Below are 112,130 nucleotides of genomic sequence, written 5' to 3'. Positions count from 1 at the left end.
CCGAATTGTCGGACGGCGCAGCGCCACCGTGCAGGAGCGGGAGCACCGTGCGCACCATCAGGTTGTGCCTGACGTCACCGGTGGTGAATTGCGCCAGTTCATGGGCCAGGCAGGCGATGCGTTGCTGCGGCGTGAGCGTCTCCCACAGGGCGAGGCCGATATCGAGCCGTCTCCTGCGGAGGCCGAATGGCACCGCGCTGATCGCGAAGTCCTGGGTGAGCTGAACGGTATCGAAGCCCTGGGTGCCGAGGGACTCCGCGATCTCGTCCAGAAGCGCGAACAACCGGGGGGCGTCGGCTTGTCGCAGGAGCCGTTCCTCGGCCACCTTGTCGCGGTGGGGCCGCAGTTCCACAGCCAGGCAGATCAGGAGGAGCCCAAGGGCGGGCTGGACGATCGTTTCCCATCCGAAGACGATCAACAGCGTGCCACCCACCAGGAGACCACCGGTCATCAGATGTACCAGTGCGGAAACGGCCACAGCGACCGCTGCCTTCACCCGACGGCCACGGACGGGAGGGAACCCACGACGGACCGCACGTGGACCCGTCGTCCCACTCTCTCTGACTGAACGCACCTGCTCTGCCCCCGATTCCGGTTACGGAACTCACATGCCGGTCCGCCGATTCTGGCCGGACGCGTTGACTCGCACATTGCCCGAAACCAGCAATCTTGGAGCGGGCCTCATGCCTGCCTCTGATACCCGGACCCGATCCCGAAGTCGATCAAGTCCTTCTCGCCAGTCAGTCTGAGCGACCGGGGGGCCGAAGCCGTCAGCGTGCAGCAAGTTGAGGGCGGCGTTGTCGAAGTCACCCCTCCTGGTCCGACGGTTCTTTCGCGCGTCGCACACCGGTCCTGCGCCGGAAGCTGGAGAGGCTCGCGCTGGCACTGGCCGGGCACCCCGCGGCCCGACTGGCCGCGCACCTGTAACCGCCCCACCTGCACGACCACGTCGGCTCATTCGTCGCGAGCACCCGCGCCTGCTTCATCAACTGGGGCCCGCTCGAGAAGCGCGACGCCTTCAACGGCGACTGGCGCTCCCGCTACCTCGGCGACTTCGGCGGCCGGATCGACGGCGTCGGCCCCGGCGCCTGCTGATCCGGCGTCACCCCAGGTGCGTCGGCGCGAACATCCGCAGCACCGCCGGGAGAACGACCACCGAAGGTCCGGGTGACGCCAGCGCCTTCGCCAGGTCCTGCTCAAGCGTCTCGGGGGTCGTCCGCACCCCCGGGACCCCGAACGACTCCGCCAGCGCCACATAGTCCGGCCGCGTCAGCTCCGTCGCCGTCGCCTCGCCGAAGGCGTCCGTCATGTACTCGCGCAGGATGCCGTACCCGCCGTCGTCGACGATCAGCCAGGTCACCGGCAGGTCGTACTGCCTCGCCGTCGCCAGCTCGGCGATCGAGTACAGCGCGCCGCCGTCGCCCGACACCGCCAGCACCGGACGCGTCGGGTCCGCGGCGGCCGCGCCCAGCGCCGCCGGGAAGCCGTAGCCCAGGCCGCCCGCGCCCTGGGCGGAGTGCATGGTGTTGGGGGTTTTCGGATCGAAGGCCGACCAGGCCCAGTACGCCAGGATGGTCATGTCCCAGAAGGAGGGGGAGTCGGAGGGCAGGGCGCGGCGGACCGACGCCAGTACTTGCTGCTCCAGCGTCAGTTCCTGCCCCGCGATCCGGTCGGCGATCCGCCCGAGCACCTCACGTACGCGCTCCGGTGCCCCGGTGTCCTGCCGGTCCTCCACCGTCTCCAGCAGCGCCTGCAGGGCGAGGCGCGCGTCCGCGTGGATGCCGAGCGCCGGGTGGTTGGACTCCAGCTTGCCGAGGTCCGCCTCGATCTGCACGACCCGGCCGCGCGGCTTGAACGTGTAGTAGTTCGAGGAGAGTTCGCCGAGGCCCGAGCCGACTACGAGCAGGACGTCCGCGTCCTCCAGGAAGTCCGTCATGTGACGGTCCTCCAGCCAGGACTGGAGCGACAGCGGGTGTTCCCACGGGAACGCCCCCTTGCCGCCGAAGGTCGTGACGACGGGTGCCTGGAGCCGTTCCGCCAGCCGGCGCAGCTTCTTCGACGCGTCCGCGCGTACGACTCCCCCACCCGCGATGATCGCCGGGCGGGACGCCTTCGAGAGCAGATCAGCGGCCACCGCCGTCAGTTCGGGGCGCGGCACCAGCTCCTCCGGCGTCGCGTCCAGCCCGGTCACCATCGGCAGCGGCGTCTCGGCCAGCAGCACGTCCTGCGGGATCTCCACCCACACCGGCCCGTGCGGAGCCGTCAGCGCCGACTGCCACGCCTCCGCGATCGCCGACGGGATCTGCGACTGCGTACGGACCGTGTGGACGGACTTCACCACGCCCCTGAACGAGGCCGCCTGGTCCGGGAGTTCGTGGAGGTAGCCGTGGCGGCCGCCGCCCAGCCCCGCCGTCGGGATCTGGCTGCTGATCGCCAGGACGGGCGCGGAGGCCGCCCGTGCCTCCTGGAGCGCCGCCAGCGAGGTCAGCGCCCCCGGCCCCGTCGACAGCAGCAGTGGCGCCGCCTCGCCCGTGATCCGGCCGTACGCGTCCGCCGCGAAACCGGCGTTGTTCTCCACCCGCAGGCCCACATACCGCAGGTCCGAGCGGCGCAGCGCGTCGAACATGCCGAGCGCGTGCTGACCGGGCAGGCCGAAAACCGTCGTCGCGCCGAGCCCGGCCAGCGTCTCCACGACCAGGTCCCCGCCGTTGCGGCCGGGGGGAGGATTCAGTGCGGCCTCCGTCTGCGCGGCCGTCGGGCGGAGTACCAGGTCGTGGTCGTGAGTCACTTCGCGCGCGCCTCGGCAATCTGTCGGGACATGATCGTGGTCAGTTCGTACGCCGTGTGGGAGGCCGCCACCGACGTGATCTCCGCGTGGTCGTACGCGGGGGCCACCTCGACGACGTCCGCCGACACCAGGTTGCAGGATGCCAGGCCGCGCAGGATCTCCAGTAGCTCGCGGGAGGTCATGCCGCCGGCCTCGGGAGTGCCGGTGCCGGGCGCGTGCGCCGGGTCGAGGCAGTCGATGTCGATGGAGATGTACAGCGGGCGGTCGCCGATGCGCTGGCGCAGCTGGTCGGCCACCTCGTCCACGCCCCGCCGCATCACGTCCGCCGACGTCACGATGCCGAAGCCCATCTTGGCGTCGTCGTCCAGGTCCTGCTTGCCGTACAGCGGGCCGCGCGTACCGACGTGGGAGAGCGCCGAGGTGTCGAGGATGCCCTCCTCCACCGCCCGCCGGAAGGGGGTGCCGTGCGTGTACTCGGCGCCGAAGTACGTGTCCCAGGTGTCGAGGTGGGCGTCGAAGTGCAGCAGGGCGACCGGGCCGTGCTTCTTGGCGACCGAGCGCAGCAGCGGCAGCGCGATGGTGTGGTCGCCGCCCAGCGTCATCAGGCGCGCGCCGGTGCCGAGCAGGTCGTCGGCCGCCGCCTCGATGGTCTCCACGGCCTCGTTGATGTTGAAGGGGTTCACGGCGATGTCGCCGCCGTCGGCCACCTGCGCGAGGGCGAAGGGGGACGCGTCCTGCGCCGGGTTGTACGGGCGCAGCAGCCGGGACGCCTCGCGGATCGCGTTGCCGCCGAAGCGGGCGCCCGGCCGGTACGAGACGCCGGAGTCGAACGGCACGCCCACGACGGCGACATCGGCGGTGCCGACCTCGTCCAGGCGGGGCAGCCGGGCGAAGGTCGCGGGACCGGCGTAGCGCGGGACGCGGGAGGAGTCGACGGGGCCGCGGGGGGTCGGCGGCGTCTCGTTGCTGCTCATGGTGAAATGCCTTCTTTCTTACGCTTCATCGCGTATGTACTGCTTGTGCTACGACTCTACTGGGGCGTCGGGACCTGCTCGGACACATGTTCGGGTGCCCGCCCGGCGAGGCGCTCGCGCCAGGCGGCGAGGACGGCGGCGTCGGTGGCGGGCGTGGCCAGGGAAACGATCACGTACGCCGCCAGCGAGGACAGCAGGCCGTAGTAGACGGGCTCGTTGGCGAGGATGCCGTACGTCGCCATGAGCGCGATCACGGCCACACCACCGACGGCGACGGCGGCCAGCGCGCCCTGCGCGGTGCCGCGCTTCCACAGCAGCCCGCCGAGGATCGGTACGAGCAGCCCGCCGACCAGCAGGTTGTACGCCACCGTCAGCGCCTCGACGACGTCGTTGAGCGCGATCGCCGTACCGATCACGGCGAGGCCCATGATCAGGATGAACGTCCGGTTGCCCTTGACCTCGTCGTGCTCGCCGCCGCCGGGCCGTACGGCACCCCGCAGCCGCGCCCAGATGTCGTTGTTGGCGACGGTCGCGCAGGCGATCAGCGCGCCGGACGAGGTCGACATCACCGCGGCGAGCGCGGCGGCCAGCACCAGCCCCCGTACGCCGACCGGCAGTTCGTCCTTGACGATGGTCGCGAAGGCGTCGTCCGCGCTTGCCAGGTTGGGGTAGAGCACCTTGGCCGCCGTACCGATGACGGCACCGGCGAGCGCGTACGCCAGGCAGTAGGTGCCGGCGACCGTGCCGCCCCACTTCGCCGTGCGGTCGCTGCGGGCGGTGAAGACGCGCTGCCAGATGTCCTGACCGATCAGCATGCCGAACGTGTAGATCAGGACGTAGGTGAAGATCGTCTCGCCGCCGATGCCCAGCGGGTCGAAGTACTCGGTGGGCAACTGGGCCTTCATCTCGCCGAAGCCGCCCGCCTTGACGACCGCGATGGGCAGGAGCAGGAGCAGCACGCCGATGGTCTTCACCACGAACTGCACCATGTCGGTCAGCGTGATCGACCACATGCCGCCCAGCGTCGAATAGGCGACGACGATCGAGCCGCCGAGGACGATCGCGAGAGTGCGGTTGATGTCGAAGAGGACGTCGAAGATCGTGGCGTACGCGATGGTCGACGTCACCGCGAGCATGAGGGTGTACGCCCACATGACCACGCCCGAGATCACGCCCGCCCGGCCGCCGTACCTGAGGTCCAGCATCTCGGAGACGGTGTAGACCTTCAGGCGGGCGATGCGGGCGGAGAAGAAGATCGACAGGGCGAGCAGGCCGAGGCCGATGGTGAAGACCATCCAGGCGCCGGACAGGCCGTACTGGTAGCCGAGGCCCACGCCGCCGATGGTGGACGCGCCGCCGAGGACGATCGCCGCCATGGTGCCGGAGTACATGGCGGGGCCGAGGCGGCGGCCCGCGACCAGGAACTCGCTCTTCGACCTGGCGCGGCGCATGCCCCACCAGCCCATGGCCAGCATGCCGGCCAGATAGACGACGATCACGAGGTAGTCGACGGCCATGTGTGGGCCTCCTTCGCGCACTCTCGGTGGCGGGGACGAGCGGGGGACGAGGCCTGAGACTAGGTGGCCGGAAAGCGACTGCGAAGTGTACGTTTCATCCATTCGAGCCGTACGGGATGGAGGGAACGCACACCATGCCCGATCCCGCCGTTCCGCCCACGCCACCCGTGCCTCTCGCGTCCCTGCTGGCCCGCGAGGATCTGGCCCTGCGGCAAGTCGCCGGGCCCACCGATCCGGAGACCGTGATCCACTGGGCGCACACCTCGGAGATGTCGGACCCGTATCCCTATCTGCTGGGCGGCGAACTCCTGCTGACGGCCGGGGTGCACATCCCGGAGGCGGCGGGCTCGGGGACCTACTTCGACGACTACGTCTCCCGGATCGTGGCCGCGGGCGGTGCGGCGCTCGGATTCGGCCTGGCTCCGGTGCACGACACGGTGCCACGGGCGCTGGTCGCGGCCTGCGACACGTACGAGCTGCCGCTGCTGGAGGTGCCGCCGCAGACCACGTTCTCGGGCGTGGCCCGCGCGGTCTGGCAGCTGATGGCGCAGGCCCGGCACGCCGAACTCCGCCGCGTGACGGAGGCGCAGCAGAGCCTCGCCGCCGCCGCATCCCGTCCCGACCCGGTGCCGTCCGTGCTGCGGCAACTGGCCCAGCGGGTGGGGGGATGGGCGGTGCTGTACGGCCCCGACGGCGGCCCGATCACCACGGCAGGCAGGCCGCCGGGGGACGAGGTGCGCAGGGGGTTGGAGGAGCTGGCGGGGGTGGTACGGCCGCGGGGTGAGCGCGGGCGGGGCAGCGAACGCGGGACGAGCGGCGAACGCGGGACCGGCAGCGAACGCGGGCCGGGCAGTGAGCGCGGGACCAGCGGCGAGCGCGGGACCGGAGGCGGGCCTACGCCGGGCGGCGAGCGCTACGGCACCACCCCACCGACCACCACCCCCACGCGCACCACCCCACCGACCGCAAGCCCGGCGCGCCCGACCCCCGCCCCTTCGCCATCCCCATCCCCATCCCCCTCCCCCACCTCCGCCACCGACACCATCACCGGCACCCACCTCTCCGCCTACGCCCTCGGCGCCGGACAGGGCTTCGTGCTCGGCGTGGCCGCCCCGCACCGCGACCCCGCCGATCACGCCATCGCCTCCGTCGCCGCCGTGCTCCTCTCCCTCCTCACCGGCGAACACCAGAGCGGCACCGGCGCGGCCCGCTCCTCCGCGCTGGTGCGGCTGCTGCTGGGTGCCGAGCCGGAGGCCGTGGCCCCGCTGCTCGGTGCCGGGCGGTGGCTGGTCGTGCACGCGCGGCCCGACACGACCGCCCCCGACCCGGTCGCCGCCTCGGCGCTCGGCGCGGCGCTGGGTTCGCCGTTGGTGGACCTCGCCGAGGACGTCGTACGCGTCCTGCTGCCCGCCGAACGTGAACCGGCCCCGCACCCCGGCTGGACCCTGGGCGTCAGCGCCCCCGCCGACCCCGGGGAGTGGCCCGCCGCCGACACCCAGGCGGCCCGCGCGCTGGCCCGCGCCCGCGCCACCCGCACTCCCCTGGCCCACCACGGCACCGGCCGCCCCGGCCTCACCGACCTGGTTCCGGCGGCCGAGGCGGAGGCCCACGCCACCGCCCTTCTCGCTCCCCTCACCACGAACCCCGCCCTCACCGACACCCTGCGCACCTGGCTCTCCCTGCACGGCAGTTGGGACCGCACCGCCGTCGCCCTGTCCGTCCACCGCAACACCGTGCGGCAACGGATCGCCCGGTGCGCGGCGCTGCTCGGCAGCGATCTGGACGATCCGGACGTGCGGATGGAGCTGTGGTTCGCGCTGCGGCGGCTGTGACCGGGGTGACCGCAGGTGAGTGACCCACGTCCCAGCGTGCGGGACGTCGGGAACGGGTCCGGGCGCGTACCGCACAATAAGAGCCATGCCGATACCCGGGACACCCAGCCGCGCCGAGCTCGTCGAGCACCTCGTGAAGACTCGTATCGCGGGCGACGTCGCCACCCCGCGTGAGAACAACCTCTCCCACTACCGCCAGCTGTCCAACGGCGTCCGCAACTTCTGGCTCGGCCTGGAGCTCGGCGACCGCTGGACCGACGAGCAGGACGTGCTCGCGGTGATGGCGGAGCGGGTCGGCGTGAACGACGACCCGGAGTACCGGCACGGCCAGGACACCATCGACCCCGAGCTGACGGTCGCCGCCCTGGAGCGCCTCGCGTCCCGGCTGCGCAAGGCGGCGGACAGCAAGCAGCGGGTGCTGTTCGCGACCGGCCACCCGGGCGGGCTCCTCGACGTGCACCGGGCGACGGCGGCGGCGCTGCGCACCGCCGGCTGCGAGATCGTGGTGATCCCGGACGGGCTGCAGACGGACGAGGGGTACGTCATGCAGTTCGCGGACGTGGCGATGCTGGAGCACGGCGCCACCCTGTGGCACACCCACTCGGGCGAGCCGATGAAGGCCATCCTCACCGCCCTGGAGCGGGACGGCCGCCCGCTGCCCGACCTGGTCGTCGCCGACCACGGCTGGGCGGGCTACGCGGGCCAGCACGGCGTCGACTCCGTCGGCTACGCCGACTGCAACGACCCGGCCCTGTTCATCGCGGAGGCCGAAGGGACCGTCCAGGTGACGGTCCCGCTCGACGACCATGTGGTCAGCCCCCGGTACTACGACCCGATGACGGTGTATCTGCTGTCGGAGGCGGGGCTCATCTAGCCCGCGGTACTCGTACGACGCCCTCCTGGATCACCGTGATGGCGAGGCGGCCGTCCTGCGTGTAGATGCGGGCCTGGCCGAGGCCCCGGCCGCCGTACGCCGACGGAGACTCCTGGTCGTACAGGAGCCACTCGTCGGCGCGGAACGGGCGGTGGAACCACATCGCGTGGTCCAGCGAGGCCCCGACGACGTCCCCGACGGCCCAGCCGCCCCGGCCGTGCGCGAGCAGGACCGAGTCGAGCAGGGTCATGTCGGAGACGTACGTGGCGAGGACGATGTGCTGCAGGGGGTCGTCCGCGAGCTTGCCGTTGGTGCGGAACCACACCTGCGAGTGCGGTGCGCGGGGCTCGCCGAACCTGCCGTACGGCGGCTCGTCGACGTAGCGCAGATCGACGGCGGCGCGCGCCTCCAGGAACTTCTCGACGACCCGCGCGTCGAGGTGGCCGTAGCCGCTCAGCCGTTCCTCGGAGGTGGGCAGGGTGACCGGGTCGGGCGCGGGCGGCATCGGCGTCTGGTGGTCCATCCCTTCCTCGTACGTCTGGAAGGAGACGGACATGCCGAAGATCGGCTGGCCGTGCTGGACCGCGACGACGCGGCGGGTGGTGAACGAGCGTCCGTCACGCAGCCGGTCGACCGTGTAGACGATGGGCGCGCCGGGGTCGCCGATGCGCAGGAAGTACGCGTGCAGCGAGTGCGGGGGCCGGTCCTCGGGGACCGTGCGCCCGGCGGCGACGAGCGCCTGGGCCGCGACCTGCCCGCCGAAGACGCGTGGAACGACGGCGGACCGGGACTGGCCGCGGAAGATGTTCTCCTCGATCTGCTCCAGGTCGAGCAGATCGAGGAGATCCTGTAGTGCCTGGCTCATGGCCACTTTTCTACTGGCCAGTAATTTCGTAGGCCTTACAGACCCATGTCCTTTGCGATGATCGACTTCATGATCTCGCTGGTACCGCCGTAGATGCGGTTGACGCGGTTGTCCGCGTACAGGCGGGCGATCGGATACTCGTTCATGAAGCCGTAGCCACCGTGGAGCTGGAGGCAGCGGTCGATGACGCGGTGCGCGACCTCGGTGCAGAACAGCTTGGCGCTGGCGGCCTCGGCCGGGGTCAGTTCACCGGCGTCGAGGGCCTCCGTGGCGCGGTCGGCGACGGCCTCGGCGGCGTCCACCTCGGCCTGGCAGGCGGCCAGTTCGAACTTGGTGTTCTGGAAGTGGGCGACCGGCTTACCGAAGACGGTCCGCTCCTGCACGTACTGCTTGGCGAACCGGACGGCGGCCTTGGCCTGCGCGTACGCGCCGTAGGCGATGCCCCAGCGCTCGGAGGCGAGGTTGTGGCCGAGGTAGTAGAAGCCCTTGTTCTCCTCGCCGAGCAGGTCCTCGACGGGCACCTTGACGTCGACGAACGCCAGCTCGGCGGTGTCGGAGGTCCTGAGCCCGAGCTTGTCGAGCTTGCGGCCGACGGAGTAGCCCTCGGCCTTGGTGTCCACGACGAAGAGGGAGATGCCGTGGCGGCGGTCCTCGGCGGTGGGCGCGGCGGTGCGGGCGCAGACGATCATGCGGTCGGCGTGGACGCCACCGGTGATGAAGGTCTTGGCGCCGTTGAGGACGTAGTGCGTGCCGTCCTCGCTCAGCTTGGCGGTGGTCTTCATGCCCGCGAGATCGGAGCCGGTGCCCGGCTCGGTCATCGCGATCGCCCACATCTCCTCACCGGAGACGAACTTCGGCAGGAACCGCTTCTTCTGCTCGTCGGTGGCGAGCATCTTGATGTACGGCAGACCGAGCAGCACGTGCACGCCGGAGCCGCCGAAGGTCACGCCCGCGCGGGCGGTCTCCTCGTAGAGCACGGCCTCGAACTTGTACGAGTCGATGCCGGCGCCGCCGTACTCCTCGTCCACACGGATGCCGAAGACACCCAGCTCGGCGAGCTTGTAGTAGAACGCGCGCGGCGCCTGCCCCGCGGCGAACCACTCGTCGTACACCGGTACGACCTCGGCCTCGATGAAGGCGCGCAGGGTCTCCCGGAACGCCTCGTGATCCTCGTTGAACACCGTACGGCGCACGCCGCCACCTCCACGGGTACATGTCTAAGCGCTTGCTCACTTACCGTACCGGCGGGTAGGAACCGGCGTCCAGACCGATCCACGAGTAACCCTCGTCACGCCGGTGGCTCAGGCGGGCGGCCACCACCGAGGTGTCGCCCAGGCCAGCGCGTAGCCGAAGCCGTTGATCGCCCAGTGCAGGGCCGCGGGCGCGAGCAGGCTGCCGGAGCGGCGACGCAGCTCGCACAGGACCACCCCGGCGGCGACCATGGCGACGACGGCCACCGCCACGGTCGCCGTCACGCCCGCCGGGCCGCTCCCGAAGGCCGTTCCCACGGCGGCGTTGGCGCTGCCCAGGCCGCGGGAGGGCAGCAGGTGCCACAGGCCGAAGAGCAGCGACGAGGCGGCGGTCGCCCACGCCGTGCCGCGCCGGCGCCGGATCATGGCCCACAGCACCCCGCGGAAGGCGGTCTCCTCCAGCAGCACGGTGCCCAGCGGCACCCGCACCAGCACCGCCCACAGCAACTGACCGGCGGACAGGTCGGCGGCCCTGGCGTCACGGAGTGCCTCGCGGCCCACTGGGAAGGCGAGGAGGAGCAGGAAGACGACGAGCACGACACCGGCCAGGACGGGCGCCCACCGCAAACCCCGGCGCACCCCCGTCGCGTCGAGCCCCAGATCGGCCCGGGTGAGACCGTCCCAGCGGGCGATCAGCAGCAGGACGGCCGTCGCGGCGACACAGGTGAGGACGTACGCGACGGGGCCGCGCACGAGCCAGTTGTTGATCAGGTTCGCGGTGATCAGGACGGCGACGACACAGACGATCCGCATCCTGCCTCCAGCATCCCGGCCCGTCTACGAGCCCGCCGCCGCGAACGCCCCCTTCGCCATCCGGTGCAGCAGCTCCGCCGTCGCCCCCCGCCCCGGCAGGGACCCCGGGCGGCCCAGGTGCGGGGTCGAGTTCAGCAGGCCGAAGACCGAGTGGACGGCCGAGCGGGCCGTCGGCTCGGGGAGGTCCGGGTAGACCTGGCGGACCACCTCCACCCACAGCTCGACGTACTGGCGCTGGAGCTGGCGCACCAGCTTGCGGTCGCTGTCCCGGAGGCGGTCCAGCTCGCGGTCGTGCAGGGTGATGAGCGGGCGGTCGTCGAGCGCGAAGTCGATATGGCCCTCGATGAGCGAGTCGAGGACCGCCTCGGCGTCCCCGTCCGCCTCCGCCACCCGGCGCTTCCCGCCGGTCAGGAGCTGTCCGCTGATGCCCACCAGCAGCTCGGCGAGCATCGCGTCCTTGCCCGGGAAGTGGCGGTAGAGGCCGGGGCCGCTGATGCCCACCGCCGCCCCTATCTCGTCCACCCCGACACCGTGGAAGCCGCGCTCGGCGAAGAGTCGCGCGGCCTCCTTGAGGATCTGTTCGCGGCGGGTGGGGGCGTCGGTTCGCATGGCCATGAAAGCAATTCTAGACAGCGAGGTTAGCGGTCGTTAACCTGAAGGAAATGCGTTAACGCTCATTAACAAGGTGAGGGGACCGCAGGATGGACCAGGCACCGGAGCTGCACGGCGCGGCGGACCCCGCGTCGGAGGCCTGGCGGGCCAACGAGGCAGCGCACCTCGCGCTCGTGGAGGAGCTGCGCGCCAAGCTCGCCGCCGCCCGGCTCGGCGGGGGTGAGAAGGCGCGCGCCCGGCACACCGCGCGCGGCAAGCTGTTGCCGCGCGACCGCGTCGACACCCTTCTCGACCCCGGCTCGCCGTTCCTGGAGCTGGCGCCGCTCGCGGCCGACGGGATGTACGACGGCCAGGCCCCGGCCGCCGGTGTCATTGCCGGGATCGGGCGGGTGAGCGGGCGGGAGTGCGTCGTCGTCGCCAATGACGCGACCGTCAAGGGCGGGACGTACTACCCGATGACGGTGAAGAAGCATCTGCGCGCCCAGGAAGTCGCCCTGGAGAACCGGCTGCCCTGTCTCTACCTCGTCGACTCCGGCGGCGCCTTCCTGCCCATGCAGGACGAGGTCTTCCCGGACCGTGAGCACTTCGGCCGGATCTTCTACAACCAGGCCCGGATGTCCGCCGCCCGCATCCCACAGATCGCCGCCGTCCTCGGCTCCTGCACGGCCGGTGGGGCGTACGTCCCGGCGATGAGCGACGAGGCCGTCATCGTGCGGAACCAGGGGACGATCTTCCTCGGCGGCCCCCCACTGGTGAAGGCCGCCACCGGCGAGGTCGTCACCGCCGAGGAGCTCGGCGGCGGCGAGGTGCACGCGCGCGTGTCCGGCGTCACCGACCACCTCGCGGAGGACGACGCCCACGCCCTGCGCATCGTGCGGAACATCGTCGACACCCTCCCCGCGCGCGGGGCGCTGCCCTGGGAGGTGCGGCCCGCGGTGGAGCCGAAGGCCGACCCGTACGGGCTGTACGGGGCCGTGCCGGTCGACCCCCGCACCCCCTACGACGTACGCGAGATCATCGCGCGCGTGGTCGACGGCTCCCGGTTCGCGGAGTTCAAGGCCGAGTTCGGGCAGACCCTCGTCACCGGCTTCGCCCGGATCCACGGCCACCCGGTCGGCGTCGTCGCCAACAACGGCATCCTCTTCTCCGAGTCCGCCCAGAAGGGCGCCCACTTCATCGAGCTGTGCGACCAGCGCGGCATCCCGCTGCTGTTCCTGCAGAACATCTCCGGGTTCATGGTCGGCCGGGACTACGAGGCCGGCGGCATCGCCAAGCACGGGGCGAAGATGGTCACCGCCGTCGCCACCACGCGCGTACCGAAACTGACGGTCGTGGTCGGCGGCTCGTACGGCGCCGGGAACTACTCCATGTGCGGCCGGGCGTACTCGCCGCGCTTCCTGTGGATGTGGCCGAACGCCAAGATCTCCGTCATGGGCGGCGAGCAGGCCGCCTCCGTCCTCGCCACCGTCAAGCGGGACCAGATGGAGGCGCGCGGCGAGGACTGGCCCACGGACGAGGAAGAGGCGTTCAAGGCACCGATCCGTGCGCAGTACGAGCGTCAGGGGAATGCCTACTACGCGACCGCCCGCCTCTGGGACGACGGGGTGATCGACCCCCTTCAGACCCGTCAGGTGGTCGGCCTGGCCCTGACCGCGTGCGCCAACGCGCCCCTGGGTGACCCCCAGTTCGGCGTCTTCCGGATGTGAGGGGACCGATGTTCGACACCGTTCTTGTGGCCAACCGCGGAGAGATCGCCGTCCGCGTCATCCGTACGCTGCGCTCGCTGGGCGTCCGCTCGGTCGCCGTCTTCTCCGACGCCGACGCCGACGCCCGGCACGTGCGAGAGGCCGACACGGCGGTACGGATCGGACCGGCGCCGGCCGTCGAGAGCTATCTGTCCGTGGAGCGGATCCTTCGGGCGGCGGCCGCGACGGGCGCCCAGGCGGTCCACCCCGGCTACGGCTTCCTCGCCGAGAACGCCGGCTTCGCGCGCGCCTGCGCCGACGCCGGACTCGTCTTCATCGGACCGCCCGCCGGCGCCATCGCCCTCATGGGCGACAAGATCCGCGCCAAGGAGACCGTGGCGGCGGCCGGAGTCCCCGTCGTCCCCGGCGGCCGCGATCCCGAACTCGCGCTGGCCGCCCGGGAACTGGGCGCCCCCGTGCTCCTCAAGCCCTCTGCGGGCGGCGGTGGCAAGGGCATGCGCCTGGTCCGGGACCTGAGCGGGCTGGACGAGGAGATCGCGGCGGCCCGGCGCGAGGCCGCCGCCTCCTTCGGCGACGACACCCTCCTCGTGGAGCGGTGGATCGACCGGCCCCGCCACATCGAGATCCAGGTCCTGGCCGACGGGCACGGGGGCGTGGTCCACCTGGGTGAGCGCGAGTGCTCCCTCCAGCGCCGCCACCAGAAGATCATCGAGGAGGCGCCGAGTGTGCTCCTCAGCGAGGAGACGCGGTCGGCGATGGGCCGGGCCGCCGTGGAAGCGGCCCGCTCGTGCGGGTACGTCGGGGCGGGCACGGTCGAGTTCATCGTCCCGGGCGGGGATCCGAGCGCGTACTACTTCATGGAGATGAACACCCGCCTCCAGGTGGAGCACCCGGTCACCGAACTCATCACCGGCCTCGACCTGGTCGAGTGGCAGCTGCGGGTCGCGGCGGGCGAGCGCCTCGCCTTCGAGCAGGACGACATCGCCCTCACCGGGCACGCGGTCGAGGCCCGCATCTGCGCCGAGGACCCCACCCGGGGCTTCCTGCCCTCCGGGGGCACGGTGCTCGGGCTGCGCGAGCCGCAGGGCGACGGCGTGCGCACCGACTCCGGGCTCAGCGAGGGCACCGAGGTCGGCAGCCTGTACGACCCGATGCTGTCGAAGGTCATCGCGTACGGCCCCGACCGCGCCACCGCCCTGCGCAAGCTGCGCGCCGCCCTCGCCGAGACGGTGATCCTCGGCGTGCCGACGAACACCGGGTTCCTGCGGAGGCTGCTCGCCCACCCGGCGGTCGTCGAGGGGGACCTGGACACGGGCCTGGTCGAGCGGGAGGTGGCGGGCCTCGTGGCGGACGAGGTCCCGACGGAGGTCTACGCGGCCGCAGCACTCCTACGCCAGGCCGCACTGGCCCCCGCGCCCGCCCCGGGCTCCGGCTGGGTCGACCCGTTCTCCGTCCCCGAGGGCTGGCGCCTGGGCGGCGAGCGGGCCTGGACGGCACACCACCTCCGGGTGCCGGGACACGACCCGGTCACGGTACGCCTGCGCGCCACGACGGACGGCGGCTTCGAGCTGCTGCTCGACACGCCAGAGGTCCCGGCACCGAGGGCCACCGGGTCGGCCCCGGCGGGAGCCAAACCCCTGGCCCGGGCGGGCGTCACCGGCCCCACCCCGGCGGAAGCCAAGGCCGGGGCAGGAGCCGAAGCCCCGGCCGGAGCCAAAGCCACGGCAGGAGCCGGAACCACGGCAGGAACCCAAACCCCGGCCCCGGCGGGCGCCAACGGCCCCACCCCGGCGGAAGCCAAGGCCGGGGCAGGAGCCGAAGCCACGGCGGGAGCCGGAGCCCAGGCCCCGTCGGGCGTCACCCGCCCCACCCCGGCAGAAGCCGGGGCCCCGGTCCGAGTGGTCCCAGGTCCGGCCCCGGTCGGAGTGGAGTCACGGTTCACCTTCCGGCTCGACGGCACCGCCCACACCTTCGCCGCCCTGCCGGACGGCACGTGGCTCGGCCGCGACGGTGACGCCTGGCACGTGCGCGACCACGACCCGGTCGAGGCGTCCCTCTCCCGCGCCGCGCACGCCGGTGCCGACTCGCTCACCGCGCCCATGCCGGGCACGGTCACGGTCGTGAAGGTGGCGGTCGGCGACGAGGTGAGCGCCGGTCAGAGCCTGCTGGTGGTGGAGGCGATGAAAATGGAGCACGTCATCTCCGCCCCGCACGCCGGAACGGTCACCGAACTGGACGTCAGCCCCGGCACCACGGTCGCCATGGACCAGGTCCTGGCGGTCATCGCCCCGGCAGAGGAGGAGACGGCATGAGCACCCCCGCACCCGGCCTCCCGATGGTCGTACCGGCCCCGGACCTGCCCGCCCGGATCCGGATCCACGAGGTCGGCCCCCGCGACGGCCTGCAGAACGAGAAGGCGCAGGTCCAGACCGAGGTCAAGGCGGAGTTCGTCCACCGACTGGCCGACGCGGGCCTGACCACGATCGAGGCCACCAGCTTCGTACACCCCAAGTGGGTCCCCCAACTGGCGGACGCGGAGCAGCTGTTCCCGCTAGTCAGCCATCTCCCCGTCGCCCTCCCGGTCCTCGTCCCCAACACCCGTGGCCTCGACCGGGCGCTGGCCCTGGGCGCCACCCGCGTCGCCGTCTTCGCCAGCGCCACCGAGTCCTTCGCGAAGGCCAACCTCAACCGCACGGTCGACGAGGCGCTGGCCATGTTCGATCCGGTGGTGGCGCGGGCGAAGGCCGAGCGGGTCCATGTCCGCGGCTATCTGTCCATGTGTTTCGGCGACCCGTGGGAGGGCCCCGTCCCGGTCCACCAGGTCGTCCGGGTCTGCAAGGCCCTGATGGACATGGGCTGCGACGAGCTGAGCCTGGGCGACACGATCGGCGTGGCGACCCCCGGTCACGTCGCCGAACTCCTCACCGCCCTCAACGCCGGCCACATCCCCACCACCGCCCTCGGCGTGCACTTCCACGACACCTACGGCCAGGCCCTGGCCAACACCCTGGCCGCGCTTCAGCACGGCGTCACGACGGTCGACGCCTCGGCGGGCGGCCTCGGCGGCTGCCCGTACGCGAAGAGCGCCACCGGCAATCTCGCCACCGAGGACCTCGTGTGGATGCTGCACGGCCTCGGCATCGACACCGGCGTCGATCTCGGCCGTCTCACCGCCACCAGCGTGTGGATGGCCGGTCAGCTGGGCCGACCCAGCCCGTCCCGCACCGTAAGAGCCCTCTCCCACCAGGAGCAGTGACGCATCATGGACCACCGCCTCACCCCCGAGCTGGAAGAACTCCGCCGCACGGTCGAGGAGTTCGCACACGAGGTCGTCGCCCCCAAGATCGGCGACTACTACGAGCGGCACGAGTTCCCGTACGAGATCGTCCGCGAGATGGGCAGGATGGGCCTGTTCGGGCTGCCGTTCCCCGAGGAGTACGGCGGTATGGGCGGCGACTATCTCGCCCTGGGCGTCGCCCTGGAGGAACTGGCCCGCGTGGACTCCTCGGTGGCCATCACCCTGGAGGCGGGCGTCTCGCTGGGCGCGATGCCGATCCATCTGTTCGGCACCGAGGAGCAGAAGCGCGCGTGGCTGCCCCGGCTGTGCTCCGGCGAGATCCTGGGCGCCTTCGGCCTGACCGAACCCGACGGCGGATCGGACGCGGGCGCGACCCGCACCACGGCCCGGCTGGACCCGGAGACCGACGAGTGGGTGATCAACGGCACCAAGTGCTTCATCACCAACTCGGGCACGGACATCACCGGCCTGGTCACGGTCACCGCGGTGACGGGCCGTAAACCGGACGGCGGGCCACGGATCTCCGCGATCATCGTCCCGTCCGGCACGCCGGGCTTCTCGGTCGCGCCCCCGTACTCCAAGGTCGGCTGGAACGCCTCCGACACCCGGGAGCTGTCCTTCGACGACGTCCGGGTCCCGGCGGCGAACCTGCTGGGCGAGGAGGGCAGGGGGTACGCCCAGTTCCTGCGCATCCTCGACGAGGGCCGCATCGCCATCGCCGCGCTCGCCACCGGCCTGGCGCAGGGCTGTGTCGACGAGTCGCTGAAGTACGCGAAGGAACGTCACGCCTTCGGCCGGCCGATCGGCGCCAACCAGGCCATCCAGTTCAAGATCGCCGATATGGAGATGAAGGCCCACACGGCCCGTCTGGCGTGGCGCGACGCGGCCTCCCGCCTGGTGACCGGCGAACCCTTCAAGAAGGAGGCGGCGCTGGCGAAGCTGTACTCCTCCACCATCGCGGTGGACAACGCCCGCGACGCCACCCAGATTCACGGCGGTTACGGCTTCATGAACGAGTATCCGGTGGCTCGTATGTGGCGGGACTCGAAGATCCTGGAGATCGGGGAGGGCACGAGCGAGGTGCAACGGATGCTGATCGCACGGGAGTTGGGGCTCGCGGGCTGAGCGACCGGCCGCACAGGCCGTGCACGGGTGCGAACGCCCGGGGGCCCGCCCCCTGGACAAGATCTGAGGTTAGGCTAACCTACCTTCGAATTGTCCGGCGGGCCCTCCGCCCTGTTCGAAAGCAGCCACACTCATGTCCAACGCCCGTGCCACCCACCTCACCCGCCGCGGCGTCTTCGCCGCCGGTGGCGCCCTCGGCCTCGGTGCCGTGCTCGCAGCCTGCGGCGACGAAGACACGAGCAGCGGCGGCTCGGACGCGAAGGCATCCGCATCCGCCAAGGCCTCCGGCCCCTGGTCGTTCAAGGACGACCGCGGTGAGACGGTGACGCTGGACCAGGTCCCGACGAACATCGTCGCCTTCGTCGGCGTCGCCGCCGCCCTCTACGACTACGGCATCGAGGTCAAGGGCGTCTTCGGCCCGACCAAGACGCAGGACGGCAAGGCCGACGTCCAGGCCGGCGACATGGACGTCAGCAAGCTGACCGTCTTCGGCAACGTCTGGGACCAGTTCAACGTCGAGCAGTACGCCGCCTTCCGGCCGGACGTCCTGATCTCCACCACCTTCGACAGCGCGGGCACCCTCTGGTACGTCCCCGAGGCATCCAAGGACAAGATCGCCAAGCTCGCCCCGAGCGTCGCCATCTCCGTCTACGACCGCCAGATGACCGAGCCGCTGCAGCGCATGTGGGCGCTGGCCGAGTCGCTGGGCGCGGACATGAAGGCCGACAAGGTCGTCAAGGCCAAGCAGGAGTTCGAGGCCGCGGCCGAGCGGCTGCGCAAGGCGGCCAAGGCCCGGCCCGAGATCAAGGTGATGGCCGGTTCCGCGAGCCAGGAGATCTTCTACGTCTCCGGCACCAACCTGTCCATCGACCTGGAGTACTTCAAGGCGCTCGGCGTGAACTTCGTCGAGCCGCCGGAGCAGGCCAAGGCGCAGGGTGGGGGCTGGTTCGAGTCGCTGAGCTGGGAGAACGTCGACAAGTACCCGGCGGACATCATCATGATGGACGACCGGTCCTCGACGATTCAGCCGGCGGACATCACCGAGGGCACGTGGAAGAAGCTGCCCGCGGTCGAGGCGGGGCAGGTCATTGCGCGTTCGCCGGAGCCGATTCTGTCGTACGACAAGTGCACGCCGTTGCTGACCAATCTTGCCGAGGCGATCGAGAAGGCGAAGAAGGTCGCCTGAGAGAGAGCCACTTGAGGTTGTGGGGCGGCTGCGGGTCCGTTGTGGCTGGTCGCGCCCGCGCGGCGGAGCCGCAAATCAATACAGCCCCGCGCCCCCAAGCCGGCTACCCATCCCCTGATAAGCACTCAGGAGCCTCCATGACTACGGCCGTAGCCGCCCCGTTCCGTTTCTTCTCTCTGCAAGTCGTACGGACGGAGCGGCTCGGGCCGTCTCTTGTTCGGGTCACCTTTGCCGGGGACGACCTGCGGTACTTCTCCTCCGAGGGACGTGACCAGTCGCTGTCGTTGTTCCTGCCGCACCCCGGCCAGCGCGAGCCGCGGGTTCCGGTCGAGCTCGGGGACGGATGGTGGCAGGGCTGGCGTGAACTCCCGGACGACGTACGGGCCGTGATGCGGTCCTACACACTGCGGGCGCTCCGTCGCGATCCCGACGAGATCGACATCGACTTCGTCCTGCACACCCCCGCCGGGCCCGCCTCCGCCTGGGCCTCCCGGGCCGTCGCCGGTGATCGGGTGCTGCTGCTCGGCCCGGCGATCGCGGACAACCGGGCGATCCGGTTCCGGCCGCCGGAGGACACCGACCTGGTGGTCCTCTGGGGTGACGAGACCGCCCTGCCCGCCGTCGCGGCCATCCTGGAGTCACTGCCCGCCGGTCAGCGCGTCCGCGTCTGGCTGGAGGTGCACGACGCCGGGGACATCCAGGACCTGGCGACCGAGGCCGACGCCGAGGTCACCTGGCTGGTGCAGGACGCAGGCCGCGCCGAGAGCTCCCCCATGGCCCTCGGCGCCCTGCGCGCCGCCCAACTGCCGCCCGCCGAGCACCCGTACGTCTGGATCGCGGGCGAGTCGTCCTGCGTGAAGGAACTGCGTCGGCACTTCGTCGGCGAGCGCGGTGTCGACCGCCGCCGGGTCACCTTCGTCGGCTACTGGCGACAGGGCCTCACCGAAGAGCAGTTGCGCGAGCGGGGCGAGTAACTGCTGTCCGAAAGGCAGCCGTTCAAAGTGACGGCTGTCACGACTGAGGCCGCGTTTCCTCAGCGTTACTTAGGTTAGGCTAACCTAAGTTAAATGCGGCCTTCCCCCGTCCCGCAACGGACCGTCCCCACCGGAGGACCCCCACATGCGCTCGCACCTGCTCAATGACACGACCGCGGAGCAGTACCGCCGCTCCGTGACCGATGGAGTAGAGCGGGTGGCGGCGAAACTCGCCACCACCGACCGTCCGTTCACGGGCGTCACCGTCGATGCCCTGGCCCCCCGCATCGAGCAGATCGACCTCGACCAGCCGCTGGGCGACACCGCCGCGGTGCTGGACGAACTGGAGGACGTCTACCTCCGCGACGCGATCTACTTCCACCACCCCCGCTACCTGGCCCACCTCAACTGCCCGGTCGTCATCCCGGCCGTGCTCGGCGAGGCGATCCTCTCCGCCGTCAACTCCTCCCTCGACACCTGGGACCAGTCGGCCGGCGGCACCCTGATCGAGCGCAAGCTCATCGACTGGACCGCCGAGCGCATCGGCCTCGGCGAGAACGCCGACGGCGTCTTCACCTCGGGCGGCACGCAGTCCAACCTCCAGGCGCTGCTGCTGGCCCGGGAGGAGGCGAAGGGCGACGACCTCGCGAAACTGCGTATCTTCGCCTCCGAGGTCAGCCACTTCAGCGTCAAGAAGTCCGCCAAACTCCTCGGTCTGAGCGCCGAGTCGGTCGTCGCGATCCCCGTCGATCACGACAAGCGCATGCAGACCGTCGCGCTCGCCCGTGAGCTGGAGCGGTGCCGCGAGGACGGCCTCGTCCCCATGGCCGTGGTCGCCACCGCCGGCACCACCGACTTCGGCTCCATCGACCCGCTGCCCGAGATCGCCGAGCTGAGCGCCCAGTACGGCACCTGGATGCACGTCGACGCCGCCTACGGCTGCGGACTGCTCGCCTCGCCGAAGCGCCGCGCCCTGCTCAGCGGCATCGAGCGCGCCGACTCGGTCACCGTCGACTACCACAAGTCCTTCTTCCAGCCGGTGAGTTCCTCGGCCGTACTGGTGCGGGACGCCTCGACCCTGCGCCACGCCACCTACCACGCGGAGTACCTCAACCCCCGCCGGATGGTGCAGGAACGTATCCCCAACCAGGTGGACAAGTCCCTCCAGACCACCCGCCGCTTCGACGCCCTCAAGCTCTGGATGACCCTGCGCGTGATGGGCGCCGACGGCATCGGACAGCTCTTCGACGAGGTGTGCGACCTCGCCCAGGAGGGCTGGCAGCTGCTCACCGCCGACCCGCGCTACGACGTCGTGGTCGAGCCCTCCCTGTCCACCCTGGTCTTCCGCTACATCCCGGCGGCCGTCACCGACCCGGCCCAGATCGACCGGGCCAACCTCTACGCCCGCAAGGCCCTGTTCGCCTCCGGTGAGGCCATCGTCGCGGGCACCAAGGTGGGCGGCCGCCACTACCTGAAGTTCACCCTGCTCAACCCCGAGACCAAGGCGTCCGACATCGCCGCCGTCCTCGACCTGATCGCCGGCCATGCCGAGCAGTACCTGGGAGAATCCCTTGACCGCGCTTCCTGAAGCCACTGGTGCCACGAAAAAGACGTACGACTTCGTGGGGATCGGGCTCGGCCCCTTCAACCTCGGCCTGGCCTGCCTGACCGAGCCCATCGCCGAACTCGACGGCGTCTTCCTGGAGTCCAAGCCGGACTTCGAGTGGCACGCGGGCATGTTCCTGGACGGCGCCCACCTGCAGACCCCGTTCATGTCGGACCTGGTCACACTCGCCGACCCGACCTCCCCGTACTCCTTCCTCAACTACCTGAAGGAGAAGGGCCGGCTGTACTCGTTCTACATCCGCGAGAACTTCTACCCGCTGCGGGTCGAGTACGACGACTACTGCCGCTGGGCCGCGAACAAGCTGAGCAGCATCCGCTTCAGCACGACGGTCACCGAGGTGACGTACGAGGACGAGCTGTACGTCGTCCGCACCGAGGCCGGAGACCTCTTCCGCGCCCGTCACCTGGTCCTCGGCACCGGCACCCCGCCCCACATCCCGGACGCCTGCCGGGATCTCGACGGTGACTTCCTGCACAACTCCCGCTACCTCCACCACAAGGCAGAGCTCCAGCGCAAGCAGTCGATCACGCTGGTCGGCAGCGGACAGTCCGCCGCCGAGATCTACTACGACCTGCTCAGCGAGATCGACGTACACGGCTACCAGCTGAACTGGGTGACGCGTTCCCCGCGTTTCTTCCCGCTGGAGTACACCAAGCTCACGCTGGAGATGACCTCGCCGGAGTACATCGACTACTTCCGCGAGCTCCCGGAGGCCACCCGCTACCGGCTCACCGCCCAGCAGAAGGGCCTGTTCAAGGGCATCGACGGCGATCTGATCAACGAGATCTTCGACCTGCTCTACCAGAAGAACCTCGGCGGGCCGGTCCCCACCCGGCTGCTCACCAACTCCGCGCTCACCAGCGCCCGGTACGAGAACGGCACGTACACGCTGGGCTTCCGCCAGGAGGAGCAGGAGAGGGACTTCGAGATCAGCTCCCAGGGCCTGGTGCTCGCCACCGGTTACCGGTACGTCGAGCCGGAGTTCCTGAAGCCGGTCCGCGACCGGCTGGTGTACGACTCCCAGGGCAACTTCGACGTCGCCCGCAACTACGCCGTCGACGTCACCGGCAGAGGGGTCTTCCTCCAGAACGCCGGTGTCCACACCCACAGCATCACGTCCCCCGACCTGGGCATGGGCGCGTACCGGAACGCGTACATCATCCGTGAGCTGCTCGGCAGCGAGTACTACCCGGTCGAGAAGACCATCGCGTTCCAGGAGTTCGCCGTATGAGCACGACACGTACGGGCATCGGTACGTTCACCATCCGCCCCCTCGACCCCCTGAAGGACGCCGAGCTGCTGCACGCCTGGGTCACCCACCCCAAGGCGGCCTTCTGGATGATGCAGGACGCCAAGCTCCAGGACGTCGAGCGCGAGTACATGCGGATCGCGGCCCACGAGCACCACCACGCCTACCTCGGCCTGCACGACGGCGCACCGGCCTTCCTGATGGAGAAGTACGACCCCCGGTACGTCGAGCTGGTCGGCCTGTACGACCCCGAGCCCGGCGACGTCGGCATGCACTTCCTGGTCGCCCCCACCGACCGGCCGGTCCACGGCTTCACCCGGGCCGTCATCACCGCCGTGATGGACGAGCTGTTCGCCGACCCGGGCACCCGGCGGGTCGTGGTCGAGCCGGACGTGAGCAACAAGGCGGTGCACGCGCTCAACGAGGCCGTCGGCTTCCTGCCCGAACGTGAGATCGACAAGCCGGAGAAGCGCGCGCTGCTGAGCTTCTGCACGCGTGAGCAGTTCATGGCCGCCCGAGGAGTAGCCGTATGACCCTGTCCGACGCCGTAGCGCATCTCTCCCCCCACCGCTGGGCGCGGGCCAACCGCCTCCTGATCCGCAAGGCGCTCGCCGAGTTCGCCCACGAGCGGCTCATCACCCCGGAGCCCACCGGTGACGGCCGGTACGTCGTGCGCAGCGACGACGGCCTGACGCGGTACACCTTCACGGCCGTGATCCGCGCCCTGGCCCACTGGCAGATCGACACCGACTCCATCACCCGGCACCGCGACGGCAATGAACTCCCGCTCGCCGCACTGGACTTCTTCATCGAGCTGAAGCAGGCGCTCGGCCTGAGCGACGAGATCCTCCCGGTCTACCTGGAGGAGATCTCCTCCACCCTCTCCGGCACCTGCTACAAGCTCACCAAGCCGCAGATCCCGGTCGCCGAGCTGGTGAAAAGCGGTTTCCAGGCCATCGAGGCCGGCATGACCGAGGGCCACCCCTGCTTCGTCGCCAACAACGGGCGGCTCGGCTTCGGCATCCACGAGTACCTCTCGTACGCCCCCGAGACCGCGAGCCCCGTCCGGCTGGTGTGGCTGGCCGCGCACCGCTCGCGTGCCGCCTTCACGGCGGGGGTCGGCATCGAGTACGAGTCGTTCCTGCGGGACGAGCTGGGCGGGGAGACCGTCGAGCGGTTCCACCGGCAGCTCACGGACCGGGGCCTCGACCCCGCCGACTACCTGCTCATCCCCGTCCACCCCTGGCAGTGGTGGAACAAGCTCACCGTCACCTTCGCCGCCGAGGTCGCCCGCAACCACCTCGTCTGCCTGGGCGAGGGCGACGAGGAGTACCTGGCCCAGCAGTCCATCCGCACCTTCTTCAACAGCACCCACCCCGAGAAGCACTACGTGAAGACGGCCCTGTCCGTCCTCAACATGGGCTTCATGCGCGGGCTCTCGGCCGCCTACATGGAGGCCACTCCGGCGATCAACGACTGGCTCGCCCAGCTGATCGAGAACGACCCGGTGCTGAAGTCGACGGGCCTGTCGATCATCCGCGAGCGGGCCGCGGTCGGCTACCGGCACCTGGAGTACGAGAAGGCGACGGACCGCTACTCGCCGTACCGCAAGATGCTGGCCGCACTGTGGCGGGAGAGCCCGGTCGCCTCGCTCCAGGACGGCGAGTCGCTCGCCACCATGGCCTCCCTGCTGCACGTCGACCACGAGGGCCGGGGTTTCGCGGGCGCGCTGATCGAGCAGTCGGGCCTGGCGCCGAAGGAGTGGCTGCGCCGCTATCTGCGGGCCTACTTCACCCCGCTGCTGCACAGCTTCTACGCCTACGACCTCGTCTTCATGCCGCACGGCGAGAACGTCATCCTGGTCCTGAAGGACGGCGTCGTCGAACGCGCGATCTACAAGGACATCGCCGAGGAGATCGCCGTCATGGACCCGGACGCGGTGCTGCCGCCGACGGTGGAGCGGCTGCGCGTCGACGTCCCCGAGGACACGAAACTCCTGTCCATCTTCACGGACGTCTTCGACTGCTTCTTCCGCTTCCTCGCCGCACACCTCGCCACCGAGGGAATCCTGGAGGAGGACGACTTCTGGCGGACGGTCGCGGACGTCACCCGTGAATACCAGGAGTCGATGCCCGAACTCGCCGTCAAGTTCCGGCAGTACGACATGTTCGCCCCCGAGTTCGCGCTGTCCTGCCTGAACCGGCTCCAGCTGCGCAACAACAAGCAGATGGTGGACCTGGCAGACCCGGCGGGCGCACTCCAGCTGGTCGGCACCTTGAAGAACCCCATCGCGGGGTTCTGACACAGACAGGCGGGCACCCCGGAGTACGGTCCTCCGGGGTGCCCGTCGTCTTTTTACGCAGAGGGCATTTTTACTCAGAGGGCACCTTTACTCAGAGGACCAGGGGACCTGCGGCGACCGGTAATACCCGATCCCCAGCGCATCCCACCGAGGCCCCTGCGCCGCAAGCCGCTTCCGGTAGTCCGCCCAGTCATGCGTGGACGCCGGCGACCACCCCAGCTCGGCCACACCCGGCAGCCTCGGGAACGCCATGTACTCGATGTGCCCGGAGTTCTCGATGGTCTCGCTCCACAGCGGCGCCTCGACCCCCCGGATCGCCGACGCCGGCGCACCCGGCAGATAGGCGCCCGGGTCCCAGTCGTACGACCGCCGCACCTCGACGTATCCGGCCCAGGACAGTCCGAGCGGAGTCTGGGCGTTGTACTTCATGTCGAGGTAAATCCGGTCGGCCGGGGAGAGGATCAACCCGGTCCCGTTCCGCGCGGCGGCAGCCACCTGCTCCTTCTCCGCCGGGCTCGTGCCGTCCAGCCCCCAGTACTGCGCGAGGGCCCCCTTCGCCGGGCTCGCGCCGGTGAGCTGGTGCCAGCCGATGACCGTCTTGCCGTACCGGGCGACGATCGGCTGCACCCGGTCCATGAACTTCACGTAGTCCTCGTGGCTGGTGGAATGCGCCTCGTCGCCGCCGATGTGCAGGTGACGCCCCGGGGTCAGCGCGGCGAGTTCCCCGATGACGTCGTCCACGAAGTCGTACGTGACCTCCTTCGGCACGCACAGCGAGCTGAAGCCGACGGCGGTGCCGGTGTAGAGCGGGGGCGCGACGCCGTCGCAGTTCAGTTCGGCGTACGAGGCGAGGGCCGCGTTGGTGTGGCCGGGCATGTCGATCTCGGGGACGACCTCCAGGTGCCGGGCGGCCGCGTAGCGGACGATCTCCTTGTAGTCGGCCTTGGTGTAGTAGCCACCGGGGCCGCCGCCGACCTCGGTCGAGCCGCCGTAGGTCGCCAGGCGCGGCCAGGAGTCGATGGCGATGCGCCAGCCCTGGTCGTCGCTGAGGTGCAGGTGCAGCTTGTTGAACTTGTACAGCGCCAACTGGTCGATGTAGCGCTTGACTTCCCCGACGCTGAAGAAGTGCCGGGAGACGTCGAGCATGGCGCCGCGCCAGCCGTAGCGCGGGGTGTCCTTGATGGTGCCGCCCTCGACCAGCCAGGGGCCGGGCTGTACGGAGTCCCGCTCGACGGCGGCCGGGAGGAGCTGGCGCAGGGTCTGCACGCCGTGGAACAGGCCGGCGGGGCGGGCGGCGGTGATGGTGACGCCGGTGCGGCGGCTGTCGAGGCGGTACCCCTCCTCGCCGTACGGGCCCTTGGCGAGCCGCAGCCGGATGCCGCCGTCGCCGTGGGTGGTGACGGGGAGGCGGTAGCCGGTCGAGGGGCGCAGCACGTCCGCGAGATAGCCGCCGATACGGCGGGCCTCCCGGGAGCCGTCGACGCGGATGCGGGTCCGCTCGGTGATGCGGTACGGCGATCCGCCCGGGTCGACGGAGGCGGGCGCCGGTATCACGTCGTCGAGCGCGGTCTGGGTGCCGGTCTCGGTCGTGGGTGCCGGTGCCGCCGCGGTGAGAGATGCGCCCACCGCCGTGACGAGCAGCAGGGAAGTCAAAAGGCGAAGCGTTCTGTGGTGCAGGGAGCGGTGCTGTCTCACAAACGGTCCCTTCCTGGAGCTCCAACAGGTATGGACCACTGTCTCGCGAGACCGGTGAAACAATCCCTCTCATGGCGGAAATCATCCAGAAGGACGGCACGTGGATCTTCGACGGCGACGCCCTGCGCCTGACTCCCGGACGGGACAAGAACGTCAGTCTGCTGCGCAAGACGCTGGGTGAACTGGTCGTGCCACTGGGGGCGTTGGCGGGCATATCCTTCGAGCAGGGCCGCAGGTCCGGGCGGCTGAGGCTGCGTCTGCGGGACGGCGCCGACCCGCTGCTGCACGCGACCGGCGGCCGGCTCGGCGAACCCCACGATCCCTACCAACTGGTCGTCGAGTCCGACCGCTACGGCGTCGCCGAGTACGTCGTGGACGAGGTGCGCAACGCCCTGATGCTGGAGCAGGTGCCCGCCGAGCCGGTCTCCGAGTACCTGCTGCCCGGCCCCGCCGTCCCGCTGTCGGCCGCCGCCGGGGACGGCACCGCGAGCTTCGACGGCGAGCAGGTGCGCCTGGAGTGGAACTGGAAGACGGAGGACGCCAAGGCCGCCGCCGGCGCCCGCACGCTGGCCGTCACCGACATCGCGGCCGTGGAGTGGCATCCGGCGGCGGGCCTGGAGAACGGTTACCTGCGTTTCACCGTGAAGAACGCCCCGACCAAGGCCCCGCCCAAGTACGACCCGAACTCGGTCGAGCTGTGGGGCTTCAAGAAGGACCCGCTGATGGCCCTGGTCGCGGCCGCCGTCCAGGCCCGCCTCCCGCACCCGGCGGCCCCGGCCCCCGCCGCCCCGGAGGCCCCCGCCCCGCAGCCGGAGGCCGCCGTGTCCGCCCGCGAGGACGACCACGACGCACTGCTCCGGCGCCTGCGCGAACTCGGCGAACTGCACCGCGGCGGCGTACTGACCGACGAGGAGTTCAGCCTGGCCAAGCAGGCGATCCTGAAACGGATGTAACCGGATACAACGGGCATCGCAGCCCATCCACCCCACATCTCTGCCCGAAATCGGGCAGGGATGTTGCGAAAGCGTCGCCCGTACCCCAGGATCTACCGGGTGCACGACGAACTCGTTGATCATCTGACGCGCTCCACGCCCCTCAACCGGGGCGAGGCGCTGCGTGTGATCCAGGACGTGCTCGCCTACTTCGACGAGACGACCGAGGAGTTCGTCCGTCGCCGCCACCGCGAACTTCAGGCCCAGGGCCTGGTCAACGCGACGATCTTCGAGCAGATCGCGGCGGACCTGAAATACCGGGCGGTGGCACCACCCGAGCTCACGCTCAGGCAGCTGCGCCGCATCGTCTACGGCTGAGGAATACGTATATATGTGCGGAATCGTCGGATACATCGGGAAGCGTGACGTCGCCCCCCTGCTCCTGGAGGGCCTCCAGCGTCTGGAGTACCGCGGCTACGACTCGGCCGGCATCGTCGTCACCTCCCCCAAGGCCGCCGGCCTGAAGATGGTCAAGGCCAAGGGCCGGGTCCGTGACCTGGAGACCAAGGTCCCGGCACGCTTCAAGGGCACCACCGGTATCGCCCACACCCGCTGGGCCACCCACGGCGCCCCCTCCGACGTCAACGCCCACCCGCACCTGGACGCCGAGGGCAAGGTCGCCGTCGTCCACAACGGCATCATCGACAACGCCTCCGACCTGCGCCGCAAGCTGGAGGCGGACGGCGTCGAGTTCCTCTCCGAGACCGACACCGAGGTCCTCGTCCACCTGATCGCCCGTTCGCAGGCCGAGAAGCTGGAGGACAAGGTCCGCGAGACCCTCCGCCTGATCGAGGGCACGTACGGCATCGCCGTGCTGCACGCCGACTTCCCCGACCGGATCGTCGTCGCCCGCAACGGCTCCCCGGTCGTCCTCGGCATCGGCGAGAAGGAGATGTTCGTCGCCTCGGACATCGCGGCCCTGGTCACCCACACGCGCCAGATAGTGACGCTGGACGACGGCGAGATGGCCACTCTCAAGGCCGACGACTTCCGCACCTACACGACGGAGGGCACCCGCACCACGGCGGAGCCCACCACCGTGGAGTGGGAGGCGGCGTCGTACGACATGGGCGGCCACGACACCTACATGCACAAGGAGATCCACGAGCAGGCCGAGGCCGTGGACCGCGTCCTGCGCGGCCGGATCGACGACCGCTTCTCCACCGTGCACCTCGGCGGCCTGAACCTCGACGCCCGCGAGGCGCGCCGGATCCGCCGCGTGAAGATCCTCGGCTGCGGCACCTCGTACCACGCGGGCATGATCGGCGCCCAGATGATCGAGGAGCTGGCCCGCATCCCCGCCGACGCCGAGCCCGCCTCCGAGTTCCGCTACCGCAACGCGGTCGTGGACCCCGACACGCTCTACATCGCCGTATCGCAGTCCGGTGAGACGTACGACGTCCTGGCGGCCGTGCAGGAGCTGAAGCGCAAGGGCGCCCGGGTGCTGGGCATCGTGAACGTCGTCGGCTCGGCGATCGCCCGCGAGGCCGACGGCGGCATCTACGTGCACGCGGGCCCCGAGGTCTGCGTGGTCTCCACGAAGTGCTTCACCAACACCTGCGTGGCCTTCGCCCTGCTCGCCCTGCACCTCGGCCGCACCCGCGACCTCTCCGTCCGTGACGGCAAGCGGATCATCGAGGGCCTGCGCAAGCTGCCCACGCAGATCGCCGAGATCATGAAGCAGGAGGAGGAGATCGAGCAGCTGGCCAAGGGGTACGCCGACGCCCGCTCGATGCTCTTCATCGGCCGCGTCCGTGGCTACCCGGTCGCCCGCGAGGCCTCCCTCAAGCTCAAGGAGGTCTCGTACATCCACGCCGAGGCCTACCCCGCCTCCGAGCTGAAGCACGGCCCGCTCGCCCTGATCGAGCCCGCCCTCCCGACGGTCGCCATCGTCCCCGACGACGACCTGCTGGAGAAGAACCGCGCCGCGATGGAGGAGATCAAGGCCCGCAGCGGCAAGATCCTGGCGGTGGCACACCAGGAGCAGGAGAAGGCCGACCAGACGATCGTGGTCCCGAAGAACGAGGACGAGCTGGACCCGATCCTGATGGGCATCCCGCTCCAACTCCTCGCGTACCACACGGCTTTGGCCCTGGGCCGGGACATCGACAAGCCGAGGAACCTCGCCAAGTCAGTGACTGTGGAATAGGTTTCCCCACGACTACCGAAGCGATAATTGAGCAACCCCCACGGCGAGCAACCAGGTCCGCGAGAGCGGCGCCGGTTTAGGCGCAAAAGGGGGGACGGACCCCCACGTGTCGCCACCAGACACAGGGGGTCCGTCTCATTCGCCGGGAAGCCGCCCAACTCCCCGGCCGGCGCAGCTAACCCGCAGCCGTCACACCACGGCCCGCGGCGCCGCGGCGCGGAAGTGCCGTCGGCCAGTGCGCGAGCGCCGCGGTCGCCGCGTACCAGGCCACCGCGCCCGAGGCGACGGCGAACCAGCCACCCGCCTTGTCCAGCGCCCCGCTGTCCGCGAACTGCCCGATGGCGAGCAGCAGCAGCGCGACGAAGAACAGCCCGTACGTGGCCTGCCCGAGCGTCTCGCCCCCGGCGAGCGTGAGGGAGAGGGCGACGAGGGCGAACAGCAGCAGGAACAGCCCTGCGGCGTTGTCGGAGACCTGGGGCGAGACCGCCCAGGTGAACCAGAGCGCGCCGAGCGCGGCGAACGCGGTCCCCGTCCCGGCGTCGCCCTCCCGGAACGCGAACAGTCCGGCGACGAACAGCACGACGCCGCCTACGTAGTGAGCCAGTGTCACGGCGTCCGCCGCCGTCACTCCGTCGATCAGCCCGGTGTACCCGAGGCCGACGGCCAACAGGGTGATACCGAGCGCGAGTCGGCCGACGATCGTGGTCGTGCTTCCCGCAGAGACTCCGTTGTCCACGGCGGGCTCCCTTCATGCATGTGCAGTTGTGCGGTGACCGGTATATGCCCTTCACAAGGGCACAAACACATCTACGCGCGAGTAGATTTGGCGTGCACACAAAGAGAGTCGGCCGTGCCCATCGGGCATCTCACCTGGGCCAACGGCGAGTTACGGAATGACAACGACAGGGCGCTTGGCCCGCTTGGCGAGCCGCCCCGCGACCGAGCCGAAAATTCGACCCACGATGCCGTGCGTGGAGCCGACGACGATGGCGTCCGCCTCGTACTCCCGCCCGACTTCCTCGAGTTCGTGGCAGATGTCACCGCCGCGCTCGACCAGGATCCAGGGCACTTCGGCGAGGTAGTCCGCGCACGCGAGTTCCAGACCGAGCACCTCGGTGCGGTGGTCCGGCACGTCGACGAAGACGGGTGGCTCGCAGCCGGCCCACACGGTGGTGGGCAGCCGGTTGGCCACATGGACGATGATCAGGCCCGAACCGGAGCGCTGGGCCATGCCGATCGCGTAAGCGAGGGCACGCTCGGAGGACGTCGAGCCGTCGAAGCCGACGACGACGCCGTGCTTGAAGGCGGGATCGCACGACTGGCGTGGCTCTTCCGCCGCCAGGGGATCGGCCGCCGTCGAGTCGGCGACCGGCCGCTTGCGGTCCGCGGGTTCGAAGAATTCGTGACCGGCCATGGCTGTCTCGGCGTTGTGATCCTTGATCGGGTGGGACGACAGTGTGCGGCGGAGCTGTGTCCGGGAATCATCTTCCCAACCCCATACCCCAAGGGTACGGCGGCACGCCTCCTTAGCCCGGATACCGCTCACGTCCGCGGCGGGTTCCAGGGAGCATGCACGAGGGGGCGCCCGTAACGCAATGGTTGCTGCCCCGTACAGGCGGTTTGCACAGGATTCACTTACGCCGCCGGCGCACCCCCGGTCCGGCAGTGACCGACCGGTCGCACCGGCGTTGATCCCCGTGAGCCACCGCCGCAGGGAGCGTGAGCCGCCGCTACAGGGAGTACGTGATGTCCGCACCCCGCCCGACCCCCGAGACGCGCCCCGGGACCGCGTCCGGCCCGGACGCGGTGACCGACGTGGTCCGGTGGGCCGCCTTCAGCTGTCTGCTCGTCCCGGTGGTCCTCGTGTGGTGCGGCAGCTCCCTCGCGGGCGCCACGGGCACCGCCGTGGGTCTCGCCGCCGTCACAGCGGTCTGCCGGGCGCTGCTGCGCGCGTCCGAGCGCGGCGCGGCCCGGCTGCGGGCCACGGAGGGCGCGCCGCACCGGGGCCGGCATCAGCGCAGCGGTTCGGGGGCACACAGGGGCGGACGGCGCCCGGGCGGACATACACCGGTCGGCTGACCGGTTTCCGCGCACGCGCCCGTATCTTTTCAGCCAACTTCTGAACTGTGTGCATCAGCACCCCCGAGCACCCCCCAACCCTCGTTCGACCTGCACGGAAAGGGTCCCAGGGGGCTCGCGCACCCTACGTGGATTGGCCACTGCGACAAGGCGCACTTCCCTGCGCGGCCCGCTAGTGCAACGCTTCGTGATCGAATGCTTCACGCCAAGTTGCCAAGTCGACAATGTGCCGGGTGATGAACTGGCCACACCGGCACGGCGGGACACAGTAGATTCGATCTTGACTGTCTACGGCGGGGGACTCGTGCAGGACCGAGGGGAAACGTGCAGGAGCGACACAACCGAGGAGCCGCGACCACCGAGGGGGGCTTAGCAGTATGAGCCACGACTCCACTGCCGCGCCGGATGCCGGGGCCCGGAAGCTGTCCGGGCGCCGCCGCAAGGAGATCGTCGCGGTGCTGCTGTTCAGCGGCGGCCCCATCTTCGAGAGTTCCATACCGTTGTCGGTGTTCGGGATCGACCGCCAGGACGCCGGCGTACCGCGCTACCGATTGCTGGTGTGCGCGGGTGAGGAAGGCCCGCTGCGGACCACAGGGGGCCTGGAACTGACCGCGCCGCATGGCCTGGAAGCGATCTCCCGCGCGGGCACGGTGGTCGTGCCCGCCTGGCGATCGATCACCTCGCCACCGCCGGAGGAGGCGCTCGACGCGCTGCGCCGGGCGCACGAGGAGGGCGCCCGGATCGTGGGCCTGTGCACGGGGGCGTTCGTCCTCGCGGCGGCGGGCCTGCTGGACGGCCGCCCGGCCACCACGCACTGGATGTACGCGCCGACGCTGGCGAAGCGCTACCCGTCGGTCCATGTGGACCCCCGGGAGCTGTTCGTCGACGACGGGGACGTGCTGACGTCGGCGGGCACCGCGGCGGGAATCGATCTCTGTCTGCACATCGTGCGGACGGACCACGGCAACGAGGCGGCCGGCGCGCTGGCCCGCCGCCTGGTGGTGCCCCCACGCCGGAGCGGAGGCCAGGAACGCTACCTGGACCGATCTTTACCGGAGGAGATCGGCGCCGACCCGCTGGCGGAGGTCGTCGCCTGGGCGCTGGAGCATCTGCACGAGCAGTTCGACGTCGAGACGCTGGCGGCGAGGGCGTACATGTCGCGCCGCACGTTCGACCGCCGCTTCCGCTCGCTGACCGGCAGCGCGCCCCTGCAGTGGCTGATCACCCAGCGGGTGCTGCAGGCGCAGCGCCTGCTGGAGACGTCGGACTACTCGGTGGACGAGGTGGCGGGCCGCTGCGGCTTCCGCTCGCCGGTCGCCCTGCGCGGCCACTTCCGCCGCCAGCTGGGCTCGTCCCCGGCCGCGTACCGGGCGGCGTACCGAGCACGCCGCCCGCAGTCCGACCGCCCGTCGGACGGTGACGGCACGGCGAGCACGCCCGCGCCGATGACCGGCCCGCCGCCGCAGGCAGGCCCACCGTCCGCCCCGATGCACCCGGAGGGCCCGGTCCCGCTCCAGGCCCGCCGTACGGCGGCGGCGAGCGCGGTCGGCTCCTCGGCGCTGCCCGGGGACCACGCCCGGGAGGCGTACGCGCGTGCGAGCCTGCCGGGGCAGCGCAGCGGGTCGTAAGCCCACTGTAACGGTGTGTGACGGGGTCCACAGGGAGCAGACAGCCCCTGTGGACCCTGCTCCCGTTCCCGCACCTACGCGGCACCCCTCATATGCGCATGTCGGCCGTAGGGTGGACGCATGAACGATCGCATGGTGTGGATCGACTGCGAGATGACCGGCCTCTCGCTGTCCGACGACGCGCTCATCGAGGTGGCCGCCCTCGTCACCGACTCCGAGCTGAACGTACTCGGCGAGGGGGTGGACATCGTCATCCGCCCGCCGGACCGGGCGCTGGAGACGATGCCGGAGGTGGTCCGTCAGATGCACACCGCGTCCGGCCTGCTCGCCGAGCTCCCGAATGGCACGACCCTCGCGGACGCCGAGGACCAGGTCCTCAGCTACGTACGTGAACACATCAAGGAGCCCGGCAAGGCCCCGCTGTGCGGCAACTCGGTCGGCACCGACCGTGGCTTCCTGCTGCGCGACATGCCCACGCTGGAGGACTACCTCCACTACCGCATCGTCGACGTGTCCAGCATCAAGGAGCTGGCCCGCCGCTGGTACCCGCGCGCGTACTTCAACAGCCCCGAGAAGAACGGCAACCACCGCGCCCTGGCCGACATCCGCGAGTCCATCGCGGAACTGCGCTACTACCGCGAGGCCATCTTCGTACCGCAGCCCGGCCCGGACTCGGACACCGCCCGAGCGATCGCCGCGAAGCACGTCCTGCCCGCACAGTGACCGCCCCGGCGAAAGCCGGGCGCGAGCACCCCTTCGGACCCTGTACACTTTTTCTCGGCCGGTCGGGGAAACGACAGTAGAACCGCCGGTCATGGTGGGTGTAGCTCAGCTGGTAGAGCACCTGGTTGTGGTCCAGGATGCCGCGGGTTCGAGTCCCGTCACTCACCCTCCTCGAAGAGGCCGATGACTGCGCAAGTGAGGTCATCGGCCTCTTTCATTGCCCTTATGGCCACACCGGTGGCCATGGGGATCTTGGGAAGGGCTCGACGAAGAGCCGGCCCCGGTGACACCGCTCACACTGACGTCGTCCCGGTTGGACCACCGGCACGCCCCGGGCCCGACGGCGGCCACCGCGCCCCGGGCGACGGCAGCGACGGGAAGGCTGGCCGGGGAGAACCAGCCACCGAGGAACTGCCCGAGCCACGCCTCCTGGCGCTGAGCAAGTTGCTCCGGGCTCTTTTCCATGTGCTTGTCTTGAACGCATTGAGCGCCCGCATACCGAAGGCCACCGCACGTGCCTCCTGCGCCTCGCATGTCGGAGCGCTCCGGTGCGCCTCGTCCAACGGGGCCGTGAGCGCATCGTCCAACTGAGCCGTGAGCGCGTCGAGTTGCGGAACGAGCGCGTCGACCCGTCGGTTGTACGAGCATGCTGCGGGCCGGGCCGGGTGTGTTCGGGCCGGTGACCTCCGGAGCGGCACGCGCCGAAGTCCGCGAGGGCGTAAGGAAGTTGGCCGACGCGTCGGCTCCGGATGCGGACGGGCAGCTGATGGTGGACCTCGGCAGAGTGGTCATCGCACACTCCGAGAAGCAGGACGCGGCCGCGACTGGAAGAAGACCTTCGGACACCACCCGCTGCCGGGCTTCGTCGACCACGGCCGCGGCGGGTCCGGTGAACGGGGCGCGGACCTGCTGCGGCCTGGCAACGCCATCTCCTACACCGCGAGCGACCACATCGACGCCGCGATGCTGGCCCTGGCGCAGCCGCCGAAGAACCGGGTGCGGCCGGCGAGTGACCGACGTGATCACCGACGCCCTGGCCCAAGCTCACCGCTCTGCCAAAACCAGGCTGACGAGCACCGTGCCCCCCGTCCCTCCGAACCCGCACCAGCCCACCGGAGCCGTGGAACCCGGCGCCCACCAGCCGTAACAGCCAGGCCCTCACCCCTCCCGACCCACCGGCCCAACAAGCCGAAAAGGACCGCAAGTTGGCCTGGCGAGCCGTCATGAAATGCCGAGGCCGGCGTAGCCCTGGAAGCGAATCTGATCCGGCCCGGTGAGGGGTGGCTCACCCGCTCGGATGCGCTCGGCGAACAACTGATCGCGAGGGTGTGCATGGTGAGTGCATGAACACTACACCTCACCCCAAGAAGGCTGTTTCCCGGATTCCGCGAGCATTCGCGGTGAGCGCCGCCGTGGGCATCGCTTGTGCGGCGGGGATGGCAACTGCCACATCCGCCGTCGCCGCGACGCCCGCCACGCACACCGCCGCAAAGGCCACCCCAGCCTACGGCGGCGGGGGGCGGGGACGGGGAGCACTTCCAGTGCGGCAACGGCCTCCTCCCCATCCTCAACTTCTGCAACTGACGGACAAACGAGGGAAGTTCTTGCCCTCAAACCGCACAACCGCACATGGAAGAAGTCCACCCACCCGTCCACCCCCGGCGCGGTCAGGAACAGGGGCAGGTTCCCTCTCCCTGACCGCCCTGCCGACCACAACCGAAGTCCTGCGCCCACTGGCCAGCCGTTCGTAGACGTAGCCGTCGACCACGTTGAATCTCCGCCCGGAGTTTGCGTTGCGGAAGCACGCCGATCAGCCCCGCAGCACAGGGTCCGGCGTTGCAGGTAGAAGCTGCCTCATAATGCAGGAGTTGTGGCCGTCGTGGGCACAGCTATCGATAGCGGCCCGGACAGCGCCCAGGCGGACCGTGGCTGTCACCCTTTGGCGGCCTCCCGGATCAGCGGCTCGAACTCCCGCCGTACGCAAGCGTCGAACGGCTCCGTCAGCGCGCCGTCGGTCACCCGCCGCACCGCGTCTTTCCACTACCCCAGCGGCAGTTCGGCCAGCATCACGGCGTACAGCGGGGAGTCCGGGAACGGCTGGCGCTCGCCGACCTTCCGGAAGCCCCAGGACTCGTACAGCTCCTGCACCTTGGGGTGCGTGACATCCACCAGGAGGACGGCGAGGTCCTCGTCCCGGTCGTTCAGCAGGGCTCGGGAGAGCAGGTCGGCCACGCCCTTCTTCCGCCAGTTCTGGCGTACGGCCAGCTCGGAGTAGGAGAAGGTCCGGGACTTCGCCGGGGCCTCGTCCAGGCACTCCCGCCACCACTCGCGGCCCTCCACGGCAGGGGCACCGTACGCGAAGCCGACGGCCTCGTCGCCGTCGTACGCGATCACGCAGGAGTAGCCCTCACGAGAGCCCCAGTGGTCGACGAACCAGGGGAAGCGCTTCTTGAAGTCGTCCTGCATGGCTTCGCCCTGTGCGTCCGCGTGGATGTCGATGAGCGTTTGCCGGATCTCCGGCAGGTCGTCATGCGTGTAGTGGCGGACGTCCAAGTCGGCGGCGCTCAAGCTCGGCTCCATTCGGATCGGTAGCGGTCTCCCCACTCTTGTGCGACGGCCGCGTCCGGCACAAGGGTGATCAAGTCGCGGTAGAAGTCTCCGAGCAGGGACCGCAACCGGCCGGGGATCGGGTTGCCGGACATCAGCTCGAACACCGACGCGGCCGTGGCGCACGCCTGCTCGACCTCACGCTGGTGGACCTGTGCCAGAGCCAGCTGTGTGGTGGCCAGAGCGCGGTTGCGGCGGAAGTGCTTGGGGATCGCGGCCAGCGCCTGGTGGGACGCGGCCTCGGACTCCGGGGCGTCCCCGATCCGGTCCCGGACGATGGCCGTGATCGCGGTCAGCTCGGCCACTCCGTAGAAGCTCACCCAGCTCGGCCGGGGCTCGTCCTGTGGCGCCTTCTCCATGGCTTCCTGGGCGTACCCCAGGGACCTGATGGCGGCCTGGCGATCGCCGACGTTGGCGTGGGCCAGGGCCGTACGAGCGTGAGCGAGCGACCCGTAGAAGTGATCCCGCCGGGCAATGGTCGTCGCCTGGGCCGCATACCCGGCGTCCACGGCCTCGGTGTACTGGTCCCGCTGGCGGGCGAGCATCGCGTAGGAGTTCCAGACCCGCATCTCCACGACGGGGTCCTTGGCCATCCCGGCGAGGTACAGGGCGCGGTCCAGGCGGGCCTGGGCCCGGTCGAGCCCACGGCTGTCGATGGCTGCCCAGGCGGCCGTGGCGGTGTAATTGGCGGCCACGGAAAACAGTCGCTGTCGGATGCGTTGGGAGGCTGCGAGCTTGACCTTGTCGAGGGCCTCGTCCGCCCCGGCGAGTGCGGCCCGCTCAAGGCCCTCATGGCCACCTCGCGACGCGTCCAGGGCCATCAGGGAATCCAGGCCACTGCGCAGGCGGATCACGTCCGAGGTGCCGACCGAGGTCGGCCGCGAGTTCTGGACAGGCGCCACGACGGCAACGGCACTGCCGGTGGTAGCGGTGACGAAGTTCCTGCGCCTCACGGGTTGCTCCGGTTCGGTGGTGGAACGTATGGACGTCGGCGGGCTGAAGCCCAGCTCCTCGGCCGTACATCCGAATACTGCCTCTAACGCCGCCCGCTGACGCGGGTGAGGCCAACGGGTTTTTCCGGTGAGCCAGTTCCGGACGGTCCGGTCGCTCACCGTGCCCTCGTGGCCGGACGCCCGCAGTCGGTCGTTGACGGCTTCGGCCAACTCGCCTTGCGTGAAGCCCGCTTCCTGCATGGCACCGCTGAGGCTCCCGTTCCCCTCCACGCACCCACGGTAGCCACTCGGGTCCCGTCAGTGAGGTGAGCGTCGTGAAATTTCCGGTTGGTCGCGATGCACACCCGAGCGACTTTTCCTCCTCGCCGCAGGCAAGCGGCCGTTGACTGAATCAAGGCCGTCGTACACCGACACCCCTGAGGACCAGATGATCGTGTCAGCGAAGCCGCACCCGACGGGGCACCCCGGATACTCCGAGACCCTCCCCGGTCAGGAGGAGAGCGCCCAAGTCGCCCGCAAGCTCGTACGGACGGCTCTGGCCGCCTGGCACCTGGAGGACCTCACGGACACCGCGATACTGCTCGTCTCGGAGCTGGTGGCCAACGCGGTCAAGCACACCAACGGCCGTGCGATCCGGGTCGTCGTCTCCCGACCGAGCGAGCGGTTCGTACGGATCGGTGTGGTCGACAAGGCACGCATGATGCCGGAGATGACCAAGCCCGGCGACGAGCTCCTCACCAGCGGCCGGGGGCTCCTCCTGATCGACTCCCTGGCCGAGCGCTGGGGGACCGACATGTACCGCTGGGGCAAGCAGGTATGGGCCGAGCTGGTGAGCGAGCCGGCCGAGTGACCGGCCCAACGTCGACATATCCAGGTCGCCGAATAATCGACACGGGCATGTCACCGCTGACGGGAATGCCGAGATCGAGAGGTCACCCCTCCGTCATCCCCCACCGCTCCTCCGGGTCAGGCAGGACCTTCCGCAGCTCCGCCTCGACCTCCCCCCGCGTCGTCCCCTCCGCCTTCGCGTACTCGGTCACCGTCTGCCCCAGATCGCGGTCGAGGTCGCGCCAGGCCCGCCACGCCGTCTCGTACGTCTCGCGCTGGGGCTCGTTCCAGCCGCCCTTCTGGGTCGGCGGACCGTAGGCGTCCCGTAGTTCCAGGACTCTCGTGTGCGCCTCGTCCGCGGCCCGCTGTTTCGCCAGAAGTTCCTCGAAGGTGTGTGCCACGCGGCGGATCTTATGCACGGCCCGCGGAGCCCGCCCTCCGACCGGGCCGTCCGGGCGGCGGCCCTGACTCACCCGGCGCAACCCGGCCCCGCAGCCCGGCCCCGCAACCTGGCGCACCCCGGCCTCACCACCCCACGTAACCCGGCCCCGCAGCCCAGTCCCGCAACCTGGCGCACCCCGACCTCACCACCCCGCGCACCCCGGCCTCACCACCCCGCGCGACCCGAGCCAGCAACCCGGCGCACCCCAGCCCACAACCCGACCCACAACCCCGCGCACCCCAGCCCCACAACCCGCCCCACAACCCGGGCGTACCCCGGCCCCAACCCGGCGCACCCCAACCCCAACCCCGCCCTAAGACGACGCCCGCTCCACCAACTCCGTAGCCAGCACCACCTGCCGCCGCTCCAGCCCCCGCGACACCGCCGGGCGCCGGTCGGCGATCTCCGTGAGGAGCAGGTCGATCATCCTCCGGCCCATCTCCACGATCGGCTGGCGGACGCTGGTGAGCGGCGGATCCATGTGGCGGGCGATCGCCGAGTCGTCGTAGCCGACCAGGGCCACGTCCTCGGGGATACGACGACCCGCCTCCCGCAGGACCTGGCGGGCGCCCGCCGCGGTCACGTCGGAGGCCGCGAAGACCGCGTCCAGGTCGGGGCAGCGGGCCAGCAGTCGAGTCATCGCCCGTCGCCCGCCCTCCTCGGTGAAGTCACCCGCCTCGATCAACCGTTCGTCCACCACATGCCCGGCGTCGCGCAGCGCCTCGCGGTAGCCGTCGATGCGCCGCTGGGCGCCGTAGACGTCGAGGCGGCCGGTGATGTGCGCTATGTGGCGGCAGCCCCGGGCGATCAGGTGTTCGACGGCGGAGCGGGCGCCGCCGTAGTTGTCCGAGTCCACCGACGTCAGGGTCTCCTCCGCCGATCGCGGGCCGCTGATCACCGCCGGGATCTCCAGCTGGCCGAGCAGGTCCGGGAGCGGGTCGTCGGCGTGGACCGAGACCAGCAGGACGCCGTCCACCCGGTGCGCCGCCAGGTACTGGGCGAGCCGCTGCCGCTCCCGGTCGCTGCCCGCGAAGATCAGCAGCAGCTGCATCTGGGTGTCGGACAGCGCGGCACCGACACCACGCAGCATGTCCGAGAAGTACGGTTCCGCGAAGAACCGGGTCTCCGGCTCGGGGACGACGAGGGCGATCGCGTCCGTGCGGTTGGCGGCCAGGGCGCGGGCCGCCGTGTTCGGGACGTAGCCGAGCTCGGCGACCGCCGCCTCCACCGCCGCGCGGGTCGCGTCGCTGACCCGGGGCGAGCCGTTGATCACCCGGGAGACCGTGCCCCGGCCCACGCCGGCGCGCGCGGCGACCTCCTCCAGGGTGGGCCGGCCACCGCTCCGGCCCCGCGCTCCGTGGCCTGCCATGGGCTCCGCCTTCCGCCGCCGTTCATCACGCTGGCCTGGAATCTAACAGTCCCGTGTGGTGGGCTGGCCATCGCCGGCCGCACCCCCGGAAGGGCCGAAACCGCTTCCGCGCGGCGCACGACCCGGACTCTCGGGTTCCAGTTAACAGCCCGATAACTGAACGCATCTCCCGCCGTCCGCTCCCTTGACACCCCCGCGGGAACCGACGACCCTTCAACACATCACCTGTGGGAGCGCTCCCACAGTACCTGACACATACACAACCCGCACGTTCCCCGCCCGAGCCGCAGCGAGTACAACTTACGGGCCCAACCATGCAGTTGGCCGGGGGGTCGGCACGTCAGGGCAACAGGAGGACGCAATGCGAGCACGTAAGTCGGTGGTCCTCGCGGCCATCGCGACGCTGGGCGCCGGGCTGCTGGCCGGCTGTGCCGACGACGGCGGCGACGAGGGCGGCTCCGGCTCGTCGGGCGGCGAGGGCAAGACCACGATCACCCTGGGCCTCTTCGGGACGATGGGCTTCAAGGAAGCCGGGCTCTACGACGAGTACATGAAGCTCAACCCGGACATCACGATCAAGGAGAACGTCACCGAGCGCAACGAGAACTACTACCCCGCGCTCGTCAACCACCTCACCACCAACAGCGGCCTGATGGACATCCAGGCCGTCGAAGTCGGCAACATCGCCGAGGTGGCGCAGACCCAGGGCTCCAAGCTGGTCGACCTGTCGAAGTACGGCAAGGAGAGCGACTACCTGGAGTGGAAGTGGAAGCAGGCCGCCACCCCCGACGGCCAGACGATCGGCCTCGGCACCGACGTCGGCCCGATGGCCATCTGCTACCGCAAGGACCTGTTCCAGCAGGCCGGACTGCCCACCGACCGTGAGGAAGTCGGCAAGCTGTGGGCGGGCGACTGGGAGAAGTTCGTCGACGCCGGCCGCGACTACCAGAAGAACGCCCCCGACGGCACCACCTTCATGGACTCCCCCGGCGGTCTGATCCAGGCCATCCTCAGCAGTGAGACCGAGCGGTTCTACGACTCCTCCGGCGAGGTCATCTACGAGACCAACCCGGCCGTGAAGGCCGCCTTCGACCTGACCGCGGCGGCCGCGGAGGACGGACTGGTCGGCAACCAGACGCAGTTCCAGCCCGCCTGGGACACCACCATCGCCAACAGCAAGTTCGCCGCGATGTCCTGCCCGCCGTGGATGCTCGGCTACATCAAGGGCAAGTCGAAGCCTGAGGCGGCCGGCAAGTGGGACGTGGCCGCGGCGCCCAAGTCCGGCAACTGGGGCGGCTCCTTCCTGGCCGTGCCCAAGTCCGGCAAGAACGTCGAGGAGGCGGCGAAGCTGGCCGCCTGGCTGACCGCGCCCGAGCAGCAGGCCAAGCTGTTCAAGGTGCAGGGCAACTTCCCGAGCACGCCGGCCGCGTACGAGACGCCCGAGGTCAAGAGCGCCACGAACGAGATGACCGGTGACGCCCCCATCGGCGAGATCTTCGCCGAGGCCGCCAAGAGCGCACCGGTGCAGGTGATCGGCCCGAAGGACCAGGTCATCCAGCAGGGTCTGACCGACAACGGCGTGATCCTCGTCGCCCAGGGCAAGTCCGCCAAGGAGGCCTGGGACACGGCCGTGAAGACCATCAACAACAACCTGGACCAGTGACCCGTATGACCACTGGGCACGACACCGCCGCGTCCCCCGCGAAGGAGGGGGGCGCGGCCCCGGGCCGCCCGTCGGGCGGCGCGCCGGTCTCCGAGAAGGAGCGGCGGCACCGGGCCCGGCTCTCCCGCCGCTGGCAGCGGGACATGCGCTGGAGCCCGTACGCCTTCGTCTCGCCGTTCTTCCTGCTGTTCCTGGCCTTCGGCCTGTTCCCGCTGGTCTACACGGGCTGGGCCTCGCTGCACCAGGTGGAGCTGACCGCGCCCACCGACATGAACTGGGTGGGCCTGCACAACTACACCCGGATCTTCGACGACGACTTCTTCTGGAACGCGGCCCGCAACACCCTGACCATCGGCATCATCTCCACCGTCCCGCAGCTGCTGATGGCGCTGGGCCTGGCCCACATCCTCAACTACAAGCTGCGCGCCTCGACCTTCTACCGGGTCGCGATGCTCGCCCCGTACGCCACCTCGATCGCCGCCGCCTCGCTGGTCTTCGTGCTGCTCTTCGGCCGCGACTACGGCATGATCAACTGGGCGCTGGGGGCCGTCGGCATCGACAACATCGACTGGCAGAACGACAAGTGGCCCTCGCAGATCGCGGTGTCCACGATCGTCATCTGGCGCTGGACCGGCTACAACGCGCTGATCTACCTGGCCGCCATGCAGGCGATCCCGCAGGACCTGTACGAGTCGGCGGCGCTGGACGGGGCCAACCGCTGGCAGCAGTTCTTCCATGTGACGCTGCCGTCGCTGCGCCCGACGATCCTGTTCACCGTCATCGTGTCGACCATCGGCGCCTCGCAGCTGTTCGGCGAGCCGCTGCTGTTCGACGCGAACAAGGGCGCCTCGGGCGGGTCCCAGCACCAGTTCCAGACGCTCGGCCTGTACCTGTACGAGCAGGGCTGGGTCAACCAGCACCTGGGCCGCGCCTCCGCCATCGCCTGGACGATGTTCCTGATCCTCATCCTGATCGGGATCATCAACTACGTCATCTCGCGCCGGCTGCGCGCCAGTAGTTAAGGAGACCGGCCGTGACGACGACACTGACCAAACCGCCGGCCGAGGAGGCCAAGCGCGTCCGGCGGCCCAAGGCCGCGCGCGCCGGCGGGACCCTGCACGCCGGGCCCGTCGCGTACGCGATCCTCGCCCTGTTCACCATCGGCTCGCTGTTCCCGCTGGTGTGGACGGCGATCGCCGCGTCCCGGGACAACCAGCGGCTGGCCGAGACGCCGCCGCCGTTCTGGTTCGGGTCGAACCTGATGGACAACCTGGAGATCGCCTGGACGGACGCCAACCTGGGCGAGGCCTTCCTCAACACCACCATCGTGGCGGGGATCTCGGCGATCACCATCGTGGTCCTGTCGACGATCGCCGGGTTCGCCTTCGCCAAGCTGCGGTTCAAGGGCCGTAACGCGCTGATGCTGATCGTCATCGGCACGATGATGGTGCCGCCGCAGCTCAGCGTCATCCCGCTGTACATGATGGTGGCCAAGCTGGACTGGACCGACCAGCTCCAGGCGGTGATCCTGCCGTCGATCGTGAGCGCGTTCGGCGTGTTCTTCATGCGTCAGTACCTGTTGCAGGCGCTGCCCGACGAGCTGATCGAGGCCGCGCGGGTGGACGGCGCGAGCAGCTGGCGCGTGGTGTGGCACATCGTGTTCCCGGCGGCCCGGCCCGCGATGGCGGTGCTCGGCATGCTGATGTTCGTGCAGACATGGAACGACTTCCTGTGGCCGTTCCTGGTGCTGACCCAGACCGGCAACCCGACCGTCCAGGTGGCGGTCGCGGGTCTGGGCCGCGGCTACACCCCCGACCAGTCCCTGATCATGGCCGGTGCGCTGCTCGGTACGCTGCCGCTGCTGCTGGTCTTCGCGATCTTCGGCAAGCAGATCGTCGGCGGCATCATGCAGGGTGCGGTCAAGGGCTGACGCCCGCTCACCCAGGGGGCCGGGTCACCGCCGCCTCGGCCCCCTTCCTCTCCCCCACTCCTCTACTTCTTCGTGGGTCTCCACGACCTCCGATGGGAGCGCTTCCATGCCTGAACCCGAATCGCCGGTGTCCTTCCCTCCCGCCTTCCTCTGGGGCGCGGCCACCTCCGCCTACCAGATCGAGGGTGCGGTGCGGGAAGGCGGCCGTACGCCGTCCATCTGGGACACCTTCAGCCATACGCCGGGCAAAACGGCCGGCGGCGAGACCGGTGACATCGCTGTCGACCACTACCACCGCTTCCGCGAGGACGTGGCGCTGATGGCCGAGCTGGGCCTGAAGGCGTACCGCTTCTCGGTCTCCTGGCCCCGGGTGCAGCCCACCGGCCGCGGCCCCGCCGTCCAGGTCGGCCTCGACTTCTACCGGCGCCTGGTCGACGAGCTGCTGTCCGCCGGGATCAAGCCGGCGATCACGCTGTACCACTGGGACCTGCCGCAGGAGCTGGAGGACGCGGGTGGCTGGCCGGAGCGGGACACGGCGCTGCGGTTCGCCGAGTACGCGCAGATCGTCGGCGAGGCGCTGGGCGACCGGGTGGAGCACTGGATCACGCTCAACGAGCCGTGGTGCAGCGCCTTCCTCGGGTACGGCTCCGGGGTGCACGCTCCCGGCCGTACGGAACCGGCGGCCTCGCTGCGGGCTGCCCATCACCTGAACCTGGCGCACGGGCTGGGCACGTCGGCGCTGCGGTCGGTGATGCCGGCCCGCAACTCCATCGCGGTGTCCCTCAACTCGTCCGTGGTCCGCCCCGTCTCGCAGGACCCGGCCGACCTGGTGGCGGCCCGCACGATCGACGACCTGGCCAACGGGGTCTTCCACGGCCCGATGCTGCACGGCGCCTACCCCGAGACGCTGCTGGCCGCGACGGAATCGGTGACCGACTGGTCGTACGTCCAGGACGGCGACCTGCGCGCGATCAACCAGCCGCTGAACGCGCTGGGCCTCAACTACTACACGCCGACGCTGGTTTCGGCGGCGGACCCCGAGGCGAAGGGCCCGCGCGCCGACGGCCACGGCTCCAGCGACCACTCCCCCTGGCCGGGCGCGGACGACGTGGCGTTCCACCAGACGCCGGGCGAGCGCACGGAGATGGGCTGGACGATCGACCCCTCCGGCCTGCACGAGCTGATCATGCGGTACACGCGGGAGGCGCCGGGCCTGCCGCTGTACATCACCGAGAACGGCGCAGCCTACGACGACAAGCCCGACCCCGACGGCCGCGTCCACGACCCCGAGCGCATCGCCTACCTCCACGGCCACCTGTCGGCGGTCCGCCAGGCCATCACGGACGGCGCCGATGTCCGTGGCTACTACCTGTGGTCGCTGATGGACAACTTCGAGTGGGCGTACGGCTACGGCAAGCGCTTCGGCGCGGTGTACGTGGACTACGCGACGCTGGAGCGGACGCCGAAGTCGAGCGCCCTGTGGTACGGCGAGGCGGCGCGGTCGGGGACGTTGCCGCCGGTCGAGGGGGTGTAGCCGGGGGCGGGGGGAGAGGGCGGGGCGCGGCACCGGTGGGTGTCGCGCCCCGCCGTTCACTGGGAGGACGTCCCGTCGAGCCCCAGGTGGGCGAAGACGACGTCGCGGGCGCGGAGTACGGCGTCCGGGTCGATCTCGGCGAGGACCTGGGCGGCTTCGTCCCAGCCCTCGGGCGTCAGGGCCTCCGCCAGGAGGGCTCGGGCACGGGGGAGGTCGGGACCGGACCGCGGCGGGTGGAGCCGGGCGGCGAGGCGGCGGGCGATCGGGGGAATGACCAGCGGGCCGCTGACGAGGGGGACGACCGTCATCTCGTCATGCACACCTGCGGTGTACGCGGCGAGGTGCACGCAGGCCTCCGCCCGTTCCGTACCGCTCGTCGGGCGCAAGGCGGTGTTCCGGGCCGCCTCGTGATCGCCGAGTGCCGCGTAGGTCAGTGCCAGGACGACGGCCGTCCGGGTGTGCCGGGGCCACTCGTCGTGTCTGCCCGCCATCGCGTCCAGGTCGGGGGCGGCTGCCGGACAGCCGTCCGGCACCGACAGCGCGAGGAGGGCCTGTTCGAAGTCCTGGAGCTGCTCCCGGAGGCCGGGGTCCGTGGCCCGGTCCCGCAGGATGCGCCGGATGCGGGCGCCGCATTCGGGGTCGTGGCGGCCCACGGCGACGAGCAGCCGGGTGACCTCCGGTACCGACGCGTCGCGCAGACCCGGCAGGACGCCGTCCACCCATCGCCCGGCCTGTTCCCGAGCATGCGGCCACAGTCCTTCGACCACCCATGTCCACAGGTCGTCACGGTCGCGCTCGGCGAGCAGGGCTCCCGATTCCGGGAGCTTCTCCAGGATGTCGAGGACCCGCTCAGCCGCCCCGGCGGCGGCAAGGGCCTGAACGGCGGCGATCTGCACGGACCGCACCATCATGGGGCGGTCGGGAGCGAAGGCCAGTTCGACAGCCCGCTCCGCGAAGCGCAGCGCCCGGCCCCTGTCCGTACGCGCCAGGCCCAGGGCCGCCGCAGCGCATCCCCACGAGTGCATCAGGGGCGAGCCGACCGCGGTGAGGAGCCGCCCCGCGTCATCGGGCCGGCCGATCGCGGCGAGCGCGCCGGCGAACGCGCCGAGGCTCCTCTCGTTCAGGAGGTGGATTCGGGGTCTCCCGGCGCGGTGCGCGTCCTCGGCCTGGCGGAGCAGCCGCAGCGCCCGCTCGGGATGGCCGGGAGCGACGTGAGTGGCGAGCGCGGCCAGTGCCTCGGCCCGCACCTCCCACAGGTGCGAGTCGGCGCTGTGCAGGAGCACTTTTTCGAGCTCGTCGGCGTGACCGGCCGCCGCCAGGAGCCGCACCGTGCGCCCGGCGAGGCCGCGTACGGCGCTGACGTACCCCCACTGTGTGCCGAGTCCGAGTACCCGCCACGCCTGCGCCGCCCGTCCGGCGGACGCCCACCCCAGGGCGATCGCCGACCAGAGGTCCTGCTGTGCGTCCATATGCATGGGACGCTCGATCAGCGCCGAATCCGCGAGTCGCTCGGCCTCCGCGAACCGGTTGTTGACGACGAGTCCACGCACCGCGTCCAGCAGCTCCCGGACAGCACGGAACTGCTCGGGCTCGTCCCGGGCCGGGACGGCCAGCGAGGCGAGGGCCTCGGCGTCGTGCGGGCGCGCCGTGCGCAGTGCCTCCGCGGCCACGGCGGGCAGGTTCCCCGGCGCGCCCGCGCGACGCCGGGAGAACCCGACCACGGAGTCGTACAGACGATCCGCTTTGTCGGGGAAGCCCGTGGCCGCCCAGGCCTCGGCGACCGTCACCAGCCCCGGTATGCGTTCCTGCCGGGGCCAGACCGCCTCGGCCGCACGCTCCGCCAGGCGCAGCACTCCGGCCGCACGCACCGGGTCGTCGAGCGCACGGGCGGTCGTGGTCAGCGCCTCGACGAAGGATTCGCTGCTCCGGCCGTTGGTCGGGAGCGGCAGTGCGCGCAGCAGCCGCACCGCCTCGTCGCCTCGTCCGGCGTGTGCCAGCACCGTGGCCAGAACTCCCTGCGCCGCCACGGAGTGCGGGGTGTGGGCGCCGTCGGTTTTCGCCTCCGTCCTGCTCAGTCGCACCGCCTCCTCGGCCACTCCCCTCGCCCGCCGGTCCCCCGTCTCCGCCAGCACGCGCGCCACCGCGACCAGGGCGCGCACCCGGTCGGCCGCCTGGAAGACACTGCGGGCCAGCCCGATCGCATGCCGGGTCCGTCCCAACCTGGCGTACACCGCCGGGATGTCCGGATGCAGGCCCTCGTTGCGCTGGGCCACCAGATCCCCCGCCACCGCGAGCGCCGCCAGCGCCCCCAGGTCGTCGGGAGCGACCCGCCGCACCGTCTCCCGCGCCGTGGCGATCTCCGCCAGGCAGGCCGCGTCGCTGCCCGTGGCCTCCAGCAGCCGGTCGCGGCGCCGGACGTCCACCGCCAGGTCAGTGAGACGGCCCGCCTCCTGGAGGAACGCGAGGAGGCGGCCGTAGGGCTGGAGGAGGTACAGCGGGGTGCCCTCCGGCCAGCCGCGTTGCTCGTATGACGCCGCCCACGCGTGCAGACGCTCCAGGTACGTGCCCAGGTCCGGGCCGAGTTCGTCCTGGGCGGCGGTGAGCAGCGTCTCGTGGGCGAAGAGATAGCCGCGGGTGGACGTGTAGAGGACCAGGTCGTCGCCGTAGCCCTCGGGGCCACCGCTTCCTCCCTCGCCACCGGCGTCACCGCGCAGCTGCAGAATCCGCCCGAACGCGCTGCCCAGCCGCCCGCGCAGCTCATAGGCCGGTTCGCCGGTGAGTTCGCGCAGGTCGTCGACCGTGAGGGTGCCGCGTGCGGCGGTGAGGAGGCCGACGAGGTCGCGTTGCAGGCGGTCGCCCGAGAGGGCCTTGTGGAGGTCGTACTTGGCCTCGTACTCGGTGTGCCGGGAGGCGGCCGTGGCCGACAGCTTCGCCACTCGGCAGGTGCGCAGCGGGTGTCCGCCGGGAACGTCGGCCGGAAGCCCCGGGCTGGTACGGCTGGTGACGAGGACGCGGACGTTGGGTGGCGGACGTTCGGGCAGGAGGGAGGCGATGCTCGTGCCGGTGCCGCCGGGCGTGAGGGACTGGTCCTCGTCCAGGCCGTCGACCACCAGCAGCAGCGTGCCGCCGTCCCGCGCCACCTGCTCGGCCGCCTGGCGCAGCAGCAGCCGGCGCTCGCCGTCCCGGGCGGTCGGGGAGCCGGTGGTGGCCGGCGCGCGGCCCGCGATGGTGGCGAGCTGGTCGATGACGGCCGCGGTGTACGCGTCGCTGTCGGACTGGCTCGCGTAACGCGCGGTGATGAAGAACCAGACCGGGACGACTCCGCGCGGCGGGTGCAGGGCGAACCACGCCGCCAGCGCCGTCTTGCCCGCCCACGGCGGTCCCTGGAGCCAGAGGTAGGGTTCCCGGTCCGCGCAGAAGGAGACCAGGTCCGCGAGATCCGTGGCCCGCCCCGTCAGGTACTCGGGCGCGATGTCGGCGAGTTGAGCACGGTAGGCCTCCTGGACGAGGTCGGCGCCCGTGCCGGGTGCGACGGAGGGCAGTGCGGAGAGGCCGAGCCGATGCCCCAGCAGCCCTTCGAGTACGGCCTGTTGGGATGCGTCCAGTGCCTCCGCCCAGCGGTCCACCCGGCTCGCCGCGATCCGGCCCGGGCCGTCCGTACGGTGGTGGACCGTGACGAGCCCGACCAGTCGGCCGCCGCTGAAGACGGCGGCGCCGGACATGCCCTCCCAGGCGTCCCGCCCCGGGTCCGGGTCCTCGGCGGGCGCCGGGGTGACGCCCAGGTCCAGCGTGCCCTCCCGCCGGTTGGACAGCACCGCGCAGGTCGCGTGGACGTGCTCGGCGTCCCGGAAGCGGGAACCGTCCGCGCCGGTGCGGAGTTTGAAACGGGGAAAGCCGAGCGCGGTGCACCGCAGCACCGCGTCCTGCTCGCCCGGACGGCCGTACGACACCGCTGGTACGTCGCCGTCCTGCGGCACCGTCAGCACAGCCACGTCGATCCCCGCGTGCGCCCACGCCACGGACGCCTCGACGGTCCGCTCGCCGGGCCGGTCCGCTTCGAACCGCACCCGCACGCCGACCGCACCCGCCACGACGTGCGCGGCCGTGAGCACGCGTCCCGGTGCGACGAGGTATCCCGAGCCACGACGTCCCGTACCGGGGAGCCCTACGATGATCTCCGCGGCCCGCTCCGACCGCAGGCCCCGATCAGCGCTCGCCGCCAACGTCGGCCAGTTCCATCATGCGTCCCCCTTGTCGCGCGGTGCTCAGATGCTACAAGTCGCCGCGGCGGCGGCGCGGGGTTCCGCAAAGGGGGCCGTCGGTGTTCGGGGCCGTCCTCAGTTGTAGGCCGCGAACGCCTTGGCGAATGCGAACTTGTCCTGGTCGATGGAGCTGCAGGTCGCGTCGGCCGCGGGCTTCGGGCCGCCCGGGCAGGCCTTGTCGCGGGTGCCGGACCACATCGACAGCCAGCCGAGGCCCTTGGACTTGGCGAAGTTCACCAGCTGGGTGGCGTCCTCCACCTTGAAGACCTCGGTGACGACGTCGTTGACGCCGATCATCGGGGTGACGGCGACCGTCCTCCAGGCCGCGCTGTCGGACAGGCCGAGCACGCTCTTGATCTGGGCCTGGGTGGCGGTGGCGGCCTGCTCGGCGTAGGTGCCCATGTCGCCGCTGTACGCCGGGCCGTAGTCCATCGCCATGATGTTGACGGTGTTGATCTCCACGCCGTTCTTCTTGGCGTCGGCCAGCAGATTCACGCCGTCCTGGGTCAGGCCTTCGGGCATGACCGGGAGGGTGAAGGAGACGTCCAGGCCGGGGTGCTGCTGCTGGAGTTCGGCGATGGCCTGGGCGCGGCGGGTGTTGGCCGCCGTGTTGGGCAGCGCGCCGCCCTCGACGTCGAAGTCGACCTTGGTGAGGTCGTAGGCGTCGACGACCTTCCCGTACGCCGCCGCCAGCGCGTCCGCCGACGGGCACGCCGTGGCCAGCTCACTGCCGGCCGCGCCGCCGAACGACACCCGGACGTCGCCGCCCTTGGCCCGCAGCGCGCCTATCTGCTGGGCCACGGCGTCGCTCGCCAGGTCGGTCACCCCGCCCCACTTCGGCGTACAGCCGCCGCCGTCGGTGATGAAGGCGAGGTTGTAGTCCTTCACGCCGGTCGCCTCGGCGGCGGCCAGGAGGTCGAAGGCCGGGTAGAGGGAGGTGTCGACGTACGGGGCGAAGCCGGCGGTGGTGGGGGTGCCGGTGCCGGGGCTCTGGGAGGGGGTGGCGGTGGAGGTCGGTGTGGGGGCCTGGGTCGGGGTGGCCGAAGGGGTCTGAGTCGGGGTCGGGGTGGGGGCCTGGGTGGGGGTCGGGGCGTCGGTCGGGCGGCCCGTCGGCTCGGGGGTCGCGGAGTCGTCCGTCGAGCACTTCGCGTCGTCGATCCGGCAACCGGCCGGGTCCGCCGAGCCGTTGACGACGAAGCCGACGGTCACCGACTCGCCGGGCGCCAGGCCGTCCTTGTCCCAGGACGGCGGCCGCACGGTGACGTGCTGTCCGCTCACGCTCGACTCGCCGTTCCACAACGAGCTGAGCCTCGCACCCGACGGGAGGTCGAACTCCAGCGTCCAGTCGGCCTTCGCCCGACCGCTGTTGTTCGTGACGACGTACTGCCCGGTGTATCCCGTCGACCAGTCGCTGGTCCTGGTGTACGCCGCGCCGATCCCGGCCGCCTGCGCGGTGCCGGTGAACAGGAACGCGCCGCCCCCGGCCACGGCCGCGGCGACCGCGCCGCCGATCGCCTTGTTCCTGCCACTGATCCTGCGCCGGTGCGTGCTCATCACGTGCCTGCCTTCGCTGTTCACGGGGATTCACAGAGGTCCCTGGGGCGGGACGCGGCAGCACGCTAGCGAGCCGGAATCGGGCAAAGCGCCTGATCCAGACCGGCGTTGGGGATCTTATGGTGCGCTTAAGGAACGGATCTGGGGCGGTTAAAGGTCGCGCTCGGTCTGCCCGGTCTGCGGCGCCTCATGGACCCGCGGTGACTGCGCCGCCCGGGCGGCCGCTCCCGCCCGTCCAGCTGGATCCAGATCCGCACCTCCGTGCCGCCCAGCACCGACGACCCGATCCGCACGTCGCCGCCCGTGGACTCCGCGAGCCGCCGCACGATGTCCAGCCCGAGGCCGGTCGAGCCGTCGGTGCCGGAACCCCGGCCGCGCGCCATCGCCGCCTCGGGGTCGGGTATGCCGGGCCCCGCGTCGGAGACAAGCACGATCACCGCGTCCTCGCCGTTGTGCACATCCACCGCGAAGGCGGTGCCCTCGGGGGTGTGCCGGAAGACGTTCCCGAGCAGCGCGTCGAGCGCGGCGGCCAGGTCGGTGCGCGCCACGGGTATCCGCACCGGCCGGTCCACGCCCGCCATGCGCACCTTGCGGCCCTCGTCCTCGGCCAGCGCCGACCAGAACTCCATTCGCTCCCGCACCACCTCCGCCGCGTCGCACCCGGCGCCGGGACCGGCCGCGGCGGTCTGCGGCTTGGCCTCGCGGGCGGTCCGGATGATCGTGTCGACCTCACGCTCCAGCTGGGCCACCGCGGCCCGGGTCTGCTCGGCGGCCGGGCCGTCCCCGAGCGAGGCGGCGTTCAGCCGCAGCACGGTCAGCGGCGTGCGCAGCCGGTGGGACAGGTCCGCCGCCAACTCGCGCTCGTTCGCGAGGAGCTGGACGACCTGGTCGGCCATCGAGTTGAACGCCACCGCGGCCAGCCGCAGTTCCCGCGGCCCCTCCTCGGGCACCCGGGCGCCCAGCTTGCCCTCGCCCAGCTCCCGCGCGCCCTCGACCAGCCGCTGCGCCGGCCGCACCATCCGCACGCCCAGCCGGTCGGCGACGGCGACCGACCCGACGATCAGCGCCAGCCCGACCCCGGCCAGCACCGCCCACGCCGTACCCACACCCTTGGCGACCGCCGTGTCGGGGATGAACACCTCGACGACGGCGAGCCGGCCGGAGCTCAGCGCCACCGGCTGGAGCAGGGCCGAACCGCCCGGCGCCTCGGCCGTGGAGGCGCGGCCCATCTCCCGGGTGGCCTGGATGTCCGCGTCGGCGGCGCGCTGCCGCCCGATGCCGACGGCCTGCGTTCCCTCGCCGCCCGGTATGTGCAGGGCCATCCCGTCGCCGGAACCCGCGGCGGCGATCGCGCGTTCGAGCTGGGACCGGTCGGTGGTGATGGACAGCGCGGGGGCGATCTCCGCCGCGTCCCGCTCGGCGTCGGAGAACGCGCGGTCGCGGGCCATCTCCTTGATGACCAGCCCGAGCGGCACCGCGAAGGCGACCACGACCATGGCGGTGACCGCCAGCGAGACCTTGACCAGCGCCCACCTCATGGCCGTGCCTCCGCTCCCGGCGGCTCCAGCTTCACACCGACGCCGCGCAAGGTGTGCAGATAGCGCGGTCGCGCGGCCGTTTCGCCCAGTTTCCGTCGTAGCCAGGACAGATGGACGTCGATGGTCTGGTCGTCGCCGTACGACTGCTGCCACACCTCGGCGAGCAGCTCTCTGCGTGACACGACGACACCGGGCCGCCCGGCCAGGAAGGCCAGCAGGTCGAACTCGCGCCGGGTGAGGTCCAGTCGTACCCCGTCCAGCTCCGCCTGGCGCCGCAACGGGTCCACCGTCAGTCCGCCGACCCGGAGCACCGGGGACGGCGGGGCGTCACCCCCGGCCGCGCGCGAGCGGCGCAGGACCGCGGCGATCCGGGCGGAGAGGTGCTCGACGGAGAACGGCTTGGTCAGATAGTCGTCCGCGCCGGCGTTCAACAGCCGCACTATCTCCGTCTCGTCGTCCCGGGCGGTGGCAATGATGACCGGTACGTCCGTGATGCCGCGCAGCATCTTCAGGGCCTCGGACCCGTCCAGGTCGGGCAGGCCGAGGTCCAGGATGACCACGTCGAAGCGGAAATGGGCGACCTCGCGCAGCGCCTCCAGTGCCGTACCGACGCTGCGCACTGTGTGCGAGGCGTCGGTCAGATGCCGGATGAGCGCCGAGCGTACGAACTGGTCGTCCTCGACCACGAGCACACTTGCCATGCGCCGCACCGTACGCCATGCGAGCGAGCCCGGTCCGGCGCCCGTGGACAACTCGGCGCCTGTGGATAACTTCTCATCTCCCGTGACAGATGGGACGGCAGTGGCGTGGGTGAGGCAGTATGGCCCGCGATGCTCAGAGGAGTCGTACACGTACTGGCCTGGTCGCTCGCCACGGGCGCGGCGACCACGCTGTCGTGGTGGGGTGTCCACACGGTCATGGCGGGCACGGTGTACGACCCGCCGCGCGCCCTTCCCGTCACCGCGGCCGACACGGCGACGCGCGAGCCGGAGCCTCGGTCCACCGCCGCGAGCACGCGGCGGCCCGAACCGTCGAGGAGCCCGAGCCCGTCGCCGCCCCGGAAGCCGACGCCCTCGGCCGACGCGAGCAATGGGGCGAACACGGGCGCGAGCCCGGCCCCGACCGCCTCCGCTTCCGCGTCGGGGCAGGTCAAGAGCTATGCGACCGACGGCGGCCGGGTCGTCTTCGACCTCGGTGAGAGCTCCGCGACGCTGGTGTCGGCGACCCCGGACGCGGGCTGGTCGATGCAGGTGTGGAAGACGGAGACGTGGATCCGGGTGGAGTTCGCCGCGGGCGCCGAGCGGGTGTCGGTGTTCTGTACCTGGCACGACGGGCCGCCGCGGGTGGAGATCGGTACGTACTAGGTCGCCCCCGTTCCACGTTGAACGTTGAGTGTCAGCGTTCAATGGAAGACCGACGACGGCGGTGCCGGTGAGGCGACCGCCGCCGCGTCCGTGACCGGGGTGGCGCCTCCGGTGAAGTCGGTGAGCCGTCTGCCGTGTTCGACGCGGCCGGGGTGGGGATCGGAGGCGGCGCGGCGGGTCAGTTCGGCGATCGGGAGGGGGTGGTCGGAGGCGACGAGGACCGCGTTGCCGAAGCGCTTTCCGCGCAGCACCGCAGGGTCGGCGACCAGGGCGAGTTCCGTGAACCGGGCGGCGGCGGTGGCGATCTGGCCGCGCAGGTGGGCGAGCGGCGGCCCGTCGGCGAGGTTGGCGGTGTACAGCCCACCGGGGCGCAGCGCCCTGCGGACCTCGTCGAGGAACTCCGTGGAGGTGAGGTGGGCGGGTGTCCGGGCGCCGCTGAAGACGTCGGCCACCACCAGGTCGGCCCACCCGTCCGGCACCTTGCCGAGCCCTTCGCGGGCGTCCGTCGACCGCACCCGGATGCGCGCGCCCGGCGCCAACGGCAGCTCGCGGCGGACCAGTTGGACGAGAGATGCGTCGCGCTCGACGACCTGCTGGGTGGAGCGCGGGCGGGTGGCGGCGACGTAACGGGCGAGGGTGAGGGCGCCGCCACCGAGGTGCACGGCCTGCAGGGGTTTGCCGGGCGGGGCGGCGAGGTCGATGACATGACCGAAGCGCCGCTGGTACTCGAACGACAGAAACGCGGGGTCGTCCAGATCGACGTGCGACTGCGGGGCGCCGTCGATCAGCAGGGTCCAGGCCCGCGCCCGGTCCCGGTCCGGGATCAGCTGGGCGAGGCCACCGTCGACGGTCTCGACGACGGCTTCGAGGGCGGCCTGCGCCCGCCGCGGCTTCCTGGACTTTCCCACTCAGCCATTATCGGCGGGTACGAGGAGATCAGCTCAGCCGGCGTCTGCGCGCGGGCGCGCGGGGGGCCGGTCGGCGGCGCGGCAGCAGCGCGGGATGCTCGCGTCCGCGGCCCGCCCGAGGCCGCCGTGCCCGTCAGCGGCAGTTGTCCGCCGCCTCGATCGTCCGTGCCGCCTCGCCCAGCGCCCGGCGCAGCACCGCCGGGTCGGTCGCCAGCTCGGCCTCGCTGGGCGGCAGCAGCCACGCCGAGCCGGGGAGCGCCTCGGGTCCGCCGGCCGGCGGCTCGGGGGCCAGGGGCAGTCCGCGCCCGTTGGTCTCCGTGCACGTGCTGCCCGGCACGTCCCACGCCGCCGCCGTACCGGGCGGCACCACGAAGCAGAGGGTGTCGCAGTCGTCGTCGTGCAGGACCGGACCCACGGCCTCGACCTCGCCGCGCCGGAGGATGTCCACCGCCTCCAGCCCCTGCCGGGCGGGAACCGTCACGAGGTCGCATGCGGGCAGCGGCGTACGAGAAACGATGCTCTGGCTGGTCTCCATCCCGGCCTCCACCACGGAACCCCTCCTTGGGCGAGCAGGTCGGGAGCCGGGCGGCTCCCGGTCCACCCGGTTCAACGCTGGACCACGTCAACGGCTACGGCGGAAGTGCGCCGCAAGGATGGCAGTTCATGGCAGATCCCGGATGAGATATCCGGTTTGTAGCTAAACACTGCGTGGCGGACCCGGCACAGCAGGTACGTTCTTGCCCGCCGGAATCAGGGCATCACTGTGACAAATCGCGCAACTCGCCCCGATCCGGCATGGTTCGACGGTTCGCACGAGAGGACCCGGCCATGACGTCGTCAAGCGCGACCTCGTCCCAGCCCAACCAGCCACCGCAGCCCAACCTCGCCTTCCGGCAGCTGCGCGGCAGGCGCTCGCCCGCCGAGTTCGCCGCCGCGGTGCGGCGGGCCGCGCGCGAGATCGGCGAGCGGGTCAGCTGTGACGCGCGCTACATCGGCCGGGTGGAGGCGGGTGAGATCCGCTGCCCCAACTACGCCTACGAGCGGGTGTTCCTGCATATGTTCCCCGGACGCACGCTCACCGACCTGGGGTTCGCGCCCCGCTCGTCCGTACGCGGACGGGGGCGCGGGGCGCGCGTGGACGAGGACACGCCCCCCGTGCACTCCGTGAGCCCGGCGCAGAGCGCGAGTGAGACTCGCGGGGCGGGCGAGCCGTATGACACGCAGAACCCGTACGACACGCACATCAACTACGAGGAGAGCGACGTGCTACGTCGCGCATTCATGACCGGCGGGGGCGCCACCGTGGCCGCCGCCTCGCTGGGCCCCTTCGGGCTCGCACTCGACGCGTCGGCGGCGGAACGCTCCGTGCGGCGCCCCGGGGCGAGCGAGGCGGGCGCACTCGAAGAGGCAGTTCGCAGGATCCGGTTGCTCGACGACCGGCATGGCGCGGACGGGTTGTACCGGCGCGCGGCGGCTCCGCTGCGCGCCGCGTACGCGCTGCTCGACGCCGGCGCGACGCGGCAGGCGACCGCCGACCGGTTGCACTCGGGCGCCGGTGAACTGGCCATCTCCGTGGGGTGGCTGGCGCACGACTCGGGACGGTTCGACGACGCGCGTTCGCACTACGCGGAGGCGCTGGCGACCGCGCGGATGACCGGGGATCCGGCGCTGGAGGCGCATGCCTTCTGCAACACGGCGTTCCTCGCGCGGGATGCCGGGCGGCCGCGGGAGGCGGTGCGGGCGGCGCAGGCCGCGCAGCGGATCGCGCAGCCCCTGGGGTCGGCTCGGCTGATGTCGTTGCTGGCGCTGCGTGAGGCGGGGGGATGGGCGGGGCTCGCCGATCGCACCGGGTGCGCGCAGGCGCTGACGCGCGCGCATGCCCTCTATGAGCGGGGTGCCTCGGACGCGGATCCCGAGTGGATGAGCTTCTACGGGGAGGCCGAGCTGGAGGCGCTGGAGGCGCAGTGCTGGTCGACGCTGGGTGACTGGACGCGGGCGGCGCGGCATGCGCGACGGGCGGCGCATCTGCAGGATCCGCACTTCACCCGGAACATCGCGCTGTACACGGCGGAGCTCGCGGACGATCTCGCGCGCGGGGGGCGGCCCGATGAGGCGGCGGCCGCGGGGATGCGGGTGCTGGATCTGCTGGACGAGGTGCAGTCGTCGCGGATTCAGACGATGTTGGCGGGGACGGCACGGGTGCTGTTGCCGCATCGGCGGGCGTCGGGAGTGTCGGAGTTTCTGGAGCGGCATGCTTCGTTGCCGCGGTCGGTGTGACGCCGGCGAGGTTGCGTCGTCCCCGGCGTGGTGGCTGAGGCAGGGTGGGACGCTCACCCGCGCCGGCGGGGTGCCTCCCCCAGTGCCCGAACGGCCTGGGAGGTACCCCCACACCGCCCACCCGTGCCGCCCCAGCGGCACGACTGCCCGCAGCTACCGCGGGTGCAGTCGCGGCGGCTACCCCGCCAAGTGCCCCACGTCGTTCCAGGTCTCGATCGCGGGCTCGCCGTACGCCCAGCCCAGGATCGACAGCGAGGTCGGGTTCAGGCGGATCCGGGCCGCGAAGTCGAGGGGCAGGCCCAGCCAGCGGGCGCCGATCGAGCGGAGGATGTGGCCGTGGGCGAAGAGCAGGACGTCGCGGTCCTGGGAGCGGGCCCAGGTGACGACCTCGTCGGCGCGGGCGGTCATGTCGGCCAGGGTTTCGCCCCCGGGCACGCCGTCGCGCCAGATCAGCCAGCCGGGGCGGAGTGACTGGATGTCGGCGGGGGTCAGGCCCTCGTACGCGCCGTAGTCCCATTCCAGGAGCGCGTCCCAGGTACGCGCGCGCGTGCCGAAGCCGGCCAGTTCGCACGTCTCACGCGCGCGGGAGAGCGGGCTCGTGCGCACCTCGACGTCGGGGAGCCCGGCATACGGCGCCTGGTGCAGGCGTTCGCCGAGGAGTTTCGCGCCGCGCCGCCCCTCGTCGAGGAGGGGTATGTCGGTCCTGCCGGTGTGCTTTCCGGCCAGCGACCACTCCGTCTGCCCGTGCCGGGCCAGCAGGATGCGCGGTGCCATAGGGGGACGGGACCTTTCCTGGAGAGGAACTGAGGCGGAACCTGTCCATCATCGCGCACCCCGCCCGTGGGCAACCCGGGGGGCGATCTCAGCGTCTATCAGGGCCGGAAGGCACCCGACAGGAGCCGACACATACACCGTAAAGTGGACGACCGGGCCGAGGGGCGCCGCGCGATGAGAAGGGGGAGGGCGATCGGATGCCGCACGCCGAGACACCGGGCATCGAGGCGGCCCCGCATCACCCCCGACTGCGCTGGTGGACCGAGCTGCCGCTGATATTGCTGGTGTACGTCTGCTACTCGGCGGGTCGGCTGCTCGCCCGGGGCGATGTCACCACCGCCGTCGACCACGGCCTGGCGATCCTGCGCATCGAGAAGGCCCTGCACCTCAACGCCGAACACCCGCTCAACCGCCTGTTCACACGCGAGCCGTGGATCGGCATACCGGCCGACTTCTGGTACGCGTCGCTGCACTACCTGGTCACGCCCGCCCTCCTCGTCTGGCTCTTCCGGTCCCGGACCGTGCAGTACCGCGCGGCCCGCACCTGGCTGATGACCTCGACCTTCATCGGCCTCATCGGCTTCACGCTGATACCGACCTGCCCGCCCCGCCTGCTGTCGGCCGGGTACGGGTTCGTGGACACGATGGCCCAGTACAGCGCGTACGGCTGGTGGGCCGGCGACGCGAGCGCGCCGCGCGGGCTGGGCGGCATGACCAACCAGTACGCCGCGATGCCGAGCCTGCACGTCGGCTGGGCGCTGTGGTGCGGGGTGATCCTGTGGCGGTACGGCGGGACGCGCCTCGCCAAGGTCGCCGGTGTCGTCTATCCGCTGGTGACCACGATCGTCGTGATGGGCACCGCCAACCACTACCTGCTCGACGCGGTCGCGGGCATGGCCGTGATGGGCGCCGGGCTGCTGCTGGCGCCGTACGTCATGCGGTGCGTGAACAGCGCGCGGACGTGGCTGACGGCGCGCACCGCGTCCGCCGCAACGGCTTCTCCTGTCGCTCGTGCCTCGATTGTCAGTGGCGGATGTCAGACTTCGGCGGGTGAGCGAATTCCACGGCAGCGCGAGTCACGGTTCGGATCGGGAGCCGAGCCGGGTGCCTCCCCCACGGACGCGGGGGACGGCGCTCCGGCACCGGCTCGCTGAGCTGCGCGGTCCCGACGTCCCGGCCAAGGCGCTGGACGCGCGCGCCCTCGCGGCCCTGGCCGCCAACCCGGGCTGCAGGCGACGCGCGATCCTCGACGGCGCGGGGGTGAACAAGGCGGCGCTGGCCAGTGCGCTGGGCTCGCCGTCGGCGTTCGGGCAGTCGCAGTTCGCCTTCATACGGGGCAACGCGTTCGAGGCGCGGGTCAAGGCGGACGGCGGCGCGGACCTGCTGCGGCTGGCGCACGAGAAGCTCGACCCGCACGCCGAGCCACCCGCACGCGCGCGGGTGCCGGAGCTGTCCGCCATCGGCCCCGAGGGCCGTGCCGCGCGCACGGCGCTGGCGCTGCGCGAGGCCGTCGAGGCCGGCGGCTGGACGCTGCTCGACCATCCGATGCTCGCGCTGGACGTCGCCGGCTCCCCGGCGTTCCTGGAGCCGGACGCCGTGGTCGTGCACCCGGACGGCGGCTGGACGGTCGTGGAGATCAAGTCGTTCCCGATGCTGGACGGTTCGGCGGACCCGGCGAAGGTGGGCGCGGCCGCCCGGCAGGCGGCGGTGTACGTGCTGGCACTGGAGGAGGTCGCCGCCCGCATGGACCCCGCCCCGGCGGTACGGCACCAGGTGCTGCTGGTCTGCCCGAAGGACTTCTCCAACCTCCCCACCGCCTCCGCCGTCGACGTCCGCAAGCAGCGCGCGGTCACCCGCCGCCAGCTGGCCCGCCTCACCCGTGTCCAGGACATCGCCGACGCGCTCCCCGAGGGCACGTGCTTCTCCCCCGAGTTGCCCGCGGAGCAGCTCACGGCCGCCGTCGAGTCGGTCCCGGCGACGTACGCGCCCGAGTGCCTGTCCGCGTGCGAGCTGGCCTTCCACTGCCGCGAACGCTCCCGGGCGCGGGGTGCGGTGACCTCCCTCGGCCGCTCGGTCCGCGCCGAGTTGGGCGACCTGACGACCGTCGAGGACGTCCTCGCGGCGGCCCGCGGCGCGGCGGGCGACCCGGACGACCCGGCGGTGGCCGCCCTGCGCCGGGCGGCCCGCCTGCGCGCCGAGGCACTGGGCCGCCGGCACCCGGAGAGCCCCGGCGAGGAACGCACTCCCACCCAGCAACACCCCGAGACCCCCCACCAGCACGCCGAGCCCCCGGAGGCCGCCCGGTGTCGCTGATCTCCGCGCTCGCCCGCCTCGAAGCCGTCGACACCGGCCGCGCCCAGCCCACCGCCACCGTCCGGCACCGCCACCTGTCCGAGCACCCCCTCGTCCTCGTGCCGCTGACCACCGCCGGTGAGGCCGGCGCCCCGCTCGGCGCGCTGGTCGGCACCGACCGGGACGCGCCGCGCCTGCTGGTCGTACCGCAGCCGCGCGACCGCGACCTCAGGTTCATGTTCCTGGCCGAGCTGGCGGACGTGGTCCTGCCGTACATCGACGCCCACGCCGAGAGCGTCGAGGCGGCCGAGCGCACCGAGACCGACCCGGAGACCGGCAAACGGGTCAAGGTCGAGGTCGAACTGTGCGCGGACGCCCCGCAGCTGGTCGTGCCGAGCCGCGCGGGCATCGACTTCGTACGGCTGCTGGGCCGCTCGATGCGCTTCCGCCGTACGGCGGAACAGGACCCGGAGACGCCGCATCCCGCACCGCCGAGGGTGCCGTTGCTGGGACGGTGGCTGACGCACTACGGGGAGCGCGCCCGAGTTCCCGGCTCCGCCCTGCTGCTGGCCCTGACGGACGTGCTCTCCCGGCACTGGGCGACCGGCCAGTCCAGCCTGGAGGACCAGCACCTGGGTGCCCTGCTCGCGTGGATCGACCCGCCGGAGGGCGCCACCGGCGCCGAGGCGGCGCTGCGGGCCGAGCTGCACCGGGACGCGCAGGGCCAGCTCCTGTGCCCACCCGCCGGACCGGCCACCGACCCGGCGTTCGACAACAAGCTGCTCGCCCCGGCCATCGAGCGCTACGACCGCGCGCGTACCGCCCTCGCCGCCGCCGAGGACGGCCTGGAGGCGGACGACCGGCTAGGGGACGTCACCGCCGCCGAGCGGGAGATCCGCGCCCTGATCGAGCGGGTCACGCGCCCCACCTGGGACGCGGTCTGGCGCGGCCTGGACCTGCTGCGGGAGCTGCCCGAGGGGGCGCGGGTCGAGGAGCGGTGGACGCGCGACCGCTGGTCGTTCACCGGCCATCGGGACCGGGTGCTCGCAGGCGAGCCTCCGCAGCCGCGCCGCGACGACGCGGTGACGGCAGCGAATAAGCTGGCCGCGCGCGAGCGCGAACAGGCCCGCCTGGAGGCGCAGGAGGCCCTCGACGACCCGCTGGTGATGGCCGGGCGGCGGCTGTCCGGGGAGGCGTTCGCGGGGGAGGTCACGGATGTGGTCATGGCGTACAGCGAGGGCAAGCGCCCCAGCCCGCGCCCGCTGGTCACCGTCCGCACGGACGACCGGCCGCACCTGGGCGAGCGGGCGAAGGTGTACCGCTCGCTGGGCGGCAAACCGCAGTCCGCCGAGTTCGTCGGCTACGAGGCCGAGGGGGCCGGGGACGACGAGGGGTCCCTGGTCGTCCTGCGGATCCTTGACAAGATGGGGCGCGGCAAGGAACCCGAGGCCGGGTCCGTGCCGGAGAAGGGCGACGCGGTGTGCTTCACGCTGTTCGAGCACGAGCAGCGGGGCGGTGCGAAGCTGCCCGACCCGGAGGAGACGCCGTGGACGCACGGCGGGCCGCCCGGTGAGCGGACCGACGCGGAGCCCGCCGATCCCGTCACCGAGGAGGACGTCCTGTGACCACGGAGACCGCCTTCGACCCCGGCGCCGCGGCGGCCCGTGCCACCGACGCGATCCTCCGCGACACCCTGCACGGCCCGCACCGCGGTGTCGTCGTCGACTCCCCGCCCGGCGCGGGCAAGTCCACGCTGGTGGTGCGCGCGGCGCTGGAACTGGCCGAGGCGGGCCGCCCGCTGATGGTCGTCGCGCAGACCAACGCCCAGGTCGACGACCTCGTCGTCCGGCTCGCCGAGAAGAACCCCGAGCTGCCGGTGGGCCGGCTGCACAGCAGTGACGCCGACCCGTACGACAAGGCGCTGGACGAACTGGCGAACGTACGGAAGTCGGCGAAGGCGGCCGAGCTGTCCGGGCTGCCGGTGGTCATCTCCACCGCCGCCAAATGGGGTCACGTCAAGACCGACGAGCCGTGGCGGCACGCGATCGTCGACGAGGCGTACCAGATGCGGTCGGACTCACTGCTGGCCGTGGCCGGGCTGTTCGAGCGGGCGCTGTTCGTGGGCGACCCCGGGCAGCTGGACCCGTTCGCGATCGTGGGCAGCGAGCAGTGGGCGGGCCTGTCGTACGACCCCTCGGCGTCCGCGGTCACCACCCTGCTGGCCCACAACCCCGAGCTGCCGCAGCACCGCCTGCCGGTCTCCTGGCGGCTGCCCGCCTCGGCGGCGCCGCTGGTCTCGGACGCGTTCTACCCGTACACGCCGTTCCGCAGCGGCACCGGCCACGGCGACCGGCGGCTCAGCTTCGGCGTCCGGTCGGACGGCTCCGGGCCCGACCGGGTGATCGACGAGGCGGCGGAGTCGGGCTGGGGCCTGCTGGAGCTGCCCGCCCGGCACACGCCGCGCACCGATCCGGAGGCGGTGCGGGCGGTGGCGACAGTGGTACGACGGCTGCTGGACCGGGGCGGGGCGGCCACGTCGGAGCTCCCCCAGTCTCAACTTCGTTCGACCGGGGGGACCCCCATGCCCGAGCCGACGCCGGTGACCGCCGACCGGATCGCCGTGGGCACGGCCCACCGGGACCAGGCGGCGGCCGTCCGGGCGGCCCTCGCCGAGCTGGGCGTGCGCGAGGTCACCGTCGACACGGCGAACCGCCTCCAGGGCCGGGAGTACGACGTCACGGTCGTCCTGCACCCCCTGTCCGGCCGCCCCGACGCCACCGCGTTCCACCTGGAGACGGGCCGCCTCTGCGTCCTGGCCTCCCGCCACCGGCACGCGTGCATCGTGGTGTGCCGGGCGGGCGTGAGCGAGCTGCTGGACGACTACCCGTCGACGGAACCGGTCCAGCTGGGGACGCTGGTGAAGTTTCCCGACGGCTGGGAGGCGAACCACGCGGTCCTGGCCCACCTCGCCGAGCACCGGGTGAAGTGGCGGCCATGAACAACACCGCCCCGCACCACCCAACCGGCCCCACCTGCCACACCGCAAACCGCCGGACGGAGTCCGGCACGCCGCCGGAGGCGGCCAATGAAGACAGCCCCGACGGCTGGGAGGCGAACCACGCGGTCCTGGCCCACCTCGCCGAGCACCGGGTGAAGTGGCGGCCATGAACGACCCAGGGCCCCCTTGCGCGGGCGCGAGAGAATTGAGGGTGGCCCACCTTGAACGGGCGGCGCCATCGGAACCGTACGAGGAGGAGATGAGGACATGGCGGAGCCCACGCCGCGTCGGAACGAACCGCGGCTACGCCCCGCGCCCCTGCTCTTCGAGCCCGCGGAAGCGGCCTCCGACCCGGAGCACTTCTTCGACCTGGAGTCGATCGACGACCCCCGGACCCTGCTGGCCCGGGCCACGGAGCTGACCCAGGCGTTCCGGGCGGCGGCGGACCGGGCGATGGAGTTCCAGGCCATGGCGGCGGCGCAGCTCGCCGATCCCCGCCGCTTCGACCGGCTGACGGCCGCGGACATCGCCGAGCAGGCCGAGTGGACCGAGGACTATGCCAAGAAGATGGTGGAGTTCGGCCGGGATCTGATGCAGGGGGCCGACACTTGGGGACCGGATCCCGTCTGAGCGGCCCATCATCAGCGGCCCATCGCCCCCCCCCCCGTCGGCATATGCCAGCCGCGAAGGTACCCCCTCCCACCCCTACCTGTCCCGATTTCCGGCAACTCACCGAAACGAAGCGTTCACACCCGGTACCTGTTGGTGCCATGAGCAGCAGCACACTGACCTCGGACGGCGCCGCCTGGCTCGCCTCGGCCGGAACCTATCCGCGCAGCACCCTCGCCTTCTGGGAGGAGCGCCCGGACGCCCCCGTGGTGCTGCCCTGCGGTTCCGCCTTCGACATCGTGAGCGCGCCCGCGATCTTCGGGCGGCAGATGCTGGACCGGTTGTGGGACGAGGGCCCGGGATCGGGCCCCGTCGCGGTGTTCCGGGGCCGGATGCTGCTGTTCGCCACGCCGGGCACGGCTCAGCGGCTGCCCTCGCTGCTGGAGTGGGAGGAGTGGGGCGCCACCGGCCCGGAATCCCACGGCCGTACGGCCGCCATCCCGCCCCTCCTGTGCCACGGCACCGGCGACGCGGTCACCGTCCCCGCCCCCACCGGGAAGGCGGAGGTCTCCGGCTCCCGCTGGGTCGTCGCCCCCGACACCCGTCACCCCTGGCTCCCGGGCCCCGAAATCCTGCTCTGGGCGGCCGTCCGGGCCGCCCGCTCAGCGGTGCGGATATCGATTTTTCCTCCCCCCGACCAGGGTGCTAAGGTCTACGACGTCAGCAGGCGCCGCTAGCTCAGTTGGTTAGAGCAGCTGACTCTTAATCAGCGGGTCCGGGGTTCGAGTCCCTGGCGGCGCACGACACCGGAAAGCCCCTCGCAGAAGCGAGGGGCTTTTTCCTGCGGGGGCGCAGCTGCTACCCGTTCGCGATCTTCACCGTCCACGCCCCCGACGCCGTACGTCCCTCCACCTCCACCCGCACCCGGGCCCCGGGCACGGTGAAGCTCTCCCCCAGCGCGACCGGCGCGTCCGCGAGCGGTGGGTACACCGAGCCCTCCCAGCACGCCTCCGTGTGCGGGTGGGCGTCGATCACCTGGACCGGGCCGCCGCCGGACTCGGCACCGGCGTGGACGCGGTAGACGAGGATGCCCTGCCGGCAGCTGTTCCGATCGTTGCCGACCGGGCCGCGGGCCTCGAAGGCGAGGGCGCTGTCCGCCCCGGTGCGCACCACCGCCAGCTTGGTCCCCCGGCCCAGCCCGAAGGCCGGGGCGCCGGCCGCGGCGGTCTCCGGCAGTCCGGGCCCTGCGCCGAGCGGCTCCAGCGTCAGCCGTACGGGCCTGTCGCCCTGCACGCACACCACCTGCCGTGGCTCCAGCCAGCCCAGCTTCCACTTGTGCCAGCCGAACAGGTCCGGGGCCAGTCCGAACTGGCTGCCCATCAGGTCCCAGTCACCCACATGGGTGTCCCAGTCGCCCTTGCCGTCGACCGGACGGTGGTACAGGTCCGGCAGATCGAAGACATGGCCGGTCTCATGGGCGAGGACGAGCCGGTCCGGCGGGTGGTTTTCGAACACCGTGACGATCCGGCGGATGTCGGCGCCGTCGGCACGCAGCGGTGCGTCCAGGTTGACGACCTTCGTGGCGTCCGAGTCGACGCCGGGGGCGTGCGGGTCGGCGACGAAGTAGACGATGTCGAAGCGCGAGAAGTCGACCTGGTCGTCGGCGGCGGTGAGCGCGTCGCGCAGATAGGCGGCCCGGTGCGGGGCCGCCCAGTCGCGCTGTATGGCGTACGCGGTGGACGGCCGCGGCATGCGGATCCAGTGCCGCAGCGGGTGCGGGCGGAGGCGGAACTTGCCGTACGAGGCGCGTTCGAAGTAGCTGCTGGTGGCCGGGAAGTGGTCGGCGGTCAGTTCGGCGGGGGTGGTCAGCGGGCGGGCGTCCGGGAAGGACAGGAAGACCATCACCGCGTCCAGCGTGCCGGCCGGCCGTGGATAGGCGGTGTTCCAGGTGTCCAGGCCCTCCGAGTGGTGGGCCTGCGTTCGGGTGAGGGCGCAGGGCGCGGCCCCGAAGGGCTCGGCGACCGAGGGGCAGGTGATGAGGGAGGTCGCCGCGACCGCCGACAAGGTGGTGAACACGGCCGCGGTGCTGCGCAGTCGGGGGCGGGCGGTGGCACGGCCGAGCCCCTTGAAGGCCTCGCGGGTGCGTTCCCCCAGGGGCAGCTGGCGCGGCACATGGACCTCCGGATGCGGTTCGCGGAACACCGCATCCAGCCTGTGTGAATTTATTGTTGTATGCCCTGTTTGCCTGCACCGGACGAGTGAGGTGCAGGGAGTCCACGCGGGGTCACTGAACCGGCCGACACCCCCGGACCGCTCACGGACCGTCACGATCGGCCGCGGCGTGGGGGAACCGGCCCCCGAGCAGGCAGAAACGATCTGCCGGGAGGGCGGGTCCTTCCGCGCGCGGTCGGCGACACTGGACAGTGGGCTGCGAGCGCCCTGGGCGGCCCTCTATGATCGGCACACTTTCCTGACCCTTTCCTGCCCGGACAGAGATCGAGCAGATCGAGCAGATCGAGTGCACTGCGGGAGCGAGCGGTGAGCGGAACGTCCGAAGGGCCGACGCCCGCGGCAGACTTCATCGGGCCGGCCGTCACAGACAGTAACAACGAGGCGTCGCGACGTACCGGGACCGACGCCCGCGACCCCTGCCGAACCGAGGCCGAGGCCTCCGACTCCTATCGCTCCGCCTTCGCCGCGGCCCCGCTCGCCATGGCGGTCGTCGACCGCGAGGGCCTGGTGGTCAGCGCCAACGCGGCCCTCGCCGACCTGCTCGGCGCCGGCCCCGGCGAACTCACCGGCCGGGTCGCCGCCGACCTGGTCGACCTGGCCTCCGACGCCCGCACCTGGCACGCGTACCGCGAGCTGCTGCGCGGCCGCGACGCCAGACTGCGCTGCGCACGGCGGCTGAAGCACCCCGACGGGCACAGCGTCTGGGTCCAGGTCACCGTCGCCCCGCTGCCCGACGGCGCGGACGGCGTGCTGCTGGCCGCCGCCGACATCAGCGCCCGGCGGGAACTCCAGGGCAGACTGCGGCACTTGCAGATGCACGACCCGGTGACCCGGCTGCCCAACCGCACGTTGTTCTTCGAGCGCGTCTCGGCCGCCCTGGACGTGGAGTCGTACGAAAGCGGCGGCACCGGCCGCATCGGCCTGTGCTATCTGGACCTGGACGGGTTCAAGGCGGTCAACGACACCCTCGGCCACCGGGTCGGCGACCGGCTGCTCGCGGCCGTGGCCGAGCGGCTCAACCGCTGTGCGGACGAGGCCGGTTACGGCAGGGCGAGCTCGCCGCTGGTGGCCCGGCTCGGCGGTGACGAGTTCGCCCTGCTGGTGGAGGACTCCACGGGCACCGAACAACTCGCCGACCTGGCCGAGTCGGTGCTGACGGCGCTTCAGGAGCCCTTCGACCTGGCCGGTCAGCGGCTGTCGTTGTCGGCGTCGATCGGCGTCGTCGAACGGCAGGCCGCCGGCACCACCGCCACCGGTCTGATGCAGGCCGCCGACACGACGTTGTACTGGGCGAAGGCGGACGGCAAGTCCCGCTGGACGCTGTTCGACCCGGAGCGCAACGCCCACCGCATGACCCGCCAGGCACTCGCCTCCACGCTTCGCCCGGCCATCGACCGGGGCCAGTTCGTGCTGGAGTACCAGCCGCTGGTCGGGATGGCGGACGGACGGCTCAGCGGGGTCGAGGCGTTGGTCCGCTGGAACCATCCGCAGTTCGGCATGCTGACGCCGAATCGGTTCATCGGATTGGCGGAGGAGGACGGCGCGATCGTCCCGCTGGGCCGCTGGGTGCTCGCCACCGCCTGCCGCCAGGCCCGGCGCTGGCAGCTCGAACGCCCCGACGAGCCACCCCTGTTCGTCTCGGTCAACGTGGCCGTACGCCAGGTCTGGGACTCCGACCTGGTCGCGGACGTCGCCGAGATCCTCGCCGAGACGGGCCTCGCCCCGCAGCTGCTGCAGCTGGAACTCACCGAGTCCGCGGTGATGGGCTCCGCAGGCCGCCCGTTGCAGGCCCTGCAGGCGCTCAGCGAGATGGGCGTCCGCATCGCCATCGACGACTTCGGCACCGGCTACTCCAACCTCGCCTACCTCAGCCGGCTGCCGGTGTCGGTGCTGAAACTGGACGGGTCCTTCGTCCGGGGCTTCCAGTACGAGGATTCCGGCGCCCACCCCAGCCCGGCCGACGAGGTCATCGTCGAGGCGATGATCCAGCTGGCGCACCGGCTGGGGCTGACGGTCACCGCGGAGTGCGTCGAGACGTCCGCGCAGGCCGGCCGGTTGCGCCGGATCGGGTGCGACACCGGTCAGGGGTGGCTGTACTCCCGGCCGGTGCCGCCGGATCGTATCTCCGAGCTGCTGGACTGCCCGTTCGGTCAGGCGGTCGGCAACGCGTAGGCGTCCGCGATGAGTTCGTAGGAACGCAGCCGTACCTCGCCCGTGTGCGCGTTGGCCGTGAGCATCAACTCGTCGGCGCCGGTGCGCTTGTGGAGGTCGTCCAGGCCCGCGCGGACCTCGTCCGCGGTGCCGTGGATGACGTTGGCGTTCCAGGAGGTGACGAACTCCCGTTCCATCGGGCTGAATTCGTACGCCTCCGCCTCCTGGGGCGTCGGCACGAGTCCGGGCCGTCCGGTGCGCAGCCGGATCATGCTGAGCGCGGCGGCGCGGACCTGGCGCCGGGCCTCCCGCTCGTCGTCGGTGGCGAGCGCGGAGACGCCGATGAGGGCGTACGGCTCGTCGAGGACGGCGGACGGCTTGAAGGACTCCCTGTAGAGGTCGAGCGCGGGGATCGTGTTCTGCGCGGAGAAGTGGTGCGCGAACGCGAAGGGCAGCCCGAGCAGGCCGGCCAGCCGGGCGCTGAAGCCGGAGGAGCCGAGGAGCCAGATCGGCGGGCGGTGCGGGGACTGCACGCCGCCCGGCGAGGTGGCCTGGATCGGGCCGGGCACCGCGTGGATACGGCGGTAGGGGTGGCCGTCGGGGAAGTCGTCGTCCAGGAACCGGGTCAGCTCGGCGAGCTGCTCGGGGAAGTCGTCGGCGCCGTCGTTCAGCCGGTCGGTGCGGCGCAGGGCGGCCGCGGTGGCGCCGTCGGTGCCGGGGGCGCGGCCGAGGCCCAGGTCGATCCGGCCGGGGGCCATCGCCTCCAGCGTGCCGAACTGCTCGGCGATCACCAGCGGGGCGTGGTTGGGCAGCATCACACCGCCCGAGCCGAGCCGGATGCGGTCGGTGTGGGCGGCGAGGTGGGCGAGGATCACGGCCGGGGACGAGGAGGCGACGCCCGGCATGGAATGGTGCTCGGCGACCCAGTACCGGTGGAAGCCGCGGGCCTCCGCGAGGCGGGCCAGAAAGACGCTGGTGCGCAGGGCGTCGGTGGCGGTGCGGCCCGCGCCGACGGTGACCAGGTCCAGTACGGAGAGGGGGACGGGGGCGGTGCCGTGGGCGGTCCCGCGGATCTCGTCGCGCTCGTCACGCGCGTCGCGCTGGTCGTCGGGCAAGGGATGCCTCCTGGTCTGGGCCGTGCGGTGTCCGTGTCCTCACGGCGCTAACAGGAGACAGTCTCCGTTTGTTCCCGGCAGTGTCACCCGGTCATTCCCTGCGGCGTCACACCTGCACGATCGGCTCCCTGCTGAACAGCGCGCCCAGCTCCGGCGCGTTCACCCGCCGGTCCGCCAGCCGCAGCGCCTCCCAGACGGTGACCTGGTTCGCGGTGAGGACCGGCTTGCCGAGTTCCTTCTCCAGGGCCGGGATGTGGGCCGCCGTGTGCAGGGCCGTGTCGGGCAGGAGGACCGCCTCCGCGCCCGGCACGTCGGCCGCGCGGGCCAGCGCGAAGACCTCCGCCTCGCCCCAGGTGCCGACCTCGGCCGCCGTGATGATCCCGGAGCTGCGCACGCCGGTCACCTCGATGCCGGCCGCCCCCAGGAAGTCCGCGAACAACGACGCCACGTCCTCCGGATACGTGGCCCCCACCGCGACCCGCCGCACGCCCAGCTCCCGTACCGCGTGCACGAAGGCGAAGGACGTCGAGGAGGCCGGCATGCCGGCCGCCCGGGCCAGGGTGCGCACCTGCTCGTGGGCGCCCTCCCAGCCGTGCACGAAGCTGCCGCTGGTGCACGCCCACACCACGGCCTCGCAACCGGCGTGCCGCAGTTCCTGGACGCCGGCCGAGAGGCGCTCCGGGGAGCCCATCTCGCGCAGCGCGTCCACCCGGTGGGCGTCCTCGCCGATGTCGGTGTGCACCAGGTCCACCCGGATGTCGCTGGCCAGGAGCTGCTCGATGCGCGGATAGTCGTCCTCGGCGGAGTGGCCCGGGTAGAGGAATCCCAGTGCTGTCATGTCCAGCCTTCCTGCTGCTGCTCTTCTTCCGGTACTACGGCACCGGGGGCCGGCCCCGGCAGTACGGGGCCGGTGCGCGCCGCCGGATCGATCAGCGCCTGATACGGCCCCACGGCACGGGTACCCAGTCGGCGCAGCGCCGCCCACATCGTCACTTGGTTGGCCGAGATCACCGGTATGCGCAGCTCGGCCTCCAGTTGCGGGATCACGTCGTAGGTCGGCAGGTTGGTGCAGCTGATGAACAGGGCGTCGGCGGCGCCGCGTACGGCCTGGCGGGCCATGTCCACGACCTCGCGGTACGGGACCTTCCAGATGTGCCGGGTCAGCCCCATGAAGGCGCAGCCCGTGACGGCGACGCCCGCCTGCGCCACGTACCCCTCCAGCGCCCGCGTCACCGACACCGTGTACGGCGTGACCAGCGCCACGCGCCGGACGTCCAGCTCGACCAGGGCCTCCAGCAGCGCGCCCGAGGTGGTGATCGCCGGCACGTTGCCCGCCCGGCTCATCGCCTCGCACATCGCGCGCTCGCCGACGATGCCTCCGACGAAGCTGCCCGAGGTGCAGGCGTAGGCGACCACCTCGGGCTCGATCGCGTTCAGCGTGCGCACCGCCTCGCCGAGTGTCTGGTGCTCGCTGACCAGGCGGGCGAGGTCGAGGCTGACCTCGACCGGGACGTACGGGGTGCGGGTGACGTGCAGGGACACCTCGTCCGGTACCCAGCGCCACAGTTCGCGGTCCAGCGCGAAGTCGAAGGGGGCGACGACACCGACACCGCGCTGCGGACCCGGTCCGCCGAGAAATGCGACGTCCATGGCAGGCACCGGCCTCACGCTCGACGGACGAGTGGCAACGGATCGTGGGGAACGCCCGTGTTGACGACGGTAGGTTCGGGTGCGAGCGTGGTCAATCCGCCCGGATCACTCCCAGGTCAACACATGGTTAAACCCCGTTGACACGTCGTCACCGGCCGACCCGCCCCCCTCGGCCGCCCCCGCGAACGGCTGGAGAAACGGCTGCCATGACCACCCCCACCCTGCTCGTCCTGGACGCCGACCCGCTGCCCCGGCTGGGCCGTCTCACCGGCCGTGCCCGGATCGAGCACGCGGACGCATCGACGCTCGCCGAGCGGCTGCCGTACGCCGATGTGCTGCTCGTGTGGGACTTCACCTCGCACGCGGTGCGCAAGGCCTGGCCGGGGGGCGGGCCCCGGCCGCGCTGGGTGCACACGGCGAGCGCGGGCGTGGATCATCTGATGTGTCCGGAACTCGCCGCGTCCGACACCGTGGTGACCAACGCGCGCGGCGTCTTCGACCAGCCGATCGCCGAGTACGTCGCCGCCCTCGTCCTGGCGATGGCCAAGGACCTGCCCCGCACGCTTCGGCTCCAGCGGGAGCGGACCTGGCGGCACCGGGAGTCGCAGAAGGTCACCGGGACCCGGGCGGTCGTGGTCGGCTCCGGCCCGATCGGTCGCGCGATCGCCCGTACCCTCAAGGCGCTCGGCGTCACCACCGCCCTGGTCGGCCGCACCCCGCGCACCGGCGTTCACGGCCCCGACGACCTGGACCGGCTGATGTCCCGCGCGGACTGGGTGATCGCGGCGGCACCGCTCACGGAGCAGACGCGGGGCATGTTCGACGCGCGCCGCTTCGGCGTGATGCAGCCCTCCGCCCGGTTCGTCAACGTCGGCCGCGGCCCGCTGGTCGTCGAGGACGCGCTCGCCGAGGCGCTGGCCAAGCGCTGGATCGCGGGCGCCGCCCTGGACGTCTTCGAGGCCGAACCCCTGCCGCCGGACAGCCCGTTGTGGCAGGTCCCGAACCTGATCGTGTCCCCGCACATGAGCGGCGACACCGCCGGCTGGCGGGACGAACTGGGGGCCCAGTTCGTGGAGTTGTACGAAGCCTGGGAGGCGGGGCGGCCGCTGCCGAACGTGGTCGACAAACAGCGCGGGTACGTACCCGGACACTGACGTCCCTGGGAGGGTGGATGACCGAGCTCACCGAGCTGACCGCCGTACGACTTCTCGACGGATACCGCAAGGGCAAGTTCAGCCCCGTGGAGGCGACCCGCGCGGCGCTGCGGCGGGCCGAGGCGATCCAGCCGGAGGTGAACGCATTCGTCCGGCTGACCGCCGAGGACGCGCTGCGGCGGGCCCGGGAGTCGGAGGAGCGATGGCGGCGCGGTGCGCCGGACGGTCTGCTCGACGGGGTGCCGGTCACCGTGAAGGACATCCTGCTGCTGCGCGGCGCCCCCACCCTGCGCGGCTCGAAGACCGTCGACCCCGGCGGCCGCTGGGACGAGGACGCGCCCTCGGTCGCCCGGCTGCGCGAGCACGGCGCGGTGTTCCTCGGCAAGACCACGACCCCCGAGTTCGGCTGGAAGGGCGTCACGGACTCGCCGCTCAGCGGGGTGACCCGCCATCCGTACGACCGGACGCGCACCGCGGGCGGCTCCAGCGGGGGCGCCGCGGCGGCCGTGGCGCTCGGCGCGGGACCGCTGGCGCTCGGCACGGACGGCGGCGGCAGTGTCCGTATCCCGGCCGCGTTCTGCGGGATCTTCGCGCTGAAGCCGACGTACGGACGCGTGCCCCTGTACCCGGCGAGCGCGTTCGGGACGCTGGCGCATGTGGGGCCGATGACGCGGGACGCGGCGGACGCGGCGCTGCTGATGGACGTGATCGGCCACCCGGACTCCCGCGACTGGTCGGCGCTCGGACCGGCGGCCGCGGCCTTCACCGACGGTCTGACGGGCGGGGTGCGTGGGCTGCGGGTGGCGTACTCGCCGACGCTGGGCGGGCAGGTGGCGGTGCGCCCGGCGGTCGCGGCGGCGGTACGGCGGGCGGTGCAGCGGCTGGCGGAGCTCGGCGCGTACGTCGAGGAGACCGACCCCGACCTCACCGACCCGGTGGACGCCTTCCACACCCTGTGGTTCAGCGGGGCCGCCCGCGTGACCCAGCGTCTCGGGCCGGAGCAGCGCGAGCTGCTGGACCCGGGGCTGCGGGAGATCTGCGCGCAGGGCGCCCGCTACTCGGCGCTGGACTATCTGGCCGCGGTGGACGTCCGGATGGACCTGGGCCGCCGGATGGGCCGCTTCCACGACACCTACGACCTGCTGGTCACCCCGACCCTGCCGATCACCGCGTTCGAGGCGGGCGCCGAGGTGCCGAAGGGGTCCGGGCACCGGCGGTGGACGGGCTGGACCCCGTTCACGTACCCGTTCAACATGACCCAGCAGCCCGCGGCGACCGTGCCCGTCGGGACGGACGGGGACGGCCTGCCGATCGGATTGCAGCTGGTGGCCGCCCGGCACCGGGACGACCTGGTGCTGCGGGCGGCGCACACGCTGTACGAGGCCGGGGTCACATCCGGCGGAAACTGAGCGTCTCCCCCGCCGCTCCGGAGCGCCACAGGTCGTTGCAGGCCTCGGCCATGTCCTCCAGTCCCTCGACGATCTGGCCCCAGACGATGCCGGGCACCCAGCCGACGTCGCCGTTGATCAGCAGGTTGTTGCGTTCGTAGAACAGGGCGAGGTCCACGACGGTCGTACCGGCGCGGACCTCGCGGTCGTAGCCGTACGCCGTCGTGCCCAACTCCGCACCCGCGAAGGTGAAATAGCACAGGTCGCCCGGAATAGGGGTAACTGTCGGATTTTCCAGGGGTGGCTCCGTCTCCGCGAACGGCGGGAACAGGGCGTAGATCTCGTTGCGTGCGTACTTGGCGTGGTAGACGTCACCGGACAGCGGCAGGGTGTCCCACACGGCCGCGCAGGTCAACGGGGCACGGTCGTCCAGCAGTTTCGCCGTGCAGCGCACCCCGCGCCGGGCCAGTGAGACCTCGATGAACCGAACACTCATGGGTTCCCACGTGCCCAGGGGGCATACATCGCATGCTCTCGGGTAGCCGCGCGCCCATGGCTTCACCACTCAGAAACAGCCACCACATGTCCAGACCCACCCGCCGGTCGCTGCTCGCGGGGGTCGCGGCGTTCGGCGCGCTGGGTGCCGCCGGGTGCAGCCGCGTGGCCACCGCCTCGGACACGGAGGGGGGCGAACTCCTGGAACGCCTCCGGGCACAGGGCGTCGCGCGGCTCGGCATCGCCGGAGAGATCCCCTTCGGGTACATCGACAAGAACGGCGAGCTGACCGGCGAGGCGCCGGAGCTGGCGAAGGTCATCTTCAAGCGGCTCGGAGTGGACCGGGTGCAGCCCGTGCCGACCGAGTTCGGCTCGCTCATCCCCGGCCTGAACTCCCAGCAGTTCGATGTCGTGGCCGCCGGGATGTACATCAACCCCGAACGCTGCCAGCAGGTCATATTCTCCGACCCCGACTACCAGATGCTCGACTCCTTCATCGTCCGCAAGGGCAACCCGCTGGGGCTCCACGGCTACCAGGACGTCGTCGAGAAGAAGGCGAAGTTCGCGACCGGCACGGGCTACGCCGAGATCGCGTACGCCGTGGAGGCGGGCTACAAGGAGAGCGACATCCTCATCGTGCCCGACCAGGTGGCCGGGTTGAACGCCGTCGAGGCCGGGCGGGCCGACGTCTTCGCCGGCACGGCGCTGACCACCCGTGAGGTGGTGAAGAAGTCCACCAAGGCCGAGGTGACCGAGCCGTTCAAGCCGATCGTCGACGGCGAGCCGCACGTCGACGGCGGCGGTTTCGCCTTCCGGCCCACCGAGACCAATCTGCGCGACGCCTTCAACCGTGAACTGCACAAACTCAAGGACAGCGGCGAGCTGCTCCGTATCCTCAAGCCCTTCGGGTTCACCGAGAACGAGATGACGGATCTGACCGCGAAGGAGCTGTGCGGCGGATGACCTCGGGACTGTGGGAACTCGTACTCAAGAGCGTCTGGGTCACGATCCAGCTGCTCGTGCTCAGCGCGCTGCTGGCGACGGCGGTGTCCTTCGTCGTCGGGATCGCACGCACCCACCGGCTGTGGATCGTCCGCTTCCTGGCGGGCTTCTACACCGAGGTGTTCCGCGGCACCTCGGCACTGGTGATGATCTTCTGGGTGTTCTTCGTGCTGCCGCTCGCCTTCGGCTGGCAGCTCGTGCCGCTGTGGGCGGGCACTCTGGCCCTGGGGCTGACCTACGGGGCGTACGGCTCGGAGATCGTGCGCGGCGCGCTGAACTCCGTCGACCCGGCGCAGCGTGAGGGCGGGATCGCGCTCAGCTTCACGCCGTGGCAGCGGATGCGGCTGATCCTGCTGCCGCAGGCGGTGCCGGAGATGATCCCGCCGTTCTCCAACCTGCTGGTCGAACTGCTCAAGGGCACCGCGCTGGTGTCGATCATGGGCATGGGGGATCTGGCGTTCAGCGGCAACCTCGTGCGCCTCGCGCTGCAGGAGAGCGCGGAGATCTACACGTATGTGCTACTCATCTACTTCGTGATCGCGTTCCTGCTCACCCGCCTGATGCGCGGTCTTGAGCAACGACTCAAGGCGGGGGTGGCCCGATGAACTGGGACTGGGGAGCCGTCCGCGATTTCATGCCGCAGTTCTGGGACGGCCTGCTCGTCACGCTGCAGGCGCTGGCGCTGGGGTCGCTGATCTCGTTCGCGCTCGGTCTGGTGTGGACGCTGCTGATGCGCACGCCGAGCCGCTGGGTGCGCTGGCCGGTCGGGGTGTTCACGGAGTTCGTGCGGAACACGCCGCTGCTGGTGCAGCTGTTCTTCCTGTTCTACGTGCTGCCCGAGTGGGGCCTGACGTTCTCCGCCCTGACCACCGGCGTCTTCGCGATCGGCCTGCACTACTCGACGTACACCATGCAGGTCTACCGGGCCGGTATCGAGGCCGTGCCCGTCGGCCAGTGGGAGGCCGCGACGGCGCTCAACCTGCCGACGGTCCGGACGTGGCAGGTGGTGATCCTGCCGCAGGCGATCCGCCGCGTGGTGCCGGCGCTCGGGAACTACGTGATCTCGATGCTGAAGGACACGCCGCTGCTCATGGCGATCACCGTGCTGGACATGCTCGGCCAGGCGCGGCTCTTCTCCCAGGAGCACTTCCGGTTCGTCGAGCCCATCACCGTGATCGGCGTGGCCTTCATCCTCGTCTCGTATCTGGCCTCCGTACTTCTGCGCACCCTGGAGCGACGTCTTGTCCGTTGAGAGCAGCAAGCAGCCGACCGACAGCACCCTCACCGGCGCCGCCCCGCTGGTCCGACTGGAGCAGGTGACCAAGCGGTTCGGGGACCAGACGGTCCTCGACCACCTCGACTTCTCCGTCGACGCGGGACGGCACGTCACCCTGATCGGGCCGTCCGGGTCGGGCAAGACCACGATCCTGCGGCTGCTGATGACCCTGACCAAGCCCGACCAGGGCACGATCACCGTCGACGGGGAGCAGCTCTTCCCGGCGCCGGAGAAGCAGATCCGTGAGGTCCGCAAGAAGATCGGGATGGTCTTCCAGCAGTTCAACCTGTTCCCGAACATGAGCGTGCTGAGGAACGTCACCGAGGCTCCGGTCACCGTGCTCGGCCTGTCGAAGGACGAGGCGGAGGCGCGCGCCCGGGAGCTGCTGGACCTGGTGGGCCTCGCCGACAAGTGCGACGCCAAGCCGTCCCAGCTGTCCGGCGGGCAGCAGCAGCGGGTGGCGATCGCGCGGGCGCTGGCGATGCGGCCGCAGGTGCTGCTCCTCGACGAGGTGACCTCGGCACTGGACCCGGAGCTCGTCGCGGGCGTGCTGGACGTGCTGCGGGACATCGCGCGCAGCACCGACATCACGATGCTCTGCGTGACCCACGAGATGAACTTCGCCCGGGACATCTCGGACCAGGTCCTGATGTTCGACTCGGGGCGGGTCATCGAGTCGGGCCCGCCGGAGAAGATCTTCGGCGACGCCGATCACGAACGGACGCGGGAGTTCCTCAGCGCTGTGCTGTGACGTCTCGGAATGGCTCGTGCCGCTGGCATATGCCGCGCGGTTACGCCCCTGCTGAGAGGGTCGCAATCTCGTCAACTGCCGCTCGCTACCGGCCTCTTGCCGGTTATCGTGGAAGGCAGACCCAGGACGGGAAGCGAGCGCACAGGGGGGCACCGTGGCGCTGAAGCACGAGCCGACCGCGCCGTACCACTCGGCCCAGGACGCGCTGCGCGTCCTGGAGACGGTGGCGCGGCACCCCGTCGGTGTTACCGTCGCCGAGATCACCCGCCACACCGGCCTCGGCGCGGAGCGGCTGACCGGGCTGCTGCGGATGCTGCGCCGCGAGGGCTACGTCGAACAGGTCACGGACGGCGCATACGTCACCGGCGTCACGCTGGCCCGTCTGGGCTCCGCGCACCACCGCGACCAGGCCCTGCGCGATCAGCTCCAGCGCACCCTCGACCGGCTCCGGGACTCCGTCGGCGCGGCCGTGTACATCAGCCGGTACGTCGACGGCGAGGTCCGGGTCACCCAGTACGCGGCCGGCCCGGCCACCCCGGCGGTCAACGAGTGGGTCGACTTCCGCTACTCCGCGCACGCCACGGCGGTCGGCAAGAGCCTGCTCGGCCAGCTCGACCACGCCGGCCGCCGTGACCATCTCGCCCGGCACAAGATGGCCCGCCTCACCTCGCGCACCATCACCAGCGACAAGGTGCTGCTCTCCCGCCTGGAGGCCCAGCCGCCGACGGTGCCGGTGCTCGACCTGCAGGAGTACGCGATCGGCACGGTCTGCGCGGCCGTCCCGATCACCGCCGGTTCCTCGGTGGGCTGCCTGGCCCTGTCCCTCCCGGTCGAGCAGGCCCACCGGCTGCGCCGGGCGGCGGACACCCTGAACCGCAGCGCGACGCCGGTGCTGCTCTCCCTGACGATCTAGGACCGATCCGGCCGCGTGGATATTGGTCAGGAGCACACCCGCGGACCGGGTAGTATTTTCTACGTCGCCGACCGCGGAACGCGGACGGCGGGAGTCATGCGCCGCTAGCTCAGTTGGTTAGAGCAGCTGACTCTTAATCAGCGGGTCCGGGGTTCGAGTCCCTGGCGGCGCACAGAAGAGGAGCCCCTCGCAGTGAGCGGGGGGCTCCTTCGCGTGTCCGGCGCGCTCAGAACGTGACGTCCGAGCAGGCGTAGAACGCGTTGGCCGTGTCGGCGATCGTCCACACCGCGACGATCACATGCCGGCCGCTGAGCCCGGACGGCAGCGTGCCGCTGTGCGAGAGGGTCTGCGGCGGGCGCTGGCCGCCGTAGGGGACCGTGAGGAACGGGGTCAGGTTGAGGTCGGAGCGGGCCAGGTTGTGGTTCTGGTTCCAGCCCGGCTTGGTGACGAAGTACTTGAAGTCCGTCGTGGCGTGCATGGCGGTGAACTGCCAGCGGAAGGTGTAGCTCTGACCGCCGTTCACCCTGGTGGCGGGCCAGGCGGCGCCGGACGGTGTCCTCGGTGCGCTGAGCTGGGCGAACTGGCCCAGTCCCGCGTTGCAGATCTGCCCGTCGGCCGGGCCGCCGGCCGGGAAGCCCTTCGGGCCCTCGACGCTCTGCGGCTCCCACTGGATGGGGCCGCAGTTGGTCACCGTGCCGTTCTGGCAGAGCTTCTGCCGGCTGATGGGCAGATCGGTGTAGCCGTGGCCGCTGGCTCCGCCGGAGGAGAGCACCAGGGCGCCGGTGGTCGCGAGACCCACCATCGCGGCGGACAACTTGGTCTTTTTGCGCATACTGCCGCTCCTGGAGAACGTGGGGAGGTTCAGTGAGCTTGCAGGTCTAGACCAAGTCTGAGCTTATGGCCGTCAATTGAACATGTCCATACCAATCACGGGCCTGTTTCTCCCCGCCCCGCGCAGAACGCGACCGTCAAGTCCTTCACCAGCACCTTGCGTTCGTAGTCGTCCAGCTCCACCAGCCCCCGCATGGTCAGCCGGGTCACCGTGTCCTCCACGGAGTCCACCACCGAGGTCAGCACGCTCGCCCGGTGCTGGGCGTCCAGCGCGGCGATCCGGCGGCGGTTCATCGCCGCGGCCACCTCGGGGGCGTACTCGACCCGCACCGGCTGCACCGAGAACACCTCCAGCCCCACCGGTGTCGCATCCGCCGCCACCAGCCGGGTCAGCGCGTCGGCCGCCGCGTCCACCGCGGGCCGCGCCGCGCCCGGCATCTCCACCGGCACCCGGGCCAGCGCCGCCTCCACGCACACCCGTAGATACGCCTCGTGGTCCGCCACCGCCAGCGCCGCCCGCGCGGTGTCCCGAACCCGCCACACCACGAGCACCACCACCCGCAGCGCGACCCCGCTCCCGTCGGCCGCGGGCATCGGCCCACTGCGCCAGTGCCGCAGCCGTACGTCGACCCCGCGGCGCAGCAGCAGCGGGTTGACCCACATCAGACCGGTCCGCCGGACGGTCCCCCGGTAGCGGCCGAACAGCCCGAGCACCCAGGCCCGCCCGGTCCGCCCCCGCGTCAGCCCGCCGAACCCGAACAGCCCCAGCGCCCCGGCCCCGGCGTACGCCGCCCACTGCGCCGGACCCGGCCCGGCCCCCGCGGACACCGGCAGCCCCAGCGCCGCCGCCACGACCGGCGGCAGCGTGCCCGCCCACCACGAGGTGACCGCGCACCCGGCCGCCCCGGCGGCACCGGCGAGCAGCCCCACCGTTCCGGGCAGCACCCGCGCGGGCCGCTCCATCAGGGCGGGGTCGACCTGCGGCACCGGGCGGGCCCGCGACGGAACCGGGCGGCGCAGCCGGGGCTGCTCGCCGGTGCCCTGCCGACGGTTCACCACGGCGGGCCGCAGCTGCACGGACACCGGGTCCGGGTCGTCGCGGAACAGCAGATGGACGGGGATCTCGGTGGTCGCCTCGTTCTGGATCAGCCGGGCCGGCCGGGCCGGGGGTGACGGGGTCTGCTCGGCTCCCCCGGGGTCGGGGGTCTGGGGAGTGGTCGTGGTCATACGTGTCTCCAGCCTCCGCGCCAGATGCGTTCGTACGGGGGGACAGGTCGTCGGTCAGGAAAAGAGCCGCCGCCAGGTCTCCGGCCCCGGGTAGCCGTCCGCCGCGCCGCCCCGCCAGCCCTGGGTGCGCTGGAAGGCCTCGACGCCGCGCCGGTCCGCCTCTCCCCAGCGCGGGCCCGGCCCGTTCGGGTAGTGCCTGCCGAACCCTTTCTTCACCAGCTGTCTGCCGAGCTGCGTGACATACGGGTTGTTCGCGCCGGGCCGGAACATCGCCCGCCCCGGATACGGCGTCGGGGCCCGCTTGTCGTCCTGCCGGGGATCGCCCGAGGGTGCCGTCGGGGTCTCGGGCGGGGTGGCGGGTGGCGCCACGGGTGGCGTCGCAGGTGACTCCTCCACCACACCCTTGTAGCGATACGGGATGTATCGGTCGGAGTTCTTCCAGTAGGCGTACGGGGTGATCTGCCGACGAGCATGCGGGCGGGTCGACTCGTACGCCACATAGCCCGTCCGGGTGTAGTCGGTCCAGCCGGCGAAAAGGACGACGTGCGAGCCGTTCTGCGGGTTGTCCGGGTTGTGGAACAGCAGCATGTCGCCGGGCTGGAGTTCCGCCTTGGTGATGCGGGTGCCGAAGGCGTGGAGCGAGCCGGTCCATTCGTTCTGCGGCAGGCTCCAGGCCATCGAGACATAGCCCGAGCAGTCCTGCCGGTAACCGTCCTCCCAGTAGGAGGTCATGCTGTACGGCACCTTGGCGTCGACCCATTTCTGGGCGCGCTCGATGATCTTCGCGCGGGTGATCTCGGGGATCTTCCCCGCGTCCAACGGCTTGACCGGCGCCCCGGCCGGGCCGTACAGCGGGGTCCTGCCGTCCTGCGGGTTCTGAGGCTCGTCATCTGCGGGAACGCCGGGTCGCAGGGGAGCGTGGGCGGCGGCGAGGGCCGGTGCGGTGTGGCCGACGCCGAGGGCCGTGGAGGTCACGGCGGCCAGGGCGAGGGCGCGTCGGGTGGCGGGGTGGGCGGCGAGGCGGTGGGGGGCGGAATGCGGGAGTACGCGGCGCCAGTGGGCGCACCCGGGGCAGTCGCAGTCGCTCGCGGGGTCGATTTCCTCGAATACTGGAGTTTCCATGCGATTCCCCTCACACTCCAGGTGGGAATTTCCGGGCCAGTGCACGTTGATCAGTTTCACAACTGTCTTCCGGGCGCGCATGTTGACGGTCCGAACGATGTACGGCACCCCGCCCGGGCCCGCCCGGCCCCTTCCCGGCGGTCCGGAGCACCCCGAGAGGTCATGTAGAGTTAACGACGTCAGCACGCGCCGCTAGCTCAGTTGGTTAGAGCAGCTGACTCTTAATCAGCGGGTCCGGGGTTCGAGTCCCTGGCGGCGCACTCGACAGCGAGGCCCCTCACCGTGGTGAGGGGCCTTCTGCATGGGCGGAAGAGGGTCGGAAGAGGGTCCTCCCCGATTATCGCCGGTTACCCTCTGGCCATGGCAGCGCGTGACCTCCAGGAGAGGATCAAGAAGCTCATCGTCGACCGCCGGCTGGCCTCCGGGGCGCCGCTGCCGACCGAGCCCGAGCTGATGGCGTTCCTCGGGGCGAGCCGGAACTCGGTCCGGGAGGCACTGAAGGCCCTCCAGGCGATGGGGATCGTCGAGATACGGCACGGCTTCGGCACCTACGTCGGCCGTATGTCCCTCGCCCCGATGATCGAGGGCCTCGCCTTCCGCACGGTCGCCGGGCACCACCGGGGCGAGGACAGCCTGCTGCAGTTGCTGGAGCTGCGTGAGGCGGTGGAGACGGGACTGGTGTCCCGGCTCGCGGGGCGGCTCCCGGAGCCGGACCTCGTGGAACTGGAGGCGCTGGTGGACCGGATGGATCAGCGGGCCGCGCAGGGGGGCGGCCTCGCCGAGACCGACCGGGCCTTTCACACCACCCTCTACCGGGGGCTGGACAACGTGCTGCTGAGCGAGGTGCTGGAAGCGTTCTGGGACGCCTTCCACCGGGTGAGCAGGGACCTTGTGGAGGTGCCGCAGGATCCGCGGATCACCTGCCGGCAGCACCGAGAGATCCTGGACGCGGTCCGGTCCGGCGACTCGCTCCGCGCCGAGGAAGCCATAAGGGACCACTTCCGCCACATTCGTACCCGACTGTTCTCAAGCGCACCAGCCGACGCCAACTTGCGTCCGATTGAGCCCGTATAACGGGTAAATACCCTGTATCCCATCTTGCGATCATGCGGAACGCCGTAGAACCCTGGTTTTCAAGAGGCCGCGGATACGCGCCAATTGGGGGGACAGAAACCGGTTGCAGGTGGTGCGGGGAGGGGGCCCCGTTCATGGAGTGATGCCGGGGGGCGTCACGCGACCGGTACGTCGCAGTTCCATGTCAACGGAGGGACACGCGGACTTCAGCACCGCGTGTGGGGGGATGACTCATGACGCTCAGGGTGCCTGCGCACCGGACCGGCAGCACGGGAACGTTCCGCCGGATCAGAAAGACCCTGCCGCGGTACGACTACGAGCACTACAGCCGGCTGGCCGGCCCCCTCACCGAGCCCGATCCCGACAAGCCGTACAAGGTGCGGTACCGCTCGCTGATCTCCCAGGAGCCGCACCGCGTCCGTGTGGCCCTGATGCTGGCGGCGGCGCCCCTGCTCTCGCTGGTCCTGCTGGTCTGGCTGCTCCAGCCCGGGCACTGGACCCAACGCGACTACCCGGCGCACGACTTCCTGCCCGCGCTGGACCTCGTGATGCTGGTGTCGATCGGTCTGATCGAGTTCTTCCGCTGTATGAACGTGCTGTCCAACGCGCACGCCACGCTGGTCGCCCGCGACCCCATACCGGTGGTGCCGGAGACCGGCACGAGAGTCGCCTTCCTCACCTCCTTCGTGCCCGGCAAGGAGCCGCTGGAGATGGTGACGAAGACCCTGGAGGCGGCGGTGAGGATCCGCCACCGGGGCCTGATGCACGTCTGGCTGCTCGACGAGGGCGACGACCCGGCGGTCAAGGAGGTCTGCGCCCGGCTCGGCGTGCACCACTTCTCCCGCAAGGGCGTCGCGAAGTGGAACCAGGCCAAGGGCCCGCACCGCGCCAGGACCAAGCACGGCAACTACAACGCCTGGCTCGACGCCCACGGCGACGACTACGACTTCTTCGCGTCCGTCGACACCGACCACGTACCGCTGCCGAACTACCTGGAGCGGATGCTCGGCTTCTTCCGCGACCCGGACGTCGGCTTCGTGATCGGCCCGCAGGTGTACGGCAACTACGACACGTTCGTCACCAAGGCCGCCGAGTCGCAGCAGTTTCTCTTCCACGCGCTGATCCAGCGCGCCGGCAACCGCTACGGCGCCCCGATGTTCGTCGGCACCTCCAACGCCGTACGGATCAAGGCGCTGAAGCAGATCGGCGGGCTGTACGACTCGATCACCGAGGACATGGCGACCGGTTTCGAGATCCACCGGCACCGCAACCCGGCCACCGGCAGGAAGTGGAAGTCGGTCTACACCCCGGACGTGCTCGCGGTCGGTGAGGGCCCGAGCGCCTGGACGGACTTCTTCACCCAGCAGATGCGCTGGTCGCGCGGGACCTACGAGACGATCCTCAAGCAGTACTGGAAGGGCTGGTACTCGCTGCCGCCGACCAAGCTCTTCAACTACACGATGATGATCATCTTCTATCCGATGTCGGCCCTGAACTGGATCCTCGCGGCGCTGAGCTGCGCGCTGTTCCTGGGCCTCGGCGCCTCGGGGGTGAACATCGACCCGGCGGTCTGGCTGATGCTCTACGGCAACGCCTCCGCCCTGCAGATCGGCCTGTACGTCTGGAACCGCCGCCACAACGTCTCCCCGCACGAGCCGGAGGGCTCCGGCGGGGTGGCCGGCATGGTGATGTCCGCGCTGTCGGCGCCGCTGTACGCGAAGGCGCTGATCGACTCGGTGCTGCGCCGCAAGAGCAAGTTCGTGGTCACGCCCAAGGGCGACTCCGCGAGCCCGGACCGCTGGTTCGGGACCTTCCGGTACCACTGGTACTTCGTCCTGATCTTCGGTGGCTCGATCGCCGCCGGTTTTCACTTCGGCAACTCCCACCCCGCGATGATCATCTGGGCGTCGTTCGCGTTGCTGATCACCGCCACGCCGGTGTTCGCCTGGCGCTGGGAGCTGCGGCGGGCGAAGCGGCGGCCCGCCGCGGCTCCTGGCGCGCCGGAGCCGCAGGACGCGGTGCCCACTCCGACTCCGGCGCACCCGGTGGCGTCGCCGTACGCACCGCACGCCCCCCGGCAGCGGCCCACGTGGGTGGCCGCGCCCGGGGGCGACGACCAGACCATGCAGATCGCTCTGGGTGGACTTGGGGGGCGTAAGGAATGAACGACCGTGCCGGGCGCCGCCGCGCCCGTCGACTCGCGATAGCCGCGGCGGTGGTACTCGCGCTGGCCGGAGCGAACGGGCCATGGCTCTATCAGGTCGGAACCGAGAAATACCACCAGTACCAGATCAACAGACCCGAGTACAAAGCGGAGAACGGCCGCTGGGAGATCGTCGAGTTCCCCAAGGAGTACCGCCAGAACACCATTCACGCGGCGCTGCTGCACACCGGCAAGATCCTGCTGGTGGCCGGGTCCGGCAACAACCAGGACAACTTCGACGCGAAGAAGTTCGACACGCGGCTGTGGGATCCGGTCAAGGGCACCATCAAGAAGATCCCGACGCCCAACGACCTGTTCTGCACCGGCCATACGCAGTTGGCGAACGGCAATCTGCTCATCGCGGGCGGTACCAAGCGGTACGAGAAACTCAAGGGTGACGTGAAGAAGGCCGGTGGCCTGATGATCGTCTACAACGAGAACCCGGACAAGCCGATGACGCTGCCCGCGGGCACGAAGTTCACCGGCAAGGAGAACGGCAAGACGTTCGTCTCCAAGGACCCGGTGCTGGTGCCGCGCGCGAAGAAGGTCTTCGACAAGGCGACCGGGCGGTTTCTGCGCAACGACCCCGGGTTCGGGCGGATCTATGTCGAGGCCGCGAAGGAAGGCGCGAAGTACGAGACCGGCACGCAGGACAACTACACCGTCCAGGGACTGACCGGGGCGGACGCGCGCAACACGTACGGCATCGCGCAGAAGCTGGCGCTGGACAAGAAGGACTTCCAGGGGATCCGGGACGCCTACGAGTTCGACCCGGTCGCCGAGAAGTACATCAAGGTCGATCCGATGAAGGAGGCCCGCTGGTATCCGACGCTCACCACATTGAGCGACGGCAAGATCCTCAGTGTGTCCGGGCTGGACGACATCGGGCAGTTGGTGCCGGGGAAGAACGAGATCTACGACCCGGAGACCAGGAAGTGGAGCTACACCGAGAAGGAGCGGCAGTTCCCGACGTATCCGGCGCTGTTCCTGATGCAGAACGGGAAGGTCTTCTACTCCGGGGCGAACGCCGGGTACGGGCCGGATGATGTGGGCCGGGATCCGGGGATCTGGGATGTGGAGACCAACAAGTTCACCAAGGTGCCCGGTATGAGCGATGCGAACATGCTGGAGACCGCGAACTCCGTGTTGCTTCCGCCCGCGCAGGACGAGAAGTACATGGTGATCGGTGGGGGTGGGGTCGGTGAGTCCAGGCTGTCCAGTGAGAAGACGCGGATCGTGGATCTGAAGGCTGACGAGCCGCGGTTCGTGGACGGGCCGTCGCTGGACAAGGGCACCCGGTATCCGCAGGCTTCCGTGCTGCCGGACGACAGTGTGCTGATCTCCGGGGGCTCGGAGGACTATCGGGGGCGCAGCGACTCCAACATTCTGGAGGCGCGGCTGTACGACCCGGAGCGCAATGAGTTGGAGCGGGTCGCGGATCCCCTGGTGGGGCGGAACTATCACGCGGGGTCGATTCTGTTGCCCGACGGGCGGGTGATGTTCTTCGGGTCGGACTCGTTGTTCGGCGATGCGGCGAATACGAAGCCGGGGAAGTTCGAGCAGCGGATCGAGATCTATACGCCGCCGTATCTGTATCGGGGGGCTCGGCCGTCGTTGTCCGGTGGGCCGCAGACGATTGAGCGTGGGGAGTCGGGGGCGTTCACCTCGAAGCACGCGGCGTCGATTGAGAAGGTGCGGTTGATTCGGCCGAGTGCGTCCACGCATGTGACGGATGTGGATCAGCGGTCCATTGCGTTGGACTTCGCTGTCTCCGGGGACAAGGTGACGGTGACTGTGCCGGAGAATCGGAATCTGGTGCAGGGTGGGTGGTACATGCTGTTTGTGGTGGATGATCAGGGGACGCCTAGTGAGGCGCGGTGGGTGAGGGTGCCGTAGCGCTCCCGCAGGTGTAGTTCGAGTGCGGGAGCGCTGTGGCTGGTCGCGCCCACGCGGCGGAGCCGCACATTGATACAGCCCCGCGCCCCTAAGGCGTTGAGGCTTGCGCCAGTTGCAAGGCGTAGGTCGGCCACCAAGCCCCTGCCTTCGGGCCGCCCTTGCACTCGCCGTCCGATTCTCCGGGGCGTTTTATCCAGAGGTAGGCGTCCACCAGCGGGTCGGCCGTGTTGGTCGTCGGGGTTTCTCCCAGGGCCCTGCCCGGAGGGTTGCACCAGCGTTCGTCGGGGTCGCCCTCTGTGTAGGGGCCGTTGCCGTTGCGGCTGGTGTCGATGACGAAGTGTTTGTTGCCGACCTTGGCGGAGAGCTGCTTGCCGTAGGTGATGGAGTCCTCGGTGGAGTAGAAGTTGGAGACGTTGACCGAGAAGCCGTCGGCCCGGGCGATGCCGGCGCGGTTGAGGGGCTCGTGGATCTGGTCGGGGTGGCCCCAGCCGGCGTTGCCCGCGTCCAGGTAGACCTTGGTGTTCTGCTGGGACTTGAGCTTGTCGACGGCGTACGTGAGGAGGTCGTAGCGCTCCTCGTGGAACTCGCCCGGCGTGCAGCCGTCCACCAGGTGCAGCACGGCGTCCGGTTCCAGGATCACCGTCGCGGAGCGGTCGCCGATGCCCTGGGCGACGCCGTCGATCCAGGCGCGGTAGGCGTTGCCGTCGGCGGCGCCGCCTCCCGAGTACTGGCCGCAGTCGCGGTGCGGGATGTTGTAGAGGACGAGCAGGGCCGTACGGTCGGCCTTCGCGGCGGCCTCGGTGAAGCCGCGCGCCTCCTGCTCGGGGTTCTCCGGGCCGATCCACTCACCGGTCGGCTGCTGAGCGATCTTGCGGATCTGGTCGGCCTCGGTCTGCCGGCCGTTCTTCACGTAGTCGGCGACCTGCTGGGCCGCGTTCCCGTCCGGGTTGACCCAGAACGGGGCAGCGTCCTTGGGTTGTTGGGTGATCCCGGCGCCGGTGGTCCGGTCACCGCCGTCCCGGTCACTGTCGTCGCCGCCGTCGCCGGACGAGCACCCCGCGATCAGCAGTGCCGCCCCCAGCACCACCGCGGTCGCCCGCACTCCGGCCGCCCCCCTGCTGCCGTACATCCAACTCCCCCTTGGGTGCACTGGTATCGGCCCCAATCCTGACATAGGTGGCACTGCCCCCACGAGGCCGCCGTCGGGCTTGGCGGGGAGCTGTTACAGGCCGGTTCCGGTGAGGTACGCCGAGACGACCACGTTCGCCGTGTAGCTGCGGGTGGTGCGGTCGAAGGTGCCGCCGCAGGTGATCAGCCGCAACTCCGCCCGCCCGGACTTCCGTACGCCGTACGCCTGTTGGGCGTCGAAGTGGTCGCGGCTGAGGACCTTGACGTCGTCGACGGTGAACTCGGCTACCTTGCCGTCGGCGCGGACCACCCGGACGATGGCGCCGGGCTGCAGGGCGCTGAGCCGGTAGAAGACGGCGGGGCGGGTCTCGGTGTCGACGTGGCCCACCATCAGCGCCGCGCCGACCTCGCCCGGCTTGGCGCCGGCCGCGTACCAGCCGACGACGGCCGGCTGGTCGTACGGCGGTGGATCGACCGCCCCCTGCGTGTCGAGCCCGCGGGCCACGACCGGCGCCTGGACGCCGAGGCCGGGGATGTCGAGGCGCTGGGGCAGCGCGCCGGTCAGGGGCTCGGCGGGGGGCGGCAGGTCGGCGACGGGCGGGCGGCCCGCCGCCGCCATGTCGCCGGTGGTGGGCGCGGAGATGCCGTGCCGTACGTCGGTCACCTCACGGCCCCACAGCCACAGCCCGAGCAGCAGCAGCGCCCAGACCACGCCTGTGACCAGCCGCCCGGTGCCGATGGAGCGTTCCCGGTCAAACATGATCGGTCAAACCCGTCCGGCGGTTGCGGCGGCTGCCGATCACCACGACGGCGACACCGGCGGCTCCGGCGAGGACCAGTCCGGTGATGGCGTGTGCCGTGTTGGGGCCGGTGCCGCGGGCGTCCACCGCGGCGAGGTGCGCCGTACCGCCGCCGCCCGCCCTGACGGGGGCGACCGGGGAGGCGTACACGGACGACGGGGAGTCGGGGGCCGACAGGGATGTGGGGGCGCCGGCGAGGGTGAGGGGTGCCGTGATCGACTTGGGGCCGTCCGCGCCGTCGCAGGTGACCTTGACCTCGTAGTGCTGCCCCAGCGGGAGCGTGGAGCGGACGCGGGTCTCGCCGGTCAGCAGGCCGTCCGAGCCGCTGAGCCGGGCGTCGGTGACGAAAGCGGCCGAGGAGGCGATGCCGGTACGGCCCGTGCAGCCGGTCGCCCGGAGCGCGAGATCGCTGCCGGGGGCCGGGACGGACGGGCTGACCGAGACACCGCCGTCCGCCGCGTGGGCCGCCGGGGTGAGGGTGGCGGTGGCGGCCAGGACACCCGTACAGAGAGTGAGTCGCAGTGAACCCATCGTGAAACCTCCAGATACCTGGAGACTCCCCCGCGCGACCCGCCCCCGCATCCTCGGTGGGGGCGGGACTGCTCCGTACGGGTGGGTTTTGCCCGGGTGTGCCCGGAGGGTGGTTTACGACGGCGGAGGTGCGGACCCGCAGGTGGCTACACGCGGTCCACGAGGTCCGCGATCGAGTCGACGACCTTCGACGGCCGGTACGGGAAGTCCTCGACCTGCTCGGGCCTGGTCAGGCCGGTGAGCACCAGGAAGGTCTGCATGCCGGCCTCCATGCCCGCCAGCACGTCGGTGTCCATCCGGTCGCCGATCATCGCGCTGCTCTCGGAGTGGGCGCCGATGGCGTTGAGGCCGGTGCGCATCATCAGGGGGTTCGGCTTGCCCGCGAAGTAGGGCTTGCGGCCGGTGGCCTGGGTGATCAGCGCGGCGACGGCGCCGGTGGCGGGAAGCGGGCCCTCGGTGGAAGGGCCGGTCTCGTCCGGGTTGGTGCAGATGAACCGGGCGCCGCCGAGAATGAGCCGTACGGCCTTGGTCATGGCCTCGAAGGAGTACGTCCGGGTCTCGCCGAGGACGACGTAGTCCGGCTCGTGGTCGGTGAGGATGTACCCGATGTCGTGCAGCGCCGTGGTCAGGCCGGCCTCGCCTATCACGTACGCCGAGCCGCCCGGCCGCTGGTCGTCCAGGAACTTCGCCGTGGCCAGCGCGGACGTCCAGATGTTCTCGATCGGCACGTCCAGGCCCATCCGGCTGAGCCGGGCGTGCAGGTCGCGCGGGGTGTACATGGAGTTGTTGGTGAGCACCAGGAAGGGCTTGCCGGACTCACACAGCTTCTTGATGAAGGCGTCGGCGCCGGGGATCGGTACGCCCTCGTGGATCAGCACTCCGTCCATGTCGGTGAGCCATGACTCGATGGGCTTGCGGTCTGCCATGTGCGTCGATCACTCCTGGCGTACGTGCGGGATGAACGGGGCGCCGGAACCACGGCGTACCGACGCTCCCCAGGGTAGTCAGGCCTGGCTGATCCTGACCCCACCCGGCTCAGCTGCTGGTCGCCGGCTTCCAGGCCTCGACGTGCCTCGTCGGGTTCTCGTCGATGTTCACGCGCCGTCGGCGCTTCAGCCGTCGGCGGCGAGGCGCTCCAGCCACTCCCTCAGTAGACACTGCTCCGCACTGCTGAGGGTCGTCTGTTCGGGCAGGGCGGCGTGCAAGGCGCGGGCGGCGCCTGCCGGGCTCGCGTCTTGCACGGCCGGCTGTTGGTTGGTGACGGCGGCGACCATGGCCTCCCGTAGAGCGGTCAACAGGGCGGGGTCACGCCGGTCCTCGGGCAGGGACAGCCAGGTGAGCACCGCGCCGCGTGCCGTGGCATGGATGATCTGAGCCGCGAGTTCCTCGTTGACCCGGAGCCAGCCGCCGGCGGCAAGGCGCCGGATACGGCCCATCAGGATCTCCATGCCGGCCTTGAAGGCGGCCGAGGTGGTCCTCGTGGGTTCGCTGTACATCAGTGTGTACAGCGCGGGATTGGCCAGACCGAACTCGACCGCGACGTCCCAGCCGGCCCTCAGGTCCTCGATGGGCTCCCGCGGGTCGGGGTCGACGTGCTTGGTGGCGAGGAACGCGGCGAAGCCGTGCTCGGCCACCGCGTCGAGCAGCCCGTCCTTGTCGCCGAACAGCCGGTAGATCGCCGGCGGCTGCACGCCCGCCGCCTCAGCGACCGCGCGGGTGGTGACCGGATCCAGGCTCGCCGACGACCCCGAGTACGACGAGCTGTACGCCGCTGCGGAGCGGTTGCAGGTCCCCCTCCACTTCCACCCGCAGATGCCTGTGCAGGCGGTGCTGGACGCCTACTACTCGGGCATCGGCCCCATCGGGACCGCGCTGGCCGGGCCTGCGATCGGCTGGTACTACGACCTGGGCGTGCAGTACCTGCGGATGATCTTCTCCGGCGTCTTCGACCGGTACCCCGATCTCCAGGTGATCGCCGGCCACTGGGGAGAGGTTGTGCTCTTCTATCTCGACCACACCGGGTTCTTCGCCGAGGCCGGTGGCCTGGCTCGCCCTCTCGCCGACTACTTCAAGCAGAACTTCTGGGTCGCCGGTAGCGGCACCGTCAGCCCCCGCTACTTTCGCTGGACAGCCGACGTCGTGGGGACCGAACGGATGCTGTACTCCACTGACTATCCGTTCACCTACGGGTTTCGTCCCGGTGGCTTCCCCTTCGTGGACACCAGCGCCGGCGTCGCCCGGTCCTTCCTTGAGGACGCCCCCTTCACCGCCGAGCAGAAGGCCGACATCGCGCACCGCAACTGGGAAAACCTCACGTCCGCACCACATCACACCCGCTGACCCGGTGTCCCGTGATGCGGTTCGCGGTGGGTGCAGCCGGTCAGTCCGGCCGCGGTCAGAGTGAGGTGCTGGGCCAGCGCCTCGGCCGCGGCGTGGGCGTCACGGGCCAGCGCCGCCTCCTCCAGTCGACGGTGCTCCTCAACGTGGTTCCGGTCGGGGACGCGGTGCGCCGACCAGCGGCGGGCCAGCTCGCTCGCGGTCCACATCCGGTCGAAGGTCTCCAGCAGGACGGGGTTGCCGCAACCCTCCAGCAGGGTGCGGTGGAAGACCCGGTGGGCCTCGGACCACGCGCCGCTGTAGTACTCGCCCTCCTCCGGCACGTTCGCCGGGGTCCGGGCCAGCCGGTGGTGGGCGGCTCGTACCCGAGCCTCCCAGTCGACATCGCCGCGCTCGATGGACATGCGCAGCACGACCGGTTCGATCGTCCGGCGGGCCTCCGCGATCTCCTGCCAGCGGCGGTCGGAGAAGGCCGGGACGGCGAATCCGCGGTTGGGCAGCCGGTCGGCGAGGCCCTCGCCGACCACCCGCACGAGCGCCTCGCGCACGACGGCCAGGCTCACGCCCTGTTCCTTGGCCAGGTCCTGGGGCTTGAGGGCGTCACCGGGGGCGTAGTCCCCGCGCATGATCGCGTCCCGCAGATCTGTATAGACCTGCTCGGAGAGCATCTGCTTCCCCGAGGTCGAGGTGTGAACCGTCTGAGTCATGACGCCATCATAGACGATCCAGCGAATAATCGATTATTGGTGTTATCATCGATCCAGCATCACCGCCACCCCTACAGCACGGCATGAAAGGAACGACGCGATGAGCGCCAACGACCCCTTCGCCCGCCTCCCGGAGGCGGCCTCCTTCACCGTTACCAGCGCCACCGTCACAGACGGCGATGCCTGGCCCGCCGAGCAGTTCTCCGGAATTTTCGGTGTCCCCGGCGGGAAGGACGTCTCCCCGCAGCTGTCGTGGAGCGGCGCCCCGGAGGGCACCAAGAGCTACGCCGTCACTGTCTACGATCCCGACGCCCCCACGGGGTCCGGTTTCTGGCACTGGGCGGTCGCCGACATCCCCGCCACCGTCACCGAACTGCCCGAGGGCGCCGGCGACGACACCGGCTCGGGCCTGCCCGAGGGTGCCTTCCAGCTGCCCAACGACGCCCGCATGGCTCGTTTCGTCGGCGCCGCCCCGCCGGCCGGGCACGGCCCGCACCGCTACTTCATCGTGGTGCACGCCCTCGACGTCGAGTCCATCGGCGTTGCGGCCGACGCCACCCCGGCCGTCCTCGGCTTCACCATGGCCGGCCACATCCTCGGCCGCGCGGTCCTGACCGCCACCGCCGAAACCCCCGCCTGACCCACAGCATGTCCCAACTCATCGACACCACGGAGATGTATCTCCGCACCATCCTGGAGCTGGAGGAGGAAGGTGCGGTCCCCCTGCGCGCCCGGATCGCCGAGCGCCTGAACCAGAGCGGCCCGACGGTCAGCCAGACGGTGGCGCGGATGGAGCGCGACGGTCTGGTGTCCGTCGCCGGCGACCGGCACCTGGAGCTGACCGACGAGGGCCGCCGCCTGGCGACCCGCGTGATGCGCAAGCACCGCCTCGCGGAGTGCCTGCTCGTCGACGTGATCGGCCTGGAGTGGGAGCACGTTCACGCCGAAGCCTGCCGCTGGGAGCACGTGATGAGCGAGGCCGTCGAACGCCGCGTCCTTGAGCTGCTGCGCCACCCGACGCAGTCGCCCTACGGCAACCCGATCCCGGGCCTGGAGGAGCTCGGCGGGAAGAGCACGGTGGAGCCGTTCCTCGGCGAGAGCATGGTCAGCCTCAGCGACTTCAGGCCCGGGCCGAACGGCGCCAGCGCGGTCGTACGGCGCATCGGGGAGCCGATCCAGACCGACCCCGAGCTGATGCACACCCTGCGGCACGCCGGAGTGCAGCCCGGCGCGGTCGTGAACGTGACGTCGTTGCCCGGCGGCGTGATGGTCGGCAGCGGCGGGGAGGTCGCTGAACTCCCCACGCAGGCTGCCGCGCACGTTTTCGTGGCCGAACACTGAGCGCAGCCGGGCGCCGGCTCGTTGCCGTGGCCCGTGCGGGCACGAGGATGGCCCTGGACCATGACCGTGGTCCGGGGCCATCCTCGTTGCGGCAACCCCACGATGTCACCGCGACCACGAGGTCACCGCGACCACGGGGTCACCGCGACCACGGGCGCGATGCCCAGCCGGCTGCCCCGGACGAAGAGGGCCTGTTCAGTCGATGACTGCGGTGGCTTCGATCTCGACCAGGTGCTCGGGTACGTCCAGCGCCGCGACGCCCAGCAAGGTGGCCGGGGGTGCCGGGGTGACGCCCAGTTTCGTGGCCGCCCGGGTGATCCCTTCCAGGAGCAGCGGCATCTTGTCAGGGGTCCAGTCGACGACGTAGACGGTCAGTTTCGCCACATCGTCGAGGGAGGCACCGACCTCGGCCAGGGCGGTGCCGATGTTGAGATAGCACTGCTCGACCTGAGCGGCGAGGTCACCCTCACCGACCGTGACACCGTCGGCATCCCAGGCGACCTGGCCCGCGATGAAGAGCAGCTTCGAGCCGGTCGCGATCGACACCTGCTGGTAGGCATCGATCTTCGGCAGTCCGCTGGGGTTCACCAGGGTGATGGGCATGCTGCTGCCTCCCTTGTCATGAGGGCGCGCGGCGACGCGCTTAGTCTCTTGTGGTTACTTCGAAACCGTAAGAGAGTGGTCGCTGACATGGAAGAACGCACTTTTCAGTGACTGGGGAACCTTATGGTGACCAAGCAGTTCAAGGCCTCGGGCGACGAAGCGGACGTGAGGCGCGCCGACTCTCTGGCTCGGGAGATCTTCTCGGACGTCGCCAACAAGTGGGCCCTCCTGATCATCGAGGCTCTGGGGGAGCGCACCCTGCGCTTCGGTGAACTGCGCGACGAGATCGAGGGCATCAGCCACAAGATGCTCACCCAGAACCTGCGCATGCTGGAGCGCAACGGCCTGCTCAAGCGGACGGTGCACCCGGTCGTGCCGCCGCGGGTCGAGTACACCCTCACCGAGCCGGGCCAGGCCCTGCGAGTGACGATCGACGGACTGTGTGACTGGACCCACCAGTACCTCGGTCACATCGAGGCCTCCCGCCGCCGCTTCGACGACTGACGGGTTGACCGACGGCCCCTTGCGTGGGTTCACGAAGCCTGGCGCCGAGCATGTGGAGTGATCTGTCTCACAGGCTGTCACAGCGCTCGCTCGTGCGGTGTCTTGAGGCCGAACCCCTTGAGACAGAGGCGGATACGCAGGAGTCGGTTCCTGTCAGGAATCAGGGCGCTGTTCCGCTCAAGTCTCCGGGAGCAAGCGAACTGACGAACTGACGGGAGTGACTCATGAAGCACCGCATCGTCGTCCTCGGCGCCGGCTACGCCGGGGCCTACGTGGCCGGGACCCTGGCCCGCCGACTGTCCCCGGCAGACACCGAGATCACCGTGGTCAACGCCGAGCCGGACTTCGTCCAGCGGCTGCGCCTGCACCAGCTCGCGGCCGGCCAGGAGATCGCGGCTCCCCGGCTCGCCGACGTCTTCGCGGACACGGGGATACGGCTGCGCCTTGCCCGGGTCACCGCCGTCGACCCCGAGCGCCGGATCGTCGCCGTGGCCGACGCCGACGCCGACGGCGACGGCGACGGTGACGGTGACGGTGACGGTGACAGTGATGGCGAACTCGGCTACGACACGCTTCTCTACGCGCTCGGCAGCCACGCCGCCGACCACGGCGTCCCCGGTGTGGCCGAGCACGCCTTCGACGTCACCGGCCGACCCTCCGCGCTAAACCTGCGCGAGCGGCTGGACAACCTGGAAGGGCAGGCCGGGCGGGGCGAAGGCGGGCGCGTGCTGGTCGTCGGCGACGGGCTGACCGGCATCGAGACCGCCACCGAGATCGCCGAATCCCGGCCCGGCCTGTCGGTGACGCTGGTCGCCCGTGGTGAGCTGGGCGCCCCGCTCTCCGCCGGAGCCCGCAGCCACCTGCGCCGGGCCTGCGACCGGCTGGGCATCACCGTCGTGGAGCACACCACCGTCGAGGCCGTCGAAGCGACGCGGGTGCTGTGCGCCGACGGCACCGCCATCGCGTCCGACGCGACCGTGTGGACGGCCGGGTTCGCGGCAGGCCCCATCGCCGCCGCCGGCGGGCTGGAGGTCACCGGGGACGGGCGGATCGTCGTCGATCGCACCATGCGGTCGGTCTCGCACCCGGACGTCTACGCCGTCGGCGACAGCGCCTACGCCATCGGCGACAACGGCCGGCCGCTGCCCATGTCCTGCGCTTCGGCCGGCTACACCGGCCGGCAGGCCACGGCCGCGATCGTGGGACGCCTGACCGGCCGCGAGATCCCGAACACCAGGCTGGACTACCACGGCAACCACATCAGCCTCGGGCGGCGGGACGGAATCCTGCAGATGGTCGATGGCGAAGCGCAGGCGAAGCCGAAGTACGTGGGCGGCCGGAAGGCCGCGCGGGTCAAGGCGGGCATCGTCGCGATGTCGCTGTGGGGCATCTCGTACCCGACCTTCGGCCTGCCCAAGCGCAAGCACCGCCTGGCCGCCGCGCCGGATCTGTCCGCAGAGAAGGCGGTCCGCTCCCGGGAGAACGAAGCGGCCGCCCACGGCTGAGAACACCTGTGTCGTCGTGCACGGCGGGGCGTCGGCCATCGCGGGGCGGGCAGTCCGACCAGGCATTCGAGGGAGAGAGACCGGGAGATGACCGGGAGATGACCGAACGCACCACCGACCTGGCGACCGAAGCGTTCGTCGCCCACCGCAACCTGCTCTTCACGGTCGCCTACGAGATGCTCGGATCGGCGGCCGACGCCGAGGACGTCCTCCAGGAGACCTGGCTGCGCTGGGTCAAGGTCGACCTGGGACAGGTGAGCGACCAGCGGGCGTACCTGGTGCGGATCACGACCCGGCAGGCGCTCAACCGGCTGCGCACCATGAAGCGCCGCCGCGAGGCGTACGTCGGCCAGTGGCTGCCCGAACCGCTGGTCACCACGCCGGACGTGGCCGAGGACGTCGAACTCGCCGAGAGCATGTCGATGGCGATGATGCTCGTCCTGGAAACCCTTTCCCCGACCGAGCGGGCGGTGTTCGTGCTGCGCGAGGTCTTCGAGGTCGACTACGACGAGATCGCCGAGTCCGTCGGCAAGAGCCCCGGTGCCGTCCGCCAGATCGCGCACCGCGCCCGCCGGCACGTCGGCGCCCGCCGCCCCCGCAGGACGGCCTCCCCGAGCGAGACCCGGGCCGCCCTGGAGTCCTTCCAACGCGCCGTTGAGACCGGGAACCCGCAGGACCTCCTCGACGTACTCGCCCCCGACGTCGTTCTGCTCAGCGACGGCGGCGGCGTGAAGAGGGCCGCGCTGCATCCGGTCGTCGGCGCCGAGAAGATCGTCCGCTTCTACCTCGGCGGCTCCGCCAAGCTCGAGGCCACCATCAGGTGGGAGCCCACCGTGGTCAACGGCAGCCCCGCACTCGCCGTATACGTGGACGGCGAGTTCGACGGCGTCATGGCCGTCCGTGTCGAGGACGCCCGCATCACCGGCCTCTACTTCGTCCGCAACCCCGAGAAGCTGACCCACGTGACCTCCGGGACTCCCCTCACCCTGCGCTGACGCCGCCGGCTCGGACAGGTCATGTACGCCGCCACCATGCTGTACCTGCTCACCGCCGCCTCCGTACCAGCACCAGCGCTCCGCCGGTGACCACCAGCACAAAGGAGGCGGCGGCAAGGGCACCGTGGGGAGTGGTGAGCCCGGTTCCGGCGAGTTCGTCGGCGAAGGGGAGACGGTCGTCGGGGGCGGCGGAGGGGTCGTCGTCGGGCGTGGCGGCACCGTCCGACTCCGCCTCCCCCTCCGACTCCGCCTCTGCCTCCCCCTCCGCCCGCACCCGGAACCGATAGTCGTTCGACTGCCCAACCCAGTCACCGTCGTCCTCACGCCGCTGCACGACGGCCGCGTTGGCGGTGACCTCGTTCGGTACGGCATCGGAGGTCATCGCCAGCCGCACCCGCACGGTCAGCGTCTGCCCGGGCGGCACCGCGAACCCCGCGAACCCGTCACCGAGGGCACCGAAGGCCCCGACCAGCTCGTCCCGGTCGGTCCGCTCGAACCGCACCGGACGCGGCCGCGCCCCCTCGTAGAACTCCAGCCGCGGCTGCGTCGGCTTCAGCGCCCGCTCGCCGTCGACGAGCACGACGACCGGATGGATGCCGGTGCAGGGGCTCTGGGTGGTGTTGGTGAGGTCGATGGACCACATCCCGTACCCGCCGCCGGCGTCGTAGGAGTCGGGGCCGCCGTGGATACGCGTGGTGATCGGGAACTGCCGGTCGTCGGAGGCGGCACAGTCGGGCCCGGCGGCGGCCGCGTGCACCGGCGACGCGGCTCCGCCGAGGAGGGCTACTGCGGCCAGACAGAGGGAGGCGGAGAGGGGGACGGGCGTGCACAGTCGCATGCCCCCATTCCGCGCCGGGCGCCGCCCGCTCCGCGAGAACACCGCGCCGTACGGCCCAACAGCTCCGCCCGATCGGGCAGACCGCACAGCCGGACGCCACTCACCCGCCGCCCCGCCCGCACAGCCGAGCCACCCTCACCCCACCACCCGCCCGCACAGCCCAGCAACACTCATCCCGGCGCGCCCCCGCACAGCAGGACGACACTCACCCACCGCCCCGCCCGCACAGCCGGGCAACACTCACCCCACCACCCGCCCAAACAGCGGCGCCAGCAGCAGCTGTGCCGCGCCCTCGGCGACCACGCACCTCCCGTCGAACGCGATCCGTACCGGCACGACCTGGTCCCCCGTACGCCGAGCGCGTTCGGCGAGAACCTCGGCGACTCCCCGTACGAACCGCTCCGGCTCGCCCGCGACGATCCGCCCGCCCAGCAGCACGAGATCGACGTCGAGCAGCGCGACCAGGTTGCTCGCCCCGACCCCCAGCACGCGCGCCGCCTCCTCCACGTCCCCGCGCGCCACCGCGGCCAGACACAGTGCCTCGACGCACCCCCGGTTCCCGCACTCGCACACCGGCCCGTCCAGCTGCACCACCTGATGCCCGAACTCGCCCGCCCCGGTCCGCGCCCCGCGATGGACCGCACCGCCGATCACCAGCCCGCAGCCGAGCCCCACCGCGAAGTGCAGGTACGCGAAGGACCGGCCCTCCCCCGCCACCGCCAGCCCCAGCGCGGCGGCGTTCGTGTCCTTGTCGACCACCACCGGCATCTCCAGCCGCCGCGCCAGCACATCGCGCAGCGGAAACCCGTCCCACTCCGGAAACCCGGTGACCCGGTGCAGCACCCCACGGACATGATCGAGCGGCCCGGGCAGCGCGACCCCGACCCCGAGCAGCGACCGGACGTCGGCGGCCGCGTCGCCGCCGAGGACCTCCGCGACGAGGGCCACCACCTGCCCCACCACGGCCTCGGCCCCCGCCCCGAGGTCCATCGCCGTACGGCGCTCGTCCACCACCGCGCCCGCGAGATCGACCAGCACCACCCGCAGCTCGTCCCGGTCCAGATGCACCCCCACGGCGTGCCCGGCCTCCGGCACCAGCCGCAGCACCGTGCGCGGCTTGCCGCCCGTGGACACCAGCCGCCCGGCCTCGCTCACCATGCCCTCGTCCCGCAACCGCCCGGTGATCTTGCTGACGGCCTGCGGGGTCAGCCCGGTCCGCTCGGCGAGTTCCAGCCGGCTGACGCCCTCCGCCCCGGCCCTGCGCAGGAGATCGAGGACCAGCGCGGCGTTGTGGCTGCGCACCGCCAGCAGATTCGCCCCCTGGCCCACGCCGTGCTGCCTGCCGTGCTGCGCGGCCTGGCGCGTGCCCGCCCCGGTGGTGGTGTTCGGCCTGTTCACACTCCCATTGTCCTCTCCGCTTGCACTTTGGCAACAGCGTTGCGAAAGTGGATGTATGACTGGCACACCCCCTGGCTCGCCCCTCCGCGTCGGCCTCGTCGGCTACGGTCTCGCGGGCTCCGTCTTCCACGCCCCGCTGATCGCCACCACCGAGGGCCTCGCCCTGGACACGGTGGTCACCTCGAACGCCGAGCGGCAGGAGCAGGCCCGCACCGAGTACCCGGGTGTACGGGTCGCCGCCACCCCGGACGAGCTGTTCGAGCGGGCCGGGGACCTGGACCTGATCGTCATCGCGTCCCCGAACAGGACGCACGTCCCCCTCGCCACCGCCGCCCTGAAGTCCGGCCTGCCGGTGGTCGTCGACAAGCCCGTCGCCGGCACCGCGGCCGAGGCCCGTGAGCTGGCCGCCCTCGCCGAGGAGCGCGGCCTGCTCCTGTCCGTCTTCCAGAACCGCCGCTGGGACAACGACTTCCTGACCCTGCGCCGGCTCCTCACCGAGGGCGAGCTGGGTGACGTATGGCGCTTCGAGTCCCGCTTCGAGCGGTGGCGGCCGCAGCCGAAGGGCGGCTGGCGGGAGTCCGGCGACCCCGCGGAGATCGGAGGTCTGCTGTACGACCTCGGCAGCCACGTCGTCGACCAGGCCCTGGTCCTCTTCGGCCCCGCCGCCTCGGTGTACGCCGAGGCCGACATCCGCCGCCCGGGCGCGGCGACGGACGACGACACCTTCATCGCCCTCACGCACGCGAACGGCGTCCGCTCCCACCTCTACGTCTCCGCGACGACCGCCCAACTCGGCCCGCGTTTCCGGGTGCTCGGCTCGCAGGCGGGCTACGTCAAGTACGGCCTCGACCCGCAGGAGGCGGCCCTCCGGGACGGGCAGCGCCCCTCGAAGTCCGCCGACTGGGGCACGGAACCCGAGTCGCTGTGGGGCCGCGTCGGCTCCGGCGAGTCCCCGCTGACCGGCGGCGGCCGCCCGCTGCGCACCCTGCCCGGCGACTACCCCGCGTACTACGCCGCGATCGCCGCCGCCCTGCGCGACGGCGCCCCCAACCCGGTGACCGCCCTGGAGGCGGCCGCCGCCCTCGACGTACTGGAAGCGGCCCGCCGTTCGGCCCGAGACGGAGTGACGGTGACCCTGTGACCAACAGCCACAAGAGCGCGATGACCCCGAAAATCACCCCCGAACTGACGCCCACCGTCGAGGAGTTGGAGGCGCAGGAACGCCGTCTGGTGTTCCGGCGGTTCAGCCACGACGACGCCTGGGCGCTCGGCTCGCTGCTGGTGGAGCTGGCCCGGGAGCGCCAGGCCCCGGTCGCCATCGACATCCACCGCGCCGGCCAGCAGCTCTTCCACGCCGCGCTGCCCGGCTCCACGCCCGACAACGACGCCTGGATCGCCCGCAAGCGCCGGGTGGTGGAGCGCTACGGCTCCGCCTCCTACCTGGTCGGGGCCCGCTTCCGGGCCAAGGGCACGACGTTCGAGGAGTCCTCCCGCCTGGACCCGGACGCCTACGCCGCGCACGGCGGCTCCTTCCCGATCACCGTGGAGGGCGTGGGAGTCATCGGCGCGGTGACGGTGTCCGGGCTGCCCCAGCTCCAGGACCACCGCTTCGTGGTGGAGGCGCTGGAGCACTTCCTGGGCGATCAGGTCTGACCCGGGGATTATCCCGAGCGACCCTCCGGTTGGCACACGCGTACCAGCTGTCACGGCAACCGGAGGGATCGCGCCATGAACAACCCCGTAGCCTCGCTGAAGGAGCGGCTGGGACGGTACGGCATCTGGAGCGTGGGCCTGCGCTCGGAGGACCCCGACCGCCGCTCCGAGGTCGACGAGTCGGCGGCCGAGCTGGAGGAGCTGGGCTTCGGCGCGCTCTGGCTGGGCGGCAACAGCTCCGCCGCGAACGCCGCCCCGCTCATCCGAGCCACCAAGAGCATCACCGTCGGCACCAGCATCCAGAGCATCTGGCAGCACGAGCCCGCCGACGCCGCCGCGGCCTTCGCCGAGCTGGAGGCGTCCCACCCCGGCCGCTTCCTGCTGGGCCTCGGGGTGAGCCACGCCAAGCTCGCCGACCAGTACCGCCGCCCGTACGCGGCCCTGGTCGGCCACCTCGACGCCCTCGACGCCGCCGGAGTGCCGGCCGAACGCCGGGTGCTGGCGGCGCTGGGCCCGAAGAACCTGGAGCTGGCCCGGGACCGCGCGGCCGGCGCGATCCCCTATCTGGTCACACCGGAACACACGGCATACGCCCGCGAGATCCTGGGCGAAGCCCCGCTGCTCGCTCCCGAGTTGAAGGTCGTCCTGGAGCGGGACCCGGCCCGGGCCCGCAGTGTGGCCCGGGATTACCTGGCCATGTATCTGTCGCTCCCGAACTACACGAACAACTTCCTCCGCCACGGTTTCACCGAGTCGGACCTGGCGGACGGCGGCAGCGACCGCTTGATCGACGCGGTGTTCGCATGGGGCGACGAGGACCGCGTCCGGGAGCGCATCGCCGCGTTCTACGCGGCGGGCGCGGACCACGTCGCGCTGCAGCTCGTGGAGGACACGGGCCCGCGCGACACTCTGCCGCGCGAGGCGTGGCGTCGCCTGGCCGGTCTCCTGGCGTGAGGGAAACTCGCGCGAAACGCACTGAATAGCATCTTGTGAGACATTTCACGAGCTAATGGCTGGACTGCTAACCGTCGCAGACTTAGTTTCCCTAAAAGAGCAATGCGAGCCTTCCAGGCGAGTGACCTCGCCGATGGCCGCCCGTGCCCGGAAGGTGGACAAGTGAGCGAAGACGCCGTGTGGGTCAGGGGCGTGACCGGCATCCAGCTGCACCACGTCACTGATCTCCAAGACGCGCGACGGTTCCTGGGCAACGCCGTCATGGCGCTGAGCGCCGCCCATGTCAGGACCGGCGACGCCAGGTTCTCCGGTCTCGCCGACCAGCTCAAGGCAGTGGTCGGGGAAGCACGCGACCTGGAGGGCGAGGCCCGGGAGAGGATGCAGCAGCTGCACTCCACGGACCCGGAGCGGTTCGTGCGCTGCCGGGAGGGCGAGGAGCCCTGGCCGGACGAACTCCAGGCGGGCTTCGTCCCGCGCCACACCTGCCGGGACGAGTGCCTGTACCACGACCGCGAGGTGCTGGACGCCATCATGCAGTGCACCTGCGGCCGGCCCCCGTGCCGCGCGTGCGCCATCGCGGGCACGCCCTGACACACCAGGGCCTGTCCGGCGGTTCATGCCGGACAGGCCTGGTCGGGCGTACGCGCGTCGAACCGTTGATGCGCCCGGGCATCCCCAACTCGCCTTGACAGGCCGTCGTCACAGGCGTTGCCTGGAATAAGAGGCAGCTTTTCACGGTGTGTCCAGATCGACGAGATCCGTGCCCATCGTCAAGGGCCGGAAGCGGGCGGCACTCATGGCGACGTACGAGTATTTCTGCAATCGCTGCGGTTCGTTCGACGTGAAGCGGCCCATCGGCACCGCGTCGGCCGAGGAGGTCTGCCCGCGGTGCTCGAATACCGCCAGGCGCGTGTACACCTCCCCCGGAACCGCCTTCACGCTGCCCGCGGTCGCGGGCCTGCGCGAGCGGGAGGAAGAGTCTCGGGAAAACCCCGCGGTGGTCACGCGGGTGCCTCCCAAGGAGGCAGCGCCGAGGCCGACCCATCCGGCTCTCGCCCGGCTTCCCCGGCCCTGACAGGGCGGTCGGACCGGCCGGTAAGCCCTTCCGGGAAGGGTGAGTTATCGGGAGGTGTGTCCCTTGGCCAATGTCGGGCTTCTCTTCGTGGGCGCGGTGCTGTTCCTGAACGGGCTGATGCTGCTGGGGAAGGTGGACAGCCGGGCAGCCGCCATATTCAATCTGTTCGTGGGCGGACTTCAGGTCCTCACACCCACATATCTCATCATCGCCGCGAACCAGGATCCCGAGCGAATTCTGCTGGCATCGGGCATCTTCCTCTTCGGTTTCACCTACCTGTATGTAGGGATCGGCCTGCTGATGGGGCTCGACACGACCGGCGTGGGCTATTACTCGCTGTTCGTGTCCATCGTTGCTGTGGGTTATTCCTTCGTCAGTTTCCGGCAGTTCGGCGATCAGCCATTCGGCGTCATATGGCTCTACTGGGCGTTCCTCTGGCTCCTCTTCTTCCTGCTCCTGGGCCTGAAACTGGAGAGGCTGACGACTTATGTCGGCTGGGTGACCGCGATCGAAGGCTGGGTGACCGGCGTCATCCCGGCATTCATGCTGCTGTCCGGTTACTGGGTCGCGGAGAACTTCTACGAGATCGCGATCGCACTGGGCGCGTTCGGTGTGCTGACCTTCGGCGGGCTGTGGTTCGCACTGCGCCACAGGCGGCCCGGCAGGCCCGCGGAGGAGTACGGCGCCCCGGGCTACCCGGCCGGCAGCCACGGCTAGACCTGTGGCGCCACCTCGTAACCGCTCACCACATACAAAGGAACATGAGGGATTCACATGCCTGAAGTAATCTTCAGCGTCGACCAGTCCCGGTCGATGCGCGACCAGGAGGTACCTGGACACAACAGGTGGCATCCTGATGTTCCGATCGCCGCGATGGTCCGCCCGGGGGACGAGTTCCGCGTCGAATGCAGGGAATGGACCGACGCACAGATCGGCAACAACGACTCCGCCAACGACGTTCGCGATGTCGACCTGAAGCGTTGCCACATGCTCAGTGGGCCGATAGGCGTCGAAGGCGCGGAGCCGGGCGACCTGCTCATCGTCGACATCCTCGACCTCGGACCGGTACCTCAGCAGGTCGGCGACGCACCGGGTGAAGGCTGGGGATACACGGGCGTTTTCGCCAAGGCCAACGGCGGAGGCTTCCTGACGGACTACTTCCCGGATGCCTACAAGGCGATCTGGGACTTCCACGGGCAGAGCGCGACCACCAGGCACCTTCCCGGTGTCCGCTTCACCGGCATCACCCACCCCGGTCTCTTCGGCACAGCGCCATCCGCGGAGCTGCTTCAGCGGTGGAACAGGCGTGAGCAGGCCCTGGTCGACACCGACCCCGACCGGATCCCGCCTCTGGGACTCACGCCCGACCCCGACCAGGCCCTGGCCGGCAAGGCGACGGGGTCGGACGCGGAACGCATCGCTCAGGAAGGAGCACGCACCGTTCCCGCACGGGAGAACGGCGGCAACCACGACATCAAGAACTTCACTCGTGGATCGCGCGTCTTCTACCCCGTCTACGTCAAGGACGCCAAGCTGTCGGGCGGTGACCTGCACTTCAGCCAGGGCGACGGCGAGATCACCTTCTGCGGCGCCATCGAGATGGGTGGCTACATCGACTTCCACGTCGACCTGATCAAGGGCGGCATGGAGAAGTACGGTGTCACGACCAACCCCGTCTTCATGCCGGGCAACGTCGAGCCGCGGTACTCGGAGTTCATGTCCTTCATCGGGATCTCCGTGGACCACGACACCGACACCAACTACTACATGGACGCGACGGTCGCCTATCGCCGCGCCTGTCTCAACGCCGTCGAGTACCTGAAGAGGTTCGGCTACTCCGGAGAGCAGGCCTACCTGCTCCTCGGTGCGGCCCCCATCGAGGGACGCATCAGCGGGATCGTCGACATCCCCAACGCCTGCTGCTCCCTCTACCTCCCGACCAGCATCTTCGACTTCGACGTCCGTCCCACCGCGGAGGGCCCGAAGGTCGCAGACCGCGGTCAGTGCGCGGTGGCGAGCTGAGGCCGACCCGTCACCCAGGGCAAGGGGGACCTCCGCGTGGTCGGGGTCCCCCAATCTCTCCGGCACTGGTCAGGCGTCCTTGAACTCCTGCCGCTGCCGCCCCAGCCCCTCGATCTCCAGCTCCACCACGTCGCCCGCCCGCAGATACGGCTTCGGCTCCGGCTGCCCCAGCGCAACGCCCGCAGGCGTACCGGTGTTGATCACGTCCCCCGGATACAGGGTCATGAACTGACTCACGTACCGCACGACCTCCCCCACGGAGAAGATCTGCTCGGCGGTCGTCCCGTCCTGCTTCAGCTCCCCGTTGACCCACAGCCGCAGCGACAGCTGCTGCGGATCGGGCACCTCGTCCGCCGTCACCAGCCACGGCCCCAGCGGGTTGAACGTCTCGCAGTTCTTGCCCTTGTCCCAGGTCCCGCCGCGCTCGATCTGGAACTCCCGCTCGGACACGTCGTGCGCCACCGCGTACCCGGCGACATGCGCGAGCCCGTCCCGCGCCGACTCCAGATAGCGGGCGGTGCGTCCGACGACGACCGCCAGCTCCACCTCCCAGTCGGTCTTCCGGGACCCCCGCGGCACGAGCACGGTGTCGTGCGGCCCGACCACCGTGTCCGCGGCCTTGAAGAAGATCACCGGCTCGGCGGGCGGCTCGGCGCCGGTCTCCCGGGCGTGGTCGTGGTAGTTCAGCCCGATGCACACGATCTTGCCGATCCGCCCCAGCGGCGGCCCGATCCGCAGACCGATGGCGTCCAGCACGGGCAGCTCCCCGGCGCCGGCGGCGTCCCGGATCCGGCTGAGTGCGGCCTCGTCCGCGAGCAGCGCCCCGTCGATGTCGGACACGAGCCCGGACAGATCCCGCAGCACACCCTCGGTGTCGAGCAGCGCGGGCCGCTCCGCCCCGGCCGTACCGACTCGCAGCAGCTTCATGATCACAATCTCCCTCGATCGCGGGGGCGCCCGCCGACGTGTGCAGCCATCGGAGGACTGGTCGATCCTCCAAGGTGACGGTCCAGTCCGCAATACCCCGTTCACGTACTGGACCGTAGCCACCGTTGCTCAGCGGTAGAGCACAGCCCGCTCGACGGCACTCCACGTCGTACTGGTCACCACGTACAGGGCAGCCGCCAACGGCACCACCGCCACGGTGATGAGCGTGAGGAAGGACATGAACGGCATGACCTTGGTGACGGCGCCGAGGCCGGGCAGCTGCTCACCGTCCACCGGTACGGCACTGCCGGCGGCCATCGTCCGCTTCGTACGGCGGTAGTTGAACACGGCGACCACCACGACCACGGCGAACAGCGCGACGTACACCAGCCCCGCCGCCCCGAACGCCCCACCGTCACCCAGCGCGTCCACCCACCGGTCCCCCAGGGGCGCGGCCAGCAGCTGATGACCGAGCAGGGCGTTCGCCTCGCCGCCGATCATCGGATTCGAGAACAGGTGATACAGCAGGAAGAACGCGGGCAACTGCATCAGACCGGGCAGACAGCCCGCGAGCGGGGACACCTTCTCCTTGGCGTGCAGCTCCAGGACGGCCTGCTGAAGCCGCTCGGGGTTCTTCCGGTGCTTCTTCCGCAGCTCGGCGATCTTCGGCTGCAACGCGGTACGCGCCTTCTGCCCGCGCGCGGCCGCCCGGGACAGCGGCAGCACCAGCAGTCGTACGAACGCGGTGAACAGGACGATCGCGGCGGCGGCCGCGGAGGCGTGGAACAGCGGCTGCAGCAGCTCGGCCAACTGCTCGACCAGGGTGGCGAAAACGGACATGGGTGAGCCCTCCGTCGTGGGTCTCGTCGTGCCGGGACAAGGGATGGCGGCATGACGACCCGCGCGGGGTCACGATGGTGTGGTGTTGCGCTGAGGTGGCGTGCCCTACGCGACGGTCGTCAGGAGGGCGTGTCCGGGCGCTCGGGGGCGGGTGCGTCCCTTGGCGTCCGGGTCGCGTTGGGGCAGGAAGGCCGTACGGCGGTCCCGGTCGCGGATGGCCGTACGCACCCGCGTGGGCGGCACGGCGGGCGCGCAGCGCGCGGCGACCAGCAGGCAGACGGCGAGCGCCGACCCGGCCGCGGCGGTCGCGGCGAGCGCGACGGTGGCGGAGAGGGTGCCGGCGTCCAGCAGGGCGAGGTCCAGGAAGAGGATCAGGAGCAGGACGGCGGGGCGCGGCTTCGCGCACTTCCGGATCATCCCTGGCTCCCTTCGTCAATCCCTGTCGTTTATACCTCAACGCGGGCGCATGGACAGCAGCGTCCCCCACACCACCAGGCGGTACTTGGACGTGTACTCGGGGGTGCAGGTGGTGAGGGTGATGTAGTAGCCGGGCTCGCGGTAGCCCCGGCCGGGGTGGACGAGGCTGCGCGGCACGGGTCGTATCACTCCGGTGTCGCGGGCGGAGGTCTGCGGGACGGTCTGGTCGACGGCGTACGTGTACACGGCCGACCGCGTCTCTACGACGATCCGGTCGCCGTCGCCGAGCCGGTCGAGGTACCGGAAGGGCTCGCCGTGGGTGTTGCGGTGCCCGGCGAGCGCGAAGTTCCCGGCGTGGCCGGGCTGTGCGGTGCCGGGGTAGTGACCGGCGTACCCCTTGTTGAGGACGTGCGGCTTGCTGATGCCTTCGGCGACGGGGACGCGGAGGTTCAGGCGGGGGACGGCGAGGATGGCGTAGGCGTCGGAGGGGCGGGGGCGGGGTGCCGAGACGGGGGTGTCTCGCCGCGTGGGGACTCGCCGCTCGGGCGATGGCTCGCTGCCGGCGGTCTCCTTCGGGTCGCTCTCCGGAACGCCGGTCGTGGAGCCGCCCCACTCCTGCTCCAGCGCCGCCACCTCCCGCTCGGCGCCTTCCCTCGCCTGCCGGTTGGTCCACCACAGCTGGTGCACGACGAGGAGGAGCAGGACGATCCCGACGGTGACGAGGGCCTCGCCACCGGCCCACAGGACGCGTCGGCGCCGGGCACGCCGACGGCGGGTGGCGTGCTGCACGACGGGCACGCGCATGTCGGTCGCCTCCTACACCGTCGTACGGGACGGGGGGCCGCCCGCACGATAAGGGGCGGGGCGCGAGGTCTCCATACCCACGTGCCCCGAACCGTGCCTTTCCCGTGCCTGGCGCGTGCTCGTCCGACCCCTCGAACCCTTCCTCAACTGGTTTGAGAAAGGTCTGTCGTAACCCTCGACAACCCCTTGCGCCACACCCGATGCTTCCTGTCGACCCCCACGGGACTGGCCCCGACGCCGGTTCGACGACCGGCCGTTGATGGAGGCGGAGAAGCCATGATCCGACGCAGAACACTGCTGGCGGCCACGGGCGGCGCGCTGTTCACCAGCGCCCTGGCGACGGGTACGGCACACGCGGACGCGACGATCGCCGTGAACCCCTCGACGTCGTACGGCACCTGGGAGGGCTGGGGGACGTCCCTGGCCTGGTGGGCGAACGTGTTCGGCGCGCGGGACGACTTCGCCGACCTGTTCTTCACGACCAGGACGGTGACCTACAACGGCACGGCGCTGCCCGGCCTCGGCCTGAACATCGCCCGCTACAACCTCGGCGCGTGCAGCTGGAACAGCGTGAACGGCGAGACGATGGTCGAGTCTCCCAACATCCCCGCGTTCAAGCAGATCGAGGGCTTCTGGCAGGACTGGCACAACGAGGACCCCACATCCTCGGCCTGGGACTGGACGGCGGACGCGAACCAGCGCGCGGCGCTGGTGAAGGCGACGCAGCGCGGCGCGGTGAGCGAGCTGTTCGCCAACTCGCCGATGTGGTGGATGTGCAACAACCACAACCCGTCCGGCGCGGCGAACGGCGGCAACAACCTCCAGACCTGGAACTACCGCCAGCACGCCTCCCACCTGGCGGCGGTCGCGCTGTACGCCCGCAACAACTGGGGCGTGAACTTCGCGACGGTCGACCCCTTCAACGAGCCGGCGTCGAGCTGGTGGACGGCGACGGGCACACAGGAGGGCTGCCACATGGACCCGGCGGTCCAGGCCGCCGTACTCCCGTACATGCGCAGCGAGTTGGACAAGCGGGGCCTGACGGGCATCCGCATCGCGGCGTCGGACGAGACGAACTACGACACGGCACGTTCGACGTGGGCGTCCTTCGGCTCGTCGACGAAGGCGTTGGTGTCGCAGGTCAACGTGCACGGCTACCAGGGCGCGGGCGGCCGCCGAGACCTGCTCTACACGGACGTCGTCACGACGTCCCGCAAGAAGCTCTGGAACTCGGAAACGGGCGACAGCGACGGCACGGGCCTGACGATGGCCCGGAACCTCTGCTACGACTTCCGCTGGCTGCACCCCACGGCCTGGTGCTACTGGCAGGTCATGGACCCGACGACGGGTTGGGCGATGATCGCGTACAACGCGAGCACGCTGCAGCCGACGACGGTCCAGCCGAAGTACTACGTCATGGCGCAGTTCAGCCGCCACATCCGCCCCGGGATGACGATCATCGACACCGGCGTGAGCTACGCGGTGGCGGCGTACTCGGCGTCGGAGCGACGCCTGGTGATCGTGGCGGTGAACACGTCGACGTCGGCACAGACGCTCACCTTCGACCTGTCCCGCTTCTCGACGGTGACGGGCGGGTCGGGGGGCCTGGTCCCGCGCTGGAACACGGCGACGAGCGGTTCGGACCGTTACCGGGCGTACTCGGACACGCGTCTGAACGGCAAGTCGGTGAGTGTGCCGTTCGCGGCGGGGGCGGTGCAGACATTGCAGGTGGACGGGGTGACGATCTAGGACTGTCTAGCTGTGGACGGGCTCCCCGATCCCGAGCAGATTCCCCTCACTGTCCCGGAACCAGGCGGCACGCTCCCCCCGCGCCCCCTTGCTCGGATAGTGCCCCTCGACCTCGGCGATCCCGTCCTCCCCGGTCCGCAACCCCGGCAGGTCGACGACCTCGAACACCACACCACGCCGCCGGAGCACGGCCACCACACCATCGATGTCGTCGACCTGCCACGCCATCTGCGTAAAGGTCCCCGGCGAAGCCCCCGCCGACTGAAAGAGGGCGAATTCCACACCCCCGCACCGATACAGCAGCCCACCGGGCCGCTCGTCGACGGGCTCCAGCCCGAGCTTCTCGGAGTAGAACCGCCGGGCCCGCCCAAGATCCCGGGCGGGCAGCCGGGTGGCCACGGCCCCCCGCGCCAAAAGATCCATGTCCTCCATACCCATACCCACACTGTGCCGCAGCCGCCCGGTCCGGTCCTGTCGACCACCCGCGGTCCGACGGCCCGCCCGCGCGACCACCTGACCACCCGACCACCTGACCGCCCGACCACCTGACTCTCCTTTGACACCACTCGGCAGTACGGTGTCCCCCATGCGCCCCGACACGCCTGCCGAGAACGTCGACCACACCGCCGAGGCGGCCCGCCTGGAGCGAACCGCCGGCCTCTACCCCGAGGACGCCGAGGCCCTGCTGCTGCGGGCCGCGGCCCACCTGGAACTGTCCGGCGACCGCCCCGCCGCGACCGCGCTCTACGACCGCCTGCTGTCGTCTCCCGACGCCCTGGAGAACTCCTTCCTGGTCCGCGCCCTGAAGGCCTCGAACCTCTGGGAGTACGGCCACGAGGCGGAGGCCCGAGCGATCATCGACGGCATCCGCACGGCGTCCCCGAGGGACCCGGCCCCCTGGGTGATCGTGGCCGAGGCCCTCGAATCGCACGACGAGCTGGAAACGGCGCAGGAGGTCTTCACGCAGGCCACCCGCCTCCTCCTGACGGACGGGTCGGCGCCCCCACAGCCCACGCACCCCCTCTTCTTCGGCCGCCACCGGGTACGCCGCATGCTGGGCCTCCCCCACGACGACTGGGACATCCTGGCCGACACCCTGCACTCGATGCCGGTCTCCCTGGACGAACTCCACGACCCGAAGCGCGTATGGTCCCTGGGCTCGGACAACCCGGCGGAACTGGAGGCGGAGATCTCCCGCCTCCGAGCCGAGCTGGGCGCCTACCGAGAGGCCCTCTCCCGCCCGTTCCCGGTGGCGGTACTGCACTGGCCGAAGACGGAGCTGACGGAACTCCTGTCGGCGTACCCGGCCCTGTCCTCGGAGTACCCGTCCCACGAGGAGCACCTGTCGACGATAGAGGCGTCACTACGAGAGCTGGCGTCCTCGGGAACGCCAAACCTGGGCGTCGTAACGGGCACGGTCCCCTCCTACGAGGCCTTCGCAGCCTCGGAAGCCACCTCCCCGGACGACCCGACCCTCCTCCCCCAGTACGCGACGACGCTGGCGGCCCGGGGGCGGGCGGTGGCGTGGCCACCGGAGCGGACCGGGGTGTGCTGGTGCGGGACGGGACGGACGTACGGGGACTGCCACGGCACGGAGGGTTAGGCTCTCGCGGCGGTCGGCCGCCGAAGTTCGACAAGAAGAGATACGACAAGCTCGCCGTCCGCTACGAGGCGACCGTGCTGGTCGCCGTCCTCAACGAGTGGCTGTAAGCAGACCTCAGTTGAGTAGCTCTTCAAGACGCTTGAGGTCGTCGTGAACCAACTCCCGCTCCTCGGCGGTGAGATGGACTGCGGCGGCCTTGGCGAGCGCCGTCGTCGCGGTCCCTTCGTCACCGAGGCGCCAGGCGACGTCCGCTCGCAGCACGAGGAGGCGCAGCAGTTGGACGGGCGTGGGCCGCTCGTCCTCAAGGTGAAGCACCCGGTCGATGATCTTCGCGGCGCCCGCCGGGTCCTCCTTCGAGTCCGCGAGGAGGGAAGCATGGTGGAGGGCACGGGCGTAGGTCTCCTCGGGGGCGCGCCGGTGGTGCTGGTCGTCGCTCGTCTGCTGCCCGATGCGGATGCAGTTGCCGCCCGGATCGGTCATGAGGAACTGCCGCACGCCGTACGACATGTCCTTGAGCGGCCCGATACGCGGCAGCCCCCGGGTCGGGATCCTCCCGTACGCCGCCTTGAGTCCCGTCCGGAAGGCGGCATGCAGTCCGTCGACGTCATCGGTGCGGACGTAGCACGTACTGAATGACTCAGCCGGCTCGTACTGCTTCATCCCGAAGAACTGGAACTCGATGCCAGCGCGCTCCACGACCGCGTACGGGTTGGGGCTCTTCTGCTGGAAGGTCACCTCGAACCCGAGGGCGGTGTAGAAGTCGAGAACGGGCTGAATGGTCCGGCACGGCAGGATCGGAATGGTTTTCTCAGCCATGCG

Annotated in this window: 103 protein-coding genes, 4 tRNA genes and 1 pseudogene (1 of these 108 only partly in view); 62 read left to right on the top strand and 46 right to left on the bottom strand. The window is 70.9% G+C overall.

All coding sequences use genetic code 11. The features are described 5' to 3' along the window. From HJD23_RS26990 to HJD23_RS26975, 4 genes are all read right to left on the bottom strand, one after another. Positions 1-478, bottom strand: the start of a protein-coding gene (locus HJD23_RS26990; protein WP_171113969.1) for a M48 family metallopeptidase. 566 nt of this gene lie to the left of the window's left edge; 478 of the gene's 1,044 nt are visible here — the first part of the coding sequence; the start codon lies at positions 476-478; the stop codon falls past the left edge of the window. A gap of 624 nt (positions 479-1,102) precedes the next feature. Beyond that, positions 1,103-2,788, bottom strand: a complete 1,686-nt coding sequence (locus HJD23_RS26985; protein WP_171113970.1) for a thiamine pyrophosphate-binding protein — start codon at positions 2,786-2,788, stop codon at positions 1,103-1,105. Then, the gene (gene speB / locus HJD23_RS26980) at positions 2,785-3,762 is read right to left on the bottom strand and encodes an agmatinase (protein ID WP_171113971.1); all 978 of its coding nucleotides are present in this window, start codon (positions 3,760-3,762) and stop codon (positions 2,785-2,787) included. The genes HJD23_RS26985 and speB overlap by 4 nt, the downstream gene beginning before the upstream one ends. Positions 3,763-3,818: 56 nt before the next feature. Continuing rightward, on the bottom strand, positions 3,819-5,279 hold the full coding sequence (locus tag HJD23_RS26975) for a sodium:solute symporter (RefSeq protein WP_171113972.1): 1,461 nt from the start codon (positions 5,277-5,279) through the stop codon (positions 3,819-3,821). Positions 5,280-5,413: 134 nt separating this feature from the next. Between HJD23_RS26975 and HJD23_RS26970 the strand changes: the two genes are divergently transcribed. Beyond that, positions 5,414-7,111 (top strand): PucR family transcriptional regulator, encoded by a 1,698-nt coding sequence (locus tag HJD23_RS26970; protein WP_171113973.1) that lies wholly within the window; start codon positions 5,414-5,416, stop codon positions 7,109-7,111. An 85-nt stretch (positions 7,112-7,196) separates the two neighbouring features. After that, positions 7,197-7,985, top strand: coding sequence for a phosphatase (locus HJD23_RS26965; RefSeq protein ID WP_171113974.1), 789 nt, complete (start codon positions 7,197-7,199; stop codon positions 7,983-7,985). Here HJD23_RS26965 and HJD23_RS26960 read toward each other — a convergent pair. The 4 genes from HJD23_RS26960 to HJD23_RS26945 all read right to left on the bottom strand — a co-directional run bounded on the left by HJD23_RS26960 (position 7,978) and on the right by HJD23_RS26945 (position 11,468). Beyond that, positions 7,978-8,850 (bottom strand): acyl-CoA thioesterase II, encoded by an 873-nt coding sequence (locus tag HJD23_RS26960; RefSeq protein WP_171113975.1) that lies wholly within the window; start codon positions 8,848-8,850, stop codon positions 7,978-7,980. The genes HJD23_RS26965 and HJD23_RS26960 overlap by 8 nt on opposite strands. Before the next feature lie 35 nt (positions 8,851-8,885). Continuing rightward, positions 8,886-10,043, bottom strand: coding sequence for an acyl-CoA dehydrogenase family protein (locus HJD23_RS26955; RefSeq protein ID WP_171113976.1), 1,158 nt, complete (start codon positions 10,041-10,043; stop codon positions 8,886-8,888). A 108-nt stretch (positions 10,044-10,151) separates the two neighbouring features. Further along, positions 10,152-10,853: a CPBP family intramembrane glutamic endopeptidase gene (locus HJD23_RS26950; protein WP_171113977.1), complete on the bottom strand. Its 702-nt coding sequence runs from the start codon at positions 10,851-10,853 to the stop codon at positions 10,152-10,154. A 24-nt stretch (positions 10,854-10,877) separates the two neighbouring features. Continuing rightward, positions 10,878-11,468 carry a TetR/AcrR family transcriptional regulator gene (locus HJD23_RS26945; protein WP_171113978.1) on the bottom strand — a complete coding sequence of 197 codons (591 nt, stop codon included), beginning with the start codon at positions 11,466-11,468 and terminating at the stop codon, positions 10,878-10,880. Positions 11,469-11,554: 86 nt separating this feature from the next. Between HJD23_RS26945 and HJD23_RS26940 the strand changes: the two genes are divergently transcribed. The 10 genes from HJD23_RS26940 (at position 11,555) to HJD23_RS26895 (ending at position 24,932) form a co-directional block, all read left to right on the top strand. Continuing rightward, positions 11,555-13,171 (top strand): carboxyl transferase domain-containing protein, encoded by a 1,617-nt coding sequence (locus HJD23_RS26940; RefSeq protein ID WP_171113979.1) that lies wholly within the window; start codon positions 11,555-11,557, stop codon positions 13,169-13,171. A gap of 8 nt (positions 13,172-13,179) precedes the next feature. Then, positions 13,180-15,483: a biotin carboxylase N-terminal domain-containing protein gene (locus HJD23_RS26935; RefSeq protein WP_171113980.1), complete on the top strand. Its 2,304-nt coding sequence runs from the start codon at positions 13,180-13,182 to the stop codon at positions 15,481-15,483. After that, positions 15,480-16,427, top strand: coding sequence for a hydroxymethylglutaryl-CoA lyase (locus HJD23_RS26930; protein WP_171113981.1), 948 nt, complete (start codon positions 15,480-15,482; stop codon positions 16,425-16,427). The genes HJD23_RS26935 and HJD23_RS26930 overlap by 4 nt, the downstream gene beginning before the upstream one ends. 6 nt (positions 16,428-16,433) lie before the next feature. Then, the gene (locus tag HJD23_RS26925) at positions 16,434-17,594 is read left to right on the top strand and encodes an acyl-CoA dehydrogenase family protein (protein WP_171113982.1); all 1,161 of its coding nucleotides are present in this window, start codon (positions 16,434-16,436) and stop codon (positions 17,592-17,594) included. A gap of 133 nt (positions 17,595-17,727) precedes the next feature. Next, a complete protein-coding gene (locus HJD23_RS26920; protein ID WP_171113983.1) occupies positions 17,728-18,780 on the top strand; it encodes an ABC transporter substrate-binding protein in 1,053 nt (350 codons plus the stop codon). A 137-nt stretch (positions 18,781-18,917) separates the two neighbouring features. Next, the gene (locus tag HJD23_RS26915) at positions 18,918-19,754 is read left to right on the top strand and encodes a siderophore-interacting protein (RefSeq protein WP_171113984.1); all 837 of its coding nucleotides are present in this window, start codon (positions 18,918-18,920) and stop codon (positions 19,752-19,754) included. A 145-nt stretch (positions 19,755-19,899) separates the two neighbouring features. Continuing rightward, complete coding sequence (desA, locus tag HJD23_RS26910; protein WP_171113985.1) at positions 19,900-21,342, top strand: lysine decarboxylase DesA; 1,443 nt, start codon at positions 19,900-19,902, stop codon at positions 21,340-21,342. After that, a complete protein-coding gene (locus HJD23_RS26905) occupies positions 21,326-22,612 on the top strand; it encodes a SidA/IucD/PvdA family monooxygenase (protein WP_171113986.1) in 1,287 nt (428 codons plus the stop codon). Before desA ends, HJD23_RS26905 begins: the two co-directional genes overlap by 17 nt. Then, complete coding sequence (locus HJD23_RS26900; RefSeq protein WP_171113987.1) at positions 22,609-23,163, top strand: GNAT family N-acetyltransferase; 555 nt, start codon at positions 22,609-22,611, stop codon at positions 23,161-23,163. The genes HJD23_RS26905 and HJD23_RS26900 overlap by 4 nt, the downstream gene beginning before the upstream one ends. Then, positions 23,160-24,932: an IucA/IucC family siderophore biosynthesis protein gene (locus HJD23_RS26895; RefSeq protein ID WP_171113988.1), complete on the top strand. Its 1,773-nt coding sequence runs from the start codon at positions 23,160-23,162 to the stop codon at positions 24,930-24,932. Before HJD23_RS26900 ends, HJD23_RS26895 begins: the two co-directional genes overlap by 4 nt. Positions 24,933-25,019: 87 nt before the next feature. Here the strand turns inward: HJD23_RS26895 and HJD23_RS26890 are convergent, their stop codons facing one another. Further along, positions 25,020-26,585 (bottom strand): beta-N-acetylhexosaminidase, encoded by a 1,566-nt coding sequence (locus HJD23_RS26890; protein WP_269475855.1) that lies wholly within the window; start codon positions 26,583-26,585, stop codon positions 25,020-25,022. A 113-nt stretch (positions 26,586-26,698) separates the two neighbouring features. On the opposite strand from HJD23_RS26890, the gene HJD23_RS26885 reads away from it, so the two are divergent. The 3 genes from HJD23_RS26885 to glmS all read left to right on the top strand — a co-directional run bounded on the left by HJD23_RS26885 (position 26,699) and on the right by glmS (position 29,768). After that, the gene (locus HJD23_RS26885) at positions 26,699-27,580 is read left to right on the top strand and encodes a DUF4429 domain-containing protein (protein ID WP_171113990.1); all 882 of its coding nucleotides are present in this window, start codon (positions 26,699-26,701) and stop codon (positions 27,578-27,580) included. Between the two features lie 99 nt (positions 27,581-27,679). After that, a complete protein-coding gene (locus HJD23_RS26880; RefSeq protein WP_141313127.1) occupies positions 27,680-27,937 on the top strand; it encodes a hypothetical protein in 258 nt (85 codons plus the stop codon). A 13-nt stretch (positions 27,938-27,950) separates the two neighbouring features. Further along, positions 27,951-29,768 carry a glutamine--fructose-6-phosphate transaminase (isomerizing) gene (gene glmS / locus HJD23_RS26875; RefSeq protein WP_171113991.1) on the top strand — a complete coding sequence of 606 codons (1,818 nt, stop codon included), beginning with the start codon at positions 27,951-27,953 and terminating at the stop codon, positions 29,766-29,768. A gap of 175 nt (positions 29,769-29,943) precedes the next feature. Here glmS and HJD23_RS26870 read toward each other — a convergent pair whose 3' ends face one another. Further along, positions 29,944-30,504 (bottom strand): GPR1/FUN34/YaaH family transporter, encoded by a 561-nt coding sequence (locus HJD23_RS26870; protein ID WP_171113992.1) that lies wholly within the window; start codon positions 30,502-30,504, stop codon positions 29,944-29,946. Between the two features lie 150 nt (positions 30,505-30,654). Further along, positions 30,655-31,182, bottom strand: coding sequence for a universal stress protein (locus tag HJD23_RS26865; RefSeq protein WP_171113993.1), 528 nt, complete (start codon positions 31,180-31,182; stop codon positions 30,655-30,657). A gap of 332 nt (positions 31,183-31,514) precedes the next feature. Here HJD23_RS26865 and HJD23_RS26860 point away from each other — a divergent pair, with 332 nt between their 5' ends. From HJD23_RS26860 to HJD23_RS44105, 5 genes and pseudogenes are all read left to right on the top strand, one after another. Continuing rightward, positions 31,515-31,847, top strand: a complete 333-nt coding sequence (locus tag HJD23_RS26860) for a hypothetical protein (protein ID WP_171113994.1) — start codon at positions 31,515-31,517, stop codon at positions 31,845-31,847. 377 nt (positions 31,848-32,224) lie between these two features. Continuing rightward, positions 32,225-33,475 (top strand): helix-turn-helix domain-containing protein, encoded by a 1,251-nt coding sequence (locus HJD23_RS26855; RefSeq protein WP_171113995.1) that lies wholly within the window; start codon positions 32,225-32,227, stop codon positions 33,473-33,475. Between the two features lie 120 nt (positions 33,476-33,595). Further along, on the top strand, positions 33,596-34,198 hold the full coding sequence (gene orn, locus HJD23_RS26850; RefSeq protein WP_171113996.1) for an oligoribonuclease: 603 nt from the start codon (positions 33,596-33,598) through the stop codon (positions 34,196-34,198). Positions 34,199-34,292: 94 nt separating this feature from the next. Further along, a tRNA-His gene (locus tag HJD23_RS26845) sits at positions 34,293-34,365 on the top strand. 596 nt (positions 34,366-34,961) lie between these two features. Continuing rightward, a pseudogene (locus tag HJD23_RS44105) lies at positions 34,962-35,185 on the top strand (IS1380 family transposase); the annotation flags it as partial. 1,053 nt (positions 35,186-36,238) lie between these two features. On the opposite strand, the gene HJD23_RS26840 reads toward HJD23_RS44105, so the two are convergent. Next, positions 36,239-36,778 carry a GNAT family N-acetyltransferase gene (locus tag HJD23_RS26840; RefSeq protein ID WP_171113997.1) on the bottom strand — a complete coding sequence of 180 codons (540 nt, stop codon included), beginning with the start codon at positions 36,776-36,778 and terminating at the stop codon, positions 36,239-36,241. After that, positions 36,763-37,707 (bottom strand): hypothetical protein, encoded by a 945-nt coding sequence (locus tag HJD23_RS26835; protein ID WP_346770316.1) that lies wholly within the window; start codon positions 37,705-37,707, stop codon positions 36,763-36,765. The genes HJD23_RS26840 and HJD23_RS26835 overlap by 16 nt, the downstream gene beginning before the upstream one ends. A 478-nt stretch (positions 37,708-38,185) precedes the next feature. On the opposite strand from HJD23_RS26835, the gene HJD23_RS26830 reads away from it, so the two are divergent. Further along, entirely contained in the window at positions 38,186-38,608 is a 423-nt protein-coding gene (locus HJD23_RS26830) for an ATP-binding protein (protein WP_171113999.1), read from the top strand. A gap of 82 nt (positions 38,609-38,690) precedes the next feature. On the opposite strand, the gene HJD23_RS26825 is transcribed toward HJD23_RS26830, so the two are convergent. Together HJD23_RS26825 and HJD23_RS26820 are read right to left on the bottom strand one after the other, a co-directional pair. Further along, positions 38,691-38,987, bottom strand: a complete 297-nt coding sequence (locus HJD23_RS26825) for a hypothetical protein (protein WP_171114000.1) — start codon at positions 38,985-38,987, stop codon at positions 38,691-38,693. Positions 38,988-39,341: 354 nt separating this feature from the next. Beyond that, complete coding sequence (locus HJD23_RS26820; RefSeq protein WP_171114001.1) at positions 39,342-40,397, bottom strand: LacI family DNA-binding transcriptional regulator; 1,056 nt, start codon at positions 40,395-40,397, stop codon at positions 39,342-39,344. A 361-nt stretch (positions 40,398-40,758) separates the two neighbouring features. On the opposite strand from HJD23_RS26820, the gene HJD23_RS26815 reads away from it, so the two are divergent. The 4 genes from HJD23_RS26815 to HJD23_RS26800 all read left to right on the top strand — a co-directional run bounded on the left by HJD23_RS26815 (position 40,759) and on the right by HJD23_RS26800 (position 45,524). Continuing rightward, on the top strand, positions 40,759-42,060 hold the full coding sequence (locus tag HJD23_RS26815; RefSeq protein ID WP_171114002.1) for an extracellular solute-binding protein: 1,302 nt from the start codon (positions 40,759-40,761) through the stop codon (positions 42,058-42,060). Between the two features lie 5 nt (positions 42,061-42,065). Beyond that, complete coding sequence (locus HJD23_RS26810) at positions 42,066-43,082, top strand: sugar ABC transporter permease (RefSeq protein WP_171114003.1); 1,017 nt, start codon at positions 42,066-42,068, stop codon at positions 43,080-43,082. Positions 43,083-43,093: 11 nt separating this feature from the next. Continuing rightward, positions 43,094-43,990: a carbohydrate ABC transporter permease gene (locus tag HJD23_RS26805; RefSeq protein ID WP_171114004.1), complete on the top strand. Its 897-nt coding sequence runs from the start codon at positions 43,094-43,096 to the stop codon at positions 43,988-43,990. A 106-nt stretch (positions 43,991-44,096) separates the two neighbouring features. Further along, entirely contained in the window at positions 44,097-45,524 is a 1,428-nt protein-coding gene (locus HJD23_RS26800) for a GH1 family beta-glucosidase (protein WP_171114005.1), read from the top strand. Between the two features lie 56 nt (positions 45,525-45,580). Here HJD23_RS26800 and HJD23_RS26795 read toward each other — a convergent pair whose 3' ends face one another. The 4 genes from HJD23_RS26795 to HJD23_RS26780 form a co-directional block, all read right to left on the bottom strand. Further along, positions 45,581-49,747: a trypsin-like peptidase domain-containing protein gene (locus HJD23_RS26795; RefSeq protein ID WP_240981211.1), complete on the bottom strand. Its 4,167-nt coding sequence runs from the start codon at positions 49,745-49,747 to the stop codon at positions 45,581-45,583. A 114-nt stretch (positions 49,748-49,861) separates the two neighbouring features. Next, positions 49,862-51,340, bottom strand: coding sequence for a cellulose binding domain-containing protein (locus tag HJD23_RS26790; RefSeq protein WP_171114007.1), 1,479 nt, complete (start codon positions 51,338-51,340; stop codon positions 49,862-49,864). A 128-nt stretch (positions 51,341-51,468) separates the two neighbouring features. Then, complete coding sequence (locus HJD23_RS26785) at positions 51,469-52,878, bottom strand: HAMP domain-containing sensor histidine kinase (RefSeq protein ID WP_171114008.1); 1,410 nt, start codon at positions 52,876-52,878, stop codon at positions 51,469-51,471. Continuing rightward, on the bottom strand, positions 52,875-53,579 hold the full coding sequence (locus tag HJD23_RS26780) for a response regulator transcription factor (protein ID WP_141315914.1): 705 nt from the start codon (positions 53,577-53,579) through the stop codon (positions 52,875-52,877). Before HJD23_RS26780 ends, HJD23_RS26785 begins: the two co-directional genes overlap by 4 nt. A 129-nt stretch (positions 53,580-53,708) precedes the next feature. On the opposite strand from HJD23_RS26780, the gene HJD23_RS26775 reads away from it, so the two are divergent. After that, positions 53,709-54,242, top strand: a complete 534-nt coding sequence (locus HJD23_RS26775) for a hypothetical protein (protein WP_171118745.1) — start codon at positions 53,709-53,711, stop codon at positions 54,240-54,242. Between the two features lie 38 nt (positions 54,243-54,280). On the opposite strand, the gene HJD23_RS26770 is transcribed toward HJD23_RS26775, so the two are convergent. Both HJD23_RS26770 and HJD23_RS26765 read right to left on the bottom strand, forming a co-directional pair. Next, the gene (locus HJD23_RS26770) at positions 54,281-55,150 is read right to left on the bottom strand and encodes a fused MFS/spermidine synthase (protein WP_171114009.1); all 870 of its coding nucleotides are present in this window, start codon (positions 55,148-55,150) and stop codon (positions 54,281-54,283) included. Between the two features lie 133 nt (positions 55,151-55,283). After that, positions 55,284-55,685: a hypothetical protein gene (locus HJD23_RS26765; RefSeq protein WP_197973764.1), complete on the bottom strand. Its 402-nt coding sequence runs from the start codon at positions 55,683-55,685 to the stop codon at positions 55,284-55,286. Between the two features lie 293 nt (positions 55,686-55,978). Here HJD23_RS26765 and HJD23_RS26760 point away from each other — a divergent pair, with 293 nt between their 5' ends. Beyond that, the gene (locus HJD23_RS26760; protein WP_171114011.1) at positions 55,979-57,427 is read left to right on the top strand and encodes a hypothetical protein; all 1,449 of its coding nucleotides are present in this window, start codon (positions 55,979-55,981) and stop codon (positions 57,425-57,427) included. A gap of 177 nt (positions 57,428-57,604) precedes the next feature. On the opposite strand, the gene HJD23_RS26755 is transcribed toward HJD23_RS26760, so the two are convergent. Beyond that, on the bottom strand, positions 57,605-58,201 hold the full coding sequence (locus tag HJD23_RS26755) for a histidine phosphatase family protein (protein WP_171114012.1): 597 nt from the start codon (positions 58,199-58,201) through the stop codon (positions 57,605-57,607). A 197-nt stretch (positions 58,202-58,398) separates the two neighbouring features. Here HJD23_RS26755 and HJD23_RS26750 point away from each other — a divergent pair, with 197 nt between their 5' ends. From HJD23_RS26750 to HJD23_RS26715, 8 genes are all read left to right on the top strand, one after another. Continuing rightward, the gene (locus HJD23_RS26750) at positions 58,399-59,355 is read left to right on the top strand and encodes a phosphatase PAP2 family protein (protein ID WP_171114013.1); all 957 of its coding nucleotides are present in this window, start codon (positions 58,399-58,401) and stop codon (positions 59,353-59,355) included. Continuing rightward, positions 59,306-60,514, top strand: coding sequence for a hypothetical protein (locus tag HJD23_RS26745; protein WP_240980820.1), 1,209 nt, complete (start codon positions 59,306-59,308; stop codon positions 60,512-60,514). The genes HJD23_RS26750 and HJD23_RS26745 overlap by 50 nt, the downstream gene beginning before the upstream one ends. Continuing rightward, positions 60,505-62,118, top strand: coding sequence for a hypothetical protein (locus tag HJD23_RS26740; RefSeq protein ID WP_171114014.1), 1,614 nt, complete (start codon positions 60,505-60,507; stop codon positions 62,116-62,118). The genes HJD23_RS26745 and HJD23_RS26740 overlap by 10 nt, the downstream gene beginning before the upstream one ends. After that, positions 62,115-63,491 carry an AAA family ATPase gene (locus HJD23_RS26735; RefSeq protein WP_171114015.1) on the top strand — a complete coding sequence of 459 codons (1,377 nt, stop codon included), beginning with the start codon at positions 62,115-62,117 and terminating at the stop codon, positions 63,489-63,491. Before HJD23_RS26740 ends, HJD23_RS26735 begins: the two co-directional genes overlap by 4 nt. Beyond that, on the top strand, positions 63,488-63,661 hold the full coding sequence (locus HJD23_RS26730; RefSeq protein WP_171114016.1) for a hypothetical protein: 174 nt from the start codon (positions 63,488-63,490) through the stop codon (positions 63,659-63,661). Before HJD23_RS26735 ends, HJD23_RS26730 begins: the two co-directional genes overlap by 4 nt. A 97-nt stretch (positions 63,662-63,758) precedes the next feature. Further along, the gene (locus tag HJD23_RS26725) at positions 63,759-64,121 is read left to right on the top strand and encodes a hypothetical protein (protein WP_171114017.1); all 363 of its coding nucleotides are present in this window, start codon (positions 63,759-63,761) and stop codon (positions 64,119-64,121) included. A gap of 44 nt (positions 64,122-64,165) precedes the next feature. Next, the gene (locus HJD23_RS26720; protein ID WP_180687551.1) at positions 64,166-64,837 is read left to right on the top strand and encodes a bifunctional DNA primase/polymerase; all 672 of its coding nucleotides are present in this window, start codon (positions 64,166-64,168) and stop codon (positions 64,835-64,837) included. Continuing rightward, positions 64,828-64,901 (top strand) — tRNA-Lys (locus HJD23_RS26715). Before HJD23_RS26720 ends, HJD23_RS26715 begins: the two co-directional genes overlap by 10 nt. 57 nt (positions 64,902-64,958) lie before the next feature. Here HJD23_RS26715 and HJD23_RS26710 read toward each other — a convergent pair. Continuing rightward, the gene (locus HJD23_RS26710; RefSeq protein ID WP_171114019.1) at positions 64,959-66,302 is read right to left on the bottom strand and encodes a M6 family metalloprotease domain-containing protein; all 1,344 of its coding nucleotides are present in this window, start codon (positions 66,300-66,302) and stop codon (positions 64,959-64,961) included. Between the two features lie 336 nt (positions 66,303-66,638). Here HJD23_RS26710 and HJD23_RS26705 point away from each other — a divergent pair, with 336 nt between their 5' ends. Further along, positions 66,639-68,504 carry an EAL domain-containing protein gene (locus HJD23_RS26705; RefSeq protein ID WP_171114020.1) on the top strand — a complete coding sequence of 622 codons (1,866 nt, stop codon included), beginning with the start codon at positions 66,639-66,641 and terminating at the stop codon, positions 68,502-68,504. On the opposite strand, the gene HJD23_RS26700 is transcribed toward HJD23_RS26705, so the two are convergent. The 3 genes from HJD23_RS26700 to HJD23_RS26690 all read right to left on the bottom strand — a co-directional run bounded on the left by HJD23_RS26700 (position 68,483) and on the right by HJD23_RS26690 (position 71,248). Further along, positions 68,483-69,598: an LLM class flavin-dependent oxidoreductase gene (locus HJD23_RS26700; RefSeq protein ID WP_171114021.1), complete on the bottom strand. Its 1,116-nt coding sequence runs from the start codon at positions 69,596-69,598 to the stop codon at positions 68,483-68,485. The two genes, HJD23_RS26705 and HJD23_RS26700, sit on opposite strands and share 22 nt — an antisense overlap. A 106-nt stretch (positions 69,599-69,704) precedes the next feature. Continuing rightward, positions 69,705-70,436: an aspartate/glutamate racemase family protein gene (locus HJD23_RS26695; RefSeq protein WP_171114022.1), complete on the bottom strand. Its 732-nt coding sequence runs from the start codon at positions 70,434-70,436 to the stop codon at positions 69,705-69,707. Continuing rightward, on the bottom strand, positions 70,433-71,248 hold the full coding sequence (locus HJD23_RS26690; RefSeq protein ID WP_171114023.1) for an aspartate/glutamate racemase family protein: 816 nt from the start codon (positions 71,246-71,248) through the stop codon (positions 70,433-70,435). Before HJD23_RS26690 ends, HJD23_RS26695 begins: the two co-directional genes overlap by 4 nt. A 206-nt stretch (positions 71,249-71,454) precedes the next feature. On the opposite strand from HJD23_RS26690, the gene HJD23_RS26685 reads away from it, so the two are divergent. Beyond that, complete coding sequence (locus HJD23_RS26685; RefSeq protein WP_171114024.1) at positions 71,455-72,402, top strand: D-2-hydroxyacid dehydrogenase; 948 nt, start codon at positions 71,455-71,457, stop codon at positions 72,400-72,402. 17 nt (positions 72,403-72,419) lie between these two features. Further along, positions 72,420-73,811, top strand: coding sequence for an amidase (locus HJD23_RS26680; protein ID WP_171114025.1), 1,392 nt, complete (start codon positions 72,420-72,422; stop codon positions 73,809-73,811). Here the strand turns inward: HJD23_RS26680 and HJD23_RS26675 are convergent. Continuing rightward, the gene (locus tag HJD23_RS26675; RefSeq protein ID WP_171114026.1) at positions 73,792-74,286 is read right to left on the bottom strand and encodes a DUF3830 family protein; all 495 of its coding nucleotides are present in this window, start codon (positions 74,284-74,286) and stop codon (positions 73,792-73,794) included. The genes HJD23_RS26680 and HJD23_RS26675 overlap by 20 nt on opposite strands. An 86-nt stretch (positions 74,287-74,372) precedes the next feature. On the opposite strand from HJD23_RS26675, the gene ehuB reads away from it, so the two are divergent. From ehuB to HJD23_RS26645, 6 genes are all read left to right on the top strand, one after another. Further along, positions 74,373-75,248, top strand: a complete 876-nt coding sequence (gene ehuB, locus HJD23_RS26670; RefSeq protein WP_232108293.1) for an ectoine/hydroxyectoine ABC transporter substrate-binding protein EhuB — start codon at positions 74,373-74,375, stop codon at positions 75,246-75,248. Next, entirely contained in the window at positions 75,245-75,892 is a 648-nt protein-coding gene (gene ehuC, locus HJD23_RS26665; protein WP_171114028.1) for an ectoine/hydroxyectoine ABC transporter permease subunit EhuC, read from the top strand. Before ehuB ends, ehuC begins: the two co-directional genes overlap by 4 nt. Beyond that, positions 75,889-76,539 carry an ectoine/hydroxyectoine ABC transporter permease subunit EhuD gene (ehuD, locus tag HJD23_RS26660; RefSeq protein WP_171114029.1) on the top strand — a complete coding sequence of 217 codons (651 nt, stop codon included), beginning with the start codon at positions 75,889-75,891 and terminating at the stop codon, positions 76,537-76,539. The genes ehuC and ehuD overlap by 4 nt, the downstream gene beginning before the upstream one ends. Then, on the top strand, positions 76,529-77,314 hold the full coding sequence (gene ehuA, locus HJD23_RS26655) for an ectoine/hydroxyectoine ABC transporter ATP-binding protein EhuA (protein ID WP_171114030.1): 786 nt from the start codon (positions 76,529-76,531) through the stop codon (positions 77,312-77,314). The genes ehuD and ehuA overlap by 11 nt, the downstream gene beginning before the upstream one ends. A gap of 154 nt (positions 77,315-77,468) precedes the next feature. Next, positions 77,469-78,227, top strand: a complete 759-nt coding sequence (locus tag HJD23_RS26650) for an IclR family transcriptional regulator C-terminal domain-containing protein (RefSeq protein WP_171114031.1) — start codon at positions 77,469-77,471, stop codon at positions 78,225-78,227. Between the two features lie 98 nt (positions 78,228-78,325). Next, a tRNA-Lys gene (locus HJD23_RS26645) sits at positions 78,326-78,399 on the top strand. Positions 78,400-78,453: 54 nt separating this feature from the next. Here the strand turns inward: HJD23_RS26645 and HJD23_RS26640 are convergent. From HJD23_RS26640 to HJD23_RS26630, 3 genes are all read right to left on the bottom strand, one after another. Further along, positions 78,454-79,059 carry a lytic polysaccharide monooxygenase gene (locus tag HJD23_RS26640; protein WP_171114032.1) on the bottom strand — a complete coding sequence of 202 codons (606 nt, stop codon included), beginning with the start codon at positions 79,057-79,059 and terminating at the stop codon, positions 78,454-78,456. A 95-nt stretch (positions 79,060-79,154) separates the two neighbouring features. After that, positions 79,155-80,285: an SPFH domain-containing protein gene (locus HJD23_RS26635; protein ID WP_171114033.1), complete on the bottom strand. Its 1,131-nt coding sequence runs from the start codon at positions 80,283-80,285 to the stop codon at positions 79,155-79,157. A 54-nt stretch (positions 80,286-80,339) separates the two neighbouring features. Continuing rightward, entirely contained in the window at positions 80,340-81,407 is a 1,068-nt protein-coding gene (locus HJD23_RS26630) for a peptidoglycan-binding protein (RefSeq protein ID WP_171114034.1), read from the bottom strand. Positions 81,408-81,593: 186 nt separating this feature from the next. Here HJD23_RS26630 and HJD23_RS26625 point away from each other — a divergent pair. The 4 genes from HJD23_RS26625 (at position 81,594) to HJD23_RS26610 (ending at position 86,580) form a co-directional block, all read left to right on the top strand. Then, a tRNA-Lys gene (locus tag HJD23_RS26625) sits at positions 81,594-81,667 on the top strand. A gap of 100 nt (positions 81,668-81,767) precedes the next feature. Beyond that, on the top strand, positions 81,768-82,481 hold the full coding sequence (locus HJD23_RS26620; protein ID WP_171114035.1) for a FadR/GntR family transcriptional regulator: 714 nt from the start codon (positions 81,768-81,770) through the stop codon (positions 82,479-82,481). A 233-nt stretch (positions 82,482-82,714) separates the two neighbouring features. After that, positions 82,715-84,646: a cellulose synthase catalytic subunit gene (locus tag HJD23_RS26615; protein ID WP_171114036.1), complete on the top strand. Its 1,932-nt coding sequence runs from the start codon at positions 82,715-82,717 to the stop codon at positions 84,644-84,646. Next, positions 84,643-86,580, top strand: coding sequence for a kelch motif-containing protein (locus HJD23_RS26610; RefSeq protein WP_171114037.1), 1,938 nt, complete (start codon positions 84,643-84,645; stop codon positions 86,578-86,580). Before HJD23_RS26615 ends, HJD23_RS26610 begins: the two co-directional genes overlap by 4 nt. 88 nt (positions 86,581-86,668) lie before the next feature. Here HJD23_RS26610 and HJD23_RS26605 read toward each other — a convergent pair whose 3' ends face one another. From HJD23_RS26605 to HJD23_RS26585, 5 genes are all read right to left on the bottom strand, one after another. Further along, entirely contained in the window at positions 86,669-87,709 is a 1,041-nt protein-coding gene (locus HJD23_RS26605) for a glycoside hydrolase family 6 protein (protein WP_171114038.1), read from the bottom strand. A 93-nt stretch (positions 87,710-87,802) separates the two neighbouring features. Then, positions 87,803-88,468 carry a class F sortase gene (locus HJD23_RS26600; RefSeq protein ID WP_171114039.1) on the bottom strand — a complete coding sequence of 222 codons (666 nt, stop codon included), beginning with the start codon at positions 88,466-88,468 and terminating at the stop codon, positions 87,803-87,805. Then, positions 88,461-89,039, bottom strand: a complete 579-nt coding sequence (locus tag HJD23_RS26595) for a hypothetical protein (protein WP_171114040.1) — start codon at positions 89,037-89,039, stop codon at positions 88,461-88,463. Before HJD23_RS26595 ends, HJD23_RS26600 begins: the two co-directional genes overlap by 8 nt. Positions 89,040-89,185: 146 nt before the next feature. Next, positions 89,186-89,965: an HAD-IIA family hydrolase gene (locus tag HJD23_RS26590; RefSeq protein ID WP_171114041.1), complete on the bottom strand. Its 780-nt coding sequence runs from the start codon at positions 89,963-89,965 to the stop codon at positions 89,186-89,188. Positions 89,966-90,151: 186 nt separating this feature from the next. Next, positions 90,152-90,730 (bottom strand): TetR/AcrR family transcriptional regulator, encoded by a 579-nt coding sequence (locus tag HJD23_RS26585; RefSeq protein ID WP_332112421.1) that lies wholly within the window; start codon positions 90,728-90,730, stop codon positions 90,152-90,154. Positions 90,731-90,758: 28 nt separating this feature from the next. Between HJD23_RS26585 and HJD23_RS26580 the strand changes: the two genes are divergently transcribed. Further along, a complete protein-coding gene (locus tag HJD23_RS26580) occupies positions 90,759-91,379 on the top strand; it encodes an amidohydrolase family protein (RefSeq protein ID WP_240980819.1) in 621 nt (206 codons plus the stop codon). Here HJD23_RS26580 and HJD23_RS26575 read toward each other — a convergent pair. Next, positions 91,367-92,083: a GntR family transcriptional regulator gene (locus HJD23_RS26575; protein WP_171114042.1), complete on the bottom strand. Its 717-nt coding sequence runs from the start codon at positions 92,081-92,083 to the stop codon at positions 91,367-91,369. The genes HJD23_RS26580 and HJD23_RS26575 overlap by 13 nt on opposite strands. Positions 92,084-92,183: 100 nt before the next feature. Here HJD23_RS26575 and HJD23_RS26570 point away from each other — a divergent pair, with 100 nt between their 5' ends. Continuing rightward, positions 92,184-92,723, top strand: a complete 540-nt coding sequence (locus tag HJD23_RS26570) for a YbhB/YbcL family Raf kinase inhibitor-like protein (protein WP_171114043.1) — start codon at positions 92,184-92,186, stop codon at positions 92,721-92,723. A gap of 8 nt (positions 92,724-92,731) precedes the next feature. Next, positions 92,732-93,424, top strand: coding sequence for a metal-dependent transcriptional regulator (locus tag HJD23_RS26565; RefSeq protein ID WP_171114044.1), 693 nt, complete (start codon positions 92,732-92,734; stop codon positions 93,422-93,424). Positions 93,425-93,619: 195 nt separating this feature from the next. Here the strand turns inward: HJD23_RS26565 and HJD23_RS26560 are convergent, their stop codons facing one another. Further along, positions 93,620-94,027 (bottom strand): RidA family protein, encoded by a 408-nt coding sequence (locus HJD23_RS26560; protein WP_171114045.1) that lies wholly within the window; start codon positions 94,025-94,027, stop codon positions 93,620-93,622. 123 nt (positions 94,028-94,150) lie between these two features. Between HJD23_RS26560 and HJD23_RS26555 the strand changes: the two genes are divergently transcribed. The 3 genes from HJD23_RS26555 (at position 94,151) to HJD23_RS26545 (ending at position 97,031) form a co-directional block, all read left to right on the top strand. After that, positions 94,151-94,531 carry a helix-turn-helix domain-containing protein gene (locus HJD23_RS26555; protein ID WP_171114046.1) on the top strand — a complete coding sequence of 127 codons (381 nt, stop codon included), beginning with the start codon at positions 94,151-94,153 and terminating at the stop codon, positions 94,529-94,531. A gap of 224 nt (positions 94,532-94,755) precedes the next feature. Beyond that, complete coding sequence (locus HJD23_RS26550; RefSeq protein WP_171114047.1) at positions 94,756-96,036, top strand: FAD-dependent oxidoreductase; 1,281 nt, start codon at positions 94,756-94,758, stop codon at positions 96,034-96,036. Positions 96,037-96,134: 98 nt separating this feature from the next. Then, the gene (locus HJD23_RS26545) at positions 96,135-97,031 is read left to right on the top strand and encodes an RNA polymerase sigma-70 factor (RefSeq protein ID WP_171114048.1); all 897 of its coding nucleotides are present in this window, start codon (positions 96,135-96,137) and stop codon (positions 97,029-97,031) included. Between the two features lie 49 nt (positions 97,032-97,080). On the opposite strand, the gene HJD23_RS26540 is transcribed toward HJD23_RS26545, so the two are convergent. Together HJD23_RS26540 and HJD23_RS26535 are read right to left on the bottom strand one after the other, a co-directional pair. Beyond that, positions 97,081-97,869, bottom strand: coding sequence for a hypothetical protein (locus tag HJD23_RS26540; protein WP_171114049.1), 789 nt, complete (start codon positions 97,867-97,869; stop codon positions 97,081-97,083). 240 nt (positions 97,870-98,109) lie between these two features. Continuing rightward, positions 98,110-99,198, bottom strand: coding sequence for an ROK family transcriptional regulator (locus HJD23_RS26535; RefSeq protein ID WP_346770343.1), 1,089 nt, complete (start codon positions 99,196-99,198; stop codon positions 98,110-98,112). Positions 99,199-99,322: 124 nt separating this feature from the next. On the opposite strand from HJD23_RS26535, the gene HJD23_RS26530 reads away from it, so the two are divergent. The 4 genes from HJD23_RS26530 to HJD23_RS26515 all read left to right on the top strand — a co-directional run bounded on the left by HJD23_RS26530 (position 99,323) and on the right by HJD23_RS26515 (position 102,465). Continuing rightward, positions 99,323-100,408, top strand: coding sequence for a Gfo/Idh/MocA family oxidoreductase (locus tag HJD23_RS26530; protein ID WP_171114051.1), 1,086 nt, complete (start codon positions 99,323-99,325; stop codon positions 100,406-100,408). A 20-nt stretch (positions 100,409-100,428) separates the two neighbouring features. Then, the gene (locus HJD23_RS26525; RefSeq protein WP_171118749.1) at positions 100,429-100,920 is read left to right on the top strand and encodes a heme-degrading domain-containing protein; all 492 of its coding nucleotides are present in this window, start codon (positions 100,429-100,431) and stop codon (positions 100,918-100,920) included. A gap of 75 nt (positions 100,921-100,995) precedes the next feature. Further along, complete coding sequence (locus tag HJD23_RS26520) at positions 100,996-101,874, top strand: LLM class F420-dependent oxidoreductase (protein WP_171114052.1); 879 nt, start codon at positions 100,996-100,998, stop codon at positions 101,872-101,874. Positions 101,875-102,036: 162 nt separating this feature from the next. Then, complete coding sequence (locus HJD23_RS26515) at positions 102,037-102,465, top strand: hypothetical protein (RefSeq protein WP_171114053.1); 429 nt, start codon at positions 102,037-102,039, stop codon at positions 102,463-102,465. Between the two features lie 141 nt (positions 102,466-102,606). Here HJD23_RS26515 and HJD23_RS44100 read toward each other — a convergent pair whose 3' ends face one another. Next, on the bottom strand, positions 102,607-102,879 hold the full coding sequence (locus HJD23_RS44100; protein ID WP_240980817.1) for a hypothetical protein: 273 nt from the start codon (positions 102,877-102,879) through the stop codon (positions 102,607-102,609). Between the two features lie 133 nt (positions 102,880-103,012). On the opposite strand from HJD23_RS44100, the gene HJD23_RS26505 reads away from it, so the two are divergent. Next, positions 103,013-103,666 carry an AmiS/UreI family transporter gene (locus HJD23_RS26505; RefSeq protein ID WP_171114054.1) on the top strand — a complete coding sequence of 218 codons (654 nt, stop codon included), beginning with the start codon at positions 103,013-103,015 and terminating at the stop codon, positions 103,664-103,666. A 57-nt stretch (positions 103,667-103,723) separates the two neighbouring features. Further along, positions 103,724-104,971: a formamidase gene (gene fmdA, locus HJD23_RS26500; RefSeq protein ID WP_171114055.1), complete on the top strand. Its 1,248-nt coding sequence runs from the start codon at positions 103,724-103,726 to the stop codon at positions 104,969-104,971. 69 nt (positions 104,972-105,040) lie between these two features. Here fmdA and HJD23_RS26495 read toward each other — a convergent pair whose 3' ends face one another. From HJD23_RS26495 to HJD23_RS26480, 4 genes are all read right to left on the bottom strand, one after another. Continuing rightward, positions 105,041-105,898 carry a fumarylacetoacetate hydrolase family protein gene (locus HJD23_RS26495; RefSeq protein ID WP_171114056.1) on the bottom strand — a complete coding sequence of 286 codons (858 nt, stop codon included), beginning with the start codon at positions 105,896-105,898 and terminating at the stop codon, positions 105,041-105,043. A gap of 129 nt (positions 105,899-106,027) precedes the next feature. After that, positions 106,028-106,738 carry a YidC/Oxa1 family membrane protein insertase gene (locus HJD23_RS26490; protein WP_171114057.1) on the bottom strand — a complete coding sequence of 237 codons (711 nt, stop codon included), beginning with the start codon at positions 106,736-106,738 and terminating at the stop codon, positions 106,028-106,030. Between the two features lie 105 nt (positions 106,739-106,843). Then, a complete protein-coding gene (locus HJD23_RS26485; RefSeq protein ID WP_171114058.1) occupies positions 106,844-107,155 on the bottom strand; it encodes a DUF6412 domain-containing protein in 312 nt (103 codons plus the stop codon). A 36-nt stretch (positions 107,156-107,191) separates the two neighbouring features. Continuing rightward, positions 107,192-107,959 (bottom strand): class E sortase, encoded by a 768-nt coding sequence (locus tag HJD23_RS26480; protein WP_171114059.1) that lies wholly within the window; start codon positions 107,957-107,959, stop codon positions 107,192-107,194. 276 nt (positions 107,960-108,235) lie between these two features. Here HJD23_RS26480 and HJD23_RS26475 point away from each other — a divergent pair, with 276 nt between their 5' ends. Beyond that, on the top strand, positions 108,236-109,708 hold the full coding sequence (locus tag HJD23_RS26475) for a glycoside hydrolase (RefSeq protein WP_171114060.1): 1,473 nt from the start codon (positions 108,236-108,238) through the stop codon (positions 109,706-109,708). A gap of 6 nt (positions 109,709-109,714) precedes the next feature. Here the strand turns inward: HJD23_RS26475 and HJD23_RS26470 are convergent, their stop codons facing one another. After that, a complete protein-coding gene (locus tag HJD23_RS26470; RefSeq protein WP_171114061.1) occupies positions 109,715-110,146 on the bottom strand; it encodes a VOC family protein in 432 nt (143 codons plus the stop codon). A gap of 148 nt (positions 110,147-110,294) precedes the next feature. Between HJD23_RS26470 and HJD23_RS26465 the strand changes: the two genes are divergently transcribed. Next, positions 110,295-111,311: an SEC-C domain-containing protein gene (locus tag HJD23_RS26465; protein WP_171114062.1), complete on the top strand. Its 1,017-nt coding sequence runs from the start codon at positions 110,295-110,297 to the stop codon at positions 111,309-111,311. A gap of 114 nt (positions 111,312-111,425) precedes the next feature. Here HJD23_RS26465 and HJD23_RS26460 read toward each other — a convergent pair whose 3' ends face one another. Continuing rightward, the gene (locus tag HJD23_RS26460) at positions 111,426-112,127 is read right to left on the bottom strand and encodes a VOC family protein (protein WP_171114063.1); all 702 of its coding nucleotides are present in this window, start codon (positions 112,125-112,127) and stop codon (positions 111,426-111,428) included. Between the last annotated feature and the right edge of the window lie 3 nt (positions 112,128-112,130).

This window comes from Streptomyces sp. Z423-1, assembly GCF_013009255.1.
Lineage (GTDB): Bacteria > Actinomycetota > Actinomycetes > Streptomycetales > Streptomycetaceae > Streptomyces > Streptomyces gossypiisoli.
This window is presented reverse-complemented; position numbering and strand designations above follow the sequence as displayed.

Excerpts from the sequence above, each read along its gene's own strand:
- speB (WP_171113971.1), bottom strand. The coding sequence starts at position 3,762 with ATGAGCAGCAACGAGACGCCGCCGACCCCCCGCGGCCCCGTCGACTCC.
- HJD23_RS26975 (WP_171113972.1), bottom strand. The coding sequence starts at position 5,279 with ATGGCCGTCGACTACCTCGTGATCGTCGTCTATCTGGCCGGCATGCTG.
- HJD23_RS26970 (WP_171113973.1), top strand. The coding sequence starts at position 5,414 with ATGCCCGATCCCGCCGTTCCGCCCACGCCACCCGTGCCTCTCGCGTCC.
- HJD23_RS26965 (WP_171113974.1), top strand. The coding sequence starts at position 7,197 with ATGCCGATACCCGGGACACCCAGCCGCGCCGAGCTCGTCGAGCACCTC.
- HJD23_RS26960 (WP_171113975.1), bottom strand. The coding sequence starts at position 8,850 with ATGAGCCAGGCACTACAGGATCTCCTCGATCTGCTCGACCTGGAGCAG.
- HJD23_RS26950 (WP_171113977.1), bottom strand. The coding sequence starts at position 10,853 with ATGCGGATCGTCTGTGTCGTCGCCGTCCTGATCACCGCGAACCTGATC.
- HJD23_RS26945 (WP_171113978.1), bottom strand. The coding sequence starts at position 11,468 with ATGGCCATGCGAACCGACGCCCCCACCCGCCGCGAACAGATCCTCAAG.
- HJD23_RS26940 (WP_171113979.1), top strand. The coding sequence starts at position 11,555 with ATGGACCAGGCACCGGAGCTGCACGGCGCGGCGGACCCCGCGTCGGAG.
- HJD23_RS26935 (WP_171113980.1), top strand. The coding sequence starts at position 13,180 with ATGTTCGACACCGTTCTTGTGGCCAACCGCGGAGAGATCGCCGTCCGC.
- HJD23_RS26930 (WP_171113981.1), top strand. The coding sequence starts at position 15,480 with ATGAGCACCCCCGCACCCGGCCTCCCGATGGTCGTACCGGCCCCGGAC.
- HJD23_RS26925 (WP_171113982.1), top strand. The coding sequence starts at position 16,434 with ATGGACCACCGCCTCACCCCCGAGCTGGAAGAACTCCGCCGCACGGTC.
- HJD23_RS26920 (WP_171113983.1), top strand. The coding sequence starts at position 17,728 with ATGTCCAACGCCCGTGCCACCCACCTCACCCGCCGCGGCGTCTTCGCC.
- HJD23_RS26915 (WP_171113984.1), top strand. The coding sequence starts at position 18,918 with ATGACTACGGCCGTAGCCGCCCCGTTCCGTTTCTTCTCTCTGCAAGTC.
- desA (WP_171113985.1), top strand. The coding sequence starts at position 19,900 with ATGCGCTCGCACCTGCTCAATGACACGACCGCGGAGCAGTACCGCCGC.
- HJD23_RS26900 (WP_171113987.1), top strand. The coding sequence starts at position 22,609 with ATGAGCACGACACGTACGGGCATCGGTACGTTCACCATCCGCCCCCTC.
- HJD23_RS26895 (WP_171113988.1), top strand. The coding sequence starts at position 23,160 with ATGACCCTGTCCGACGCCGTAGCGCATCTCTCCCCCCACCGCTGGGCG.
- HJD23_RS26885 (WP_171113990.1), top strand. The coding sequence starts at position 26,699 with ATGGCGGAAATCATCCAGAAGGACGGCACGTGGATCTTCGACGGCGAC.
- glmS (WP_171113991.1), top strand. The coding sequence starts at position 27,951 with ATGTGCGGAATCGTCGGATACATCGGGAAGCGTGACGTCGCCCCCCTG.
- HJD23_RS26865 (WP_171113993.1), bottom strand. The coding sequence starts at position 31,182 with ATGGCCGGTCACGAATTCTTCGAACCCGCGGACCGCAAGCGGCCGGTC.
- HJD23_RS26860 (WP_171113994.1), top strand. The coding sequence starts at position 31,515 with ATGTCCGCACCCCGCCCGACCCCCGAGACGCGCCCCGGGACCGCGTCC.
- HJD23_RS26855 (WP_171113995.1), top strand. The coding sequence starts at position 32,225 with ATGAGCCACGACTCCACTGCCGCGCCGGATGCCGGGGCCCGGAAGCTG.
- orn (WP_171113996.1), top strand. The coding sequence starts at position 33,596 with ATGAACGATCGCATGGTGTGGATCGACTGCGAGATGACCGGCCTCTCG.
- HJD23_RS26840 (WP_171113997.1), bottom strand. The coding sequence starts at position 36,778 with ATGGAGCCGAGCTTGAGCGCCGCCGACTTGGACGTCCGCCACTACACG.
- HJD23_RS26830 (WP_171113999.1), top strand. The coding sequence starts at position 38,186 with ATGATCGTGTCAGCGAAGCCGCACCCGACGGGGCACCCCGGATACTCC.
- HJD23_RS26820 (WP_171114001.1), bottom strand. The coding sequence starts at position 40,397 with ATGGCAGGCCACGGAGCGCGGGGCCGGAGCGGTGGCCGGCCCACCCTG.
- HJD23_RS26815 (WP_171114002.1), top strand. The coding sequence starts at position 40,759 with ATGCGAGCACGTAAGTCGGTGGTCCTCGCGGCCATCGCGACGCTGGGC.
- HJD23_RS26810 (WP_171114003.1), top strand. The coding sequence starts at position 42,066 with ATGACCACTGGGCACGACACCGCCGCGTCCCCCGCGAAGGAGGGGGGC.
- HJD23_RS26800 (WP_171114005.1), top strand. The coding sequence starts at position 44,097 with ATGCCTGAACCCGAATCGCCGGTGTCCTTCCCTCCCGCCTTCCTCTGG.
- HJD23_RS26790 (WP_171114007.1), bottom strand. The coding sequence starts at position 51,340 with ATGAGCACGCACCGGCGCAGGATCAGTGGCAGGAACAAGGCGATCGGC.
- HJD23_RS26785 (WP_171114008.1), bottom strand. The coding sequence starts at position 52,878 with ATGAGGTGGGCGCTGGTCAAGGTCTCGCTGGCGGTCACCGCCATGGTC.
- HJD23_RS26780 (WP_141315914.1), bottom strand. The coding sequence starts at position 53,579 with ATGGCAAGTGTGCTCGTGGTCGAGGACGACCAGTTCGTACGCTCGGCG.
- HJD23_RS26775 (WP_171118745.1), top strand. The coding sequence starts at position 53,709 with ATGCTCAGAGGAGTCGTACACGTACTGGCCTGGTCGCTCGCCACGGGC.
- HJD23_RS26765 (WP_197973764.1), bottom strand. The coding sequence starts at position 55,685 with ATGGAGACCAGCCAGAGCATCGTTTCTCGTACGCCGCTGCCCGCATGC.
- HJD23_RS26760 (WP_171114011.1), top strand. The coding sequence starts at position 55,979 with ATGACGTCGTCAAGCGCGACCTCGTCCCAGCCCAACCAGCCACCGCAG.
- HJD23_RS26755 (WP_171114012.1), bottom strand. The coding sequence starts at position 58,201 with ATGGCACCGCGCATCCTGCTGGCCCGGCACGGGCAGACGGAGTGGTCG.
- HJD23_RS26750 (WP_171114013.1), top strand. The coding sequence starts at position 58,399 with ATGCCGCACGCCGAGACACCGGGCATCGAGGCGGCCCCGCATCACCCC.
- HJD23_RS26730 (WP_171114016.1), top strand. The coding sequence starts at position 63,488 with ATGAACAACACCGCCCCGCACCACCCAACCGGCCCCACCTGCCACACC.
- HJD23_RS26725 (WP_171114017.1), top strand. The coding sequence starts at position 63,759 with ATGGCGGAGCCCACGCCGCGTCGGAACGAACCGCGGCTACGCCCCGCG.
- HJD23_RS26720 (WP_180687551.1), top strand. The coding sequence starts at position 64,166 with ATGCCAGCCGCGAAGGTACCCCCTCCCACCCCTACCTGTCCCGATTTC.
- HJD23_RS26695 (WP_171114022.1), bottom strand. The coding sequence starts at position 70,436 with ATGACAGCACTGGGATTCCTCTACCCGGGCCACTCCGCCGAGGACGAC.
- HJD23_RS26690 (WP_171114023.1), bottom strand. The coding sequence starts at position 71,248 with ATGGACGTCGCATTTCTCGGCGGACCGGGTCCGCAGCGCGGTGTCGGT.
- HJD23_RS26685 (WP_171114024.1), top strand. The coding sequence starts at position 71,455 with ATGACCACCCCCACCCTGCTCGTCCTGGACGCCGACCCGCTGCCCCGG.
- HJD23_RS26680 (WP_171114025.1), top strand. The coding sequence starts at position 72,420 with ATGACCGAGCTCACCGAGCTGACCGCCGTACGACTTCTCGACGGATAC.
- HJD23_RS26675 (WP_171114026.1), bottom strand. The coding sequence starts at position 74,286 with ATGAGTGTTCGGTTCATCGAGGTCTCACTGGCCCGGCGCGGGGTGCGC.
- ehuB (WP_232108293.1), top strand. The coding sequence starts at position 74,373 with ATGTCCAGACCCACCCGCCGGTCGCTGCTCGCGGGGGTCGCGGCGTTC.
- ehuC (WP_171114028.1), top strand. The coding sequence starts at position 75,245 with ATGACCTCGGGACTGTGGGAACTCGTACTCAAGAGCGTCTGGGTCACG.
- ehuD (WP_171114029.1), top strand. The coding sequence starts at position 75,889 with ATGAACTGGGACTGGGGAGCCGTCCGCGATTTCATGCCGCAGTTCTGG.
- HJD23_RS26640 (WP_171114032.1), bottom strand. The coding sequence starts at position 79,059 with ATGCGCAAAAAGACCAAGTTGTCCGCCGCGATGGTGGGTCTCGCGACC.
- HJD23_RS26635 (WP_171114033.1), bottom strand. The coding sequence starts at position 80,285 with ATGACCACGACCACTCCCCAGACCCCCGACCCCGGGGGAGCCGAGCAG.
- HJD23_RS26630 (WP_171114034.1), bottom strand. The coding sequence starts at position 81,407 with ATGGAAACTCCAGTATTCGAGGAAATCGACCCCGCGAGCGACTGCGAC.
- HJD23_RS26620 (WP_171114035.1), top strand. The coding sequence starts at position 81,768 with ATGGCAGCGCGTGACCTCCAGGAGAGGATCAAGAAGCTCATCGTCGAC.
- HJD23_RS26615 (WP_171114036.1), top strand. The coding sequence starts at position 82,715 with ATGACGCTCAGGGTGCCTGCGCACCGGACCGGCAGCACGGGAACGTTC.
- HJD23_RS26610 (WP_171114037.1), top strand. The coding sequence starts at position 84,643 with ATGAACGACCGTGCCGGGCGCCGCCGCGCCCGTCGACTCGCGATAGCC.
- HJD23_RS26605 (WP_171114038.1), bottom strand. The coding sequence starts at position 87,709 with ATGTACGGCAGCAGGGGGGCGGCCGGAGTGCGGGCGACCGCGGTGGTG.
- HJD23_RS26600 (WP_171114039.1), bottom strand. The coding sequence starts at position 88,468 with ATGTTTGACCGGGAACGCTCCATCGGCACCGGGCGGCTGGTCACAGGC.
- HJD23_RS26595 (WP_171114040.1), bottom strand. The coding sequence starts at position 89,039 with ATGGGTTCACTGCGACTCACTCTCTGTACGGGTGTCCTGGCCGCCACC.
- HJD23_RS26590 (WP_171114041.1), bottom strand. The coding sequence starts at position 89,965 with ATGGCAGACCGCAAGCCCATCGAGTCATGGCTCACCGACATGGACGGA.
- HJD23_RS26575 (WP_171114042.1), bottom strand. The coding sequence starts at position 92,083 with ATGACTCAGACGGTTCACACCTCGACCTCGGGGAAGCAGATGCTCTCC.
- HJD23_RS26570 (WP_171114043.1), top strand. The coding sequence starts at position 92,184 with ATGAGCGCCAACGACCCCTTCGCCCGCCTCCCGGAGGCGGCCTCCTTC.
- HJD23_RS26565 (WP_171114044.1), top strand. The coding sequence starts at position 92,732 with ATGTCCCAACTCATCGACACCACGGAGATGTATCTCCGCACCATCCTG.
- HJD23_RS26560 (WP_171114045.1), bottom strand. The coding sequence starts at position 94,027 with ATGCCCATCACCCTGGTGAACCCCAGCGGACTGCCGAAGATCGATGCC.
- HJD23_RS26555 (WP_171114046.1), top strand. The coding sequence starts at position 94,151 with ATGGTGACCAAGCAGTTCAAGGCCTCGGGCGACGAAGCGGACGTGAGG.
- HJD23_RS26550 (WP_171114047.1), top strand. The coding sequence starts at position 94,756 with ATGAAGCACCGCATCGTCGTCCTCGGCGCCGGCTACGCCGGGGCCTAC.
- HJD23_RS26545 (WP_171114048.1), top strand. The coding sequence starts at position 96,135 with ATGACCGAACGCACCACCGACCTGGCGACCGAAGCGTTCGTCGCCCAC.
- HJD23_RS26540 (WP_171114049.1), bottom strand. The coding sequence starts at position 97,869 with ATGCGACTGTGCACGCCCGTCCCCCTCTCCGCCTCCCTCTGTCTGGCC.
- HJD23_RS26530 (WP_171114051.1), top strand. The coding sequence starts at position 99,323 with ATGACTGGCACACCCCCTGGCTCGCCCCTCCGCGTCGGCCTCGTCGGC.
- HJD23_RS26525 (WP_171118749.1), top strand. The coding sequence starts at position 100,429 with ATGACCCCGAAAATCACCCCCGAACTGACGCCCACCGTCGAGGAGTTG.
- HJD23_RS26520 (WP_171114052.1), top strand. The coding sequence starts at position 100,996 with ATGAACAACCCCGTAGCCTCGCTGAAGGAGCGGCTGGGACGGTACGGC.
- fmdA (WP_171114055.1), top strand. The coding sequence starts at position 103,724 with ATGCCTGAAGTAATCTTCAGCGTCGACCAGTCCCGGTCGATGCGCGAC.
- HJD23_RS26495 (WP_171114056.1), bottom strand. The coding sequence starts at position 105,898 with ATGAAGCTGCTGCGAGTCGGTACGGCCGGGGCGGAGCGGCCCGCGCTG.
- HJD23_RS26490 (WP_171114057.1), bottom strand. The coding sequence starts at position 106,738 with ATGTCCGTTTTCGCCACCCTGGTCGAGCAGTTGGCCGAGCTGCTGCAG.
- HJD23_RS26485 (WP_171114058.1), bottom strand. The coding sequence starts at position 107,155 with ATGATCCGGAAGTGCGCGAAGCCGCGCCCCGCCGTCCTGCTCCTGATC.
- HJD23_RS26480 (WP_171114059.1), bottom strand. The coding sequence starts at position 107,959 with ATGCGCGTGCCCGTCGTGCAGCACGCCACCCGCCGTCGGCGTGCCCGG.
- HJD23_RS26475 (WP_171114060.1), top strand. The coding sequence starts at position 108,236 with ATGATCCGACGCAGAACACTGCTGGCGGCCACGGGCGGCGCGCTGTTC.
- HJD23_RS26470 (WP_171114061.1), bottom strand. The coding sequence starts at position 110,146 with ATGGGTATGGAGGACATGGATCTTTTGGCGCGGGGGGCCGTGGCCACC.
- HJD23_RS26465 (WP_171114062.1), top strand. The coding sequence starts at position 110,295 with ATGCGCCCCGACACGCCTGCCGAGAACGTCGACCACACCGCCGAGGCG.
- HJD23_RS26460 (WP_171114063.1), bottom strand. The coding sequence starts at position 112,127 with ATGGCTGAGAAAACCATTCCGATCCTGCCGTGCCGGACCATTCAGCCC.